The organism is Bartonella sp. 11B (assembly GCF_002022625.1).
Taxonomy (GTDB): Bacteria; Pseudomonadota; Alphaproteobacteria; order Rhizobiales; family Rhizobiaceae; genus Bartonella; species Bartonella rochalimae.
Genome location: NZ_CP019783.1, coordinates 541,544 through 656,886 on the forward strand (window position 1 = coordinate 541,544; position 115,343 = coordinate 656,886).

Annotated in this window: 84 protein-coding genes and 1 pseudogene (2 of these 85 running past the window's edge); 55 read left to right on the forward strand and 30 right to left on the reverse strand. The window is 36.6% G+C overall.

What is annotated here, in order from left to right; translation table 11 throughout:
• The 34 genes and pseudogenes from Bho11B_RS07170 to Bho11B_RS02505 form a co-directional block, all read left to right on the forward strand.
• Positions 1–470: the 3' portion of an LPD7 domain-containing protein gene (locus Bho11B_RS07170; RefSeq protein WP_245289111.1), read on the forward strand. 460 nt of this gene lie to the left of the window's left edge; only the last 470 of its 930 coding nucleotides appear in the window; the start codon falls outside the window, past its left edge; the stop codon is at positions 468–470.
• A gap of 125 nt (positions 471–595) precedes the next feature.
• Entirely contained in the window at positions 596–1,273 is a 678-nt protein-coding gene (locus Bho11B_RS02375) for a VirB8/TrbF family protein (protein ID WP_078673564.1), read from the forward strand.
• A gap of 46 nt (positions 1,274–1,319) precedes the next feature.
• Positions 1,320–2,183, forward strand: a complete 864-nt coding sequence (gene trbG, locus Bho11B_RS02380; protein ID WP_078673565.1) for a P-type conjugative transfer protein TrbG — start codon at positions 1,320–1,322, stop codon at positions 2,181–2,183.
• On the forward strand, positions 2,184–2,648 hold the full coding sequence (locus Bho11B_RS02385; protein WP_035006317.1) for a hypothetical protein: 465 nt from the start codon (positions 2,184–2,186) through the stop codon (positions 2,646–2,648).
• A 720-nt stretch (positions 2,649–3,368) separates the two neighbouring features.
• Positions 3,369–3,940: pseudogene (locus tag Bho11B_RS07175) on the forward strand (TrbI/VirB10 family protein).
• Between the two features lie 242 nt (positions 3,941–4,182).
• Complete coding sequence (locus tag Bho11B_RS02395; protein ID WP_035006316.1) at positions 4,183–4,434, forward strand: DNA-binding protein; 252 nt, start codon at positions 4,183–4,185, stop codon at positions 4,432–4,434.
• Positions 4,431–4,826: a type II toxin-antitoxin system VapC family toxin gene (locus Bho11B_RS02400; protein ID WP_035006315.1), complete on the forward strand. Its 396-nt coding sequence runs from the start codon at positions 4,431–4,433 to the stop codon at positions 4,824–4,826. Before Bho11B_RS02395 ends, Bho11B_RS02400 begins: the two co-directional genes overlap by 4 nt.
• Positions 4,827–5,258: 432 nt before the next feature.
• Positions 5,259–5,450: a hypothetical protein gene (locus Bho11B_RS07180; protein ID WP_236829059.1), complete on the forward strand. Its 192-nt coding sequence runs from the start codon at positions 5,259–5,261 to the stop codon at positions 5,448–5,450.
• Positions 5,451–5,462: 12 nt separating this feature from the next.
• Positions 5,463–6,218: a P-type conjugative transfer ATPase TrbB gene (trbB, locus tag Bho11B_RS02405; RefSeq protein ID WP_236829060.1), complete on the forward strand. Its 756-nt coding sequence runs from the start codon at positions 5,463–5,465 to the stop codon at positions 6,216–6,218.
• A gap of 8 nt (positions 6,219–6,226) precedes the next feature.
• A complete protein-coding gene (locus tag Bho11B_RS02410) occupies positions 6,227–6,625 on the forward strand; it encodes a TrbC/VirB2 family protein (protein ID WP_235692197.1) in 399 nt (132 codons plus the stop codon).
• A 76-nt stretch (positions 6,626–6,701) separates the two neighbouring features.
• Positions 6,702–6,929 carry a conjugal transfer protein TrbD gene (trbD, locus tag Bho11B_RS02415; RefSeq protein WP_235692196.1) on the forward strand — a complete coding sequence of 76 codons (228 nt, stop codon included), beginning with the start codon at positions 6,702–6,704 and terminating at the stop codon, positions 6,927–6,929.
• Entirely contained in the window at positions 6,929–7,825 is an 897-nt protein-coding gene (locus tag Bho11B_RS07330; protein ID WP_250638177.1) for a hypothetical protein, read from the forward strand. The genes trbD and Bho11B_RS07330 overlap by 1 nt, the downstream gene beginning before the upstream one ends.
• Positions 7,826–7,980: 155 nt before the next feature.
• Positions 7,981–8,994, forward strand: a complete 1,014-nt coding sequence (locus tag Bho11B_RS07185) for a hypothetical protein (RefSeq protein ID WP_256363460.1) — start codon at positions 7,981–7,983, stop codon at positions 8,992–8,994.
• Positions 8,978–9,166 carry a hypothetical protein gene (locus Bho11B_RS07190; RefSeq protein ID WP_235692193.1) on the forward strand — a complete coding sequence of 63 codons (189 nt, stop codon included), beginning with the start codon at positions 8,978–8,980 and terminating at the stop codon, positions 9,164–9,166. Before Bho11B_RS07185 ends, Bho11B_RS07190 begins: the two co-directional genes overlap by 17 nt.
• A 14-nt stretch (positions 9,167–9,180) precedes the next feature.
• Positions 9,181–9,378, forward strand: coding sequence for a hypothetical protein (locus tag Bho11B_RS07195; RefSeq protein WP_235692192.1), 198 nt, complete (start codon positions 9,181–9,183; stop codon positions 9,376–9,378).
• A gap of 424 nt (positions 9,379–9,802) precedes the next feature.
• Positions 9,803–15,520 carry a Vomp family autotransporter gene (locus Bho11B_RS07340; RefSeq protein WP_078673566.1) on the forward strand — a complete coding sequence of 1,906 codons (5,718 nt, stop codon included), beginning with the start codon at positions 9,803–9,805 and terminating at the stop codon, positions 15,518–15,520.
• 633 nt (positions 15,521–16,153) lie between these two features.
• Positions 16,154–16,327 (forward strand): hypothetical protein, encoded by a 174-nt coding sequence (locus Bho11B_RS06845; protein ID WP_153300829.1) that lies wholly within the window; start codon positions 16,154–16,156, stop codon positions 16,325–16,327.
• 1,031 nt (positions 16,328–17,358) lie between these two features.
• Complete coding sequence (locus Bho11B_RS07210; protein ID WP_078674136.1) at positions 17,359–34,215, forward strand: YadA-like family protein; 16,857 nt, start codon at positions 17,359–17,361, stop codon at positions 34,213–34,215.
• Positions 34,216–34,706: 491 nt separating this feature from the next.
• Positions 34,707–40,613, forward strand: coding sequence for a YadA-like family protein (locus tag Bho11B_RS07215; protein WP_245289533.1), 5,907 nt, complete (start codon positions 34,707–34,709; stop codon positions 40,611–40,613).
• A 17-nt stretch (positions 40,614–40,630) separates the two neighbouring features.
• A complete protein-coding gene (locus Bho11B_RS02440; RefSeq protein ID WP_078673568.1) occupies positions 40,631–41,203 on the forward strand; it encodes an invasion associated locus B family protein in 573 nt (190 codons plus the stop codon).
• Between the two features lie 548 nt (positions 41,204–41,751).
• Positions 41,752–41,922, forward strand: coding sequence for a hypothetical protein (locus tag Bho11B_RS06870; RefSeq protein WP_153300828.1), 171 nt, complete (start codon positions 41,752–41,754; stop codon positions 41,920–41,922).
• Between the two features lie 527 nt (positions 41,923–42,449).
• Entirely contained in the window at positions 42,450–43,172 is a 723-nt protein-coding gene (locus tag Bho11B_RS02445) for an RlmE family RNA methyltransferase (RefSeq protein ID WP_035006307.1), read from the forward strand.
• A 173-nt stretch (positions 43,173–43,345) separates the two neighbouring features.
• Positions 43,346–44,359, forward strand: coding sequence for a GTPase ObgE (obgE, locus tag Bho11B_RS02450; RefSeq protein WP_035006306.1), 1,014 nt, complete (start codon positions 43,346–43,348; stop codon positions 44,357–44,359).
• Between the two features lie 9 nt (positions 44,360–44,368).
• Positions 44,369–45,508 carry a glutamate 5-kinase gene (gene proB, locus Bho11B_RS02455; RefSeq protein ID WP_371441537.1) on the forward strand — a complete coding sequence of 380 codons (1,140 nt, stop codon included), beginning with the start codon at positions 44,369–44,371 and terminating at the stop codon, positions 45,506–45,508.
• A gap of 38 nt (positions 45,509–45,546) precedes the next feature.
• Positions 45,547–46,803, forward strand: a complete 1,257-nt coding sequence (locus Bho11B_RS02460) for a glutamate-5-semialdehyde dehydrogenase (protein WP_078674137.1) — start codon at positions 45,547–45,549, stop codon at positions 46,801–46,803.
• A 29-nt stretch (positions 46,804–46,832) separates the two neighbouring features.
• Positions 46,833–47,426, forward strand: a complete 594-nt coding sequence (locus tag Bho11B_RS02465; protein WP_078674082.1) for a nicotinate-nucleotide adenylyltransferase — start codon at positions 46,833–46,835, stop codon at positions 47,424–47,426.
• Between the two features lie 68 nt (positions 47,427–47,494).
• Complete coding sequence (gene rsfS, locus Bho11B_RS02470; RefSeq protein WP_078673570.1) at positions 47,495–47,938, forward strand: ribosome silencing factor; 444 nt, start codon at positions 47,495–47,497, stop codon at positions 47,936–47,938.
• Between the two features lies 1 nt (position 47,939).
• Positions 47,940–48,422, forward strand: coding sequence for a 23S rRNA (pseudouridine(1915)-N(3))-methyltransferase RlmH (gene rlmH, locus Bho11B_RS02475; protein ID WP_078673571.1), 483 nt, complete (start codon positions 47,940–47,942; stop codon positions 48,420–48,422).
• 153 nt (positions 48,423–48,575) lie between these two features.
• A complete protein-coding gene (locus Bho11B_RS02480) occupies positions 48,576–49,796 on the forward strand; it encodes a murein hydrolase activator EnvC (protein WP_371441536.1) in 1,221 nt (406 codons plus the stop codon).
• Complete coding sequence (locus Bho11B_RS02485) at positions 49,786–51,096, forward strand: S41 family peptidase (RefSeq protein WP_035006300.1); 1,311 nt, start codon at positions 49,786–49,788, stop codon at positions 51,094–51,096. The genes Bho11B_RS02480 and Bho11B_RS02485 overlap by 11 nt, the downstream gene beginning before the upstream one ends.
• Positions 51,097–51,125: 29 nt before the next feature.
• On the forward strand, positions 51,126–51,677 hold the full coding sequence (locus Bho11B_RS02490; RefSeq protein WP_371455293.1) for an RNA pyrophosphohydrolase: 552 nt from the start codon (positions 51,126–51,128) through the stop codon (positions 51,675–51,677).
• Between the two features lie 107 nt (positions 51,678–51,784).
• Positions 51,785–52,342, forward strand: coding sequence for an invasion associated locus B family protein (locus tag Bho11B_RS02495; protein WP_035006298.1), 558 nt, complete (start codon positions 51,785–51,787; stop codon positions 52,340–52,342).
• Between the two features lie 317 nt (positions 52,343–52,659).
• Positions 52,660–52,953 (forward strand): YggT family protein, encoded by a 294-nt coding sequence (locus Bho11B_RS02500; RefSeq protein WP_035006297.1) that lies wholly within the window; start codon positions 52,660–52,662, stop codon positions 52,951–52,953.
• A 30-nt stretch (positions 52,954–52,983) separates the two neighbouring features.
• The gene (locus Bho11B_RS02505) at positions 52,984–53,289 is read left to right on the forward strand and encodes a DUF167 family protein (RefSeq protein WP_035006296.1); all 306 of its coding nucleotides are present in this window, start codon (positions 52,984–52,986) and stop codon (positions 53,287–53,289) included.
• 53 nt (positions 53,290–53,342) lie between these two features.
• Here the strand turns inward: Bho11B_RS02505 and ppa are convergent, their stop codons facing one another.
• The 3 genes from ppa to mgtE form a co-directional block, all read right to left on the reverse strand.
• Entirely contained in the window at positions 53,343–53,885 is a 543-nt protein-coding gene (ppa, locus tag Bho11B_RS02510) for an inorganic diphosphatase (protein WP_078673573.1), read from the reverse strand.
• A gap of 67 nt (positions 53,886–53,952) precedes the next feature.
• A complete protein-coding gene (gene typA / locus Bho11B_RS02515) occupies positions 53,953–55,776 on the reverse strand; it encodes a translational GTPase TypA (protein WP_078673574.1) in 1,824 nt (607 codons plus the stop codon).
• Between the two features lie 148 nt (positions 55,777–55,924).
• On the reverse strand, positions 55,925–57,304 hold the full coding sequence (gene mgtE, locus Bho11B_RS02520) for a magnesium transporter (RefSeq protein ID WP_078673575.1): 1,380 nt from the start codon (positions 57,302–57,304) through the stop codon (positions 55,925–55,927).
• 315 nt (positions 57,305–57,619) lie between these two features.
• Between mgtE and Bho11B_RS02525 the strand changes: the two genes are divergently transcribed.
• Positions 57,620–59,638, forward strand: a complete 2,019-nt coding sequence (locus tag Bho11B_RS02525) for a M3 family metallopeptidase (protein ID WP_078673576.1) — start codon at positions 57,620–57,622, stop codon at positions 59,636–59,638.
• Between the two features lie 439 nt (positions 59,639–60,077).
• On the opposite strand, the gene Bho11B_RS02530 is transcribed toward Bho11B_RS02525, so the two are convergent.
• The gene (locus Bho11B_RS02530) at positions 60,078–61,334 is read right to left on the reverse strand and encodes a lytic murein transglycosylase (RefSeq protein WP_035006291.1); all 1,257 of its coding nucleotides are present in this window, start codon (positions 61,332–61,334) and stop codon (positions 60,078–60,080) included.
• A gap of 254 nt (positions 61,335–61,588) precedes the next feature.
• Here Bho11B_RS02530 and galU point away from each other — a divergent pair, with 254 nt between their 5' ends.
• Together galU and Bho11B_RS02540 are read left to right on the forward strand one after the other, a co-directional pair.
• Positions 61,589–62,479 carry a UTP--glucose-1-phosphate uridylyltransferase GalU gene (galU, locus tag Bho11B_RS02535; protein WP_078674138.1) on the forward strand — a complete coding sequence of 297 codons (891 nt, stop codon included), beginning with the start codon at positions 61,589–61,591 and terminating at the stop codon, positions 62,477–62,479.
• 39 nt (positions 62,480–62,518) lie between these two features.
• Positions 62,519–63,514 carry an SIS domain-containing protein gene (locus Bho11B_RS02540; protein WP_035006289.1) on the forward strand — a complete coding sequence of 332 codons (996 nt, stop codon included), beginning with the start codon at positions 62,519–62,521 and terminating at the stop codon, positions 63,512–63,514.
• Positions 63,515–63,756: 242 nt separating this feature from the next.
• On the opposite strand, the gene Bho11B_RS02545 is transcribed toward Bho11B_RS02540, so the two are convergent.
• Positions 63,757–64,131: a hypothetical protein gene (locus Bho11B_RS02545; protein ID WP_035006288.1), complete on the reverse strand. Its 375-nt coding sequence runs from the start codon at positions 64,129–64,131 to the stop codon at positions 63,757–63,759.
• A gap of 212 nt (positions 64,132–64,343) precedes the next feature.
• Between Bho11B_RS02545 and Bho11B_RS02550 the strand changes: the two genes are divergently transcribed.
• The 3 genes from Bho11B_RS02550 to guaB all read left to right on the forward strand — a co-directional run bounded on the left by Bho11B_RS02550 (position 64,344) and on the right by guaB (position 69,297).
• The gene (locus Bho11B_RS02550; RefSeq protein ID WP_035006287.1) at positions 64,344–65,726 is read left to right on the forward strand and encodes a sigma-54 dependent transcriptional regulator; all 1,383 of its coding nucleotides are present in this window, start codon (positions 64,344–64,346) and stop codon (positions 65,724–65,726) included.
• Between the two features lie 351 nt (positions 65,727–66,077).
• Positions 66,078–67,649: a phospholipase D family protein gene (locus Bho11B_RS02555; protein WP_078673579.1), complete on the forward strand. Its 1,572-nt coding sequence runs from the start codon at positions 66,078–66,080 to the stop codon at positions 67,647–67,649.
• A 148-nt stretch (positions 67,650–67,797) separates the two neighbouring features.
• A complete protein-coding gene (gene guaB, locus Bho11B_RS02560) occupies positions 67,798–69,297 on the forward strand; it encodes an IMP dehydrogenase (RefSeq protein WP_035006285.1) in 1,500 nt (499 codons plus the stop codon).
• Positions 69,298–69,462: 165 nt separating this feature from the next.
• On the opposite strand, the gene Bho11B_RS07065 is transcribed toward guaB, so the two are convergent.
• A complete protein-coding gene (locus Bho11B_RS07065) occupies positions 69,463–69,612 on the reverse strand; it encodes a hypothetical protein (RefSeq protein WP_167884994.1) in 150 nt (49 codons plus the stop codon).
• Between the two features lie 249 nt (positions 69,613–69,861).
• Positions 69,862–70,728 (reverse strand): universal stress protein, encoded by an 867-nt coding sequence (locus Bho11B_RS02565; protein ID WP_035006284.1) that lies wholly within the window; start codon positions 70,726–70,728, stop codon positions 69,862–69,864.
• 243 nt (positions 70,729–70,971) lie between these two features.
• Between Bho11B_RS02565 and Bho11B_RS02570 the strand changes: the two genes are divergently transcribed.
• The 3 genes from Bho11B_RS02570 (at position 70,972) to Bho11B_RS02580 (ending at position 74,826) form a co-directional block, all read left to right on the forward strand.
• Positions 70,972–72,258 (forward strand): RsmB/NOP family class I SAM-dependent RNA methyltransferase, encoded by a 1,287-nt coding sequence (locus tag Bho11B_RS02570; protein ID WP_078673580.1) that lies wholly within the window; start codon positions 70,972–70,974, stop codon positions 72,256–72,258.
• Positions 72,259–72,383: 125 nt separating this feature from the next.
• The gene (guaA, locus tag Bho11B_RS02575; RefSeq protein WP_078673581.1) at positions 72,384–73,940 is read left to right on the forward strand and encodes a glutamine-hydrolyzing GMP synthase; all 1,557 of its coding nucleotides are present in this window, start codon (positions 72,384–72,386) and stop codon (positions 73,938–73,940) included.
• A gap of 163 nt (positions 73,941–74,103) precedes the next feature.
• Positions 74,104–74,826, forward strand: coding sequence for a glycerophosphodiester phosphodiesterase (locus Bho11B_RS02580; protein ID WP_035006281.1), 723 nt, complete (start codon positions 74,104–74,106; stop codon positions 74,824–74,826).
• Positions 74,827–74,883: 57 nt separating this feature from the next.
• On the opposite strand, the gene Bho11B_RS02585 is transcribed toward Bho11B_RS02580, so the two are convergent.
• From Bho11B_RS02585 to Bho11B_RS02615, 7 genes are all read right to left on the reverse strand, one after another.
• Complete coding sequence (locus Bho11B_RS02585; RefSeq protein WP_035006280.1) at positions 74,884–75,921, reverse strand: sn-glycerol-3-phosphate import ATP-binding protein UgpC; 1,038 nt, start codon at positions 75,919–75,921, stop codon at positions 74,884–74,886.
• Positions 75,922–75,923: 2 nt separating this feature from the next.
• Positions 75,924–76,775 carry a sn-glycerol-3-phosphate ABC transporter permease UgpE gene (gene ugpE / locus Bho11B_RS02590; RefSeq protein WP_078673582.1) on the reverse strand — a complete coding sequence of 284 codons (852 nt, stop codon included), beginning with the start codon at positions 76,773–76,775 and terminating at the stop codon, positions 75,924–75,926.
• Between the two features lie 10 nt (positions 76,776–76,785).
• Positions 76,786–77,670, reverse strand: coding sequence for a sn-glycerol-3-phosphate ABC transporter permease UgpA (gene ugpA / locus Bho11B_RS02595; protein WP_035006278.1), 885 nt, complete (start codon positions 77,668–77,670; stop codon positions 76,786–76,788).
• Between the two features lie 98 nt (positions 77,671–77,768).
• Complete coding sequence (gene ugpB, locus Bho11B_RS02600; RefSeq protein WP_078673583.1) at positions 77,769–79,094, reverse strand: sn-glycerol-3-phosphate ABC transporter substrate-binding protein UgpB; 1,326 nt, start codon at positions 79,092–79,094, stop codon at positions 77,769–77,771.
• Positions 79,095–79,417: 323 nt separating this feature from the next.
• Positions 79,418–80,329, reverse strand: a complete 912-nt coding sequence (locus tag Bho11B_RS02605) for a metal ABC transporter solute-binding protein, Zn/Mn family (RefSeq protein WP_035006276.1) — start codon at positions 80,327–80,329, stop codon at positions 79,418–79,420.
• Positions 80,322–81,212: a metal ABC transporter permease gene (locus Bho11B_RS02610; RefSeq protein WP_078673584.1), complete on the reverse strand. Its 891-nt coding sequence runs from the start codon at positions 81,210–81,212 to the stop codon at positions 80,322–80,324. The genes Bho11B_RS02605 and Bho11B_RS02610 overlap by 8 nt, the downstream gene beginning before the upstream one ends.
• 15 nt (positions 81,213–81,227) lie before the next feature.
• Positions 81,228–81,968 carry a metal ABC transporter ATP-binding protein gene (locus tag Bho11B_RS02615; RefSeq protein ID WP_078673585.1) on the reverse strand — a complete coding sequence of 247 codons (741 nt, stop codon included), beginning with the start codon at positions 81,966–81,968 and terminating at the stop codon, positions 81,228–81,230.
• 699 nt (positions 81,969–82,667) lie between these two features.
• Here Bho11B_RS02615 and nrdH point away from each other — a divergent pair.
• The 4 genes from nrdH to nrdF are packed head-to-tail and all read left to right on the forward strand — an operon-like array spanning position 82,668 to position 86,405.
• A complete protein-coding gene (gene nrdH / locus Bho11B_RS02620; RefSeq protein WP_035006273.1) occupies positions 82,668–82,889 on the forward strand; it encodes a glutaredoxin-like protein NrdH in 222 nt (73 codons plus the stop codon).
• Complete coding sequence (nrdI, locus tag Bho11B_RS02625; RefSeq protein WP_078673586.1) at positions 82,889–83,287, forward strand: class Ib ribonucleoside-diphosphate reductase assembly flavoprotein NrdI; 399 nt, start codon at positions 82,889–82,891, stop codon at positions 83,285–83,287. The genes nrdH and nrdI overlap by 1 nt, the downstream gene beginning before the upstream one ends.
• Positions 83,269–85,419, forward strand: a complete 2,151-nt coding sequence (nrdE, locus tag Bho11B_RS02630) for a class 1b ribonucleoside-diphosphate reductase subunit alpha (RefSeq protein WP_078673587.1) — start codon at positions 83,269–83,271, stop codon at positions 85,417–85,419. Before nrdI ends, nrdE begins: the two co-directional genes overlap by 19 nt.
• An 11-nt stretch (positions 85,420–85,430) precedes the next feature.
• The gene (gene nrdF, locus Bho11B_RS02635) at positions 85,431–86,405 is read left to right on the forward strand and encodes a class 1b ribonucleoside-diphosphate reductase subunit beta (RefSeq protein ID WP_035006270.1); all 975 of its coding nucleotides are present in this window, start codon (positions 85,431–85,433) and stop codon (positions 86,403–86,405) included.
• Here nrdF and prmC read toward each other — a convergent pair.
• The 4 genes from prmC to secA all read right to left on the reverse strand — a co-directional run bounded on the left by prmC (position 86,402) and on the right by secA (position 91,672).
• Positions 86,402–87,268, reverse strand: a complete 867-nt coding sequence (prmC, locus tag Bho11B_RS02640) for a peptide chain release factor N(5)-glutamine methyltransferase (RefSeq protein WP_078673588.1) — start codon at positions 87,266–87,268, stop codon at positions 86,402–86,404. The two genes, nrdF and prmC, sit on opposite strands and share 4 nt — an antisense overlap.
• Entirely contained in the window at positions 87,265–88,344 is a 1,080-nt protein-coding gene (gene prfA / locus Bho11B_RS02645; RefSeq protein WP_035006268.1) for a peptide chain release factor 1, read from the reverse strand. The genes prmC and prfA overlap by 4 nt, the downstream gene beginning before the upstream one ends.
• Positions 88,345–88,527: 183 nt before the next feature.
• Positions 88,528–88,941 carry a Fur family transcriptional regulator gene (locus tag Bho11B_RS02650; RefSeq protein ID WP_035006267.1) on the reverse strand — a complete coding sequence of 138 codons (414 nt, stop codon included), beginning with the start codon at positions 88,939–88,941 and terminating at the stop codon, positions 88,528–88,530.
• Between the two features lie 16 nt (positions 88,942–88,957).
• On the reverse strand, positions 88,958–91,672 hold the full coding sequence (gene secA, locus Bho11B_RS02655) for a preprotein translocase subunit SecA (RefSeq protein WP_078673589.1): 2,715 nt from the start codon (positions 91,670–91,672) through the stop codon (positions 88,958–88,960).
• Positions 91,673–92,079: 407 nt separating this feature from the next.
• Here secA and Bho11B_RS02660 point away from each other — a divergent pair, with 407 nt between their 5' ends.
• The 4 genes from Bho11B_RS02660 (at position 92,080) to Bho11B_RS02675 (ending at position 96,545) form a co-directional block, all read left to right on the forward strand.
• Positions 92,080–93,033 carry a peptidylprolyl isomerase gene (locus Bho11B_RS02660; RefSeq protein ID WP_035006265.1) on the forward strand — a complete coding sequence of 318 codons (954 nt, stop codon included), beginning with the start codon at positions 92,080–92,082 and terminating at the stop codon, positions 93,031–93,033.
• Positions 93,034–93,112: 79 nt separating this feature from the next.
• On the forward strand, positions 93,113–94,351 hold the full coding sequence (gene argJ / locus Bho11B_RS02665) for a bifunctional glutamate N-acetyltransferase/amino-acid acetyltransferase ArgJ (protein WP_078673590.1): 1,239 nt from the start codon (positions 93,113–93,115) through the stop codon (positions 94,349–94,351).
• 132 nt (positions 94,352–94,483) lie between these two features.
• Positions 94,484–94,897, forward strand: coding sequence for an 8-oxo-dGTP diphosphatase MutT (gene mutT / locus Bho11B_RS02670; RefSeq protein WP_035006710.1), 414 nt, complete (start codon positions 94,484–94,486; stop codon positions 94,895–94,897).
• Positions 94,898–95,189: 292 nt separating this feature from the next.
• Positions 95,190–96,545: a cation:dicarboxylate symporter family transporter gene (locus Bho11B_RS02675; protein WP_078673591.1), complete on the forward strand. Its 1,356-nt coding sequence runs from the start codon at positions 95,190–95,192 to the stop codon at positions 96,543–96,545.
• 1,175 nt (positions 96,546–97,720) lie between these two features.
• Here the strand turns inward: Bho11B_RS02675 and Bho11B_RS02680 are convergent.
• The 8 genes from Bho11B_RS02680 to Bho11B_RS02715 form a co-directional block, all read right to left on the reverse strand.
• Positions 97,721–98,215, reverse strand: coding sequence for a F0F1 ATP synthase subunit B (locus tag Bho11B_RS02680; protein ID WP_078673592.1), 495 nt, complete (start codon positions 98,213–98,215; stop codon positions 97,721–97,723).
• An 11-nt stretch (positions 98,216–98,226) separates the two neighbouring features.
• Complete coding sequence (locus tag Bho11B_RS02685; RefSeq protein WP_035006708.1) at positions 98,227–98,772, reverse strand: F0F1 ATP synthase subunit B; 546 nt, start codon at positions 98,770–98,772, stop codon at positions 98,227–98,229.
• 227 nt (positions 98,773–98,999) lie between these two features.
• Positions 99,000–99,230, reverse strand: coding sequence for a F0F1 ATP synthase subunit C (locus Bho11B_RS02690; protein WP_006589457.1), 231 nt, complete (start codon positions 99,228–99,230; stop codon positions 99,000–99,002).
• Between the two features lie 54 nt (positions 99,231–99,284).
• Complete coding sequence (locus Bho11B_RS02695; protein WP_035006259.1) at positions 99,285–100,043, reverse strand: F0F1 ATP synthase subunit A; 759 nt, start codon at positions 100,041–100,043, stop codon at positions 99,285–99,287.
• Between the two features lie 2 nt (positions 100,044–100,045).
• Complete coding sequence (locus tag Bho11B_RS02700; protein ID WP_078673594.1) at positions 100,046–100,471, reverse strand: AtpZ/AtpI family protein; 426 nt, start codon at positions 100,469–100,471, stop codon at positions 100,046–100,048.
• A gap of 278 nt (positions 100,472–100,749) precedes the next feature.
• Positions 100,750–102,183 (reverse strand): ribosome biogenesis GTPase Der, encoded by a 1,434-nt coding sequence (der, locus tag Bho11B_RS02705; RefSeq protein WP_078673595.1) that lies wholly within the window; start codon positions 102,181–102,183, stop codon positions 100,750–100,752.
• A gap of 4 nt (positions 102,184–102,187) precedes the next feature.
• The gene (locus tag Bho11B_RS02710; protein ID WP_078673596.1) at positions 102,188–102,859 is read right to left on the reverse strand and encodes a tetratricopeptide repeat protein; all 672 of its coding nucleotides are present in this window, start codon (positions 102,857–102,859) and stop codon (positions 102,188–102,190) included.
• A gap of 559 nt (positions 102,860–103,418) precedes the next feature.
• A complete protein-coding gene (locus tag Bho11B_RS02715; protein ID WP_078673597.1) occupies positions 103,419–105,191 on the reverse strand; it encodes an SLC13 family permease in 1,773 nt (590 codons plus the stop codon).
• Between the two features lie 360 nt (positions 105,192–105,551).
• Here Bho11B_RS02715 and Bho11B_RS02720 point away from each other — a divergent pair, with 360 nt between their 5' ends.
• Complete coding sequence (locus Bho11B_RS02720) at positions 105,552–107,258, forward strand: hypothetical protein (RefSeq protein WP_078674139.1); 1,707 nt, start codon at positions 105,552–105,554, stop codon at positions 107,256–107,258.
• Between the two features lie 150 nt (positions 107,259–107,408).
• Positions 107,409–108,758 carry a Na+/H+ antiporter NhaA gene (gene nhaA, locus Bho11B_RS02725; protein WP_078673599.1) on the forward strand — a complete coding sequence of 450 codons (1,350 nt, stop codon included), beginning with the start codon at positions 107,409–107,411 and terminating at the stop codon, positions 108,756–108,758.
• 728 nt (positions 108,759–109,486) lie between these two features.
• On the opposite strand, the gene Bho11B_RS02730 is transcribed toward nhaA, so the two are convergent.
• Complete coding sequence (locus tag Bho11B_RS02730; protein WP_078673600.1) at positions 109,487–110,740, reverse strand: aspartate kinase; 1,254 nt, start codon at positions 110,738–110,740, stop codon at positions 109,487–109,489.
• 184 nt (positions 110,741–110,924) lie between these two features.
• Between Bho11B_RS02730 and ubiG the strand changes: the two genes are divergently transcribed.
• Positions 110,925–111,668 (forward strand): bifunctional 2-polyprenyl-6-hydroxyphenol methylase/3-demethylubiquinol 3-O-methyltransferase UbiG, encoded by a 744-nt coding sequence (gene ubiG, locus Bho11B_RS02735; protein WP_078673601.1) that lies wholly within the window; start codon positions 110,925–110,927, stop codon positions 111,666–111,668.
• A 21-nt stretch (positions 111,669–111,689) separates the two neighbouring features.
• On the opposite strand, the gene grxC is transcribed toward ubiG, so the two are convergent.
• Together grxC and Bho11B_RS02745 are read right to left on the reverse strand one after the other, a co-directional pair.
• Positions 111,690–111,947 (reverse strand): glutaredoxin 3, encoded by a 258-nt coding sequence (grxC, locus tag Bho11B_RS02740; protein ID WP_078673602.1) that lies wholly within the window; start codon positions 111,945–111,947, stop codon positions 111,690–111,692.
• Positions 111,948–111,990: 43 nt separating this feature from the next.
• Positions 111,991–112,734: a ComF family protein gene (locus Bho11B_RS02745; protein WP_235692190.1), complete on the reverse strand. Its 744-nt coding sequence runs from the start codon at positions 112,732–112,734 to the stop codon at positions 111,991–111,993.
• Positions 112,735–112,968: 234 nt separating this feature from the next.
• On the opposite strand from Bho11B_RS02745, the gene Bho11B_RS02750 reads away from it, so the two are divergent.
• Positions 112,969–113,838, forward strand: coding sequence for a methyltransferase domain-containing protein (locus Bho11B_RS02750; protein WP_078673603.1), 870 nt, complete (start codon positions 112,969–112,971; stop codon positions 113,836–113,838).
• A gap of 232 nt (positions 113,839–114,070) precedes the next feature.
• Here Bho11B_RS02750 and glyS read toward each other — a convergent pair whose 3' ends face one another.
• On the reverse strand, positions 114,071–115,343 hold the 3' portion of the coding sequence (glyS, locus tag Bho11B_RS02755; protein WP_078673604.1) for a glycine--tRNA ligase subunit beta. The gene runs 956 nt beyond the window's last position; the window shows 1,273 of its 2,229 coding nt (coding positions 957–2,229); its start codon lies beyond the right edge, outside the window — the gene reads right to left on this strand; it ends in the stop codon at positions 114,071–114,073.

The following is a 115,343-nucleotide window of genomic DNA, read 5'->3' on the forward strand; positions in this document are numbered from 1 at the left end:
CTTATATAGCATTAAATATTGCCGTTGAAAAATTCAAAGATCAACCTCTTGTGCTTAACGGGACCGAAAAATTTAAAACAGAAATTGCTCAATTGGCAGGTATTCATGGTATAAATGCTGTATTTTCTGATCCCTACCTTAATACACTTAAAGAAAAGGGAGAAAAGTCTCGTGAAAACAATATTAATAATCCTATTGAAATATGGCTTAATAAGCGTAATCAATATGCTAAAAATCTTCTACATGTTATGTGGGATGGAGAAGAAGATATTTTAAAATATGTTGGACGCAGGAGGATTGAAGAAAGAAACGTTCTCCTTTTTGAGTCTATTAATGGTAAGAAAGTAATTTTTATAAAAGAAGCCCCAAAAAGAGCTTTTATACAAGCTCAATATTGGAAGATAGGTGAAAAAATTAAAGTTACAAAAGATGGTTATCAAAAATTCTCAAACGAAGAAATAGAGATCTAAATATGTTTTTTATAAGTAAATCTGTTGCTTTATTAAATTTTCAGTGAGTAAAAAATCTTGTCATCTTCCCATTCAAATAAAAATGATTCATAATAAAAATTATATTACGTTGTTAGGGGGCATACGTGAAGAAAACAAAAAATCATGAAAAAGAAAAGTCATTAAATCCTTATATTTTAGCACGTAGGGAGTGGATGGAACGATATGGCGACTATATTCAAGCTGCCAATAATTGGCGTCTTGCAACCTTTGGAATGATTATTGTGACAGGTATGTCGGTAGGAGCTTTCATTTGGAAAGCAAAAGAACAAACTGTTGTTCCTTATATTATACAAACCAATTCAGTTGGTGAAGTAGCGCATTTTGCAAAAGCAAATATTGCATCAAAACCCAATGCAACGCACATACGAGCAGCGTTGAGAAATTGGTTAATTGGCGCACGCACTGTCTATGTAGATATGAGAGCGGAACAAGATCTTATTCAACAAACATATTCAATGACTTTGCCACAATCACCGGCTTATCGAATGTTGGTTGAATATCATCAACAAAATGATCCTTATTCTCGCTCTGCTAATGAAACAGTTGAAGTTCAGGTGAATGCAGTTATTGCTATTTCTGATGATACTTGGCAAATCGAGTGGACTGAAACGACAAGAGCGAGAACTGGTGCTGTTAATGAAACAAAAAACTGGCAAGCTACAGCTACAGTTATTTTAGTAACCCCTAAAACTGAGCAACAGATAATGGCTAATCCAATTGGATTATTTGTTAAACAATTTGCTTGGACGCAGAGACTCTAGAAAAAATGTAAAATAAATAGCAATAAAACTATGTAGCGGGGATTTTATGTTTAAAAAATGTATTATAATCACAATAATTGCATTCGTAACATCGACAGCAATGGCAAGTGATTTATCATCTAATATTAGTATTATTTCACCACAAAAAATCCCTCTAGGACTTAAACTTGCTAATCAATGGAAAAATAATCCAACAAAGCCTATTCGTTCTAGTGATGGGAGTGTTAAATACTTATATGGAGCTACACTTCCTACGCTTGTTTGCACGCCTTTAGAAATATGTACTATTCAGTTGCAAGTTGGCGAAACCATCAATAGCCTTCACGCAGGGGATACAGCTCGATGGAAAATTAGTCCCAGCATAAGTGGAACAGGAGCAACAGAAACAACTTATGTTGTTGTAAAGCCCACAGATGCTGGTTTGACGACAAATCTTTTTATCACAACAGATAAGCGGACTTACATGATTAAGCTTGCCAGCACTCAAAATTCATCAATTCCTGTCCTCTCTTTTGCTTATCCAGATGATACAGATCAAGATTGGGCTGCTTATAAGGCTGCAACAGATAAACATCGTACTACATTGCCAACAGGGCAAAACATGGCTGCGCTTGATTTCAACTTTCGTATTACTATAAGTGATCCAAAAATTAAATGGTATCCAAAACGAGTTTATACAGACGGTTTCAAAACCTATATTGAATTGCCTGGTGATGGAATTAGAGGTGAAGCACCTGCTTTAATTGCCATTGGCGATGATGGTCGTCTTTTTAGAAAACCAAGTGAAAAACTAATAAACTACCGCATTATTGGCAATCGATATGTTGTTGATACGGTTATTACCAAAGTTGCTCTTATTTCCGGTGTAGGAAATCAACAACAAAGAGTAACAATTACAAAGGGGGTTTAAATGTCTAAGTATTTCTTATTGCTCTCCTTTGTATTTGTAACTGGTTGTTCTACGATCGGTATTCATAGCAAGCAAACGCCGTTAGTGAATTATATTGATCAAAATATTACGGAAAAAGATATTCAATTTATTGCTCATGATCTTGTTGGTTATCTCAAAGATCCCTTACCGCCAGCATCAACAACATTTATTATAAAGTTAAATAACACACAGGATCCATTTACCCCTCTGCTTATCAGTATTTTACAGCAAAATGGTTACGGTGTCATTTATAATGATCAATTAGAAAAATCCAAAAACACCGGTATAACTTTATCTTATAAAGTGATGCCAATGGATGACGGTATAATATTAGTTGCTCGATATGGTTTAACAGAAGTAACACGTTATTATGTTCATTCAGTAACTGGGGATATTGTATCATCATCAGCCTTTTTAACACGTGTAAATGACGGAGGGCAATGATGAAAAAAAAGATAGACTTTTCTTCTGAGAACTCTCCCAATTTTTTTTACTTCAAAATCGGATGGACGACAAATTCGCCGTCTTAACAATATGCCATGGATAGGTGCTATAGGAGCTATTGTCTTTGCACTTATTGGTATTACTTATACTTTTATATTGCGTCAAAAGACAAACGCCATCATTGTGGAGGATAAAAAACTCCTATTGGTAGATGCAACCCCTTTACCTGTTCGTCCACAAAGCAATGATTATGTTCAGGCAAAATTACCAGAGCGTTCATTATTAGAGCCTACAGAAACATCAAAATTAGTTGACCATTCCTCAGAACAGAAAATATCCGATAAAGTTACTAATGAAACAGAAGAAGCACAAAAAAGATTTTTAATACATCTTACAGAACGGCGTTTAACTAAAATGGAAGCTGCTTTAGACGCTGATTCTGCGATTTCCTTTACACTGAACACAAAACCAACACTTGCTTCTAAAACTCAAAATAATAATTCTCAAACAAAAAATCCTGAAAGTTTATTTAATAGATATGGAGTAGAGAAAAACTCACTATCATATCAAGGAAACGGTATAGTTGATCCTAATATGCAAGAGCAAAAAATTGCTTTTTTATCACGGTCTTCTGATGCTGATGTTTATCTAAAAAATACACACCAAGAAGCTATTAAAGCAAATCTGGAAATTAAAGCAGGAACAATTATTCCTAGTGTTATGATTAGTGGTGTGAATAGTGATCTTCCTGGACAAATTATAGCACAAGTAAAAGAAAGCGTTTATGACTCCGCTACTGGACAAAATGTTTTAATACCTATTGGATCAAGACTTGTTGGCACCTATGATAGTTGTGTCACAACGGGTCAAAAACGTGCACTCATTGCCTGGTCTCGAGTTATTTATCCTGATGGTTCTTCTTTGTCTCTTGGAAATATGCCTGGAGTTGATCAGTCTGGTTATGCGGGATTCAGGACAAAGTAGATAACCATTATCTAAAAGTTTTTGGAAATGCTCTCTTACTTTCTGTTATTTCTGGTGCTTCGCAATTATCACAAAATTCAAGTAAGACAAGTCATGTTAATAGTAATACTGAAACGGTCAAGGAAATGTTAGCTGCTGAACTTGGAAGACAATGGGGTGAGGTTGGTATGGAAATGACGAGAAAAAACCTCAATATTCAGCCAACAATCACTATCCGTCCTGGTTATAATTTTAATGTTATGGTCACAAAGGATATTATTTTACCTGCATGGCAAGGCCATCCAATGGCAATTCTTCCTCTAAAATAAAGAATAAATATTTATTATATAGAGGTTTACAAGAATTTCCGTTTTTTAGCGTGAGAAGGAAGTGAAGACGACAAAGTCTTTTAAAAATACGTTTTGTGGCTTCAGATGCATTTTCAATGATTGAAAGTAATAAATGAGAAGGAGCATCTATAAAATATTGTTTGCCTATTTAAAAAAAGTAATTGAATTTTACATTCTTTGTGCATACTTAATAAGTATATTTATGGTAAGAGGATTTTTCTATGACTTCACTAACGGTTACGGCAAAAGGACAAATTACGCTAAAGCGAGAGCTACTACAGCACCTTGGTATTAAACCAGGTGAGCGGATTAACTTTGACAAATTGCCAGGTGGTGAACTTCGTATAAAGGCAGCACAACCCACAATTACGATTGATAGCTTTATCGGACGGTTTGCTGGAAAAGTAAAAAAGACACTGACTATTGAAGAGATGAACGAAATTACTGCTTCTAGTTGGGCAGGAAAAAAATGAAGATTGCTGTAGATACAAATGTTTTAGCTCGTGCAGTTTTACAAGATGATAAAAAACAGGGTGAAGTGGCAAGCAAGATTTTAAGAGAAGCTTCTTTAATAGCTATTTCCTTACCTTGTTTATGCGAACTTGTTTGGATACTTCGTCGAGGTGCAAAATTATCAAAAGAAGATGTCGCTGGGATGCTACGTGATTTGCTAGCAACGAGTAATATAGTAATGAATCGACCAGCTGTTGAAGCGGGGATTGCTATTCTTGAAGCTGGTGGGGATTTTGCTGATGGGATCATATCCTATGAGGGTAATAGGCTTGGTGGTGAAACCTTTGTTTCATTTGATAAATTAGCGATTGACTTATTAATACAAAACGGAAAATCTGCAAAGCTCCTTTAGTAATTGAAACTATAGCTTATTTAAGTTCTGCGAAAGAAGAGGCTACTATATAAATATAGATGGAGCAAGGAAGGTTAGGCTTCCAAAAAGTCCTCATTATCATTAATTAAACAATAAATATTTATTATTTACGTACAAAATATATAGTAAATATTTAAAAAGTATTTAAATATTATCATTTGTGTCATAAAAGTTTGTTTTTTAGGTTAGGATGGATGTTCATTATACATCAACGGCAGATTTCTACAAAGAAGCTATCAGTGTTGATCTTACAAATGATAAAGATTTTTCTCTTTAGAAAACCAAAGTGGGGATAAACTCTATTAGATAGGTATTTTTTATTGATCAGATTCATCTTGTAGATTAACATTCAAATTTTGCTGTATACGGGGATTTAAGCGTTACATTGGGGGTAATTTATCCATAACTGCATTGAAAAATAAGACGGATTCTGAACAAAGGAGACGGCTTATTGAGAAAATGTATTTTGAATTTGGGCAGCAGGTATGCAGTTATCTGCGAGATCCAACAGTTATAGAGATTATGCTGAACCCTTATGGAACTTTATGGGTTGAACATTTAGGTGAAGCAAAAAAAGCAGTAGGGATGATGGAAGCCCATTGAGCTGAAGCTGTAATGGGAACAGTAGCCACTTCTCTTGGTACTCAAATCACTAAAGAATGTCCTATTCTTGAATGCGAACTTCCGATAGATGGAAGCCGTTTTGAGGCGGTAATCCTACCCATTGTTGCAGCACCAGCATTTACAATTCGGAAAAAAGCAACACAGATTTTTACGTTAGATGACTATGTTGAAAAGAATATTCTTACTCCACAGCAGAGATTGCTTTTAAAGTGTGCAGTGAAAAATCACAAAAATATTCTTGTTGTTGGTGGAACAGGAACGGGGAAGACAACTTTAACAAACGCAATCCTCAAAGAAATGACCGATACCTTTCCGGAAGAGCGTTTTGTGATTATTGAGGATACTGCTGAGCTTCAATGTGCTGCGCCCAATACAGTAACATTTCGTGCTGTTGAATATATAGATATGACGCGATTACTTAAAGTAACGATGCGTATGGCTCCTGATCGCATTATTGTTGGTGAAGTAAGAGATGGTGCGGCTTTAGCTCTTTTAAAAAGATGGAATACAGGTCATCCAGGGGGCATAGCAACGGTTCATGCTAATGATGCTTCAACTGGTTTAACAAGAATTCAACAATTAATAGCAGAAGCAACGATTGCTCCTATGCAACAACTGATTGCTGAAACAATTGATGTCGTTTTAAGTGTTGAGAAAATTTCTTCTGTCCGAAAGGTTAAAGAAATTATTGAAGTGTGTGGATACGATCACACAGCCAATAAATATGTAACCAATCTCATTTATTAAAGGGAAAAATGATGCACTTATCCTCAATTTATAAAAAGAATAATTCTTATAATCAAATGATAATTTTATACGCTGTAGGAGTTTTTGTTCTCTTATTTTTTCTTTTGGGAGATATGGCTTATGCCTCTGATGCGACAGCTGGAGGAGGTGTAGCTTTACCCTGGGAAACACCTCTTGAAAAACTAAGGAAATCAGTTTCAGGACCTGTTGCTTTTGCTGTTTCCTTAATGGGACTTGTGGCGGGTGGAATTGCTTTGATTTTTGGGGGTGAAATTGGCGAATTTGTGAAGCGAATTATTTATCTTGTTCTTGTTATTAGTGTTATTGTTTTTGCGAACACTCTTCTTACCGGCGCTCTCTTTTCTGGTGCTGTTGTGCCTGCAAATGTGTTGGTTGGAGGATTATAATGGGGGGTAAAAGACAAACGCAATTATTTCGTTCTCTTCATCGTCCTCAACAAATTATGGGGGAGATGGGGAATTAATGCTTCTTTCGATGCTTTTGACTGGTATTCTTATTGTTTCGGCCATGAATATTGTTGCGGCTAGTGTTGGTCTTTGTATTTGGTTTATTTGTCTTTATGTGCTGCGAAGAATGGCAAAATTTGATCCTATTTTGTCTCGAATTTATATTCGTCAATTGAAATATCGTCGCTATTATGCGCCTTTTTCAACGCCCTTTCGTGTTGCACAGTCAGTAAGACCTTATTAATGCTTAAATTAAAACATTTTCGTTCATCCTTAGCAGGTCTTCCTGATCTTTTGAATTTTGCTGCATTGATTGATGATGGCATTGTTTTAGGCAAAGATGGTTCTTTGTTAGCTGGTTTTTTTCTTCGTGGGAATGATCCCATGTCAGCGACAGATACAGATACAGAAAGAAATTATATAACGGGACTAGTGAATACATATCTTTCTCGTTTTCATTCAGGATGGGCCATATGGGTGGATGCTATCCGTGTAGAGTCTCCCGGTTATCCGGATGCAACATTATCACATTTTCCAGATCCTATTACGGCGTTGATTGATGCAGAACGACGCTCTTACTTCAAGCGCAGTGAGATGCATTATGAAACAGAATATGCTTTGTTGATCCAGTATCTTCCTCCGACACGCAAATCATCTAAGTTAGGGGAAATCGTCTATGACGATGATACGGTTGAAACGACAACTCCTGCTGAGCGTTTGCTAGAAGAATTTAAAAAGAAAATAGAGGATCTCTTTATTGGTCTTGGTGATCTTCTTAAAATGCATCGCATGAAAACTGTCACTCTGAACAATGGTGCAGAAACTTATCAAAGTGATCAGCTTGTTAATTATTTACATTATGCCATTAATGGGGAAGCCGTTACTCTTCGAATACCCGATTGCCCCATGTATTTGGATTCATGGCTTGGTTATACTGATTTATGGCCAGGAGATACACCACGGCTTGGAGATAAATTTATTGCCTGTATTTCGATCGATGGTTTTCCAGCAGCCAGTTATCCGGGTATCTTAGACATTCTTGATGGTTTACCTTTGCATTATAGATGGTCAAGCCGCTTTATCTTTATGGATCAGCATGAAGCTATTACAGCCTTAAATAAATACCGATTGAAATGGTAGCAAAAAGTCAGAGGATTTTTTTCTCAAGTTTTTAAAACCAATAAGGGAACTATTAATATGGATGCTTTGTTGATGACACAACAAGCGGAAGCTGTCATGATGAAGCACGATCAGGTCTTGTTGCTTATGGTTATTATTCTCCGACTATTGTTTTAATGCATGAAGATCGTGAAGTTTTGACCGAAAATGCCAGACTGGTAAAACGGGAAGTTGAACATAAAGGCTTTTCTGCGCGCATTGAAACACTTAATACAATGGAGGCGTGGTTAGGATCCATTGCTGGACAAACTTATCCGAATATTCGACGGCCATTAATTAATACGCAAAATCTTGCTGATATGTTACCTCTTTCGAGTGTATGTCCAGGATTGCAAAATAATCCTTGCCCTCTTTATCCTGATAATTCTCCTGCTTTATCTCAAGTAGTTACAACAGGGGCAACTCCTTTTCGTCTTAATTTGCATGTTGATGATGTTGGCCACACTCTTGTTTTTGGACCAACTGGTGCAGGAAAATCAACTCTTCTTGCTTTTTTACTTGCGCAATCATGTCGTTATTGGTCAAAAGCAGTAGATAAGAGTGGTAAGCACCTTCCTGCGCATATAACAGCTTTTGATAAAGGGTGTTCCTTATTTACTTTGTGTCATGCTGTAAGTGGCCGTCACTATGATATTGGAGAAAGTGATAGCAGTTTGAATGCTCTTATGCCTTTAGCAGATGTTGATACGGATGCCGATAATCTCTGGGCTCAAGAATGGGTTTCAATTTGTTATGAACTTCAGACAGGACTTGCTCCAACACCAAAACAAAAAATGGAAATTCATCGTGCAATGCAACAAATGAAGCAGACGCCTAAGCATATGCGTTCATTAGGCAATTTTGTCACGACAGTTCAGGATAAGGAAATTCATCAAGCTCTTTTGCATTACACACTTTCTGGTGCTATGGGGCATTTATTGGATGGTAAGAAACCACTTGAAGAAGAGCACAATTTCGTTGTTTACGAAATTGATGAATTGATGAAGTTAGGAGATAAAAATGCTTTACCAGTTTTGCTTTATCTTTTTAGGCGTTTTGAAAAAAGTTTAAAAGGACAACCATCTATTCTCTCGCTAGATGAAGCATGGATTATGCTTGGCCATCCTGTTTTTCGTGAAAAAAATTCGTGAATGGTTGAAAGAATTGCGTAAAAAGAATTATCTTGTCCTTATGGCTACGCAAAGTTTATCAGATACAGCACGTTCTGGTATTCTTGATGTTCTTCTTGAACAATATCCTACAAAAATTCTCCTGCCTAATGAGGAAGCAGAGACGAAGGTACTGATGGTATTTCGGGAGTGATAGATTTCTAGAGAATGATTGGTCTGAACGACAAAGAAATTCAAATTATAAAAACAGCCAAAAAGAAAAGGCAGTATTACTATAAGTCTGTTCTTGGTCGTCGCCTTTTTGATTTAGGATTAGGAGAGATTGTTCTCTCTTTTGTAGCGGTTTCTAGTAAGGAAAATCTTTCTGAAATACAAAAACGTATCATTGCAAATTTGCAGGTGTGATGCATTATGAAAGTATTTTTTATGGTTGATATAAAATGAATTTTTTAGGGTGAAGAAAAAATTATTCATTTATACACTTGCCATTTGGTTTATGTGCTCCATCTAAAGGACAAATTGTTCTTTATTGAAAATGATTTTTATCGAAGGAAGGATCGCATTGCTCTCTGATAGAGAGGACAGAGTAATTTCAAATTTTTATTGATTTATTTTAAGACTTTAGGATGGAAAGGTTTTAGGCCTTTTGTGAAATTCAGAGTTTTAAAATGATACCACAATAGATTTCGGCATTGGCGGGGTAGCTTTCAGATTTTTATGAATTTTTTAGTACGCAAAAGTGGTTTTGCGGAGGGGTTGCTTTTGCTCTTTTTTGTGAGGCTGGGCTTTGTTTTTAGCATTGAATGTGTTTTTTATTGAGGGGTTTATTATGAAAAAAAAATCAACACAAAATATCATTAAAACGGTTTCATTAGGAGCAGCGGTATCTGCTCTTTTGTCCAGTACTTCTCCTGTTTTTTCAGCTAATGTTGCAATAACAGGAGCGACTATTTACAGTTCAAATGACCCTGCTTCTGCTTATATTGCTTATATAAAGGGGAGTCATGGTAGTATTGTTTTAAACGGTGATAATGATTATTGTGGTGTTGATAATGTTGCCGGTCGCGGTGGTGCTCAAAAACCTGGGACGGCCATAACTGCAGAAGAGCAATATGAGAGGTTTATTAATAACGAAACATTTTCTGGTCGGAATCCTTATGGCTCCTCAACAAAAAAAGTTAATTGGACTGGAGGAGGAAATTCTGTTGCAGTTACTTCTTATGGTATTGCTGGTTATGATCCTAGAGTTAACGGTAGCTCGGCGATAAATGATTTTGTATGGAAAAGTACTAAAGGCGTAGTCAGTGTTGGTAATCCTCAGAATGGCGTAACTAGACAGATTGTGGGAGTAGCGGCTGATACTGATTTGTCAGATGCAGTGAATGTTGCACAGTTACAAGCATTAAGAGAGATGATTCTTACAGGGGGTGATAGCCTTATTCAACAAGATGGGCAGACAGGTCTGATTACCATTGGTCGTAGTGTTAATGGAGATACAATCGATATTATAAACAATGAAAAGCAATCGCGGAAGATTTCTGGTCTTGGGGGTGGAGAAGTTTCTGAACATTCAACTGAGGCAGTAAATGGATCTCAGCTTTGGGAGACTAATGGAAAAATTTCAGAATTAGAGACTGAGATTGATAATATAGAGACGAATATAACTCAGATTCAGGCTAATGTAACAAAAGTTGCGCAAAATACATCAGCATATTTTGGAGGTGGTGCGGATATTTTGAATGATAAAGCACCAACGTATACCGTTAATGGCTCTAAGTATAATGATGTTGGCTCGGCGTTTGAAGGTGTTGATAATAGTTTTACGGAAATTAATAATAAAATCTCCGATATCACGGAAAATAGCCTTGTTCAGCAAGATGCGGCTCAGGATAATCTTATTATAATTGGAGCGGAAACAGGTGGCATTGAAATACATGTTAATAACAATGCAGGTAAAAGGCGGAGGATTGTTGGTGTTTTGGGAGGAGCGATTACCAAAGGATCCTCTGAGGCAGTGAATGGTGGACAGCTTTGGGATACTGAACAAGATATTGAAGAATTGGATTATAATACATCAAAGTATTTTGGAGATGGTGCGGATGTTTTGGTTGGTAAAGCGCCGACTTACACAATTAGTGGCTCTGAGTATAATGATGTTGGTTCAGCATTTAAAGGTGTTGATACGACTTTTACGGAAATTAATAATAAAATCTCTAATATAACGGAAAATAGCCTTGTTCAGCAAGATTCAGCTCAAGATGATCTTATTACTATTGGAGCGAAAACAGGTGGTACTTTAATTGATATTACGAACAGTGAAGATGAATACCGGAAAATTACTGGTGTTGATGATGGAGATGTTACTGAGCAATCAACGGATGCAATAAATGGTGGTCAGTTTTGGCGGATTGCAAGCAATATATCAGAGTATTTTGGAGGTGGTGCGGATGTTTTGGGTGGTAAAAGACCAGACTATGAAATTGATGGTATTACCTATAATGATGTTGGCTCGGCGTTTGAAGGTGTTGATGTTGCTTTTACGGAAATTAATAATGAAATCTCCAATATAACGGAAAATAGCCTTGTTCAGCAAGATTCAGCTCAAGATGATCTTATTACTATTGGAGCGAAAACAAATGGTACTGTAATTGATATTAAAAACAGTACAGGTGATCTACGGAAGATTACTGGTGTTGATGATGGAGATGTTACTGAGCAATCAGTGGATGCAATAAATGGTGGTCAGCTTTGGCAGGTTGCAAGCAATACATCAAAATATTTTGGAGGTGGTGCGGATATTTTGAATGATAAAGCACCAACGTATACCGTTAATGGTTCTAAGTATAATGATGTTGGCTCGGCGTTTGAAGGTGTTGATAATAGTTTTACGGAAATTAATAATAAAATCTCCGATATCACGGAAAATAGCCTTGTTCAGCAAGATGTGGCTCAGGATAATCTTATTACAATTGGAGCGGAAACAGGTGGCATTGAAATACATGTTAATAACAATGCAGGTAAAAGGCGGAGGATTGTTGGTGTTTTGGGAGGAGCGATTACCAAAGGATCCTCTGAGGCAGTGAATGGTGGACAGCTTTGGGATACTGAACAAGATATTGAAGAATTGGATTATAATACATCAAAGTATTTTGGAGATGGTGCGGATGTTTTGGTTGGTAAAGCGCCGACTTACACAATTAGTGGCTCTGAGTATAATGATGTTGGTTCAGCATTTAAAGGTGTTGATACGACTTTTACGGAAATTAATAATAAAATCTCTAATATAACGGAAAATAGCCTTGTTCAGCAAGATTCAGCTCAAGATGATCTTATTACTATTGGAGCGAAAACAGGTGGTACTTTAATTGATATTACGAACAGTGAAGATGAATACCGGAAAATTACTGGTGTTGATGATGGAGATGTTACTGAGCAATCAACGGATGCAATAAATGGTGGTCAGTTTTGGCGGATTGCAAGCAATATATCAGAGTATTTTGGAGGTGGTGCGGATGTTTTGGGTGGTAAAAGACCAGACTATGAAATTGATGGTATTACCTATAATGATGTTGGCTCGGCGTTTGAAGGTGTTGATGTTGCTTTTACGGAAATTAATAATGAAATCTCCAATATAACGGAAAATAGCCTTGTTCAGCAAGATTCAGCTCAAGATGATCTTATTACTATTGGAGCGAAAACAAATGGTACTGTAATTGATATTAAAAACAGTACAGGTGATCTACGGAAGATTACTGGTGTTGATGATGGAGATGTTACTGAGCAATCAGTGGATGCAATAAATGGTGGTCAGCTTTGGCAGGTTGCAAGCAATACATCAAAATATTTTGGAGGTGGTGCGGATATTTTGAATGATAAAGCACCAACGTATACCGTTAATGGCTCTAAGTATAATGATGTTGGCTCGGCGTTTGAAGGTGTTGATAATAGTTTTACGGAAATTAATAATAAAATCTCCGATATCACGGAAAATAGCCTTGTTCAGCAAGATGTGGCTCAGGATAATCTTATTACAATTGGAGCGGAAACAGGTGGCATTGAAATACATGTTAATAACAATGCAGGTAAAAGGCGGAGGATTGTTGGTGTTTTGGGAGGAGCGATTACCAAAGGATCCTCTGAGGCAGTGAATGGTGGACAGCTTTGGGATACTGAACAAGATATTGAAGAATTGGATTATAATACATCAAAGTATTTTGGAGGTGGTGCGGATGTTTTGGTTGGTAATGCGCCAACTTACACAATTAGTGGCTCTGAGTATAATGATGTTGGTTCAGCATTTAAAGGTGTTGATACGACTTTTACGGAAATTAATAATAAAATCTCTAATATAACGGAAAATAGCCTTGTTCAGCAAGATTCAGCCCAAGGTGGTCTTATTACAATTGGTAAGAATGTGAATGGTACTGAAATTAGCATCCTAAACAATAAAAAGAAGCAACGGAAGATTACTGGTGTTGCGGATGGGCTTGTTTTTGAAAAATCAACCGATGCCGTGAATGGTGGACAGCTTTGGAAAACAAATCAAGATATTGAGAAACTCAATCATAGTGTAGAAAAAGCAGAGACAGATATAACGAATATTCAAGGTGATTTATCAAAGGTTGCAGTGTATACATCGAAATATTTTGGAGGTGGTGCGGATGTTCTGAGTGGTAAAGCACCAACCTATACCATTAATGGCTCTAAGTATAATGATGTTGGTTCAGCATTTAAGGGTGTTGATGGTTCTATGAAGGATATTCGTAATGAAATCACTAATATCACGACGAATAGTCTTGTTCAGCAAGATATAGATACGAAACTTATCACCATTGGTGCAAGAAGAGGCGGCACTAAGATTGATATTTCAGATCGGCCAGGAAAAGATAGAACTCTTTCTGGTGTAAAAGCTGCGGTACAAGGCAATGAAGCTGTTAACAAAGACCAACTTGATAAAAGTTTAAGAGAGATTAACAAAGATTTTGAGACTATGAGTGCTGCTGCAGTTCTTTACGATAAGAGGCCAAATGGTAGTATTGATTATAAAAACATTACTTTAGGTGGACAGAAGAGTAAGGGACCAGTTGCTATTCATAATCTTAAAGATGGTGTAATTTCTAATGAATCGAGTGATGCTGTTAATGGAAAACAGATTAATAAACTCTCTGGAGATATTGCGAACATTTTTGGTGGTGGTACAGAATTCAGCAATGGTGCTTTTACGCGACCAGTTTATGATTTATCGCATGTGACAACGGAAGGAATTGTAACAAGAAAGATCTATAATGATGTTGGTTCGGCTTTTGCAGGGCTTGATGCGAATATTAAAAATGTAAATACGCGCGTACAGTATGTGATTGACGACTTTAATGACAAAATTGCCAATATTTCTAGTGATGCTTTGTTATGGAGTGAAAAAGAAGGAGCTTTTGTTGCACTTCATGGATCTAAAGGCCAAGCAAAACAAAATAGCAAACTGACATTTCTTTTAGATGGGGAAATTGATATTAATTCGACAGATGCTATTACAGGGAAACAGCTTTTTCAGATGAGTAACAAGCTTGCTTCTTATTTTGGTGGCGGTGCTAAATATAGAGATGGAGAATGGACAGATCCTACTTTTACGATTTATAAGTTTGGTGCCAATGGTTCTACTTCTGCGGTCTATAAGGATGTTGCCAGTGCTTTTGCTGGTATGAATGGCGGGATGTCCATTTTAAATGACCGAATTAAAAAGCTTGAAAAGCAAGGCGGACAAGGTGGTCCTGGTTCAGATGCTTTACAATGGAATGAAGAAAAAGGCGCTTATGATGCAAACCGAGAAGGAAAGGACAGTAAGATTACTGGTGTTGCAAATGGTAAAGTTGAAAAAGACTCGAAAGAGGCAGTTAATGGTGGGCAACTTTGGGATACCAACGAACGCGTTACGAATGTTGAAAATAAAGTAGACCATATGTCTAACACGATTAACGGTATAGCTGAGAATACTGTTCAATATGACAAAGATGCAAATGGCAAAAAGACCAATAAAATCACTTTAGCAGGAGGTGATGCTGGGCAACCTGTTGTCATTGACAATGTTGCAGATGGTAAGATTGAAGCAGGCTCGAAAGAAGCAGTTAATGGGGGGCAGTTACATGACTATACCAAGCAACAGATGGAGATTACTCTTGACGATGCAAAAAAATACACAGATGAAAAGGTCAAGAATATTGTTGTCGATGCTATTGATGACGCGGTAGAGAAGGCAAAAGACTACACGGATATGAAGTTTGATGCTTTAAATTATAACATTGAGGGAGTCCGAAAAGAAGCAAGACAAGCTGCAGCAATTGGTTTAGCAGTCGCTAACTTGCGGTATAACAATATTCCTGGTGCATTAAGTGTTGCATTTGGAACTGGTTTATGGCGTAGTCAATCTGCTCTTGCTTTTGGTGCTGGTTATACATCTGTAAATGGCAATATCCGTTCTAATGTGTCTGTGACAGGTGCGGGAGGTCATTGGGGTGTTGGTGCAGGAGTCAGCTTTACCTTGCCAGTGCGTTAATAGTCTATAGAAGCGCACGGTATGATTATCGTGCAGCGATATTAAGAGAAATGCATTAAGATTAAGACGGATATTTTCTTAAATCTCTTTTACGTCTTTCCTTCAAAAATGAGGGAAGGGCGTAAGTTTTTTATAAAGAGAAAACTCTATAGATTAATAGAGCAATCTTTTCTTTTATAGAATTTATTTTGTAATCTTATTCACAATAAATACATGATCTGATTTTGTTGGGATGTCTTTTTTTAATTAAGGGATTCATATTTAATTTTTTGCTTTCTATGCTCTATATTGGTTCTCTCATTATGGGCTATTAAAGATAAAGCAGACTATGTTTGGAAATGTGAAGGATTTTTCTATGTTTTGTAGAGGTTATTGTGTGTATCGAACAGTTATCCAATAATTCTTAATTTGAGTGAAGAGGCAGTAGACTTTTTGAATAAAGAAGTGTGAGTCTAAAATTTTGAATTCAAGTATTATTATAAATCAAGTATTATTATAAATAAAGTCTTATTCTAGATGCTTCTGGTGTCGGTGTCTCAGATATATCTTAAGGCAATTCATTCCTAAAAATACGATTTTGGCGGAATCAAGATAAGCTCAGATGTTTCTATTGGTAGATTCGATTGAAATATTATGAGAATTGAAGATTTTATAATTGGTGAGAATGTGCTGGTAAATAATGATGGTAATAAAACTATGGAAAACCTAAATAATCATTTCGATAATATCGAAAAGAAAATAAAGCATGATGATTTAAGTGGAATGCAGGGACCTATGAGGTCATGTCATAATGGTGCAGCATGGTAAATGAGCGGTGTGGCAGATGGTAAAGTAGAAAAAGGCATTGAGTGATGTGGTTACAGGAAATTAGCTTTGAAAAAATCAAAAAGCGGATGATCTTGAAAAAACATTTGAGAGTTTAGTTCAATACAATAAAGACGAAGATAGCAAGAAAACCAAAAAATCACTTGAGCAGGAGAAGATATAAATACTCCTGTTATGATGAAGATATGGGCAATGATAAAGTCACGAAGAATCTGAAAGAAGCTATTAATGGAGAACAATTGCATGAAAAACTAAAAAATGTTCTCGATGATGCAAAATGCTACTTCTAAAGCTAAAGATTATACCAATATGAATTTTGAAAGCTGAATTATAATATCAAGAGTGTAAAAAAGAAGAAAAATAAACACTATCGCGGTTATTAATTCGTTCTAAGAGATCAGCTTTAAAACTAAGCATAACAAAAATACGGCAATATCAATTTCCATTTATCTTCACTGCTAAAGACTCTCCTTATACTACCTCTATAACTCCTATCAGAAGATTCTTAGAGCATAAAAGAAGACATCTATATTCACCCCTCAATTCGAATAGATACACTGAATAAGAACAAATAATCCTTGAAATTTTATTCTTTGTGCTCTATGCATTGAAATAAAATACACGTATAGAAAACAAAAAAACCCCCAATTGTATACTCAACTGAGGCTAACATAACAAAAAACACTAAAGGAATCAGAATAAACTAACTCCAGCAAACAGAATCACTCTTATCTTAAAAAATATCTATAAACCCTATACAACATCCATAACACAGGTCTCTCTTCTTAAATTTAGCGCCTAAACCTTAATATAAGGTAAATATGTCTTTTTAATGTCAATCACTCTAACCAAAAAATCTTTATAAAATGCACCAAACCCTAAACCAAAAAACTACAATCTCATTAATTGAAGAATTCTTAAAATGACTACTACCTCATCTCATGTTCTTCAATAACCCCTAAATGTGTCTTTTTGATGTCAAAAAAACATTTTTTATTATTGGAGGATTTCTTATGAAAAAATCATATCTTATCTTAAAAAGCGGTGATTTAAGGGGATATTCTTTTTCTCGTCGTTCACCTTTGTTGAAAGCTGCTTCATTAGGAACAGCTATGGCAGCGCTCCTATCGAGTGTTGCGCCCGTCGTTGCATCTAATTTTTCTCCAACAGAGCAGCAAACAACGATACAAAGTTCACAGAGTCTTAAGGGCACAGGTGTGATTTCCTTAAAAGCTCCTGAGAAAGCTTCAAAAAAATCTCGTGATTCTGTTTTTGCGAGTGATCGTTACTGTGGTATCGACAATATCGTTGTTTCTAATTCCTCTGATTCCGTTGTTTCTAATTCCTCTGATTCAAAGAAGATAATCAGTGAGGAAAGTTATGTAAATCTTCTCACACATCACAAATTTGATAATTGGTGCTCTCATGGTTTTGGAGTTCAACAAGCCACTTGGACTGTTGATGGTAAAAATACAGTTCTTGATGTGTATGAGACACGTGTTTTGAGTAATAGGTCGGCAGAGATATGGATTCCGGGAACTGATGCAGTTTGGTTCGGTTCTGGGGCTGAAGCGGAAGGTGATTTTTCTATCGCTATAGGTCAGAAGGCTTATAGCAGTGCAGTCCGCTCGATTGCTTTAGGTGCTGAAGCTCGTGTCGTTATAGAACGCTCGGTTGCTTTAGGTGCTGGATCTGAGGTTGGTATAAGCATAAAGCAACCAGGTTATGATCCTTGGACAGATAAGTTGTCGGTTAAGAGTAATCATATATGGAAATATAATGACGGGATAGTCTCTATTGCTGCTCCTGTTGCTCGTATACCAACCTCACGACTACTTACCGGAGTAGCAGCTGGGATACAGGATACTGATGCTGTGAATGTTGCTCAGCTGCAGGCTTTAAGACAATGGACAGCAATGATTGCGAAGAACGCTTCAACCTATTTAGGAGGTAAAGCGGACATTCTTAGTAATGAAGCGCCGACCTATATTGTTCAAACTTCAGGTTATCGTGATGTAGGATCGGCATTTAAGGGTGTTGATGGCTCGATTAGTGATCTTTATTCAAAGATTGCGAATGTAGCAGGGGATACCCTTGTACAGCAAGAAGGAGGGGAGAACGCTCTTATCGCGATAGGTTTGAAGACGGGTGGCACGGAAATTAATTTTATGAACCGAGCACGCCAAGGTCGGAGGCTTTCTGGTTTGGCGGATGGAAAGCTTTCCGACAGTTCGACAGAAGCGGTTACAGGCAAACAGCTTTATGATGTTGATACCAAGCTCACTAAAACCACACAAGATGTTACAAAAGTCCAAGGAGAAGTCGCAACGATTGCGAAGAATACCTCTGCCTATTTAGGAGGTGGAGCGGACATTCTTGGTGGGAAAGCTCCGACTTATAAGATTCAAGGTTCAAATCATCGTGATGTAGGATCGGCATTTGTTGGCGTTGACGGCTCGATTAGTGATCTTTATTCAAAGATTGCGAATGTAGCAGGGGATACCCTTGTACAGCAAGAAGGAGGGGAGAACGCTCTTATCGCGATAGGTTTGAAGACGGGTGGCACGGAAATTAATTTTATGAACCGAGCACGCCAAGGTCGGAGGCTTTCTGGTTTGGCGGATGGAAAGCTTTCCGACAGTTCGACAGAAGCGGTTACTGGAAAGCAGCTTTATGATGTTGATACCAGGCTCACTAAAACCACACAAGATGTTACAATGATTGCGAAGAACGCTTCTGCCTCTTTAGGGGGCGGAGCGAACATTCTTTCTGGTGTAGCGCCGACTTATAAGATTCAAGGTTCAAATCATCGTGATGTAGGATCGGCATTTAAGGGTGTTGACGGCTCGATTAGTGATCTTTATTCAAAGATTGCGAATGGAGCAGGGGATAGCCTTGTACAGCAAGAAAAAGGCAATGGTCGTATCACGATAGGCTCGAAAGTTGGTGGAACAGCAATAGATCTTACGAATAAAGAAGGCAAAGGTCGGACGCTTTCTGGTTTGGCGGATGGAAAGCTTTCCGACAGTTCGACAGAAGCGGTTACAGGCAAACAGCTTTATGATGTTGATACCAAGCTTACTAAGACCACACAAGATGTCACAAAAGTCCAAGGTGATATTACGAAAATCCAAGGGGATGTTACGAAAGTTCAGGGGGATGTTACAAAAGTCCAAGGAGATGTCTCAACGATTGCGAAGAATGCCTCTGCTTATTTAGGAGGTGGAGCGGACATTCTTGGTGGGAAAGCTCCAACTTATAAGATTCAAGGTTCAAATCATCGTGATGTAGGATCGGCATTTGTTGGCGTTGACGGCTCGATTAGTGATCTTTATTCAAAGATTGCGAATGTAGCAGGGGATAGCCTTGTACAGCAAGAACAAGAAGAGAGTAGCAAAGGTCGTATCACGATAGGCTCGAAAGTTGGTGGAACAGCAATAGATCTTACGAATAAAGAAGGCAAAGGTCGGAGGCTTTCTGGTTTGGCGGATGGAAAGCTTTCCGACAGTTCGACAGAAGCGGTTACTGGAAAGCAGCTTTATGAGGTTGATACTAAGCTAACTGAAAAAGTTTCTGATGTGAGCAAGAACGTAGCTGATCTTTCCACGAGTATGGATAAAGTTCAAGGCGATGTTACGAAAGTCCAAGGAGAAGTGTCAACGATTGCGAAGAATGCTTCAGCCTATTTAGGAGGCGGAGCAGATATTCTTAGTGGTGAAGCTCCAACTTATAAGATTCAAGGTTCAAATCATCATGATGTCGGTTCAGCATTTGTTGGTGTTGATGGTTCGATTACAGATCTTTATTCAAAGATTGCGGGTGTAGCAGGGGGTAGTCTTGTTGAGCAAGAACAAGAAGAGAGTAGCAAAGGTCGTATTACGATAGGTTCGAAAGTTGGTGGCACGGAAATTAATTTATTGAATAATCAGTCAGTTGCACGTGTTCTTTCTGGTTTAGGTGATGGTGCTATTTCGGAAGGCTCGAACCAGGCAGTTACTGGAAACCAACTTTACCTTACGAATAAGAAGGTCTCTGAATATTTAGGTGGCGGAGCAGGCTATGAAGATGGAGAATGGGTAGATCCTACTTTCACGATTAATGTGCTACAAGAAGATGGTTCTACAGAAGAGAAAGAATATAAGAATGTAGCGGATGCATTAAAAGATATTAGCAGCTCCTTCACGACGGTTGTAGAGACAAACCTAATTCAACAAGAAGAAAGTGAAGATGAGAGCGGTCGCATCCTGATAGGTTCGAAGGTTGGTGGTACGGAAGTTAATCTTACGAACAAAGACGGAGAAGGTCGTACGCTTTCTGGCTTGAAGGATGGAAAGCTTTCAGACAGTTCGACAGAAGCGGTTACTGGAAAGCAGCTTTATGAGGTTGATACTAAGCTAACTGAAAAAGTTTCTGATGTGAGCAAGAACGTAGCTGATCTTTCCACGAGTATGGATAAAGTTCAAGGCGATGTTACGAAAGTCCAAGGAGAAGTGTCAACGATTGCGAAGAATGCTTCAGCCCATTTAGGAGGCGGAGCAGATATTCTTAGTGGTGAAGCTCCAACTTATAAGATTCAAGGTTCAAATCATCATGATGTCGGTTCAGCATTTGTTGGTGTTGATGGTTCGATTACAGATCTTTATTCAAAGATTGCGGGTGTAGCAGGGGGTAGTCTTGTTGAGCAAGAACAAGAAGAGAGTAGCAAAGGTCGTATTACGATAGGTTCGAAAGTTGGTGGTACGGAAATTAATTTATTGAATAATCAGTCAGTTGCACGTGTTCTTTCTGGTTTAGGTGATGGTGCTATTTCGGAAGGCTCGAACCAGGCAGTTACTGGAAACCAACTTTACCTTACGAATAAGAAGGTCTCTGAATATTTAGGTGGCGGAGCAGGCTATGAAGATGGAGAATGGGTAGATCCTACTTTCACGATTAATGTGCTACAAGAAGATGGTTCTACAGAAGAGAAAGAATATAAGAATGTAGCGGATGCATTAAAAGATATTAGCAGCTCCTTCACGACGGTTGTAGAGACAAACCTAATTCAACAAGAAGAAAGTGAAGATGAGAGCGGTCGCATCCTGATAGGTTCGAAGGTTGGTGGTACGGAAGTTAATCTTACGAACAAAGACGGAGAAGGTCGTACGCTTTCTGGCTTGAAGGATGGAAAGCTTTCAGACAGTTCGACAGAAGCGGTTACTGGAAAGCAGCTTTATGAGGTTGATACTAAGCTAACTGAAAAAGTTTCTGATGTGAGCAAGAACGTAGCTGATCTTTCCACGAGTATGGATAAAGTTCAAGGCGATGTTACGAAAGTCCAAGGAGAAGTGTCAACGATTGCGAAGAATGCTTCAGCCCATTTAGGAGGCGGAGCAGATATTCTTAGTGGTGAAGCTCCAACTTATAAGATTCAAGGTTCAAATCATCATGATGTCGGTTCAGCATTTGTTGGTGTTGATGGTTCGATTACAGATCTTTATTCAAAGATTGCGGGTGTAGCAGGGGGTAGTCTTGTTGAGCAAGAACAAGAAGAGAGTAGCAAAGGTCGTATTACGATAGGTTCGAAAGTTGGTGGTACGGAAATTAATTTATTGAATAATCAGTCAGTTGCACGTGTTCTTTCTGGTTTAGGTGATGGTGCTATTTCGGAAGGCTCGAACCAGGCAGTTACTGGAAACCAACTTTACCTTACGAATAAGAAGGTCTCTGAATATTTAGGTGGCGGAGCAGGCTATGAAGATGGAGAATGGGTAGATCCTACTTTCACGATTAATGTGCTACAAGAAGATGGTTCTACAGAAGAGAAAGAATATAAGAATGTAGCGGATGCATTAAAAGATATTAGCAGCTCCTTCACGACGGTTGTAGAGACAAACCTAATTCAACAAGAAGAAAGTGAAGATGAGAGCGGTCGCATCCTGATAGGTTCGAAGGTTGGTGGTACGGAAGTTAATCTTACGAACAAAGACGGAGAAGGTCGTACGCTTTCTGGCTTGAAGGATGGAAAGCTTTCAGACAGTTCGACAGAAGCGGTTACTGGAAAGCAGCTTTATGAGGTTGATACTAAGCTAACTGAAAAAGTTTCTGATGTGAGCAAGAACGTAGCTGATCTTTCCACGAGTATGGATAAAGTTCAAGGCGATGTTACGAAAGTCCAAGGAGAAGTGTCAACGATTGCGAAGAATGCTTCAGCCCATTTAGGAGGCGGAGCAGATATTCTTAGTGGTGAAGCTCCAACTTATAAGATTCAAGGTTCAAATCATCATGATGTCGGTTCAGCATTTGTTGGTGTTGATGGTTCGATTACAGATCTTTATTCAAAGATTGCGGGTGTAGCAGGGGGTAGTCTTGTTGAGCAAGAACAAGAAGAGAGTAGCAAAGGTCGTATTACGATAGGTTCGAAAGTTGGTGGTACGGAAATTAATTTATTGAATAATCAGTCAGTTGCACGTGTTCTTTCTGGTTTAGGTGATGGTGCTATTTCGGAAGGCTCGAACCAGGCAGTTACTGGAAACCAACTTTACCTTACGAATAAGAAGGTCTCTGAATATTTAGGTGGTGGAGCAGGCTATGAAGATGGAGAATGGGTAGATCCTACTTTCACGATTAATGTGCTACAAGAAGATGGTTCTACAGAAGAGAAAGAATATAAGAATGTAGCGGATGCATTAAAAGATATTAGCAGCTCCTTCACGACGGTTGTAGAGACAAACCTAATTCAACAAGAAGAAAGTGAAGATGAGAGCGGTCGCATCCTGATAGGTTCGAAGGTTGGTGGTACGGAAGTTAATCTTACGAACAAAGACGGAGAAGGTCGTACGCTTTCTGGCTTGAAGGATGGAAAGCTTTCAGACAGTTCGACAGAAGCGGTTACTGGAAAGCAGCTTTATGAGGTTGACACCAAGCTAACTGAAAAAGTTTCTGATGTGAGCAAGAACGTAGCTGATCTTTCCACGAGTATGGATAAAGTTCAAGGCGATGTTACGAAAGTCCAAGGAGAAGTGTCAACGATTGCGAAGAATGCTTCAGCCCATTTAGGAGGCGGAGCAGATATTCTTAGTGGTGAAGCTCCAACTTATAAGATTCAAGGTTCAAATCATCATGATGTCGGTTCAGCATTTGTTGGTGTTGATAGTTCGATTACAGATCTTTATTCAAAGATTGTGGGTGTAGCAGGGGGTAGTCTTGTTGAGCAAGAACAAGAAGAGAGTAGCAAAGGTCGTATTACGATAGGTTCGAAAGTTGGTGGTACGGAAGTTAATTTTACGAACAAAGATGGAGAAGGTCGTACGCTTTCTGGCTTGAAGGATGGAAAGCTTTCAGACAGTTCGACAGAAGCGGTTACTGGAAAGCAGCTTTATGAGGTTGATACCAAGCTTACTGAGACCACGCAAAATGTTACGAAAGTCCAAGGAGAAGTGTCAACGATTGCGAAGAACGCTTCTGCTTATTTAGGAGGCGGAGCAGATATTCTTAGCGGTGAAGCTCCAACATATAAAGTCCAGGGCAATGATTACAATAATGTAGGATCGGCATTTGCAGGCGTTGATAGTTCCCTTTCAGATATTTATAAGGAACTTTCCGGTGTTGGAAGTAAGAGCCTTGTACAACAAGAAGAAGGGGAGAGCGGTCGTATCACGATAGGTTCGAAGACGGGTGGCACGGAAATTAATTTATTGAATAATCAGTCAGTTGCACGTGTTCTCTCTGGTTTGGGTGATGGAGCTATTTCGGAAGGCTCGAACCATGCAGTTACTGGAAACCAACTTTACCTTACGAATAAGAAGGTCTCTGAATATTTAGGTGGTGGAGCAGGCTATGAAGATGGAGAATGGGTAGATCCTACTTTCACGATTAATGTGCTACAAGAAGATGGTTCTACAGAAGAGAAAGAATATAAGAATGTAGCGGATGCATTAAAAGATATTAGCAGTTCCTTCACGACGGTTGTAGAGACAAACCTAATTCAACAAGAAGAAAGTGAAGATGAAAGCGGTCGCATCCTGATAGGTTCGAAGGTTGGTGGTACGGAAGTTAATCTTACGAACAAAGACGGAGAAGGTCGTACGCTTTCTGGCTTGAAGGATGGAAAGCTTTCCGACAGTTCGACAGAAGCGGTTACTGGAAAGCAGCTTTATGAGGTTGATACTAAGCTAACTGAAAAAGTTTCTGATGTGAGCAAGAACGTAGCTGATCTTTCCACGAGTATGGATAAAGTTCAAGGCGATGTTACGAAAGTCCAAGGAGAAGTGTCAACGATTGCGAAGAATGCTTCAGCCTATTTAGGAGGCGGAGCAGATATTCTTAGTGGTGAAGCTCCAACTTATAAGATTCAAGGTTCAAATCATCATGATGTCGGTTCAGCATTTGTTGGTGTTGATAGTTCGATTACAGATCTTTATTCAAAGATTGTGGGTGTAGCAGGGGGTAGTCTTGTTGAGCAAGAACAAGAAGAGAGTAGCAAAGGTCGTATTACGATAGGTTCGAAAGTTGGTGGTACGGAAGTTAATTTTACGAACAAAGATGGAGAAGGTCGTACGCTTTCTGGCTTGAAGGATGGAAAGCTTTCCGACAGTTCGACAGAAGCGGTTACTGGAAAGCAGCTTTATGAGGTTGATACCAAGCTTACTGAGACCACGCAAAATGTTACGAAAGTCCAAGGAGAAGTGTCAACGATTGCGAGGAATGCTTCAGCCTATTTAGGAGGCGGAGCAGATATTCTTGGTGGAGAAGCGCCGACTTATAAAGTCCAGGGCAATGATTACAATAATGTAGGATTAGCATTTGCAGGCGTTGATGATAGTCTTTCAGATATTTATAAAGAACTTTCGGGTGTTGGAAGTAAGAGCCTTGTACAACAAGAAGAAGGGGAGAGTGGTCGTATCACGATAGGTGCGAAGACGGGTGGCACGAAAGTTGATCTTACGAACAAAGACGGCAAAGGTCGTACGCTTTCTGGCTTAACGGATGGAAAGCTTTCAGACAGTTCGACAGAAGCAGTTACAGGCAAACAGCTTTATGAGGTTGACACCAAGCTTACTGAAAAAGTTTCTGATGTGAGCAAGGACGTAGCTGATCTTTCTACGAGTATGGATAAAGTTCAAGGAGATGTTACAACGATTGCGAAGAATGCCTCATCCTATTTGGGAGGCGGATCGGATATTCTTGGAGGTATAGCACCAAGTTATAAAGTCCAGGGTAGTGATTACAGTAATGTAGGAGAAGCATTTGCAGGTGTTGATGGTAGTCTTTCAGATATTTATAAGGAACTTTCGGGTGTTGGAAGTAAGAGCCTTGTACAACAAGAAGAAGGGGAGAGCGGTCGTATCACGATAGGTGCGAAGACGGGTGGCACGGAAATTAATTTATTGAATAATCAGTCAGTTGCACGTGTTCTCTCTGGTTTGGGTGATGGAGCTATTTCGGAAGGCTCGAACCATGCAGTTACTGGAAACCAACTTTACCTTACGAATAAGAAGGTCTCTGAATATTTAGGTGGTGGAGCAGGCTATGAAGATGGAGAATGGGTAGATCCTACTTTCACGATTAATGTGCTACAAGAAGATGGTTCTACAGAAGAGAAAGAATATAAGAATGTAGCGGATGCATTAAAAGATATTAGCAGTTCCTTCACGACGGTTGTAGAGACAAACCTAATTCAACAAGAAGAAAGTGAAGATGAAAGCGGTCGCATCCTGATAGGTTCGAAGGTTGGTGGTACGGAAGTTAATCTTACGAACAAAGACGGAGAAGGTCGTACGCTTTCTGGCTTGAAGGATGGAAAGCTTTCCGACAGTTCGACAGAAGCGGTTACTGGAAAGCAGCTTTATGAGGTTGATACTAAGCTAACTGAAAAAGTTTCTGATGTGAGCAAGAACGTAGCTGATCTTTCCACGAGTATGGATAAAGTTCAAGGCGATGTTACGAAAGTCCAAGGAGAAGTGTCAACGATTGCGAAGAATGCTTCAGCCTATTTAGGAGGCGGAGCAGATATTCTTAGTGGTGAAGCTCCAACTTATAAGATTCAAGGTTCAAATCATCATGATGTCGGTTCAGCATTTGTTGGTGTTGATAGTTCGATTACAGATCTTTATTCAAAGATTGTGGGTGTAGCAGGGGGTAGTCTTGTTGAGCAAGAACAAGAAGAGAGTAGCAAAGGTCGTATTACGATAGGTTCGAAAGTTGGTGGTACGGAAGTTAATTTTACGAACAAAGATGGAGAAGGTCGTACGCTTTCTGGCTTGAAGGATGGAAAGCTTTCAGACAGTTCGACAGAAGCGGTTACTGGAAAGCAGCTTTATGAGGTTGATACCAAGCTTACTGAGACCACGCAAAATGTTACGAAAGTCCAAGGAGAAGTGTCAACGATTGCGAGGAATGCTTCAGCCTATTTAGGAGGCGGAGCAGATATTCTTGGTGGAGAAGCGCCGACTTATAAAGTCCAGGGCAATGATTACAATAATGTAGGATTAGCATTTGCAGGCGTTGATGATAGTCTTTCAGATATTTATAAAGAACTTTCGGGTGTTGGAAGTAAGAGCCTTGTACAACAAGAAGAAGGGGAGAGTGGTCGTATCACGATAGGTGCGAAGACGGGTGGCACGAAAGTTGATCTTACGAACAAAGACGGCAAAGGTCGTACGCTTTCTGGCTTAACGGATGGAAAGCTTTCAGACAGTTCGACAGAAGCGGTTACTGGAAAGCAGCTTTATGAGGTTGACACCAAGCTAACTGAAAAAGTTTCTGATGTGAGCAAGAACGTAGCTGATCTTTCTACGAGTATGGATAAAGTTCAAGGAGATGTTACAACGATTGCAAAGAATGCCTCATCCTATTTAGGAGGTGGATCGGATATTCTTGGAGGTATAGCACCAAGTTATAAAGTCCAGGGTAGTGATTACAGTAATGTAGGAGAAGCATTTGCAGGTGTTGATGGTAGTCTTTCAGATATTTATAAGGAACTTTCGGGTGTTGGAAGTAAGAGCCTTGTACAACAAGAAGAAGGGGAGAGCGGTCGTATCACGATAGGTGCGAAGACGGGTGGCACGAAAGTTGATCTTACGAACAAAGACGGCAAAGGTCGTACGCTTTCTGGCTTAACGGATGGAAAGCTTTCAGACAGTTCGACAGAAGCGGTTACTGGAAAGCAGCTTTATGAGGTTGACACCAAGCTTACTGAGAAAGTTTCCGATGTGAGCAAGAACGTAGCTGATCTTTCTACGAGTATGGATAAAGTTCAAGGAGATGTTACAACGATTGCGAAGAATGCCTCATCCTATTTAGGAGGTGGATCGGATATTCTTGGAGGTATAGCACCAAGTTATAAAGTCCAGGGTAGTGATTACAGTAATGTAGGAGAAGCATTTACAGGCGTTGATGATAGCCTTTCAGATATTTATAAAGAACTTTCCGGTGTTGGAAGTAAGAGCCTTGTACAACAAGAAGAAGGGGAGAGCGGTCGTATCACGATAGGTGCGAAGACGGGTGGCACGAAAGTTGATCTTACGAACAAAGACGGCAAAGGTCGTACGCTTTCTGGCTTAACGGATGGCACGCTTTCCGACAGCTCGACAGAAGCAGTTACAGGCAAACAGCTTTATGAGGTTGACACCAAGCTTACTGAGAAAGTTTCTGATGTGAGCAAGAACGTAGCTGATCTTTCTACGAGTATGGATAAAGTTCAAGGAGATGTTACAACGATTGCGCAGAATGCCTCATCCTATTTAGGAGGTGGATCGGATATTCTTGGAGGTATAGCACCAAGTTATAAAGTCCAGGGTAGTGATTACAGTAATGTAGGAGAAGCATTTGCAGGTGTTGATGATAGCCTTTCAGATATTTATAAGGAACTTTCGGGTGTTGGAAGTAAGAGCCTTGTACAACAAGAAGAAGGGGAGAGCGGTCGTATCACGATAGGTGCGAAGACGGGTGGCACGAAAGTTGATCTTACGAACAAAGACGGCAAAGGTCGTACGCTTTCTGGCTTAACGGATGGAAAGCTTTCAGACAGTTCGACAGAAGCGGTTACTGGAAAGCAGCTTTATGAGGTTGATACCAAGCTTACTGAGACCACGCAAAATGTTACGAAAGTCCAAGGAGAAGTGTCAACGATTGCGAGGAATGCTTCAGCCTATTTAGGAGGCGGAGCAGATATTCTTGGTGGAGAAGCGCCGACTTATAAAGTCCAGGGCAATGATTACAATAATGTAGGATTAGCATTTGCAGGCGTTGATGATAGTCTTTCAGATATTTATAAAGAACTTTCGGGTGTTGGAAGTAAGAGCCTTGTACAACAAGAAGAAGGGGAGAGTGGTCGTATCACGATAGGTGCGAAGACGGGTGGCACGAAAGTTGATCTTACGAACAAAGACGGCAAAGGTCGTACGCTTTCTGGCTTAACGGATGGAAAGCTTTCAGACAGTTCGACAGAAGCAGTTACAGGCAAACAGCTTTATGAGGTTGACACCAAGCTAACTGAAAAAGTTTCTGATGTGAGCAAGAACGTAGCTGATCTTTCTACGAGTATGGATAAAGTTCAAGGAGATGTTACAACGATTGCAAAGAATGCCTCATCCTATTTAGGAGGTGGATCGGATATTCTTGGAGGTATAGCACCAAGTTATAAAGTCCAGGGTAGTGATTACAGTAATGTAGGAGAAGCATTTGCAGGTGTTGATGGTAGTCTTTCAGATATTTATAAGGAACTTTCGGGTGTTGGAAGTAAGAGCCTTGTACAACAAGAAGAAGGGGAGAGCGGTCGTATCACGATAGGTGCGAAGACGGGTGGCACGAAAGTTGATCTTACGAACAAAGACGGCAAAGGTCGTACGCTTTCTGGCTTAACGGATGGAAAGCTTTCAGACAGTTCGACAGAAGCGGTTACTGGAAAGCAGCTTTATGAGGTTGACACCAAGCTTACTGAGAAAGTTTCCGATGTGAGCAAGAACGTAGCTGATCTTTCTACGAGTATGGATAAAGTTCAAGGAGATGTTACAACGATTGCGAAGAATGCCTCATCCTATTTAGGAGGTGGATCGGATATTCTTGGAGGTATAGCACCAAGTTATAAAGTCCAGGGTAGTGATTACAGTAATGTAGGAGAAGCATTTACAGGCGTTGATGATAGCCTTTCAGATATTTATAAAGAACTTTCCGGTGTTGGAAGTAAGAGCCTTGTACAACAAGAAGAAGGGGAGAGCGGTCGTATCACGATAGGTGCGAAGACGGGTGGCACGAAAGTTGATCTTACGAACAAAGACGGCAAAGGTCGTACGCTTTCTGGCTTAACGGATGGCACGCTTTCCGACAGCTCGACAGAAGCAGTTACAGGCAAACAGCTTTATGAGGTTGACACCAAGCTTACTGAGAAAGTTTCTGATGTGAGCAAGAACGTAGCTGATCTTTCTACGAGTATGGATAAAGTTCAAGGAGATGTTACAACGATTGCGCAGAATGCCTCATCCTATTTAGGAGGTGGATCGGATATTCTTGGAGGTATAGCACCAAGTTATAAAGTCCAGGGTAGTGATTACAGTAATGTAGGAGAAGCATTTGCAGGTGTTGATGATAGCCTTTCAGATATTTATAAGGAACTTTCGGGTGTTGGAAGTAAGAGCCTTGTACAACAAGAAGAAGGGGAGAGCGGTCGTATCACGATAGGTTCGAAGACGGGTGGCACGAAAGTTGATCTTACGAACAAAGACGGCAAAGGTCGTACGCTTTCTGGCTTAACGGATGGAAAGCTTTCAGACAGTTCGACAGAAGCGGTTACTGGAAAGCAGCTTTATGAGGTTGACACCAAGCTTACTGAGAAAGTTTCCGATGTGAGCAAGAACGTAGCTGATCTTTCTACGAGTATGGATAAAGTTCAAGGAGATGTTACAACGATTGCGAAGAATGCCTCATCCTATTTAGGAGGTGGATCGGATATTCTTGGAGGTATAGCACCAAGTTATAAAGTCCAGGGTAGTGATTACAGTAATGTAGGAGAAGCATTTACAGGCGTTGATGATAGCCTTTCAGATATTTATAAAGAACTTTCCGGTGTTGGAAGTAAGAGCCTTGTACAACAAGAAGAAGGGGAGAGCGGTCGTATCACGATAGGTGCGAAGACGGGTGGCACGAAAGTTGATCTTACGAACAAAGACGGCAAAGGTCGTACGCTTTCTGGCTTAACGGATGGCACGCTTTCCGACAGCTCGACAGAAGCAGTTACAGGCAAACAGCTTTATGAGGTTGACACCAAGCTTACTGAGAAAGTTTCTGATGTGAGCAAGAACGTAGCTGATCTTTCTACGAGTATGGATAAAGTTCAAGGAGATGTTACAACGATTGCGCAGAATGCCTCATCCTATTTAGGAGGTGGATCGGATATTCTTGGAGGTATAGCACCAAGTTATAAAGTCCAGGGTAGTGATTACAGTAATGTAGGAGAAGCATTTGCAGGTGTTGATGATAGCCTTTCAGATATTTATAAGGAACTTTCGGGTGTTGGAAGTAAGAGCCTTGTACAACAAGAAGAAGGGGAGAGCGGTCGTATCACGATAGGTTCGAAGACGGGTGGCACGAAAGTTGATCTTACGAACAAAGACGGCAAAGGTCGTACGCTTTCTGGCTTAACGGATGGAAAGCTTTCAGACAGTTCGACAGAAGCGGTTACTGGAAAGCAGCTTTATGAGGTTGACACCAAGCTAACTGAAAAAGTTTCTGATGTGAGCAAGAACGTAGCTGATCTTTCTACGAGTATGGATAAAGTTCAAGGAGATGTTACAACGATTGCAAAGAATGCCTCATCCTATTTAGGAGGTGGATCGGATATTCTTGGAGGTATAGCACCAAGTTATAAAGTCCAGGGTAGTGATTACAGTAATGTAGGAGAAGCATTTGCAGGTGTTGATGGTAGTCTTTCAGATATTTATAAGGAACTTTCGGGTGTTGGAAGTAAGAGCCTTGTACAACAAGAAGAAGGGGAGAGCGGTCGTATCACGATAGGTGCGAAGACGGGTGGCACGAAAGTTGATCTTACGAACAAAGACGGCAAAGGTCGTACGCTTTCTGGCTTAACGGATGGCACGCTTTCCGACAGCTCGACAGAAGCAGTTACAGGCAAACAGCTTTATGAGGTTGACACCAAGCTTACTGAGAAAGTTTCCGATGTGAGCAAGAACGTAGCTGATCTTTCTACGAGTATGGATAAAGTTCAAGGAGATGTTACAACGATTGCGAAGAATGCCTCATCCTATTTAGGAGGTGGATCGGATATTCTTGGAGGTATAGCACCAAGTTATAAAGTCCAGGGTAGTGATTACAGTAATGTAGGAGAAGCATTTACAGGCGTTGATGATAGCCTTTCAGATATTTATAAAGAACTTTCCGGTGTTGGAAGTAAGAGCCTTGTACAACAAGAAGAAGGGGAGAGCGGTCGTATCACGATAGGTGCGAAGACGGGTGGCACGAAAGTTGATCTTACGAACAAAGACGGCAAAGGTCGTACGCTTTCTGGCTTAACGGATGGCACGCTTTCCGACAGTTCGACAGAAGCAGTTACAGGCAAACAGCTTTATGAGGTTGACACCAAGCTTACTGAGAAAGTTTCTGATGTGAGCAAGAACGTAGCTGATCTTTCTACGAGTATGGATAAAGTTCAAGGAGATGTCACAACGATTGCGAAGAATGCCTCATCCTATTTAGGAGGTGGATCGGATATTCTTGGAGGTATAGCACCAAGTTATAAAGTCCAGGGTAGTGATTACAGTAATGTAGGAGAAGCATTTGCAGGTGTTGATGATAGTCTTTCAGATATTTATAAGGAACTTTCCGGTGTTGGAAGTAAGAGCCTTGTACAACAAGAAGAAGGGGAGAGCGGTCGTATCACGATAGGTTCGAAGACGGGTGGCACGAAAGTTGATCTTACGAACAAAGACGGCAAAGGTCGTACGCTTTCTGGCTTGAAAGATGGAAAGCTTTCAGGTCGTTCAACTGAAGCAGTTACCGGGAAGCAGCTTTACAAGGTTGACACCAAGCTTACTGAAACCACGCAAAAAGTTTCTGATGTGAGCAAGAACGTAGCTGATCTTTCTACGAGTATGGATAAAGTTCAAGGAGATGTTACAACGATTGCGCAGAATGCCTCATCCTATTTAGGAGGTGGATCGGATATTCTTGGAGGTATAGCACCAAGTTATAAAGTCCAGGGTAGTGATTACAGTAATGTAGGAGAAGCATTTGCAGGTGTTGATGATAGCCTTTCAGATATTTATAAGGAACTTTCCGGTGTTGGAAGTAAGAGCCTTGTACAACAAGAAGAAGGGGAGAGTGGTCGTATCACGATAGGTGCAAAGACGGGTGGCACGAAAGTTGATCTTACGAACAAAGACGGCAAAGGTCGTACGCTTTCTGGCTTGAAAGATGGAAAGCTTTCAGGTCGTTCAACTGAAGCAGTTACCGGGAAGCAGCTTTACAAGGTTGACACCAAGCTAACTGAAACCACGCAAAAAGTTTCTGATGTGAGCAAGAACGTAGCTGATCTTTCTACGAGTATGGATAAAGTTCAAGGAGATGTTACAACGATTGCGCAGAATGCCTCATCCTATTTAGGAGGTGGATCGGATATTCTTGGAGGTATAGCACCAAGTTATAAAGTCCAGGGTAGTGATTATAGTAATGTAGGTGAGGCCTTTGCTGGCGTTGACACAACATTGACAGAGATCCGTCAAGAAATGACTGAAAGTACTGAAAATGTTGCACAAAATAGCTTATTGTGGAGTGATAGTGAGCAGGCTTTTGTTGCACGTCATGGTAAAAAAGGACAAGAAAAAAATAGTAAACTTAAGTTTCTTCTTGATGGAGATATAGCAGAGGATTCGACTGAAGCGATCACAGGAGCACAGCTTTATAAAACAAACAAACGATTTGATGAAGCAAACATGCAACTTGCTGAATATTTAGGAGGGGGAGCTGGATATAAAGATGGTGTATGGACTGCTCCTACGTTTAATATTGTTCAATTTAATTTTGGTGGTAAAGCTAATGGACCGGAATACAAAGAGTATAATAGTGTAGCTGGTGCTTTTGATGGTGTTAATCAAAGTCTGAAAGATTTGAATAATCGTTTAGGTGATGTCGAAAATCAGACAGAACAGGCAAAAAATGATACGATAAAATGGGATGAGAATAAAGGTGCTTATAACGCAAAGCATAACGGTAAAGAAGCAACAATTACTGGTGTGAAAGATGGTGATGTAAGCGAAGGCTCTACTGAAGCAGTTACCGGGAATCAGCTTTGGAATACGAATCAAAAAGTTGATAAACTTGAAAATGAATTTAATGATTTTAAGAATGAAACTGGTCAGAAGGCAGAGGGAGCAGTTCAATATGATAAAGATAAGGATGGGAAGAAAACCAATAAAATTACGTTAGCAGGAGGCGATGCCAGTGCACCTGTTGTGATTGATAATGTTGGTGATGGTAAAGTTGAGAAAGGTTCGAAAGAAGCTATTAATGGAGGTCAATTGTATGAGAAGATGGCACTTGTTCTCGATGACTCAAAGAAGTATACAGACGAGAAGGTGCAGGAAGCTAAAGATTACACTGATAAGAAGTTTGAGAGTCTGAATTATAATATTGAGGGCGTAAAAAAGGAAGCAAGACAAGCAGCAGCTATTGGTCTAGCAGCAGCTAATCTTCGTTATAATGAAATGCCTGGAAAACTAAGCATTGCGGTTAGTAGCGGTTTATGGAGAAACCAATCTGCCTTTGCTTTTGGTGCTGGCTATACGTCCGAAAACGGTAATATACGCTCTAATATTTCTATAACAAATTCAGGCACAAATTGGGGTGTAGGTGGAGGTATACAATTTACACTTAATTAACCCCCTAAATAACAACTAATTCCAAACAAAGAACTTTCGCTTTATAATCAAAAGCGGAAGTTTTTTTTGGCAAAAAAATGTCCAAACACTCAAAAAAAACATAAAATCCAAAAAAATACTTGAGATCTAACCCTTTATGCTCTATATGACACGTAATGGCAATAACAATAGGCACAACAAAACCTACTGTTAATTTCTATAACTATAATTAAAATACACTCTGTTATTAAACCAAAAATCAATCAACCTCTTAAAAATAAACTCTATAAAATCACAATACAAACCACTAAAACAAAATTATGTCTTTTTAATGTCAATCACCCTAACCAAAAAATTTTTATAAAATGCACCAAACCCTAAACCAAAAAACTACAATCTCATTAATTGAAGAATTCTTAAAATGACTACTACCTCATCTCATGTTCTTCAATAACCCCTAAATGTGTCTTTTTGATGTCAAAAAAATATTTTTTATTATTGGAGAATTTCTTATGAAAAGATCATATCTTATCTTAAAAAGCGGTGATTTAAGGGAATATTCTTTTTCTCGTCGTTCACCTTTGTTGAAAGCTGCTTCATTAGGAACAGCTATGGCAGCGCTCCTATCGAGTGTTGCGCCTGTCGTTGCATCTAATTTTTCTCCAACAGAGCAGCAAACAACGATACAAAGTTCACAGAGTCTTAAGGGCACAGGTGTGACTTCCTTAAAAGCTCCTGAGAAAGCTTCAAAAAAATCTCGTGATTCTGTTTTTGCGAGTGATCGTTACTGTGGTATCGACAATATCGTTGTTTCTAATTCCTCTGATTCAAAGAAGATAATCAGTGAGGAAAGTTATGTAAATCTTCTCACACATCACAAATTTGATAATTGGTGCTCTCATGGTTTTGGAGTTCAACAAGCCACTTGGACTGTTGATGGTAAAAATACAGTTCTTGATGTGTATGAGACACGTGTTTTGAGTAATAGGCCGGTAGGTGGTGTAGGGACATTGCTTCCGGAAAGTACGGAAATTCAGATCGGTAAGGGGGCTGGGACAATGTCGCGGTCTTATTCTATCGCTATAGGTGCTAATACTCATGTCACTATAAACAACTCGGTTGCTTTAGGTGCTGGATCTATTGTTAGTCCAATCATGAAGCAATCAGGTTATGATCCTTCGACAGGTAGTGAGTCGACTAAGGATGATTATATATGGCAATTTAATTACGGGATAGTCTCTATTGCTGCTCCTACTGCTTCTAAACCAACCTCACGACTACTTACCGGAGTAGCAGCTGGGATACAGGAGACTGATGCTGTGAATGTTGCTCAGCTGCAGGCTTTAAGACAATGGACAGCAAAGATTGCAGATGATGTTTCTACCCATTTAGGAGGTGGAGCGGACATTCTTTCTGCTGTAGCGCCGACTTATAAGATTCAAGGTTCAAATCATCGTGATGTAGGATCGGCATTTAAGGGTGTTGACGGCTCGATTAGTGATCTTTATTCAAAGATTGCGAATGGAGCAGGGGATAGCCTTGTACAGCAAGAAAAAGGCAATGGTCGTATCACGATAGGCTCGAAAGTTGGTGGAACAGCAATAGATCTTACGAATAAAGAAGGCAAAGGTCGGACGCTTTCTGGTTTGGCGGATGGAAAGCTTTCCGACAGTTCGACAGAAGCGGTTACAGGCAAACAGCTTTATGATGTTGATACCAAGCTTACTAAGACCACACAAGATGTCACAAAAGTCCAAGGTGATATTACGAAAATCCAAGGGGATGTTACGAAAGTTCAGGGGGATGTTACGAAAGTTCAGGGGGATGTTACAAAAGTCCAAGGAGAAGTCGCAACGATTGCGAAGAATACCTCTGCCTATTTAGGAGGTGGAGCGGACATTCTTGGTGGGAAAGCTCCAACTTATAAGATTCAAGGTTCAAATCATCGTGATGTCGGTTCAGCATTTGTTGGTGTTGATGGTTTGATTACAGATCTTTATTCAAAGATTGCGGGTGTAGCAGGGGGTAGTCTTGTTGAGCAAGAACAAGAAGAGAGTAGCAAAGGTCGTATTACGATAGGTTCGAAAGTTGGTGGTACGGAAATTAATTTATTGAATAATCAGTCAGTTGCACGTGTTCTTTCTGGTTTAGGTGATGGTGCTATTTCGGAAGGCTCGAACCAGGCAGTTACTGGAAACCAACTTTACCTTACGAATAAGAAGGTCTCTGAATATTTTGGTGGCGGAGCAGGCTATGAAGATGGGGAATGGGTAGATCCTACTTTCACGATTAATGTGCTACAAGAAGATGGCGCTACGGAAGAGAAAGAATATAAGAATGTAGCGGATGCATTAAAGGATATTAGCAGCTCCTTCACGACGGTTGTAGCGACAAACCTAATTCAACAAGAAGAAAGTGAAGATAAGAGTGGTCGTATCACGATAGGCTCGAAGACGGGTGGATCGGAAGTTAATCTTACAAACAAAGATGGCGAAGGTCGTACGCTTTCTGGCTTGAAGGATGGAGAACTTTCAGACAGTTCGACAGAAGCGGTTACAGGCAAACAGCTTTATGATGTTGATACCAAGCTCACTAAGACCACACAAGATGTTACAAAAGTCCAAGGTGATATTACAAAAATCCAAGGGGATGTTACAAAAGTTCAAGGAGAAGTCGCAACGATTGCGAAGAATACCTCTGCCTATTTAGGAGGTGGAGCGGACATTCTTGGTGGGAAAGCTCCAACTTATAAGATTCAAGGTTCAAATCATCGTGATGTCGGTTCAGCATTTGTTGGTGTTGATGGTTTGATTACAGATCTTTATTCAAAGATTGCGGGTGTAGCAGGGGGTAGTCTTGTTGAGCAAGAACAAGAAGAGAGTAGCAAAGGTCGTATTACGATAGGTTCGAAAGTTGGTGGTACGGAAATTAATTTATTGAATAATCAGTCAGTTGCACGTGTCCTTTCTGGTTTAGGTGATGGTGCTATTTCGGAAGGCTCGAACCAAGCAGTTACTGGAAACCAACTTTACCTTACGAATAAGAAGGTCTCTGAATATTTTGGTGGCGGAGCAGGCTATGAAGATGGGGAATGGGTAGATCCTACTTTCACGATTAATGTGCTACAAGAAGATGGCGCTACGGAAGAGAAAGAATATAAGAATGTAGCGGATGCATTAAAGGATATTAGCAGCTCCTTCACGACGGTTGTAGCGACAAACCTAATTCAACAAGAAGAAAGTGAAGATAAGAGTGGTCGTATCACGATAGGCTCGAAGACGGGTGGATCGGAAGTTAATCTTACAAACAAAGATGGCGAAGGTCGTACGCTTTCTGGCTTGAAGGATGGAGAACTTTCAGACAGTTCGACAGAAGCGGTTACAGGCAAACAGCTTTATGATGTTGATACCAAGCTCACTAAGACCACACAAGATGTTACAAAAATCCAAGGGGATGTTACAAAAGTTCAAGGAAATGTCTCAACGATTGCGAAGAACGCTTCTGCCTATTTAGGAGGTGGAGCGGACATTCTTGGTGGAAAAGCTCCAACTTATAAGATTCAAGGTTCAAATCATCATGATGTCGGTTCAGCATTTGTTGGTGTTGATGGTTTGATTACAGATCTTTATTCAAAGATTGCGGGTGTAGCAGGGGGTAGTCTTGTTGAGCAAGAACAAGAAGAGAGTAGCAAAGGTCGTATTACGATAGGTTCGAAAGTTGGTGGTACGGAAATTAATTTATTGAATAATCAGTCAGTTGCACGTGTCCTTTCTGGTTTAGGTGATGGTGCTATTTCGGAAGGCTCGAACCAGGCAGTTACTGGAAACCAACTTTACCTTACGAATAAGAAGGTCTCTGTATATTTAGGTGGCGGAGCAGGCTATGAAGATGGAGAATGGGTAGATCCTACTTTCACGATTAATGTGCTACAAGAAGATGGTTCTACAGAAGAGAAAGAATATAAGAATGTAGCGGATGCATTAAAAGATATTAGCAGCTCCTTCACGACGGTTGTAGAGACAAACCTAATTCAACAAGAAGAAAGTGAAGATGAGAGTGGCCGCATTACGATAGGTGCGAAGACAGGTGGAACGGAAATTAATCTTACGAACCAAGATGGAGAAGGTCGGACGCTTTCTGGCTTGAAAGATGGAGAACTTTCAGAAAACTCGACAGAAGCAGTTACTGGAAAACAGCTTTATGAAGTTGATAGCAAGCTCACTAAGACCACGCAAAACGTAGCAAATTTATCTACGAGTATGGATAAAGTCCAAGGCGATGTTACGAAAATCCAAGGAGATGTCTCAACGATTGCAAACAATACATCAAAATATTTGGGAGGCGGATCGAATATTCTTGGTGGTGAAGCTCCAACATATAAAGTCCAGAATACAGAGCATCATGATGTAGGCTCAGCGTTTGCTGGTGTTGATGGTTCGATTACAGATATTTATTCAAAGATTGCGAGTGTAGCAGGGGGTAGTCTTGTTGAGCAAGAACAAGAAGAGAGTGGCAATGGTCGCATCCTGATAGGTTCGAAAGTTGGTGGCACGGCAATTGATCTTACGAACCAAGATGGAGAAGGTCGTACACTTTCTGGCTTGAAAGATGGAACGCTTTCCGACAGTTCGACTGAAGCAGTTACTGGAAAACAGCTTTATGAAGTTGATAACAAGCTTACTAAGACTACACAAGATGTTACAAAAGTCCAAGATGATGCCAAAAAGATTGCGAAGAATGCCTCATCCTATTTAGGAGGTGGAGCGGATATTCTTGGAGGCATAGCACCAAGTTATAAAGTCCAGGGTAATGATTACAGTAATGTGGGTGAAGCTTTTGCTGGCGTTGATAGTTCCCTTTCAGATATTTATAAGGAACTATCAGGATCTGGAAGTAAGAGCCTTGTTCAAAAAGAGAAAAGTGAAGATGGGAGTGGTCGTATCACGATAGGTGCGAAGACGGGTGGAACGGAAATTAGTTTATTGAATAATCAGTCAGTTGCACGTGTTCTCTCTGGTTTGGGTGATGGAGCTATTTCGGAAGGCTCGAACCAGGCAGTTACTGGAAACCAACTTTACCTTACGAATAAGAAGGTCTCTGAATATTTAGGTGGCGGAGCGGGCTATGAAGATGGAAAATGGGTAGATCCTACTTTCACGATTAATGTGCTACAAGAAGATGGTTCTACAGAAAAGAAAGAATATAAGAATGTAGCGGATGCTTTAGAGAATATTAGCAGCTCCTTCACAACAGCTTTAGAGACTAATCTTATACAACAAGAAAAAAGTGAAGATGAGAGTGGCCGGATCACGATAGGTGCGAATACAGGTGGAACGGAAGTTAATCTTACGAATAAAGATGGAGAGGGTCGTACGCTTTCTGGCTTGAAAGATGGAACGCTTTCAGCGAGCTCGACTGAAGCGATCACAGGAGCACAGCTTTATAAAACAAACACACGATTTGATGAAGCAAACATGCAACTTGCTAAATATTTAGGTGGGGGAGCTGAATATAAAGATGGTGTATGGACTGGTCCCACGTTTAATATTGTTCAATTCAATTTTGGTGGTAAAGGTGGTGGACCGGAAGACAAAGAGTATAAGAGTGTAGCTAGTGCTTTTGATGGTGTTAATGAAGGTCTGAAAAATTTGAATAATCGTTTAGATGATGTCAAAAATCAGGTAGAACAGACAAAAGATGATACGATAAAATGGGATGAGAATAAAGGTGCTTATAACGCAAAGCATAACGGTAAAGAAGCAACAATTACTGGTGTGAAAGATGGTGATGTAAGCGAAGGCTCTACTGAAGCAGTTACCGGGAATCAGCTTTGGAATACGAATCAAAAAGTTGATAAACTTGAAAATGAATTTAATGATTTTAAGAATGAAACTGGTCAGAAGGCAGAGGGAGCAGTTCAATATGATAAAGATAAGGATGGGAAGAAAACCAATAAAGTTACGTTAGTAGGAGGCGATGCCAGTGCACCTGTTGTGATTGATAATGTTGGTGATGGTAAAGTTGAGAAAGATTCGAAAGAAGCTATTAATGGAGGTCAATTGTATGAGAAAATGGCAATTGTTCTCGATGATTCAAAGAAGTATACAGACGAGAAGGTACAGGAAGCTAAAGATTACACTGACATGAAGTTTGAGAGCCTGAATTATAATATTGAGGGCGTAAAAAAGGAAGCAAGACAAGCAGCAGCTATTGGTCTAGCAGCAGCTAATTTGCGTTATGAAGATGCTCCTGGTGCATTAAGTGTTGCATTTAGTAGCGGTTCATGGCACAGCCAATCTGCAATTGCGTTCGGTGCTGGCTATACATCTGAAAGTGGAGATATTCGCTCTAATTTCTCTGTAACAACTGCGGGTGGTCATTGGGGTATAGGCGCAGGTATAAGTGTAAGACTGAAGTAATGATGAGATAAATAATAATGATAAAACGTTCGAGTATTTTTGTAAGTATTTTTTTCACCTTTGCCTTATTAGGCAAAGGGGAAAGCTTTGCTCATGAAAAAAATAATACATATACAGTGCAGCCACCTCAATTGTCTGTTCCGTCAGGAAAACCTGGAGAAATACGACGACTCATTATGCAGTTTTATAATTGGACCTTAATTTGTGATGAAAACACAATCTTGAACCAAGGTGTATGTAATGTAACGCAAACGATCCATGATGAAGAAGATAATACAGTTTTTAGTTGGTCTCTTGTTTCTACAAAAAATGGTCAACCAGCTATACTCTTCCGTACATTGCCAAATGCTGATACGACTGTCCCTATAAAAATATTTATGGAAGGTATTAAAGAACCTAGTTTGGTTCGTTATACGCAGTGTGATGAAACAGTCTGTTTAGCACAGTCAGGTTTGAGTCCTATCTTAAGTGATCAAATAGAAAAAAAGAAGAGTGTACGTATTTCTTATAACCTTAAAGAAGGAAAAACACTCTCCTTTATTTTACCATTTAATGGGTTGAGTGAAGCACTATTTTCTTTACAACGATAAGAGATGTAATAAGCTGAAGAAAAAAGAGATTTTTATTTTAGCTAAGTAGTCATTATTTTTTTTGAATTGAAATAATAAAATAAAAAAACTGATCAGCTATATTTACTTTTAAGTATATATAATATCAAGAACAATTGTATTTTATTTTTATAGATAAGTTTAATAGATTTTAGAAAAAGAGTATATTTTTGTATATCAATTTTACATGATAAACACTCTTAAGAAGAAAGTGTGTATTTTCGTAGGAATGATTAAATAATCGTTTTGTGTTGTGGTAGATAAAGTTAACTTTATTTTATTATGAAGCAACAGCAACCACGCAAGAAATGGTGGAGATCAATATTCTTATTCAACTGGATAGAGTGCATAAATTGTATGATTAAATAGTTGCAGTTGTAACATCAAAAATTTTTCTCATTTAAAATCTTTATCTTTTATGTGGCAATTGGTTTGCAAACCAGTAATTGTCGTTTTCTTATCGCGCGACTTGTTCATTGATTTTAAGGTTAGAAAAAAGATGATTTTTTATTATAAAAACAATAAATTATGTGACTGAAGGGTTAAAAGTTTGTCGTTTAAAATTGAAGAAAAGACTCATTAAATGTTATCGTTTAGTTGCAGTGGGTACATGCTGTTTTATTGAGCGTATTTTAGATGAAACTGGTCTTGAATTAAAGATTGTTGAGAAGAAACAGATTGGGTATTTTTTATTTATTTGAGTTGTTATGCTCATTCAATTTTTTAATTTTTAGAAAAAAGATATGTGGTCAGATGGTTTCAGATCCTTGAAAAATTATGTGAGAATTTTTCAGATCCTTATAGATGAGACATTTTATTGCAAGGCTTAAAATTTTATCTTTTGGGAACTTCTGGAATAATAATGATTTTATTGAGTAGGGATCCATCTCAATTACAAAGAGTATGATCAGAGCCAAATTGAGGATTTTTTGATCAAGAGCTTAAGTAGCTACGATCCTTATGATAAAAAATTTATTGTTGTAGGATATAGAAAAATGGGTAACTACTTTTTGTATTGAAGACAAAAGGAAAAATGTAGTTTGAGCGAGTTGTGCTATTTTAGATGGTATTTAAATTTTATTCAGTGAGTGATTCAAGAGTCGCAGCTTATGAAGCAAAGTAAGAAATTTTACTACAACTGAATGTTGAATGATAGTGTTTGGGATATCATCATAAAAACAAGTGTTTTAAGTATTAAAAATTATCAGAATGTAGAAATAGTAAGTTTATGAAAAAAACAACATCAAAAGGTGGTAGAGGTGGTTCGGGATCACATGTGCTATATCAGCGTGTGAAAAAGAAAGCAGGAACGATTAAAGCATCATCACGGCGATGGTTAGAGAGGCATTTGAATGATCCTTATGTTCATCAATCAAAAGTGGATGGTTATCGTTCACGGTCCGCTTATAAACTTATTGAAATTGATGAGCGTTATAAGATCTTCAAAAAAGGCCAGAAAATCATTGATCTAGGAGCTGCTCCTGGGGGATGGTGTCAGGTTGCAGCCCGTAAAGTGGAATCAAGTGATCAAAAGCCTAGTGTTGTTGGTATTGATTATTTACCAATGGATCCACTACCGGGAGTTGTCATATTGGAGATGGATTTTTTACATGAAAATGCACCGCAGAAGTTGATGAATGCTTTAGGAGAACAGCCAGATATAGTGCTTTCTGATATGGCAGCACCAACAACGGGGCATCGTCAAACGGATCATTTAAGAACAGTATATTTATGTGAAGTGGCTGCGGATTTTGCTCTTTCCGTTCTTAAACCTGGAGGTCATTTTTTAGCAAAGGCTTTTCAGGGAGGAGCAGAGAATACTCTTCTCACTACATTAAAACAGAATTTTAAAACGGTTCATCATGTCAAACCTCCTGCAAGCCGAGCAGAATCAGTTGAACTTTATCTTTTAGCTCTTGAATTTAAGGGTATAACTGAAACACAAAAATAGCTTTTATATATAAAAAGCTAAAAGTTATTTGATTTGATTGATAACACAAAAACTTTTTTAATCAATTTATAGTAATTATTGTTTGTTTTTTGTACAGAATAAAAACCCATAAAATAAACAAATAAACGTATTTTTGTATAAATAGAAAAAGCGAATTCCTCAATGAGCATTTTATGAAATTTCTTGATCAGGCTAAAGTTTATATTCGTTCTGGTAATGGTGGAGCAGGAGCAGTATCATTCCGTCGTGAAAAGTTTATAGAATTTGGAGGTCCAGATGGAGGGAATGGCGGACGTGGCGGTGATGTATGGGCTCTTGTTGTCGATGGGCTCAATACACTGATTGATTATCGTTATCAGCAGCATTTTAGAGCAAAAACAGGAGGGCATGGTAAGGGGCGCAATATGACAGGCGTAAAGGGTGATGATGTCATTCTTAAAGTGCCAGTTGGAACACAGATTTTTGAAGAAGATAATAAAACATTGATTTGTGATTTGATAGAAGTTGGTCAACGTTATCGTCTGGCTAAAGGAGGCAATGGCGGTTTCGGTAATCTTCATTTTACAACTTCTACGAATCGAGCACCTCGGCATGCAAATCCAGGCTTGAGTGGAGAAGAACGTACACTTTGGCTACGTTTGAAATTAATTGCTGATGGGGGGCTTATTGGTTTGCCAAATGCTGGAAAATCAACTTTTTTGGCGGCAGTAACGGCCGCAAAGCCGAAAATTGCTAGTTATCCTTTTACTACTTTGCATCCTCATCTTGGTGTTGCATCTGTTGATGCTCGTGAATTTGTTTTGGCTGATATTCCTGGTTTGATAGAGGGAGCTCATGAAGGTGTGGGAATCGGTGACCGCTTTTTAGGGCATGTGGAACGTTGCCGTGTTTTACTTCATTTGGTTTCCGCTCAAGAAGAAGATGTGGCAAAAGCTTATCACACTATTCGCCATGAGCTCACGCTATATGGACATCATTTGAGTGATAAAACTGAAATTGTGGCTTTAAGCCAAATCGATACTCTGCCTATTGAAGAGCGTGTCGTCAAACAGGAAATGTTGCAAAAGGCATCTGGTAAATCGGTTATGATGGTTTCTGCGGTAAGTCATGAAGGCTTAGATCATGTATTGCGTGCTATTGCACATATCATTGAAAAAGAACGAACAAATAATGTTCGTGAAGCGTAAATAGGATTCATGACGGTGACCATTGGAATGCGAAAACTTTCACAATATAAGCGTATTGTGATTAAAGTTGGTTCTGCGCTTTTAGTGGATCCTCAAAAAGGTTTACGCGTTGAGTGGCTTAAAAGTTTAATTAATGATGCTGTTCAATTACGCCAAAAAGGTGTTGAGGTTTTATTTGTTTCTTCTGGTGCTATTGCTTTAGGGCGTACCTCACTTCATCTCTCTAAGGGTGTTTTAAAATTAGAAGAGAGTCAGGCGTGTGCTGCCTTAGGTCAGATTGAACTTGCTAAAGCTTATAGCGATGTATTGGCCCAACATGGATTGAGAACAGGTCAGATTTTGCTGACATTATCCGATACCGAAGAACGTCGCCGTTATCTTAATGCACGTGCTACTATTGATACACTTTTACGTTTTGGAGTCGTTCCTGTTATCAATGAAAATGATACCGTAGCGACAAGTGAAATTCGTTATGGCGATAATGATCGTTTAGCAGCACGTGTTGCAACGATGATAGGGTCGGATCTTTTAATCCTTTTATCTGATGTTGATGGTCTTTATACGTGTTCTCCTCATTTGAATCCAGATGCTGAATTTATTTCTTTTGTTTCATCAATTACACGTGATATTGAGAACATGGCAGGTGTTGCTGCTTCAGAGTTTTCACGGGGTGGAATGAAGACTAAACTTGAGGCAGGGAAAATAGCTACTGCTGCTGGAACAGCAATGGTTATTACTTTAGGAAAGCGTATGAATCCCCTTTTAGCAATTGACAAAGGAGAACGCAGTAGTTTTTTTGCTGCAAGTGAGAAGCCGGTAAATGCTTGGAAAAAATGGATTTCTGGTCATTTAGATCCATCGGGCATTTTGACTATTGATCAGGGGGCCATTAAAGCGCTTGAATCTGGAAAATCATTACTTACTGCCGGAGTTGCTGCGGTTGAGGGAGTGTTTGATCGTGGCGATATGGTTGCAATTGTTGATAAAAATGGAATTGAGATTGCTCGTGGTCTTGTAAATTATGGGGCAGATGAAGCGAGAGTTATTATAGGCCGTAAGAGTGAAGAAATAGACTATATTCTTGGGAATGGAGTGCGTTCCGTTGTAGTGCATCGCAATGATATGGTTTTACGTTGCTTATCGGATTGAATATAAAAGTTCTTCTTTTTTTGTGAATGAGTGATGATATGACTTTAGCAGAACAGATGAGAGTTATGGGGCAGAAAGCACATGATGTTGCTTCAATACTTGCAAGTGCTTCTGCTGACCAAAGAAAAAGTGCTTTGGAAATGATTGCTCTAAATCTAGAATCTCGGTCGGTTGAAATTTTATGTGCTAATCGTCAAGATTTAGAAAATGCTGCTCGGAATAGTTTATCATCCGCGATGATGGATCGGCTGAAGTTGGATGAATCGCGTTTACATGCAATAATTGATAGTGTTCGTCAGATCGCTTGCTTGCCGGATCCTGTTGGAGAAGTGATTAGTGAATGGACGCGTCCAAATGGGCTTCATATCCGTCGTGTGCGAACACCACTTGGTGTCATCGGTATTATTTATGAAAGTCGGCCAAATGTTACGATTGATGCAAGTGCTTTGTGTTTAAAATCTGGAAATGCTGCAATTTTGCGTGGTGGTTCAGATAGTTTTCATTCTGCACTTGCGCTTCATTCGGCATTAGTAAAAGGGCTGGAACAAGCAGGCTTGCCTAAGAGCGCTATTCAAATAGTGAAAACAAAAGATCGTGATGCTGTTGGAGAAATGCTTAAGGGTTTAGATGGCGCAATTGATGTTATTATACCCCGTGGTGGGAAAAATCTGGTAGCACGTATTCAATCTGATGCGCGTGTTCCTATTTTTGCACATTTAGAAGGCCTTTGTCATATTTATATTGATAAGTCAGCGGATTTAGATATGGCACGTGAAATTGTATTAAATGCAAAATTACGGCGTACAGGTATATGTGGAGCTGTTGAGACAGTTTTGATTGACCGTCAGGCATTAAAAAAGTTTCTTCCTGTTCTCATTGCTTTACAGGAGAAGGGATGTGAAGTTCGTGTGACAGAAGATATCATCTCGCTTATGCAAGGAGCTAGATTAGCCTGTGAAGAAGATTGGTCTTGTGAATATCTTGATGCAATTTTATCTGCTAAAACGGTTGATGGTATTGAGGGAGCCATTGCACACATTCAGCGTTATTCGTCAGGACATACTGAATCAATTATTAGTGAGGATATGGGAGTGGTTAAAATGTTTTTTGATCGTTTAGATTCAGCCATTTTGCTTCATAATGCATCAACACAATTTGCTGATGGAGGGGAATTTGGTTTTGGAGCAGAAATTGGTATTGTAACAGGGAAAATGCATGCACGTGGACCGATAGGGGTTGAACAGTTGACATCATTTCAATATCACATTAGTGGAAATGGGCAGGTTAGGCCTTGAAACAACTTTTTTTTCCATGGGAAAATCGTATACCACATGTTGAAAAGTCCAATGTTGTTGGCCTTTTTGGTGGATCATTTAATCCACCACATGCGGGTCATCTTCTTGTTGCAAAAACTGCAATTTTGCGTTTGCGTCTTAATCAATTATGGTGGATGATAACTCCAGGAAATCCTTTAAAAGATTGTATACAATTGCCATCTTTGCATAAGAGAATGCAGTTAAGCTCGGAATTTCTTAATCATCCCAAAATTCGCGTAACAGGTTTTGAAAAGACTATAGGAAGTAAAATATCAGTTGATACGATTTCTTATATCCTTAAACGTTATAGGAGAGTGCATTTTGTGTGGGTTATGGGAGCAGATAATTTAGCAACGTTTCATTATTGGCATAGGTGGCGGGATATTATGTCTATGATTCCTGTTGCAATCATTGATCGCCCTTTAGCACGGATGTCAACACTTTCTTCTCCTATGGCTAGAACTTATTGTTATTCTCGTGTGGATGAGAGAGCAAGTACGCTATTGCCTTTTATGGCACCACCTGCTTGGATTTATTTACATGGGCCTTTATCTTTTCAATCTTCAACAAAGCTGCGTTTAGAAGGAAATGATTCTTCTTGAAGATTTTATAGGATTCTGCAACTATTTTAGAGTATTCTTCTTTTACTCTTAACTCTTATGTTTTAATAATAATAAGAAAGGATATTAGTCTGGAAAAATTTGTACAAAAACGTTGTAATATTATTGCTTCTTCAGCAGAAGAAAAATGCTTGTCAGTTACGAATGGTCTTAAAATTATTCTGAGTAGTTTAGAAGATATAAAAGCAGAAGATATTATTTCTATTGATCTACGGGGAAGGTCTTCTTTAGCTGATTATATGGTTATTGCTTCTGGGTGTTCTCAGCGTCATGTTTTGGCTATCACTGATCGTCTTTTATCTGTTTGGAAAGGAAGTGGATATGGTAACGCGAGGGTAGAGGGAATGGCTGGAGGGGATTGGGTACTAATTGATGCAAGCGATATCATTATTCACCTTTTTCGTCCGGAAATTCGCACTTTTTATAATTTAGAAAAAATATGGCTTGATTCAGGTTTGGAGAATATTGAATCAATTCTTGTTGGAGACAACTGATATGCAAGTTTCTATTTTTGCTGTTGGTCGTATGAAACAAGGTGCTGAACAGATATTAGTTCACCGTTATTTAGATCGTTTTTCTAAAAGTGCTGGGGCTATAGGTTTTCAGTTTGGAAAAATGCAAGAAATATCAGAAAGTCGTGCTCAGACGCCCTGTCAACGTATGAAAGAAGAAGGAAAAAAACTTTTTGAGTATTTACCTGAAAAATGCCGATTAATTGTATTGGATGAGCGTGGAAAGTCAATATCATCATCTATTTTTGCTGAGAAATTAGTATTTTATCGTGATGAGGGTGTTCGTGATTTAATACTTGCTTTAGGAGGACCTGATGGGCATAGTGAACAAGTTAGAAACCACGCTGATTTTATTTTATCTTTTGGGTTTATGACCTGGCCGCATCAGATCGCACGTATATTACTTACAGAACAGCTGTATAGAGCCATAACAATTATTGGTCATCACCCTTATCATCGTTTTTAAATTTTATTTTATACCTATTCATGCACTTGTTAACATTGTTTTAGGTGACAGCATTTAAAGCATTGTTAGTTTATATAATTGAGTTTGATGGTTGGATAAATGAAGAGGTTTCTTCATGAAAAGATAAAGATGCAATATTTATGCAAGAAGTGCATGATATTGCTGTTGCTGATATTAAGTACGGATATTCAGACATCTATTTCATATGCTGAAGATATGGACAGTCGCGAAGTAGTACAAAAAACATTAATGGACATTCGCAATAATATCTCTGTATCGCGTAAACATATTGCTTCATTGATACAACAAGTTGACCTTTTGAAAAAAGATCAACGTGCTTTGACTGATGAACTCATAAAAGTTGCTAAAGTAGAGCGTAATTTAGCAAATGATATTATTGAAAGGGAGGAAAAGCTTAAGCAACTTTTAGAACAGAAGACGCAAGTGTATCAAAATTTAAAAAATCGCCAGGCTGAATTTTCAGAGATATTAGCTATTTTAGCACGGACAGGATTAAAACCACCTCCTGCTCTTATAGCGCAACCTAAAGATATTCTTGCCTCCATACGCAGCTCTATTTTATTGGGAGCTATCATTCCTGATATGCAAGAAAAAACACAGAATTTAACAAAAAATCTAAAAAAATTGACTAATTTAGGTCATGTTATTGCTATGGAATGCGTAGATTTAAAAGCTAAAATGCAAAATCAAGCAGAGCAGCTTAAATATTTAGAGTTTTTGTTAGATGAAAAAGAAAAATTACAGAAAAGATCACAAAAAGAGCTTATAATGCTGCGACAGAAAAATATTACTCTTATTAAGAAAGCGCAGTCTTTAGAAGAATTAATTTTAGAGCTTGATTATCAAGCACAGTCTGATTCCACTTCATCAGAGAATATACGGAAAAGTTTACAATTATTAGAGCAGAGAGATCTTCAAAATAAAAAGGGTCATTTTCTTTTACCTGTTTCAGGAAAAAAAATTCAACATTTTAATAATAGTTCGCATGTTGCGCGTTTTGGTGAAATTATTGCAACAGAACCAGAAGCTATAGTTATAGCTCCCGCTGATGCCCTTGTGGCTTTTTCTGGATCATTTCGTTCTTATGGACAATTAATTATTCTTAATGTTGGACATGGTTACTATATTACTCTTATCGGAATGGCTAAAATCAATGTAACACAGGGGCAGTTTGTTCTTTCAGGTGAACCTATTGGTATGATGGGAACGGAATTTATTGCGAATACTATTGCATTGGATATAGGCAAAAAGACTCCAATGCTTTACATTGAGTTTAGAAAGCATGGAAAACCTGTGGATCCAAAACCTTGGTGGCAGACTGAACAATTAAAAAGGAACAAAAATGATTCGTAAAGTTATACTTTCGGTCGCTGTGATATTGCTCAGCGTCAGTTCAACGATTATAGTGCAATCTGTTGCTGCGAATAATGACAGTAATATTTATAAACAGTTGGCTATATTTGGTGATATCTTTGAACGAGTGCGGATGCACTATGTTACAGTTCCAAATGATAAAAAGCTTGTTGAGAATGCTATTAATGGAATGCTTTCTTCGCTTGATCCTCATTCCTCTTATATGGATGCTGAAGCCGCTAAAGACATGAGAGCTTCTACTAAGGGAGAGTTTGGTGGTCTTGGTATTGAAGTAACCATGGAAAAGAGTCTTCTTAAGATTGTTTCCCCGATGGAGGATACACCAGCTTCAAAAGCTGGTATTTTAGCAGGAGATGTGATTTTAAAGATTGATGGTAAACAGGTAAAAGGTCAGTCTTTGAATGAAGCTGTGAATCAAATGAGAGGTGCTGTTGGTACACCGGTTACGCTAACAATTATTCGTTCTGGTGTTGATAAACCTCTTGAGATCAAAGTTATTCGTGATATTATCAAAGTGAAGGCGGTTAAGTATCGTGTTGAAAATGATATTGGTTATTTAAAACTTATTCAATTTTCTGAGCAGACTTTTGGTGATCTTCAAGCTGCAGTTAAAGACATTCAATCCAAAATTTCTCAAGATCGTTTGAAAGGGTATGTGCTTGATTTACGCCTTAATCCTGGAGGCCTTTTAGAACAGGCGGTTAGTATTTCAGGTGCTTTTCTTAATAGAGGCGAAATTGTATCGATTCGTGGTCGTAGAAAGAAAGATGTGACGAGATTTGATGCTAGACCAGGAGATCTGATTAATGGGAAGCCTCTCATTGTTCTTATTAATGGTGGTTCAGCAAGTGCTTCTGAAATTGTTGCAGGGGCTTTACAAGATCATCGTCGCGCTACAATTTTAGGAACACAATCTTTTGGTAAGGGATCTGTTCAAACCATTATTCCTTTAGGTGAAAATGGAGCTTTACGTTTAACGACAGCGCTTTATTACACCCCGATGGGTACATCAATTCAAGGAACTGGGATTACCCCTGATATTATTGTTGAGCAGCCATTGCCTGAAAAATATAAGGGTTATGATGTAACGCTTGGTGAATCTGAGTTAAAAGGACATATCAAAGGAAAACAAGAAAGTGAGAAAGGCTCTGGTTCAGCTGCTTTTGTTCCTAAAGATCCTAAGGATGATGTGCAATTGAATGAAGCTTATAAGCTTTTACGGGGTGAGATAACGCATAAGGCATTTCCACCAGATCCTCATCAAGGTATTTTAAAATAAGAAGAAAGCTGTACAGCTTATAGTTTTATATGAGCTGTATTTTTATAAGGGATAATGAGGTGGATACAATTGTTGGTTTTAAAGCTCTCCCTTATCGGAAATGTGTGGGAATTCTTGTGTTTAATCATGAAGGTAAAGTTTGGGTTGGACGCCGTTTGATGGCAGTTGCTGACGCACAAGTTGACATGTCCAAACTTTGGCAGTTACCACAGGGGGGAATTAATCCAGGAGAAAAGCCGATAGATGCAGCACGACGTGAACTTTATGAAGAAACAGGTATCCAATCCATTAAGTTGATTAAGGAAGCTCAGGATTGGTTTAAGTATGATTTCCCACAAGAACTTATGGGACATGTTTTAAATAATAAATATCGTGGTCAAATACAAAAATGGTTTTCTTTTCAGTTTACGGGAGAGACTTCTGAAATTACCATTAATCCACCACCTGATGGTAATACGGCAGAGTTTGATCAGTGGAAATGGATTGATTTGGAAGAGATTCCTTCAATTGTTGTTTCTTTTAAAAAGCATGTTTATACAAAAGTTGTGAAAGAATTTCGAAATAGTGCTAGATGTTTATAAATCTTATAATTGTAAAAGCTATTTTTTCTTAAGAAGCTTTGTATTATGTCTTGTTATCAGAAATAATAGCAGTGATTCTATTGTGTGTTTAAAAATTAGGATGTGAGATGAAAAAAATATTTAATTTCTTTATAACTTTTACACTCTTGAGTGTTTCTGTTGCATTTGCGCAGAGTACAAAGCCGACTACAACAAAGCTTTCTGAAGCTTCATTGCCGAACGGTGCTTCTTCTTTAACCGAGACTTATGGTTTGTGGAATGTTAACTGTAATCTACAGGACGGAAAAAAAGTTTGCTTTATGTATCGCCAAGAAGTTAATGATCAAAATCGTGTCATATTAGCTATGAACATTTCTTCCAATTCTGATGGTACTTTGACAGGAACTTTGACAGTTCCTTTTGGTATTTTAGTTTCTAAACCTATTCGTTTACAAGTAGATGGTGGAAAGAATGTTATTGAAACAAACATTCGGACTTGTATACCAGCAGGTTGCATTGTTCCAGTAGCTTTTGACAAAAATTATGTGGCAGCTTTACGTGCAGGAAAAAAGTTGAATTTAGCGATGACAGTTTCTACTCCAGGAGAGCCAGCTCTGAATGATTTGTTTGTGCAATTAAGTGGTTTTAGCGATGCACTGAATCGTTTTATTGCTTTGCAAATGTAATTTTATAATAAAAAGAAAATCGGCCTTTAAAGGCCGATACTATTTAGAATAGTTTATGAGGAAAACAAAAATTAATTAGCCAGCTGACTAATTAAATGAAGGATGAGAACTTTTGTAAATTCTTTTTCTATTTTGGTGTATTATTGCTTCACTTTAATATTTTATGACATTGCGGTATGATGATATATGCTAAAAATATTAATTTTTATTTGAAATGAAAAAGAAGAATAATTGGTGAGACTATTTTAATAAAGACTTTATTTGCATAAAGTTTTCTATATGAACCTCCATTCTATTGATTGGTAAAGGAAATACGAATGATCTATGCTTTTCTTAGTGTGCTGGATCTAATCTTTAGTATTTACATTGCTATCTTAGTAGCTCATGCTATTTTTTCTTGGCTTTATACATTTAATATTGTCAATACCCGGAATGTTTTTGTCACTATGATCGGTAATTTTCTATATCGTACAACAGAACCAATTTTATGCTATATTCGACGTTTTTTACCTAATCTTGGGACAATTGATATTTCACCTATTGTGGTTTTTATGATTATTTACTTTATTCGTATTTTCATGTGGCGTGCTTATGCAGGAATGCTTTTATAAAAGTGAAGATATTTCCTTAGGCGAAATAAGATGTTTTATCGAGTTGATGCTCATCGTTTGATTTTATTTGTCCGTTTGATTCCAAAAGCCTCAGTTGATAGTATAATAAAGGTTGAGAATAGAGATGATGGGAAACAGTATTTAATTATACGTCTGCGTGCTATTCCTGAAAACGGCAAAGCAAATAAAGCATTGATTAAATTTTTGGCGAAGCAATGGAAGATACCATCGTCTTGCATCTCTCTTGGAAGTGGAGCAACATCACACTATAAACAGCTTTATTTTTCAAAATATTTAAAAGAAGTAGAGAAAATATTACAATCTTTTAGAGTATAATCCTATAAAATTAAGAAGATGACAGCCTGTGAAGATACAGGCTGTGTTTTTATTTAAAGCGAACAGTTATGTTGTTTATTACGTTCAATCGCTTTTTTAATCAATTCATGTGCATAGTCTTTATCGCGCCAACCTTCAATTTTAACCCATTTTCCAGGTTCAAGATCTTTGTAATGTCCAAAAAAATGCTCAATTTGTTTTAATGTGATTTCTGGAAGATCTATATAATTATGAACATTAATGTAGCGTTTTGTTAATTTTTGAGCAGGAATAGCAATAATTTTTTCGTCTTTGCCGCCATCATCTTCCATCATAAGAACACCGATTGGGTATACATTAATGACACAACCTGGAATAAGAGGACGGGTGCTACTGATGAGAACATCAATGGGATCACCATCTTCCGAAAGTGTATGCGGGATGAAGCCATAATTTCCAGGATAAGTCATTGGTGTATGGAGGAAACGGTCAACAAATAATAATCCAGATTTTTTATCCATTTCATATTTTATTGGTTGACTATCAATAGCAACTTCAATGATAACATTAACATCTTCTGGTGGATTTTTGCCGATAGGTATTTCATTAATGTTCACGTAATTACCCTTTCTAGAATTAAATAAAATCAAACAGAATAGTACATTAAGGTAAAGAGATTCATCATCAGGCAAGTGATGAACGTGTTTTTTCGAAACGTTTACGTTCATTTGGATCTAGGTAGAGTTTACGCAAACGAATATTTTTAGGCGTCACTTCTACTAGCTCGTCATCTTGTATCCATGACAGTGCACGTTCTAAGGTCATTTTGATTGGAGGGCTTAATTTTACGGCTTCATCTTTACCAGAAGCACGCATGTTTGTTAGCTTCTTCCCTTTTAAAACATTTACTTCTAAGTCATTATCGCGTGAGTGTATGCCAACAATCATACCTTGATAAACTTTTACGCCAGCATCGATCATCATAGGGCCACGATCTTCAAGATTAAAAAGCGCATAGGCAACAGCTTCACCATTATCATTTGAAATCATTACACCATTGGTACGGCCACTAATTTCTCCCTTATAAGGCTCATAGGCATGGAAAAGACGATTCATAATTGCTGTACCACGTGTATCCGTTAAAAGTTCAGATTGATAGCCAATAAGTCCGCGGGTTGGTGCATAAAACACAAGGCGTACACGATTTCCACCTGATGGACGGAGTTCAATCATTTCTCCTTTGCGTTCTGACATTTTTTGAACAATGGTTCCGGAATATTCTTCATCAACATCGATTACAACTTCTTCAATTGGTTCTAAAGTTATTCCATTTTCATCTTTTTGCATAACTACGCGTGGTCGTGAAACACTTAGTTCAAATCCTTCACGACGCATGTTTTCAATAAGGACCGCGAGCTGTAATTCTCCTCGTCCTGAAACATAAAAAGAGTCTTTATCATCTGATTCTTCAATTTTAAGAGCTACATTTCCTTCTGCCTCTTTTAACAAACGGTCACGGATAATTCGACTTGTTACTTTATCTCCTTCTGTACCAGCAAGGGGACTATCATTCACAAGAAAGCTCATAGTAACAGTGGGTGGATCAATTGGTTGAGCAATAAGAGACTCATTGACGGAAAGATCACAGAAGGTATCAGCAACAGTTCCTTTTTGGAGTCCTGCAATTGCTATAATATCTCCAGCAGCACTTTCTTCAATAGGTTGTCGTTCTAATCCACGGAATGCTAAAATTTTTGAAATACGCCCAGTTTCTAAAAGTTTTCCATCTTGTCCCAGAACTTTAATATTTTGATTGGGTTTAATTGAGCCCGAATGAACGCGTCCTGTAATGATTCGTCCCAAAAAAGGATCGGCTTCAAGGATAGTACCGATCATGCGGAATGGTCCTTCAGCAATGGTTGGTGTAGGTACATGACGGACTACAAGATCAAACAAGGCACTTAATCCTTGATCTTTGGGTCCTTCAGGAGATACAGCCATCCATCCATCACGACCTGATCCATAAAGAATAGGGAAATCCAATTGTTCATCGGTTGCATCAAGAGCTGCAAAAAGGTCAAAAACTTCATTGACAACTTCATCAGCTCGGGCGTCAGGTCGATCAATTTTATTGATTGCAACAATAGGACGTAATCCTACTTTTAACGCTTTTCCAACAACAAATTTGGTTTGTGGCATAGGACCTTCAGCAGCATCAACAAGGACAATAGCTCCGTCTACCATATTAAGGATACGTTCTACTTCACCACCGAAATCGGCGTGACCAGGGGTATCAACAATATTAATTCGGGTATCTTTCCAAACAACAGATGTTACTTTTGCTAGAATTGTAATACCGCGTTCTTTTTCGATATCATTTGAATCCATCATGCGCTCGCTTGTGCGCTGGTTATCACGAAAATTTCCTGATTGTTTGAGGAGTTCGTCTACAAGTGTTGTTTTACCGTGGTCAACGTGGGCGATGATAGCAATATTACGCAATTGCATAAATTTTCTTCTTTTCGTTTAATGAAATTCTCTTTGAAGTAAAGCTTTTCTCTTTACAGTTTCAGATCTTTTACAGTTTTTTTTAGACTTTGGGAAGAGGAAGAACATTTTTTATAAAAATGAAGGAGAGATTTTAATACGTGCCATATTAAAGTAAGATTCCAGTTAAAATAAAAGAAGCAACGGAAAAGTAAATTATAATACCCATGACATCTACTAAGGTCGCAACAAAGGGAGCCGAAGCACTTGCCGGGTCAAATTTTAAGCGTTTAAGAATAAAGGGCAGCATAGATCCGACTAAAGAACCGAATGTAACAATTCCAACTAAAGCTATTCCTACAGTTATAGCAATAAAAAACCAATAATCACCATAGTTATAAATTCCGAGTTGTTGCCAAACAGCAATCCGTATAATACCGATGATTCCGAGTAAAATACCAAGGGAGATGCCTGTTGGAATTTCACGAATAATGACTTTCCACCAGTCTTTGAGTGTGAGTTCCCGTAAGGCTAATGCACGAATAATAAGAGACGTTGCTTGTGAACCAGAGTTTCCTCCTGAACTCATAATAAGAGGAATGAATAATGTAAGAGCAATTACTTTTTCAAGTTCTGTTTCGAAATATTGCATGGCGCTTGCTGTTAACATTTCACCCATAAAGAGTAAAGCCAGCCAGCCACCGCGTTTTTTCATCATTCCCAAAAAATTTATCTGCATATATGGTTTATCTAAAGCTTCCAATCCTCCAAATTTATAGGCATCTTCACTCATTTCATCGACCATAGAGTCAAGTACATCGTCAACTGTTACAATACCAATCACATGATTGCTGTCATCAATAACTGGTACAGAAAGAAGATCATGACGTTGAAAGAGACGAGCAATATCTTCGTGGTGTGTAAAGGGTGATATTGTGATAGGTGTATCGTGTGTGGAGACGTTTAAAATTTTATCATCAGGTGAGGCAAGAATAAGGTTACGGAGAGAAACGGCTTTGAGAAGGGTACTTGTTTTCGGATCAATGACATAGCTTGTGTATACTGTCTCACGTGTTCTTTCAACATCCCGAATATGATCTAAAGTTTTTTTTACAGTCCAATTCGCTGGTACTGCTATAAACTCTGTTGTCATCAATGCACCAGCTGTATGATCTGGATAACTGGTAAGTTTTTTGAGTTCAGTCCGAGTTAAAGATTTTAGTAAAGCATAAAACCGTTTACGCGTTTCTTGATTCATTTCTTGGAAGACGTCCGCAGCAGCATCTGCAGACATACCGTCAAGAATTTCGACAGCAAGATTCACGGGCAAAAGTTCAAGAATAGCAGCTGGGCTTTCAAGTTCTGGTTTGTCAAAAAGTTCAATGGCATAATCAATAGGCAAAAGACTGAGGATAATTACCCGTTCCATAATATCAAGACCATTAATGATATCAATCGAGTCGGCAAAATGAAGATTTTTTAATTCTTCAGCAAGGGCTTCAGAAGGTAAATCTTTGAGGTTGCTAGTAGATGTTTTGATTTCAGTCATAGCGAAGTGCCTTCTAAAAGATTAGAGATATATAGATAGAATGAATCAAAATTATAGACAACTTAGAATACAAGTTTTTCAATTGTTAATATTCAAAATAAAGTCAAGGATAGATTGCAATTTGTAAAAACTGTAAACAATTTCATGAGGCCAGAAAAAGAATTTTTTGTGCATATTCCAAAATAATAAAATAATATTTTTATATAAAAATTTAAATTTACAAGGCTATTTTAGAGTATAAAATTATTATTAATAGGCCATATCACATAGGTGACTATTTGATTTTAAATTTACTAATGTAGGCAGTATAATATTATGACACAAGCAGCAATGTTCGACTGGATGGAATTGTCAGGTTTTCCTGATTTTTCTTCAATAAATGATGATGATTTTAAACCTGCTTTTGAACAGGCACTGAAAGAGGCTGAAGAGGAAATAGAAGTTATTGCTGCTTTGGAAGAATTACCAACACTTGAGAATTTTTTGCAGCCTTTTGAGCTCGCTGGTAAGAATCTTGATCGCGTATGCTCTATATTTTTTCTGCGTGCGAGTGCACACAGTAATGAATTGATTCAAAAATTAGAACAAGAATTTGTTGTTAAACTTTCACGTTATTCTTCAAAAATTATGATGGATACGCGGATATTTGCGAAAATGGATATGCTCTATAAAAAAGCACAGCAAGGTTTGTATGACCATGAAACTGAACGTGTGCTTGAATTAGGGTGGAAGAGATTTGTTCATAATGGTGCAAAACTTGATGAAAAGGGTAAAAAACGTCTTGTTGAAATTGATGAAAGGCTTGCCCTTTTAGGTGCTACTTTTGGTCAGCATATCTTAAAAGATGAGGCTGAATGGATTTTGTTTTTGGAACAAACAGATTTATCTGGTTTACCAGATGATCTTATTGCTTCTATGAAAGAAATTGCTTGTGAGAGAGGCCGTGATGGACTGTATGCATTAATCTTAACGCGCTCGATTGTTGAACCTTTTTTAAAATTCTCTCATCGTCGTGATTTGCGTAAAACAGCTTTTCAAGCTTGGTCTCAACGGGGTGAAAATACTCATGATAATAAAGCAATTATTGTGGAGATGATTGCACTTCGGAGCGAAAAGGCAAAATTGTTGGGGTATAAATCTTTTGCGGATTTAAAGCTTGACAATACTATGGCTAAAAATGTTGATGCAGTTATGAATTTGCTTATCCCTGTATGGGAGCGGGCAAAAGTTAAGGCTGCTACTGAACAGGCTGAATTACAAAATTTTGCAAAAAATCAAGGAGATAATGAGCCTTTAAAAGCTTGGGATTGGCGTTATTATGCTGAAAAGTTGCGCACTGAGAAGTTTTTATTTGATGAAACAGAAGTAAAATATTATTTGCAGCTTGATCGCATGATTGAAGCAGCTTTTTTCGTTGCAAAAAAACTTTTTGGGATTTCATTTGAAGAAAAAACTGATGTTGCACTTTGGCATCCTGATGCACGCTTATGGGAGGTCAAAAAATCTGATGGAAGTTTACTTGGGCATTTTATTGGTGATTATTTTGCACGTTCTTCAAAACGATCTGGAGCGTGGATGAGCAGATTACAATCACAGCATAAATTGAACGGAGGGCAAAAGCCTATTGTTTACAATGTATGTAATTTTGCGAAGCCCTCTAAAGGGAAGCTTGCTCTTTTATCGCTTGATGATGCACGCACACTTTTCCACGAGTTTGGGCATGCATTGCACGGTTTGCTGTCTGATGTTACATGGCCATCTGTTGCGGGAACATCAGTTGTGCGTGATTTTGTTGAGCTTCCTTCTCAACTTTATGAGCATTGGCTCATTGTACCAGAAGTATTGCAATCATATGCTACGCATGTGGAAAAAGGTACTTCTTTGCCGCAAGCTTTGTTGGATAAAATTTTGTCAGCACATACATTTAATGCTGGTTTTAATGCTGTTGAATTTCTTTCATCTGCTTTAGTAGATATGGCTTTTCATCAAGAAGAAAAAGTGGTGGATCCAACATTTTTTGAACGTAAGGAATTAGAAAAATTAGGAATGCCTGATACAATTATTATGCGTCATCGTCCTCCGCATTTTGCACACATATTTTCAGGTGATGGTTATGCGGCTGGTTATTATTCTTATATGTGGTCAGAAGTCCTTGATGCTGATGCTTTTCAAGCTTTTGAAGAAACAGGCGATGTTTTCAATCCAGAACTTGCTAGTCGATTAAAGCGTTTTGTCTATTCTGCTGGAGGAAGTTATGATCCTGAGAAACTCTATGAATCTTTTCGAGGGCGATTACCTTCACCAGAATCAATGATAAAGAAACGTGGATTGTAAAGATAAAGTAGGGTGTCGATATACGATTTTATCTGCGGATAAATTAAGACATTGATGAAATACTATGATTTTTGAAATCTAGAACTAAAATTTTGTATGTTATCTATTTTAATTTTAGCTTTAACTAAAGCTCATATTTCTTATGGTATTATTAAATGATAAATCTATAGTTTTAAATAATTTTATTAAAATTTTTAGAGATATGATTGTATTTGAATAATGCAACGAAGTCTTTATTTTTGAAAAGCATAGTTAGCAGTTATAGCATTTTTTCTAATTGCATGATGCGTTTCATAAAGTACAGGTTTCACTTCAATTTATTTTAGAAATCTTTTTATAAACAAGACAATCACCATAAAACTAAGAATTTTTTTCAATTTTAAGATGTTAGATAATCATTAAGGAAAATAAACCATGAGATAAGTGTTTGACTTTAAGGTTATTGTTTTCTGATATGAGAGAGAGTTTCGTAGCTTGGATATCCATTTCCTTCTAAACCATGACGTAGCTGAAAAGCTTTAATCGCTTTCTTGGAAGCTATACCAATTTTACCATCAATTTCTCCTTCATAATCTCCAAGTTTTGCTAAACGAGATTGCAATTCTATACGCTCTTTGAAAGTAATAGGTTTAAATGGTCGATTCCAATCTTGGAATAATTTAGGATGTCCAGCAATACGATCAGAAAGAAGGCCAACAGCGAAAGCATAACGATCTGCATTATTATAACGTTTAAGCACAAAGAAATTTTTTGTTACCAGAAATGCAGGTCCTTTTGGACCGTCAGGAAATTTCAATATTGCTTGTTCAGATAAAGAAGGAAAAGGTTTTCCATGTGCGTGTTGAACACCTAACTCTTTCCATTGTTTAAAGGATAACCAATTTTCAGGTAATTTTTCGTTATTTGGTAATTTAACTTCAATTCCCCAGACAAGATTAGATTGCCAACCATTCGTATAGAGAAGGTTAGCAGAAGTAGCAAGTGAATCAGGAATCGAATTCCAAATATCAGAGCGCCCACTTCCATCCATATCAATAGCGTAGATGAGATAACTGCTTGGAATAAATTGCGTATGTCCTAGTGCTCCTGCCCAAGATCCCACGAGTTGAGAGCGGTGAATTTCACCTCTTTGTAGAATTTTCATTGCTGCAATAAGTTGCGTGCGCGCGTATTTTTGACGTTTTGGGTCGGCATAAGCTAAAGTTGCAAGTGAACGGATAGTATCACGCATTATGCCTTTATTTGTTAAAATTTTTCCATAGTTGCTTTCCATCGACCAAATGGCGAGGAGGAGATTACGATTAACACCAAAACGCTTTTCAATTTTTTGTAACCACTGTTGCCATTTTTTAGCTTGCTGTTTTCCTTCTACAATTGCATCGTCATGAATGCGATTGTCAAAATATTCCCATGGCATATCAACAAACTCTGGTTGATATGCTGCTTTTTTTAAGACTTCTTGGTCAATTGTATGAATTGTTTTAAAAGCCATATCAAATGTGGATGGTGAAATATTGTTGGCTAAAGCCGTTTTTTTGAATTCATTAATCCAGTGTTGAAAACTACTATCGGCATATGTAGGCGAGGAAAAAACTATTAGAAGAGTGGCAAAGGTAGAGAGTAAGCGAATGAAAGATAACCTTTGATTTATAGTTTTTTTTAAAAAAAATAATGGACTAAATTTTATTGTTTTCATTTTCTAATTTTTATCTATGTAAAAGTGTTCGGATGTGCAGTTATTTTATTTTCGTATTTAATAAAATCTATATCAGATCAAGTAAAATTTGTCTTAAAATGAAACGATTTAATTAATTATTGCGTCTTTTCTATGTTTATTATATGAAAATTTAGAAAATAGAACATTTTTATTTATTTGTAGTTAAAATATAATGATAAATTGTATCAGAGGATTATCTAACAAATATTGTATTGGTAAGTAGGAAGATGAATGTGTGTAAAATCCGTAAGGCAGTATTTCCTGTAGCGGGTCTTGGTACTCGTTTTCTTCCAGCAACAAAAGCAGTTCCTAAAGAAATGCTAACTGTTGTTGATAAGCCTGTTATTCAATACGTGGTAGATGAGGCACGTGAAGCAGGTATTGAGCATTTCATTTTTATTACTGGGCGCAATAAGGCAGTTATTGAAGATTATTTTGATGCTCAGGTTGAATTATATACAACTCTTGCTGAATGTAAAAGAATAGAGGAGCTAGAGCATTTAAAAAATTTGCAATTGCAGCCAGGAATGACTTCTTTCACTCGGCAACAGCAGCCTTTGGGATTAGGACATGCTGTTTTGTGTGCGCGTGAGCTTGTTGGAAAAGAGCCTTTTGCTTTATTATTACCGGATATGCTCATGCAAACTAAAAAAGGTTGTCTTTCTGAGATGATACATCTTTATGAAAAAACAGGAGGAGGTAATATTATTGCTGTTCAAGAGTGCAATCATGAAGAAGTATATAAATACGGTATCGTAGGAAAAGGAAAGCAGGTCGCAAATGGTTTTGAAATCACACAAATGGTAGAAAAACCAGCTATAGAAAGGGCTCCATCTAATCTGTATATTAATGGACGTTATATTTTGCAGCCAGAGATTTTTGATATTTTATCTGATCAAAAACGAGGAACAGGAAATGAGATTCAATTAACGGATGCTATGGTGCGACTTTCAAATGAACAAGCTTTTTTTGGTTTTCAATTAGATGGGCGCACTTTTGATTGTGGATCTAAAATTGGCTTTATTGAGGCTAATGTTGCATTTGCTCTTTCACGTACTGATATGCATCAGCAACTTTTTACATCGCTGAAAAACTTACTTGAAAAAATTAACGTTGAAAAATGATATAGACTTTAAGAGTGATTTCATTTATCGAATTCAGTTATGACGATACAGTCTTCTAATACGTTAAATCTACAAAATGCAGTTATCTTAGCGCTTAAGACTATTTCTATTGAAAAACGAGGGCTTGAAGTTCTTGAAAAGGCTTTTCAGGAGAAGCTTGCAGATTCTTTTAAAGCAGCTGTCCAAGCCATTAGCAATGCAAATGGTCACGTGGTAATTACTGGACTTGGTAAGAGCGGTCATATAGGGACAAAAATTGCCGCGACTTTAGCTTCAACTGGAACACCTGCTTTTTTTATCCATGCTGCGGAAGCTAATCATGGTGATCTTGGTATGATTTGTTCTGATGATGTTATTCTTGCTTTATCGTGGTCTGGGGAAACTACAGAGTTAAGTGGTATTATAAGCCATGCTGCACGTTTTCGTATACCACTAATTGCAATAACATCTGGTGAGCACTCTATATTAGGACGGCAAGCTGATATTGTGTTATTATTGCCAAAAGTAGAGGAAGCTTGTCCTCATGGTCTTGCTCCGACAACTTCAACAACTATGCAATTAGTGATAGGAGACGCATTAGCTATTGCTCTTTTGGAAATGCGAGGTTTTACTGCGACTGATTTCAAAATTTATCACCCTGGGGGATCTCTTGGGGCAAACCTTAAATACGTGCGTGATATTATGCATCAAGGGGATCGTGTCCCTTTAGTTACACAGGGAGTGCCCATGACAGCAGCTATGGAGATTTTGGTTGAAAAACACTTTGGTTGTGTTGGTGTTGTAAATCCAAGAGGTGAATTAATTGGAATTATAACAGATGGTGATCTTGCACGCAATATTCACAATGATTTGTCACAATTCAATGTTGATGAGGTAATGACTAAAAATCCAAAGACTGTTGGCCCAGATACACTCGTTGGTGCAGCAACAGCATTTATTAATGATCATCATATTGGAGCATTTTTCGTGATTGAAAATAAAAAGCCTATTGGAATTGTTCATTTTCACGATCTTTTGCGTATTGGTGTGGCATAAGTTAATTAATATTGAGAGGGCAATATATTTATCAGCAAAAAATGATGAGATAATAGCAGTAATCTTTTTGAGAGGAAGAATGCTTGAGATATATCTATTGGTGAATGGTTATTTGTTAAGTTTATGGTAATGTAAGATCATAGATATAGTAATATCTTTTAATAATAATTTCCTCACAGGAAGAAAGAACTTTCTCCTGTGAGAGTACTTTTTATATTTTTATAAAAAGTTTTAAATTTTATTTAGGTTTTGCGTTTGAGGAAGAATTGTGAACCAGTGTTTGATGTACAGAGGAGTTGCATTGTATCATTAGATATTGTGCAACTTGCTCTAGAAACGGTTCCACGAACAAGCGAATATATCTCAATTTCTACGTGGTGAGTGTTGATATAATTGTAGGTACCTTCTGAAAGCTTTTCTTTTGTATCTGCTGCTCGTGTTTCAAAAATACCACTACGAAAAGAAGAAATAATACCATTTGTGTCGATCCATTCTCCATCGATTCTAGTTGGCATATTGTTGATAAATAAGAATTTATTGCGATTTTGCGAAGGATTGCAAGCAACTAATATTAAAGCAATTATTGTCAGGTATAAAATACAGCAAATATGTTTCATGTTTTTTACTCTATATGTTTTCGTTTTCTTTATTACTTTTTATGACAAGTTTAAAGTAAAGGCAAAAAATTGAAAAGACTCTTAAACATTGTGTTTAATGAATAATTTGGTAAAATTAGCATGCCGGTTACAAAAGGTAAAATATATTTTGTGGTTTGTAATGAATCTTATTATAAATATATTTAGTAGTCTCAGAGGAGATTATTAAAGCTATGGTTGGTCCTATTCTCGTTGCGGGGGAAGATCACGGAAAGCGTGCAGAGCTTTCTACTATGCTTCGAGGATTTGGCTACCGCGTTATTGAAGCAGAAAATAGCTTACGCATAATTGATCTTTTATATAGGCGTAAAAATATTACGCTTGTGTTGCTTGATGTTACTATTAGTGATTTAGGTGTAAGTGATCTAATTAAAATGATTAGAATGGCTCGAATCTCTATTCGAGTCATTGTTATAGCAAAGCAAGATAATCAAGAATTAATTCAAAAAGCTTTAAAAGCTGGAGCTATTGATTATTGGTTCTATCCAGTTACCCCATTACGGTTGAGAGTTACTTTGAATAATCTTGCGTTCATTTCCGCATTAGAAAATGAAATTCAGTATGTTCGTAGGCAAAAAGAAAATCATTTACGATTTTTTGATATCTATAAAAAAAGCACTGTAATGCAGGCCATTTTAGAACAATCAAAAAGTGCAGCAACTTCTTTTCAGAATCTTTTGATAGAAGGTGAAGTAGGGACTGGTCGTGAGAAATTAGCTCGTATTATTCATGATGAAAGTTTTTTTTCAAAGGGGAATTTTGTTCGCTTCCAATGTTTACCAGTTTTTGATCCAGAGGAAGAGAATCGTTTTTGGTTTAAAGAGTTTGTACCGCTAGTTTCTTCTCTTAAGCATGGGACGCTTTGCTTATGTGATATTGATCGATTAGAGCCAATACAGCAAAAACGTTTTGCGCATTATCTTCAAGAGAGAGCAGAAGCAGCAAAAGATAAAAATCTGCCTTTTCGCATTATTGCTCTTTCAACATCGCGTCTTGCAGATTTAGTCCAGGTAGGTTTTTTTACACATAGTTTTTTTGAAAAAATTTCCCAATTATATATTAATATACCTGCTTTGCGAGAGTTGAGAGGTGAACTTCCAGAAATTTCTCAGTGTTTGATTGACTATATTATTGCTGAAACCGGGCAATCGCATGTGCATGGTTTAGGAGGGACGGTTATTTCTATGTTTATGCAGTATGATTGGCCTGGTAATTATAGAGAACTGGAAAATTTGCTATTTCGTGCGGTTTTGATGAGCGAAGGACCATTATTAACTGTGAGAGATTTTCCGCAATTAATAAAAAATCCACACATGAATATTTCAAAGATAACTGATAATGATATTCAAGAACGCTATGAAAGAAAATTTATACGACTTTTTAATGTTGATGGGCATGTACGCACTTTTTCTGAGATGGAGTGTGATATTATTAAAAAGGCAGTTGCACATTATAAAGGACGTATGAGTGAAATTGCTCGACGTCTTCAGATTGGGCGTTCTACTCTTTATCGTAAAATAGAGGAATTGAAGACAATAAATAATCAAAAGCAGTAATAAAATTTTTAACAAAACATCTGTATCTACGAATTATAATAGTTCAACAGAGTGTGATTGTTTTATCATCAAAAAAGAAGTCTTTTTAGCCATAAATTAGCCATAAAAATGAAATGTCATTTATTGCAATAATTTGTTTGTTTCAAATATTTTCGGACAACAATAGTAAAGTTGCTTAGAATTTTTGAATATGAACATCAAAGTTTTAAAAATAATGATGTTTTTTGTTATATCTTATAGAAAATGATCATATTCTTTTTTCTACAGATTAAAAGATAGAACCATTGATTCTAATGTTTCTTTACGTATTTATTGAGTGTATGATATTTTTTAGAAAGAAAGTTTCTCTCTTTGACGTTATTAAACATTATTGTTGGCTTCACTGCACTTTTCGTTATTGCTTCTATGTTAGCAATTTATACTTATGGTTGTTTCATTAGAAGTGCTAGAGGAGAGTCTTCTTATGCACTAAATGTTGAGAAAAGTGAGACTGAAATTGATCGTATAGTAAGCAGATTAGCAAAAGAGACAAATGGAGTGGGAATTGATAAGGATGCTCTTTCACTTATTGTAAGCAATTTAGATGCATTTTGTGTTCGTGCGATAGGTGCAGCAAAAGCTGGACGCAGTCTTGATCTGATGTATTACATTTGGAATGATGATTTAACAGGCCGTTTGCTGCTTAGCGAAGTAGTTAAGGCAGCTGATCGTGGTGTACGAGTGCGTCTTCTTTTAGATGATATTAATGCTCAGGGGCGTGATCCGGCTTATGTTGCACTTGATAAACATCCTCATATTGAGGTGAGAGTGTTTAATCCAGGGCGCGTACGTAAAGGTGGTTTACGCCGTGGTTTAGAGATTATATTACGGGCGATTATGGTAACGCGCAGAATGCACAATAAAGCCTTTATTGTTGATGGGCGTGTAGCTTTAGTAGGAGGGAGAAATCTTTCAGATGCTTATTTGGGTGTAAATAAACAGTCAAGTTTTCGAGATTTAGATCTCATGTTAATTGGACCATCGGTTAAAAAAATAGAAACGATCTTTGATAATTTTTGGAATAGCGCTGTGGTTTTACCGATACATACTTTGGTTGTTCCTGACAGAGAAGGAGATCTCGATATTTGGAAAGCTAAATTACGTAAATTCCGTAATTCAAAAGTTGCCAAAGTTTATTTAACTTATGTCAATAAGCATATCAATTTTGAATATTTTATTCAAATAGGTAAACGATTATTTGTAGCAGATAAAGTAGATGTTCTTTCAGATCCTCCAGAAAAGGCATTACGGAAGCATACGGCAAATTGGTTGATGGAAGCTCTTTCACAGGTTATTGATAGCGCAAAAAAAACAATTCAGATTACATCGCCTTATTTTGTTCCGGGTAAAGAAGGAACACGGAGTTTCCGCAATTTGGTATCAAAAGGTATTAATGTCAAAATTCTTACTAATTCTTTGGCAGCTACTGATGTGGCCATTGTACATGGAGGTTATGCGCCTTATCGTAAAGTGTTATTGAAAAGTGGTGTTCAACTCTATGAACTAAAACCAGATGGAGGAACTCACCGATTGCGGTTGTTTAGATCTAATAAGGCGAGTTTGCATACAAAAGCTTTTTTAATTGACTGTAAAACTGCTTTTATTGGATCTTTAAATTTTGATCCTCGTTCCGTTTCATTAAATACAGAAATGGGGATTCTTTTTGAATGCCCACCAATAGCAACGAGATTAGATTTGCTTTTTTCTGAAGAAACGACCGGTGAAATGAGTTATTGTTTACGTCTTGGTGATAATGATCGTATTTACTGGGATTTTATTGAAAATGAGAAAAAATACAGCGTTGATTATGAACCAGAAAGTAATTTGAAGCGTCGTGCATTTGCAAAAATAATGAGTTGGTTACCCATTGAGTCGCAGTTATAGATTGTACACGTTCTATTTTAGAAAAATATTTATTTTCTCTTTTCATTTTATCGGTCACATGGCATAATTGATCGCCAATTCGTGACTTAAGAGAACTAAAGTTGCCCCTATAACTGTCACAGTGTTTTAGTATTAGAGGAATTTGGCTATGGCAAAAATTATTGAAACAAGCACAGGTGCATTGGCACTAACCTTTGATGACGTGCTTTTGCAGCCAGGTCATTCTCTCGTTATGCCTAGCCAAGTGGATCTTAAAACCCGTATTGCAGCAGATATTGAGTTGAATTTACCACTCCTTTCTGCTGCAATGGATACGGTTACAGAGTCTCGTTTAGCAATTGCTATGGCTCAAGCGGGTGGTCTTGGTGTTATTCATCGGAATATGTCTCCTGCGGAGCAAGCTGAAGAAGTACGTCAAGTGAAGAAATTTGAATCCGGTATGGTTGTTAATCCAGTGACCATTGGTCCTGATGCAACACTTGAAGAAGCTAAGGATTTGATGCGTGCTCATAGTATTTCAGGTATTCCAGTTGTTGAAAGTGGTGCTAAAGGCAAAATTTCTGGTCGACTTGTTGGCATTTTGACGAATAGGGATGTGCGTTTTGCATCAGATCCAAAACAAAAAATCTATGAATTAATGACGCATGAAAATTTAATTACAGTGCGTGAAAATGTTCAACTAGATGAAGCAAAATATCTTTTACATCATCATCGTATTGAAAAGTTACTTGTTGTAGATGAACAAGATCGCTGTGTTGGTTTGGTGACAGTTAAAGATATTGAAAAGGCACGATTAAATCCGAATGCTGCAAAAGATTCTCAAGGTCGTTTGCGTGTTGCTGCTGCGAGTAGTGTGGGGAATGAAGGAATCGAACGTGCTGAACACTTAATTGATGCGGGCGTTGATCTATTAGTAATTGATACGGCTCATGGTCATTCTCAACGTGTATTGGATATGGTTAAACGTATTAAAAAAATGACCTTTTCTACGGTTGTTATTGCTGGTAATGTAGCAACTCCTCAAGCAACACAAGCTTTGATTGATAGTGGTGCCGATGCGGTAAAGGTTGGTATTGGGCCTGGTTCTATTTGCACAACGCGAATTGTTGCAGGCGTTGGTGTTCCTCAACTTGCAGCTATTATGGGAGCTGCAGAAATTGCTGATAAAGCAGGCATTCCTATTATTGCTGATGGGGGTATCAAAGCTTCCGGTGATTTTGCTAAAGCTTTAGCAGGTGGTGCTTGTGCCGCTATGATTGGTTCTCTTCTAGCTGGTACAGAAGAAAGTCCAGGAGAAGTTTATCTCTATCAGGGCCGATCCTTTAAGGCTTATCGTGGTATGGGGTCAGTTGGTGCTATGGCAAGGGGATCAGCAGATCGTTATTTTCAGGCTGAAGTTCGAGATACACTCAAATTAGTGCCTGAAGGTGTTGAAGGGCAAGTGGCGTATAAAGGCCCCATCGCATCAGTTTTACATCAACTGGCAGGTGGATTGCGTGCTTCTATGGGGTATGTTGGAGCACAAAATTTAGCTGAGTTTCGTGAAAAAGCAACTTTCGTACGTATTACCAATGCTGGTCTTTATGAAAGCCATACACATGATGTTGCTATTACGCGTGAAAGTCCGAATTATCGCGGACCTATTTGATATGTAAAGGTTATCAGTACTTAGAATGAAATAATTAAGGTGTTGATTACTTTGTAAAGAGTTTTCCTCTTTAATTATTTCAGACTTAATAAAAGGAAAGAATTGGAGTATTAATTTCCAATTCTTTCTGGAAGTTGTAGTTATGTAGAAGTTATATAAATAAAGTTAACTTTTTACGTTCTTCCGTCCTGTTTTTGATGCATATTGGCGATTGTTAGCCATATCACCTTGGACGGATTTCTTGCTACCGTTTGAGGGCATTTTATTTTGGCTGCTTTTGGATGCAGTTGTTTTTCCATGACTAGAAGTCTTCATTATTTTCTCCTTTTTAATTATTTGGCATATACCAATTGTAAGACAAACGGTCATGCTAGAGAGTAGTTCCAATAATTTTCTAAAAAGTTCGTTTATGCTTTTTGAGGAGGAGAGATAAATCTATAGAATGTTTTCAAATGTATTTTCATTTTTCACAGAAAAATAAAATTCTGCAGAATATCATCTTTTGAATATTTATAGTTGCCTATTTAGGCAATCAATGTTTGTTTTTACTGATTTGATAATAATTTATAATTCTCTCATAATCATGACCGGAATAGGTGCGTTGTGGATGATAGTTTGACTTTTAGAGCCAAATAAAAAATTGTGCATTTTAGAATGATGGAAAGCACCCATAAGGAGCATATTCAGATTAAGTGGTTTTATATTATGAAGAACCATTTCTTCGAAATTAATTTCTGTTCTAAGCGGTTCAACATTAAATCCTGCAGATTGTAACCGCGTTAAGGTTTCATCAAAGCTATTTTGTATGGTTTGTGTTTGCTGTTCTGCCATCCCTAATATAAAGGTTACATTTTTAAAAAATTCTTGTGTGCAAATAAAATCAATAGCTTTCATAATTAATGGGCCACCATCAAAGGCTATTAGAATTCGTTGAATATTCTGGAAATGACGGGAGGCAACTAGAATTGGAAGTTCAGAAGAGCGTACGATATTTTCGAAGTTGAGTCCTAACCGCTTTTTATCAAGTCCTGTTTGTTCACCGCGTTTTCCAATTACAATCATTGATGATTGTTTCGTATAAATATTTAATGCATCTAAAAGAGTTCCATGACGCAGGCGTATTTCAACTTCGATTTGACTTTGAGAATTGAGATAATTTTTGGCTTCTTCTAAAGCGGTTTGTCCGATTTTTTGAGCAAGGAGTGCTTTAGCAAGAGTGGGATCTTGTTGTGCTAGGAGAGATGGATTTAGGATATTGCTATTAATATCCATTTGTTGTGTATCTGGTAAATGAATTTCTTCTTCTGATTTATCTAATACATATAACAATCGAATTGTTGTTTGCATAGATTTAGCAGCCCATAAAGCTAAATCACATACAGGATTTGCATATATTGAAGAATCAATAAGAGCGAGTATTGGTTTTGTCATTGCTAGTTTCTCAATGTTGTCATGTTATAGAATACTTCATTAGTTTTATTAGGGTTTATAAATTATAAGATGATTGCCCCCCTTTCACATTAGAATAAAACATTCTAGGTTATAGTACTAGCACTATTCGGTTTTCGATATCCATTTTTATTGTTTTAAAGTTAATGCTAAAAAATAAGTACGATAGTTTTTGTTTTTGAGTTAAATCATTTAGATTGTATAGAGATTGAATAGGAGAAGTAAATGCGATTGGGTGGGCGATTGCAGGCCGCAATAGATATTCTACAAGAAATAGAAACGCGTTATCGCCCTGCGGGTGAAGCTTTAAAAGATTGGGGACTTTCTCATCGTTTTGCTGGGGTAAATGATCGTGCAGCAATTGGGACGATTGTGTATGATGCTTTAAGGCGGCGTTATTCATTGCAATGGCGTATGGATAGCAATAATATTCGAGATGTAGTTTTTGGTACTTTGTTCGATTCTGGTATGTTAACGATTGAGCAAGTTGATAAAGTTTTAGAGGGAGATCGATTTGCACCGCAGTTATTGGCACCTCAGCAGAGGAAAGCATGGCAACAACGTCAGTTGGTAAATGCACCAGACTATATTCGCGCTGATATTCCCCAATGGTGTAAAGCTCATCTATATCCTTTATTTGCAGATAATTGGATTAAGGAAGCAGCTGCTTTAGCAACACGTCCTCCTTTAGATTTACGTGTGAACAGTTTAAAGGCAACGCCTAAGAAGGTTCTTAAAGCCTTAGAAAAAACAAAGGTTAAGCCTTTTTCATGGTTTCAGCAAGCATTAAGGATTGAACCGATTGAAAAATTTGAGCGCCATCCTAATGTTCAAGCTGAGCCCGCTTTTCAAAAAGGATATTTTGAAATACAGGATTTGGGATCTCAACTTGTTTCTTATCTTGTAGAAGCAAAAGCAGGTATGCAGTTATTAGATTATTGTGCAGGAGCTGGGGGGAAAACATTAGCATTAGCTGCCAATATGGAGAATCGAGGCCAAATTTATGCTTATGATTCAGAGAAGATTCGCTTGGCTCCTATCTTTAATCGACTTCAACGGGCTGGTATTCATAATGTACAACCACGAGTATATAAAGAAGAATTAAAATCATTAATAGGTCAAATGGATATCGTTTTATTGGATACTCCATGTAGTGGGACAGGAACATGGCGCCGTCGTCCAGATGCGAAATGGCGTTTGACCTTACAAAAAGTGCAACAACGTCAGGAAGAACAGTTCGCTATTTTGAATGAAGCCTTAATTTATATAAAGCCAGGAGGGCGTTTAGTTTATATTACCTGTTCTCTCTTTAATGATGAAAATGAAGAACAAATTTCTCGGTTTCTTCAAAAGCATTCTAATTTTCTTCCAATTAATATGCAGAAACTTTGGTATAGACATTTTAGTTCCTCAATTATGCAACCGGCATTTTCAGATTATGGACTGACTTTATCACCAGCAGCAACTAAAACAGATGGTTTCTTTTTATCTATTTTACAAAAGGAATTCTAATGCGTATCTTGATTTTTTTCGCGCTTGTATTGGCAATAACCTTTTTCTTACGTCAATAGACTTGTGAAAAGAGAGAGATTGAATAATACATTTTTTTATTTTAGGTAATTATTGATTGGTTTTTTATGAGCACATTGCGTTCAGATACTATTCTTATCATTGATTTTGGTTCACAAGTTACGCAACTTATTGCACGACGGGTGCGAGAAATAGGTGTTTATTCTGAAATTGTTCCTTTTCAATCTGCTTTAGAAGGATTTAAGCGAATCGAGCCTCAAGCTGTTATTTTATCAGGCAGTCCTTATTCGACTGTCGATGATGGTTCGCCACGTGTTCCAATGGAGATTTTTAATGCTGGTATTCCGATTCTTGGTATTTGTTATGGTGAGCAAGTTATGTGTGTTCAGCTTGGTGGAAAAGTTGAAAGAGGGCATGAACGTGAATTTGGACGCGCTTTGTTAGATATAAAAGAAGAAAGTGCTCTTTTTGATGGTGTTTGGGAGAAAGGATCGTGCCATCAAGTTTGGATGAGTCATGGTGATCGTGTGGTTGCTTTGCCAGAAGGCTTTCATGTCATTGGAGCATCACAAGGAGCTCCTTATGCTGCTATTGCTGACGAGAAACGTCGTTTTTATGCAGTGCAATTCCATCCTGAAGTTGTTCATACAACAGATGGAGCAAAACTCTTAAAAAATTTTGTTCATAAAATTTCTGGTCTTAAAAATAATTGGTCAATGGCTACTTATCGTGAACAGGCAGTTACTGCAATACGCGAAAAGGTTGGAAAAAGTCATGTAATTTGCGGTCTTTCAGGTGGTGTTGATTCATCTGTTGCAGCTATATTACTTCACGAGGCTGTAGGCGATCAGCTAACGTGTGTTTTTGTCGATCATGGGTTGATGCGTAAAAATGAGGTAGAAGAAGTTCTTACACTTTTTCGAGGACATTATAATATAAAGCTGATTCATGTGAATGCTGCTGATATGTTTATCAATGCGCTTGAAGGTGAAACAGATCCAGAAAAAAAGCGGAAAATAATTGGTCGCCTTTTTATTGAAGTTTTTGAAGAAGAAACAAAAAAAATAGGAGGCGCCGAGTTCTTAGCACAAGGAACCCTTTATCCAGATGTCATTGAAAGTGTTTCAGCGATTGGTGAAGCCGTAACGATTAAAAGTCATCATAATGTAGGTGGGCTACCAGAACGGATGAAAATGCAACTTGTAGAGCCATTGCGTGAACTTTTTAAGGATGATGTTCGTTCTTTAGGGCGAGAATTAGGTTTACCTGAGCAGTTTATTGGGCGTCATCCTTTTCCAGGACCTGGTTTGGCAATTCGATGTCCGGGTGCAATTACACGCGAAAAATTAGAAATTTTGCGTGAGGCAGATGCTATTTATCTTGATGAAATCAGAAAAGCTGGCCTTTATGATAAAATTTGGCAAGCTTTTGCTGTTCTTCTTCCTGTTCAAACCGTTGGTGTAATGGGTGATGCACGTACTTATGAGTTTGTCTGCGCTCTTCGTGCTGTAACATCTGTAGACGGTATGACCGCTGACTTTTATCCGTATGATATGGAATTTTTGAGTAAAGTGGCAACACGTATTATTAATGAAGTCGAGGGTATTAACCGTGTTGTTTACGATATAACTTCCAAACCTCCTGGGACTATTGAGTGGGAATGATTGAAATTAAGAATAGTAAAGATATAGTTTTTTAGGATAAAGCATTTCAGAAAATTAGAAAAAATAAAAAAAGAAAATTGTTAAAGGCTTTGTATTAATGATTTTTAATCGTCATTAATCCTATTTAACGAATATTATTTGAAATTAAGAGAAGTTTGAAAATATGCTTAAAAAAAAAATTATAGCTCATCGTGGTGGAGCTGGTCTTTATTCTGAAAATACACTTTCAGCATTTCGTCATGCGATTGCATTGGGAGTGGACGAAATTGAATGCGATATTCACCTTCTTAAAAGCGGTGAAATTGTTATATTTCATGATTTCTCCCTTGAACAATTGATTGGGAAAAAAGGATATATTCATGAGATCGATAATGACACACGTCAGCAACTCCGTGTGAAAGGGAGTACTGAAGCACCTCCTTTACTAGAAGAGCTACTTGATCTTTTGGTGCCAACCAATGTAGCGCTTCATCTTGAAATCAAAACATGTGGTGAAATTGAGCGTGAAACTCTTTTATCTCAAAGAGCGCTTGAATTGATCAAAAGTCGAAACTTAGAAAAACGAGTTTCAGCAATTAGTTTTGATGCTAGGAGTCTTCGTCCTTTTATTGAAGCAGGAATAACATCTGGGCCATGTATTGATAGTTTTAAAGGTGATATGTCCTGTTGTTTTTCTGAATGGAAAAAATTAGGGTATTCTGATCTAAGTTTGGATAGCTCTATTGTATCACGAGACTTTATTGAATCGGCTCTTGATTCTGGCTTCAATGTAGGTGTATGGACGGTCAATGGAGTGTCTCGTTTGGCTCATTGGCTTGATATGCCAGTGCATTATATTACAACCGACCAACCTGATCTTGCTTTACGATTACGTTCGCAAAAATGAAAAAAGAGAGCTTTTCTTACTGATTAAGTAATCTGGAAGAAAATTTTTCTAGGTTGATTATGTGCGTTTTCCTGTTTGTTTATTAAAAGTGTGAAAATTCTGATTGGGAACAGTGAAGCTTAGTTTTTGTCCATAATCATTTGTAAGACGTTCTTTGATTTCAACAGTGAAAATAATATTGTTCCAACGTGTTAAAACATGGCATCCTGTGCCTACAGGTTTTATAAGTTCGATATGTGCATGAAAAACAGGCCCTTGTTCCGGATATTCACCCAACAAAGTCGCTTCTGGCCTAAATGCTAAAATATCAGTTTCTTTGTTACAAGAAAATGAGAAGCCTAAATATTGCTCTAAGATTTGACGATCAAGAAAATTAATAGGTGGAGAACCAATAAAGCCAGCAACAAAGATTGTAGCTGGGTAATCATAGATTTCCATTGGCGTTCCAATTTGTTCAATACGTCCTTTATTCATGACAACTATTCGATCAGCTAATGTCATAGCTTCTAATTGATCGTGTGTGACATAAAGGCTCGTTGTTCCTAATGAACGCTGGAGTGTTTTAATTTCAATGCACATTTGAGCGCGTAATTTTGCGTCAAGATTTGAGAGTGGTTCATCAAAGAGAAAAACACGTGGTTGGCGAACAATAACACGTCCCATTGCAACACGTTGGCGTTGTCCTCCTGATAATTGTCGCGGTTTACGATCAAGAAATGGTTCTATTTCTAAAAGTTTTGCAGCATGAGCAATACGTTTGTTCATTTCCTCTTTAGGCGTTTTTCGATTCTTGAGGCCATATTCTAAGTTTCCACGTACAGTCATATGCGGATAAAGTGCGTAGTTTTGAAAAACCATAGCAATGTCACGATTTGCAGGCTCACGATTATTAATAAGCTCATTGTCAATATAGAGCTCACCAGAGGTAACTTGTTCAAGTCCTGCAATAATACGTAATAGGGTTGATTTTCCACATCCTGATGGACCAACAAGAACGAGAAGTTCTTTATCAGAAACAGTTAAATTCAAGTCATTAATAACCAGACTATCATTATCATACTGTTTCATTATATTAAATAGTTGGATTGTAGCCACAATTATTTCTCCGTTTCAATGAGACCTTTGACAAAAAGCCGCTGCATGAAGATAACGACTAAAACGGGCGGGGCCATAGCAACAACCGCTACTGCCATAAGGATATTCCATTGAGGATCATGTTGAAGTGATTCAACAATGAGTTGTTTTAAGATAACAAGAACAGTTTGATGGTCTTGATCTGTTGTAGCAATAAGAGGCCAGAGATATTGTATCCATCCGTAAATGAACATAATGATGAATAAAGCAGCAATATTGCTTTTGCTAAGAGGGAGAACAATATCCTTAAAAAATTTCAATGGTCCTGCACCATCAACGCGGGCAGCTTCTAAGAGCTCATCAGGGACAGTAAGGAAAAATTGACGAAATAAAAATGTAGCGGTTGCTGATGCAATTAATGGAATAATCATTCCACTATAAGTGTTTATCATTCCTAATTGTGCAACTATTGTATATGTTGGAATAATGCGGACTTCTATAGGAAGCATTAATGTAATAAAGATAAGAGCAAAAGCAGTTTTACGAAAGGGAAAACGCATATAGACAATTGCATAAGCAGAGAAGAGTGAAATAGTAATTTTTCCAATACTAATGCCAATAGCCATAATAAATGAGTTCATTAAAAGTGGCCAGAGACGTGGAAGACCAAGTTTTACAAGGCCATCACCAAAAATTGCTTTATAATTTTCTAAGCCATATTGTCCTGGTAAGAGTGGAAGTGTCCCTCCATTAAATGTTGCTGAATTATGTGTTGATGCAATAATGGCAATATAGACTGGAAAACAGATGATAAGAATACCAATAATGAGAATGAAATGAGTTAAAAAGTTCAAAAAAGGGCGGTTTTCAACCATAACTTCTCTCCTAATATTGGACCCGACGTTCAATCCAGCGGAATTGGATTAATGTTAAAATAATAACCATCAGCATTAATATGGTTGATTGTGCAGCTGATGCACCAATCATTTGATTTTTAAAGCCATCTTCATACACTTTATAGACGATTGTGCTGGTTGCTCGTGCAGGTCCTCCAGAAGTCATGTTATCAATAATGCCGAATGTATCAAACATGACATAATTGATATTGATGATCAGTAGAAAAAAAGTTGTTGGTGAAATTTGTGGAAAGATTATCGTCCAAAATCGTTTAAAAGGACCGGCACCATCAATGGCAGCTGCTTCTATTTGCGAGTGAGGAACGGATTGGAGACCAGCAAGGAAAAAGAGAAAATTATAGGAAATTTGTTGCCAGCTAGCAGCAATTACAACCAGAATCATAGCTTGCACACCGTTAATACGATGGTTCCATATAATACCTATTTTTTTAAGGAGAAAAGGAAAAGTACCGATAGTTGGATGGAAAATAAACAACCATAATACACCTGCTAATACAGGAGCAACAGCGTATGGCCAAAGTAAAAGCATAGTATAAGCTTTTTTTGCACGAATAACACGGTCAACAGAAACAGCTAGAAGAAGTGATATTGTCATCGAAACAAGTGTGACAGAAATAGAAAATATGATCGTTGTCAGCAGTGATTGTATATAAGTAGTATCAGAAAAGATAGTTATGTAGTTTTCAAGACCAATAAAGGTTGTTGAGAAACCAAAAGGATCTTCACGTTCAAAGGACGATTTTATTGCTTGAGCAGCGGGCCAAAGAAAAAATAAAAAAGTTACCACAAGTTGAGGAAAAAGTAGCCAATAAGGAAGGAGGCTATTTCTGAAATATGCATGTTTTTCTTGCATGTGCAGGGCTCTTTAATAAGAGTCATCGGGAAAAAGGAATTGAAATATACCGTTTTTCAAGATCTAATTTTTCAACTTTGAACAATGATCATGAAACGTTAATGATTGGCTTTTTCAAATTCACGTAAAAGTTTATTACCACGTTCAACTACTTCATCTAATCCCTCTTTTGGTGATTTAGAACCATTTAGAACAGCCTCTAATTCTTGATCAAGAATCGAACGAATTTGCGGTAAGCTACCAAACCTTATTCCTTTTGAATTTTCTGTTGGTGGATTTAAATTGATTTGTTGAATAGCAATATCTGCACCTGGATTCTTATCATAAAAATTTTGTTCTCGACTTAATTCGTAAGCGGCGTTTGTGAGAGGAAGGTATCCTGTTTTTTGATGCCATTTAGCTTGATTATTTGTTTGTGAGAGGAATTTAAGAAAAGCTGCTGCACCCGCGTATTCTTTAGATGTATGACCTTTCAAAATCCAAATAGAAGCACCACCAATAATTGAGTTTTGTGGTGCATCTTTTACATCATCATAATAGGGAAGCATACCAAATCCAACATTAAATTGGGCTTCTGAAACGATTCCACCACGTGATCCTGATGATTGTATTAAAATTGCACAACTTTGTGCCATAAACATTGGTGTTGAATCGAGTGCACCAGCTGGGCCACCGTAACGAAAAATACCTTTATCTGACCATCTTTTAAAATCTGTCCACATGCGTATTTGCAAAGGACTGTTCAATGTTAGTTCTGCATCAAGTCCATCAAGTCCATTTCTTTTTGTTCCTACAGGAATGTTATGAAATGCTGAAAAATTTTCTACGCCAATCCATTGTGCAGCATAAGTCATTGTAAAACCACAACTTGCAGCTTTACTATCAAGAATTTTTTGTGAAAAATCTTCTATATCTTTCCATGTTTTGGGTGGTTGTTCTGGATCAAGCCCCGCTTTTTTAAAAATATCCTTATTATAAAAAAGAATTGGAGCTGAAACATTAAATGGCATAGAGAGCATACGTCCTTGCATATCAGAATAATAGCTACTGATAGCAGGTAAATAGTCTAAGGTATCAAATTCTTGCTTTGTGTCAGCCATGAGTTGATAAAGTGGATAGATCACACCTTTTGCAGCCATCATAGTACTTGTGCCAATTTCATAAATTTGAGCGAGAACCGGTTGTTTTTTCCCTCGAAATGCTGCGATAAGTGATATCATGCTTTCTTCATATTCCCCACGAAATGAAGGAATAATTTTGTAATCAGATTGGCTTTTATTAAAATCATTGATAAGATTTTCAGTTTGTTTTCCTAGATCTCCACTCATAGAGTGCCAAAAGCTAATTTTTGTTTGTGCAAAACCAGCTGTTGCTGCAGTTATAGCAATCATAAATGCTGCCGAGGAAAGATAAAGACGATTCATGATTCACCCTTTTTGAATTGATTGAGCACGGTTTTTTCAGAACTATTAATATAATTCATAAATATATCATGATGGTTCTATTTCGCAAAGATGCCATTTCATTTAAACATGAACCATGCAAAGGTCAAACGAATTTGTGTAAATTGACCAATTTTACAACTTTTATGATTGTCTGGATGTAGCTGTAACGGTTGCATTATAAAATGACAATAATTCTAAAAAAAATGAAAAAGGTAATGAGAGAGGCAAACAATTAAGGACATTTAGATGAAGTGAGATAGTCTTTAGGGTTATTGTTTAACATTCCAGTAATATTATGTGCCCTAACATTTGTTTATTGCGTTAATGATGGTGTTAACATTGTATTCCATCATATCAAGATAAGTCGCAGCAGGACCCTCTTTTTCGGATAATGCATCGGAATAAAGTACGCCCCCGATTTTTAAACCTGTTTCTTTTGAAATTTGTTCTATAAGACGAGGATTAGAGATGTTTTCAACAAATAATGCGGATACTTTATTGTTTTTAATTTGTTTAATAAGTTTGGCAACATCTGCTGCAGTAGCTTCTTTTGAAGCATTTTCGGGAGCAAGGATGGTGAATCCATATTCATGAGCAAAATAACTAAAGGCATTATGAGATGTGATAATAGTTCGCTTGTCTTTCGGGATAGTAGAAATTTGTGTTGTAATAGTTGTATGCAGTGCTTTTAGTTTTTGAATATAAGTCTGAGCGTTTTTATTATAATTTTCACATGATTGTTGATCTATTTTACAGAAAGCAGCAGCAATATTCTTAACGTATGTTTCAACATTGGGGATAGTTTGCCAAGCATGTGGATCAATACTACCGTGGTAATGTGTCTTGTTACGTTGTTCATGTTTAATTTCTAATGGGGAAATATTAGCACTAACTTCTACAAGAAGTGCTTTTGTTCCAGTTGCTATCGTGAGCCGATTAATGAAATCTTCTAAATACAGACCGTTGATGAAAATAATATGAGCATTTTTAATAGTTTTTGCATCACGGGGTGTTGGTTCGTAACTATGGATGCTTGTATTAGGACCAACAAAGGTGGTGATTGAGATATGATGGCCTCCTACATTTTTTACTAAGTCTGTAAGAATAGAAAAGCTTGTGACAACATTAATTTTTTGATGTGCAATGGCAGAAAGTGGGAAGAGAAGTAATAGAAGAGAGATCAGACGAAAAAATAGTTTAGCAAATTTATGCATGCTGTTTCCTTATGATGGAAAGGATGTATAGAAAAAGACGAGGAAACCAGGTTGCAATGAGTCCACGTGGACTTATAAGACAGGTGAGAAGATAGATAGAGCCTGCAACTATAATAATAGACGCACCAGAGGGTAGGGATTTATGAAAAGAGAGCAGAAGGCCAAATACACTGGCAATGATTCCTAAAATAATCGATAATATACAAATAGAGCCCAAACGCGAAAGCCAAAAACGGGCAGTGATGGCTGGAATCATCATAATGCCGACGGACATAAGTGTTCCTAATGATTGAAAACCGCCAACAAGGTTTAATACCATGAGCCCAAGTAATAACATGTGAACATATTTTCCTAGTGGAGAAAGTGATTTTAAAAATAGTGAATCAAAACTTTCTACTACAAGAGCTCGCCAAAAAATACACAGACTACTTATTGTTATGAGCATTATAACAGTAATAAGCAAAATGGCTTGTATATTAATAGAAAGCACTGAACCGAATAAAAGATGCAATAAATCAATTGTTGATCCTTTGAGTGAAATAATTATGACACCTGTTGCTAATGCAAAAAGATAGAAGACAGTCATTGAGGCATCTTCTTTTTGAAAACTATTTCTTGAAATTAAAGTAGTTGCTAATGAAACAATAATACCAGCTCCAACTCCACCAAGAGTCATGAATATTGGAGAAAAACCACAGAAAAGAAAAGCAATGGCAACACCAGGAAGAATAGCGTGTGATATTGCATCACCTGTTAAGCTCATACCACGTAACATTAAAAATACTCCAATGGGACAAGCACTGATCGTTAATAAAAAAGAACCAATTAAAGCATTTTGCATAAATTGGAAATCAATAAAAGGCGCGAAAAAAAATGCGTACACGTGTGATGATCCAGTTTAGATAAAATTACTTGACCGCAAAGGCTTGTTCTTGTGGAATAACATGGAAAAATTGGATATGAGAGATGGCGTAACAAGATGATTATTGGCGCTTAATAACTGTGTCGTTTCTCCATAAAAAGCATGCTGTTTATGGATATGAATCATTTGTGGAAAATATTCTTGAACAATAAAAGGATCATGAAGTGCTATAAGAATTGTGCGGCCTTTTTGTTGCCAATGAGTGATCAGTGTTAGGAGATCCTTTTGGGTTTTAAGATCCACACCATTGAAAGGTTCATCAAGCAATATAATATCCGAATCTTGGACAATAATACGTGCAAAAAGAGCACGTTGTAGTTGTCCATTTGATAGTGTATTCAGGGAGCGGTGAGCGAGCGCTGCAAGCCCAACTACTTCTAGCGCATTTTGAATTTTATATTGATAGGAACGCTGGCTTTTCCATAATCCACAGAAAGACCATAGTCCCATTTTAACGAGTGTTTCTACATCAGCTGGGAATGTTCGATCAATATCACAGTATTGACCTAGGTAAGCAATACGGCTTTTTGTGAGTTTTGTAATTTTACCACTGATAGGTTTAATTAATCCGGCAATAGTTTTGAGAAGTGTAGATTTCCCAGAACCGTTATCACCGGTTATGGCAATTAATGAATTTGTTGTCAGTTTTGCTGAAAAATTTTTTATAACAATTCTGTTTGTGTAACCGAATGTCACATTGTTGAACTGTAAGCTCATATTGATACCATTCTCTATTTTTTAATATTTTAAAAAGTTATGTTATATAATTACATATGTCAATAAAGTATTATATTATTTTCTTATGTTTTTAAGAGACTTTGCATGGTAATGGGAAGATCGTGGAAAATTAAAAATAGCTCTGAATTTCTCTTGACGAAATCATGTGTATGTATACTATATATAGTACTAAAATGATCGGTGATTCAAAATAAACGCTAAATGTGAATACATTGTTCATTTTATTGAAACTAGATTATTTCACAGTAAAGTATTATTATTTTTAGAGTAGCAGTTCAATTAAAGTATCACCTTAGGGGAGTTTTTTTGTTCATTGTCTGTATATTAAAGTTTTTTGCGATGAAAAACAGATGAAGACGCTAACAAAATGGCTGCAAAGGCTACGAGGTTAATTGGCTTTATGATACGTTTAATTAAAAAATAGCGAAACAAGAAAAATGCTAGTGAATAGTTGTTGTGTAACGAAGAACAGTTATTAGGATCGCAAGGCCTTTCTTCGTTTGTCCTATGTTTTTTAAAGAAAATGTAGTGATTTAAAGATGCGTTCGACAGTTTATAAGTCATTTTAACTAAAATATGACTAGGCGTTTTGTATGTAATTATTGTGTAAATATTGTGAGATTATCAGAATTAATGTTTTTCTGAGTTATTTTTTTTGAATTATGAAAGTTGAAAAGAATGATCACTATTTATAGTAAACCATCTTGTGTTCAATGTGATGCTACCTGTCGTGCTTTTGATGCTAAGGGTATTGATTATAATGTTATTGATATTTCTTGTGATGAACAAGCGTATAATTTTGTTCAGTCTTTAGGATATCGCCAAGTGCCTGTAGTGATTTGCGGTGATAATCATTGGTCGGGTTTTAGACCAGATATGATTAATGGTCTTTGTAGCTAATGGGGCTTATTGTTTATTATTCGAGTGCAACGGGTAATACTGAATATTTTGTTTCTCAGCTTGGTCAACGGCTTTTCAAAATTGATAAAAAAAATCCGTCAATATTGGTTAGAGAGCCGTATGTGTTAGCTGTACCTACTTATGCAGATGGTGAAGGTAGATTGGCTGTGCCAAAAGCAGTTATTCATTTTCTTAATGAGGAGGAAAACCGCAAATTGGTTCGTGGTGTCATTGGTGGCGGAAATCGTAATTTTGGTCGTTATTATAATTTAGCGAGCAAGATCATTGCAGAAAAATGTTGTGTACCTTGCCTCTATCGTTTTGAGCTGCGAGGAACTAAGGAAGACGTTATTTGTGTTAAAAAAGGATTGGAAAAGTTTTGGAAACAACAAATGTAAAAAAACTGGAGACGCCAGATCAAATTACAGATTATCATGCACTCAACGCAATGCTTAATCTTTATGATGAGAATGGTCATATTCAATTTGATATGGATAAACTTGCTACTCGGCAGTATTTTCTCCAACATGTTAATCAGAATACGGTTTTTTTTCATAATTTAAAGGAGAAAATAGATTATTTGATAGAAGAAAAGTATTATGAGAGAGAATTATTTGAACTTTATGATTTTTCTTTTGTCAAAAAGCTTTTTAAGCGTGCTTATGCATTTAAATTTCGTTTTCCTACTTTTCTGGGTGCGTTCAAATATTACACGAGTTACACGTTAAAGACTTTTGATGGTAAGCGCTATCTTGAGCGTTATGAGGATCGTGTTTGTCTTGTTGCTTTATATTTAGCAAAAGGGAATAAATCCCTTGCTGAGGGCTTAGTTGATGAAATTATTACGGGACGGTTTCAACCAGCAACACCAACATTTTTGAATGCGGGCAAGAAGCAAAGAGGAGAATTGGTATCGTGCTTTTTGTTACGCGTTGAAGACAATATGGAATCGATAGGCCGTTCGATTAATTCAGCCTTACAGCTTTCTAAACGCGGTGGAGGTGTGGCCCTTTGTTTAACGAATTTGCGAGAAGCAGGGGCACCAATTAAGAAAATAGAAAATCAGTCATCGGGTGTTTTACCTGTGATGAAAATGTTAGAAGATGTCTTTTCTTATGCTAATCAACTTGGTGCGCGACAAGGCGCTGGTGCTGTTTATTTACATGCACACCATTTAGATATTATGAAATTTTTGGATACAAAGCGAGAAAATGCTGACGAAAAAGTCAGAATTAAAACGCTTTCACTTGGTGTTATTATTCCTGATATCACTTTTGAGCTTGCTCGTAATAATGAGGATATGTATCTTTTCTCATCGTACGATATTGAGCAGGTTACAGGAAAACCTTTTAGTGATATTTCTTTGACGGAGCATTATCGTTCTTTTGTTGATAATTCAAAGATACGCAAAAAGAAAATAAGTGCGCGGGTTTTCTTTCAAACGTTAGCAGAAATTCAGTTTGAATCAGGATATCCATATATTTTATTCGAAGATACCGTCAATCGGGCAAATCCAATAGCAGGCCGTATTAGTATGAGCAATTTGTGTACAGAAATTTTGCAAGTAAGTGAAGCAAGTGAACTGGAAACAGATTTAACTTATCGTGCTGTTGGCAATGATATATCTTGTAATCTTGGCTCGATGAATATTGCAAAAGCAATGGAGAGTGACAACTTTGGGAGGACAGTGGAAATAGCTGTGCGTGCCTTAACAGCTGTTTCTGATATGAGTAATATTGCTTGTGTGCCTTCTATTGCAAAAGGCAATGCCGAGAGTCATGCGATTGGTTTGGGGCAAATGAACTTGCATGGTTTTCTAGCACGTGAAAAGATCTATTATGGAACACCGGAAGCAATTGATTTTACTAATATCTATTTTTATACAGTTACATATCACGCATTACGTGCTTCTAATTTAATTGCGCGTGAACGTAAGGAAGTGTTCGTAGGATTTGAAAAATCAGCTTATGCAGATGGACATTTTTTTACAAAGTATATTGAGAAAGAATGGAAACCGCAATTTGAACTAGTACAAAAGCTTTTTACGCGTAATAATATCGTTATTCCGAACCAAAAAGACTGGCAAGAGCTGAAGCAATTAGTTGCTCAATATGGGCTTTATAATCGCTATCTTCAGGCTGTACCACCTACGGGATCTATTTCCTATATTAACTATGCGACTTCTTCTATTCATCCGATTGCTTCGAAGATTGAAATTCGCAAAGAGGGAAAAATTGGACGTGTTTATTATCCTGCCCCTTATATGGATAATACGAATTTAGAGTTTTATCAGGATGCTTATGAAATTGGGCCTGAAAAAATTATTGATACTTATGCTGTTGCTACGCAGCATGTTGATCAGGGGCTTTCGTTAACGTTATTTTTTCCAGATACAGCAACTACACGTGACATTAATCGTGCGCAAATTTATGCCTGGAAAAAAGGCATAAAGAGCCTTTATTATGTACGGTTACGGCAGATGGCATTGAGTGGAACAGAAGTTGATGGTTGTGTTTCATGTAGCTTATAGGAGATGATTATATGACCAAAATTACAACAAAAAATCCTGTTGTTTGTGCTGTAAATTGGAATAGACTCTATGATGAAAAAGATCTTGAAGTTTGGAATCGTTTAACTGGTAATTTTTGGTTGCCTGAGAAAGTACCGTTGTCCAATGATATTCCTTCATGGGCTAGTTTGACTGAGGAAGAACGAAAACTGACAATTCGTGTTTTTACAGGCCTTACTCTCCTTGATACGGTTCAGAATACTGTGGGTGCTATTTCTCTTATGGCCGATGCTGTAACAGAACATGAGGAAGCAGTATTAACTAATATTGCATTTATGGAAGCAGTTCATGCACGTTCTTATTCCTCTATTTTCTCAACTTTATGTTCGACAGTGGAAGTTGATGATGCGTTTAGATGGTCGGAAGAAAATACCTATTTGCAGAAGAAAGCGAGATTAATACTTGAACATTATGAAGCAGATGAACCACTAAAGAAAAAAATTGCTTCGACTTTCCTTGAGAGTTTTTTATTTTATTCTGGTTTTTATTTGCCCATGTATTGGTCAAGTCGTGCTAAGCTGACGAACACGGCTGATTTAATTCGGCTTATTATTCGTGATGAGGCTGTTCACGGTTATTATATCGGCTATAAATTTCAATTGGGGTTTGCAAAACTTGATGAAGCTAAAAAACAAGAAATAAAAGATTTTGCTTTTAATCTACTTTTTGATCTTTATAATATTGAGTGTAAATATACTGAAGATCTTTATGATGCTATTGGGTTGACAGAAGATGTTAAGGTTTTTCTTCATTATAACGCAAATAAAGCATTAATGAACTTAGGCTTTGAGGCTCTTTTCCCGCCTGAAGTGTGCCGTGTTAATCCTGCCATTTTAGCAGCTTTGTCACCGAATTCTGATGAAAATCATGACTTCTTTTCGGGATCAGGTTCTTCTTATGTTATTGGTAAAGCAGTAGCAACTGTCGACGAGGATTGGGCATTTTAATGCGTGAAGGAAAAAAGAAGTGCACGGGGTATTTTATTTAAATCTTCGCGTATTTTAAGACATTTAAATCCATTTTTTTCAAATAAATCACGAACTTTTTTTTCTTGAGAATAGCCAATTTCAACGGCGATATAACTTTTCTCTTTTAAATAATTTGCTGATTCATAAGCCAATTTTCGATAAAAATAAAGGCCATCTTCTCCACCATTTAGAGCGCGCCAAGGGTCATGTTGGCGTACTTCTTTTGCAAGGTTTTTAATTTCTTTTTCTGGAATATAAGGCGGATTAGAAATAATGAGGTCAAATTGCCCTTTGATGGAATCAAACCAATTACTGAGAAGAGGTGTAAAACGATGGGCAACATTCGCATGCTGTGCATTTTTTGTAGCTGTTTTTAAAGCATCTTCGGAAATATCAACAGCTACAGCATAGGTTTGAGGGATTTGTTTGAGAATCGCAATAGCGATAGCTCCACTTCCTGTTCCCATATCAAGCAATGTAGCTTGTTCTGATTTCTCTAGATGTGATTTGAGGATTGGTAAAACAAGATCAACGAGTGTTTCTGTATCAGGACGTGGTTCTAACGTATCTTTAGACAAAGTAAATGGTATACCATAAAATTCTCGTGTTCCGATAATACGATAGACCGGTTCACCTGCAATACGTCGATTTATAGCTTGTTCTAATTGTACGAGCTGTTGAGAAGATAGATACATATTTGGTTGAAGAATTCTATCAGATGCAGTGGTTCCTGTTATCCATTCAACGAGTATTTTTGCGTTAAGATCGGCTTCAGAAATTCCTTGATGGCGCAATTTTTCTTGTGTTGTTTGGATGACCTTACTAAGCGAATGATCATTCATCTACTATGATCCATTTCAGTAAGGAGCGTTGTCTGATGATCAGAAATGAGTGCATTAATCAACTCATTTAAATCTCCTTCCATGATACGATCAAGTTTATAGAGAGTCAGATTAATACGATGGTCAGTTACTCGTCCTTGTGGAAAATTATAGGTACGGATACGTTCTGATCGATCACCAGAACCAACTTGAGTTTTTCGGGATGCTGAACGTTCACTCTCTGCTTTTTGCCGTTCAATATCGAATAAACGCGCACGTAAAATTTGGAGAGCGCGTGCGCGATTTTGATGTTGTGATTTTTCTGCTTGAACAACCATAATTCCTGTTGGAATATGCGTAATACGAACAGCTGAATCAGTTGTATTGACATGTTGCCCACCAGCACCAGATGCGCGCATTGTATCAATACGGATATCTTCTGGGCGAATTTCGATATCAATTTCTTCTGCTTCTGGTAAAACTGCAACAGTGGCGGCAGATGTATGAATGCGTCCTCCTGTTTCTGTTTCAGGGATGCGTTGCACGCGATGGACACCTGATTCAAACTTAAGCTTGGAAAATACACCTTTTCCTGAAATAGTTGCAATAATTTCTTTATATCCACCAACTTCACCATCACTCAAAGAAATGATTTCAACTTTCCAGTTGTGAGTATTTGCATAACGTTCATACATACGAAAAAGATTTCCTGCAAAAAGTGCTGCTTCTGATCCTCCTGTTCCTGCTCTAATTTCAATGATAACACTTTTTTCATCAGCAATGTCTTTGGGCAAAAGAAGAATTTGGAGTTCTTGCTCAAGTTCTTGAATTTTTTGAGATAATGATGATAGCTCTTCTTGAGCTAAATTACGCATTTCTGTATCTGTTTGTGTATCACTTATTATAGTTTCGAGCTCTGCTATTTCTTTATGGAGAGAATTTAATGTTCGTATAGGAGCTATAATTGGCTGTAATTCTGCGTATTCGGACGCTAGTTTTACATATGTTTCCGCATTTGGATTCTCAGCCATTTGGCTTTCGATTATTTTGAAGCGTTTTTCAAGTTGCTTCATGCGGTCTTGTGGCAAAGAAACCATGGCAATATTGGCCTAATTTATTGAGTGTTAGATAGTTGATAATATTATATATTATATTATTACAGGGGGTGATAAAGAAGAAAAATGCTCTTGCCAACCAAATTATAGAATTTTAAAATAAATTTATGTAAAAATTTGGTGTGCATAAATAATATTTTTCATTATACATATAGGTCTATTAATTTAGGAATTGCGTTTTTTCCCGTAAATTTCAAGACGATGATAAACAATATCATAACCAAGGGAATGGGCAATTTCTTCTTGCAGTTTTTCAATGATAGCAGAATGAAATTCAATAGCTTCTCCTGTGTCTATATCAATAAGATGATCGTGATGCTCGCCTTTTGCTTGTTCAAAACGAGAAGGTCCTCCATTGAAGATATGGCGATGAATAGTTCCATTTTCTTCTAATGTTTTCATTGTGCGGTAAACAGTTGATAGCGAAATACTAGGATCTATTTTATGAACACGTTGAAAAATTTCAAATGCATTCGGATGATCATCTGTGTCGGCTAAGACGTCAAGAATAATACACCTTTGACGTGTTACTCTTAAGCCGGCAATTCGTAATTCTTTTTCATAAGTTTGTTTATTCATTTAATTATTTGACTTTTCAGATAAATGACCCATGACAATGCTTATATTTTTTGCCTGAACCACAAGGGCAAGATTCATTTCGTCCAATTTTTCCCCATGTTGTTGGATCATTAGGATTGCGTTTTTCGGGATTAACTAACCTATTTTCGTTTATTTGTGCCCATGCTGTGGTGTTATTTTTTGCGTTCTGAGTATTAGAAGGATACTGGGAGCGTGATCTTTCAGGTGTTTGCGATTCTACGGGTTTTTGAATAATTTCAAAATGCATGAGTTTAGAAATAAAATTTTTACGGAGATTGATAAGCATAGTTTGAAAGAGTTCGAATGACTCTGTTTTATACTCATTGAGAGGATCTCGTTGTGCATAACCACGGAAGCTAACAGCAGAACGTAAATGATCTAAATGAACCAAATGCTCACGCCATAATGTATCAATTGTTTCAAGTAGTATAGCTTTATGAAAATAAGCGATTATTTCTGGGCTATAGCGTTCAGAGCGTTCCTTTTCAAATTTTTCAACAGCCTTTGTTATGCGTTCTACAATTTGCTCTTCAGCAATTCCTTCTTCGCTTGCCCATTTTTCTATTGGAAGGTTCAAATTAAAAATCTGATATAGTGCTTTTTGTAAATCTTTCACATTCCATTTTTCTGCGTATGCTCCATATGGAATGTGGGTTTCTACTAGATCTTCAATGACTTCATTACGCATTTCAACAGTCATTTCAGTTAAATTTTCTGTATTCATAACTTCCATGCGTTGTTCGAAAACAACTTGGCGTTGATTGTTCATGACATCGTCATATTTTAAAAGATTTTTACGAATTTCGAAATTTCGTGCTTCAACCTTTTTTTGAGCTTTCTCAAGAGCTTTATTAATCCATGGATGGGCAATGGCTTCATCTTCTTTTAGTCCAAGCTTTTGCAGCATACTATCCATACGGTCAGAACCGAAGATACGCATGAGATCATCTTGAAGAGAAAGAAAAAATTTTGAACGTCCAGGATCACCCTGGCGACCAGAACGACCGCGAAGTTGGTTATCAATTCGACGACTTTCGTGGCGTTCAGTAGCAATAACATAAAGACCCCCAGCAGCTAATGCCTTCTCTTTCAGTTGTTGAACATCTTTCTTGATTTCTTCAATTTTAGCAGTTCGTTCTGGGCCTTCAGGTACATTCTGCAATTCTTGCCGAATACGTATTTCAACATTACCACCAAGTTGTATATCGGTACCACGACCGGCCATATTGGTGGCGATAGTCAACGCTTTAGGAACACCTGCTTGTGCTATAATATGTGCTTCCTGTTCATGATAACGAGCATTTAAAACTTGAAAATCAGTGATACCTTCTTTCCGTAAGCGCTCTGCTAACTGTTCCGACTTTTCAATAGAAGTAGTTCCAACCAGAATAGGTTGTCCTTTTTCGTGAGCTTGACGAATATCGCGAACAATGGCTCGATATTTTTCTTCTGCTGTTCGATAAATTTCATCATCTTCATCGCGGCGTTGAACAGGTAAATTTGTAGGAACTTCAACAACCTCAAGATCATAAGTATTACTAAATTCTTCAGCTTCCGTTGTAGCTGTTCCAGTCATACCGGATAATTTTTTATACATACGAAAATAATTTTGAAAAGTAATAGAAGCTAAGGTCTGGTTTTCTGGTTGGATAGTGACATGTTCTTTGGCTTCTAATGCTTGATGTAATCCTTCAGAGTAACGTCGTCCTGGCATCATACGACCAGTAAATTCATCAATGATAACGACCTCACCATTTCGGACAATATAATCTTTATCACGGATAAACAATTTATGCGCTTTCAGAGCATTATTAACATGGTGGACAATTGTAACGTTTTCTATGTCGTAGAGGCTTTCATTTTTGAGATGTCCAGCTTTTTTTAGCATTTCCTCAATTTTTTCAGTACCAATTTCAGTAAAAGTTGTGGTTTTTTGTTTTTCATCTATTTCGTAGTCTTCTGGTGTTAGGAAAGGAATAAATGCATCAATAAGATTATAAAAGTCAGTACGATCTTCTAAGGGACCAGAAATAATAAGAGGGGTTCGTGCTTCATCAATAAGAATTGAATCAACTTCATCAATAATTGCATAATAGTGACCACGCTGTACCATTTGGTTACGGTCAAAAGCCATATTATCGCGAAGATAATCAAATCCTAATTCATTATTTGTTGCATAAGTAATATCACATGCATAAGCTGCTCGGCGAGAATCATTATCAAGATGATTGAGAATAACACCAGTTGTCATACCTAAAAAATCGTAGATTTTACCCATTGTTTCAGCATCACGACCAGCAAGATAATCATTAACTGTAACAACATGGACCCCTTTTCCTTCTAGGGCGTTAAGATATACTGGTAAGGTTGCCATTAATGTTTTACCTTCACCAGTACGCATTTCAGCAATTCCTCGGTTATGAAGAACCATCCCACCAATAAGCTGTACGTCAAAAGGGCGCATGCCGTAAACACGTTTTGCTGCTTCACGGACAGTTGCAAATGCTTCTGGTAATAGCGAATCAACCGTTGCACCTTCAGTTAATCTTTTACGAAACTCAGCAGTTTTTTGGCGTAATTGCATATCGCTTAATTTTTGCAATTGTTCTTCTAAGGCATTAATCTGTGTTATTTTTTGGCGAAATGCTTTAATACGGCGTTCATGAGCCGAACCAAAGAATTTATGCGCAAGAGCACCTAAATTGACCATTTCTGGTCCTTTCTTTCATTTGTTATCACCATAATGGGTGTTTATTAAATTGTATCTATGGCTCTGCACCGTCTAAAACGTTTGGTATAATTAGATGCATGCAGTGCTTTATGGTAACTGACGTATAATGTTTTTTCATTTTTTATAAAATAGAGATTAAGGGGCTAAAACCATTGTGTCAACTTTAGTGATATTATTTGAATAATTAAGGTATGAAGTAATTTAGGGTATAATGTGACATTTTTCTATATTATCATGTTTTGTATTATCTGGAATCAAAATGTAATAAAATGGAAGGATCATTTTTTATTTTTGTGAAATAAAATTTATCTATGTTTAGATTTTAAAGTGCTATGGTAAAAAAATTAAATTTGAAAGTACATTGATTTTAAAAAGGGAATATATTTATGAGATTCAATTTTAGGGTACTATGTTTGGCCTCAACTTTATTAGTTGGCATACATGCCGGTGTGATAGCTCAAGAAAGCGTAAAGTCTGCAAAAAATGATTTAAGTACTTTGGAGAACGCTGCTGAAAAACCAGTTCCTCTTTCTCATGTAATAGCAGTGATTGATGGGAAAAATATTACGGCCGGGCAGTTAGATGAGCTAGCACTCGAAATAAATCCTAATTTAGTTCGTGTTCCAGATGAAAAACGCCGTGTAACAGTCTTAAAAGCGTATTTAGATATGCAGGCACTTGCTAAAGCAGCACTGCAGAAAGGTCTAGATAAGACAGAAGCCTATGATAAACGTATGGCAATAATGCGTGATAATATTCTTCAGCAACTTTATTTTAAAGAGATGGTTGTTGATAAAATTGCAGATGCTGATGTGAAAGCTCTTTATGATAAGGAAATTGCTGCTTTACCTAAAGAAGATGAAATCAAAGCGCGTCATATTTTAGTCAAAACAAAAGAAGAAGCAGAAAAAGTTATTAAGCGTTTGAATAAAGGTGAAAGCTTTGAGGAAATTGCAAAAAAAGACTCAACAGATGGTTCTTCTGCCGTTGGTGGAGATCTTGGCTATTTTAGTCGCGGTCAGATGGTTAAGCCATTTGAAGAGGCTGCATTTAATTTGAAGGTGGGAGAATATACTAAAAAACCTGTTGAAAGTCCATTTGGTTGGCATGTTATTAAGATAGAGGATCGTCGTTTAAAACAACCTCCTGTCTTTGATGATGTTAAGGATGTATTGCGTACACAGCTTATAAGAGAACATTATCAAACACTTATTACCGATTTACGGGGTAAGATTAATGTAGAGTATCCTGATTCTAATATTGCAAAACACATGCAATCGCTTAATGAAAATGAAGCACCATTTCTAGGTGAAACATCCAATGTAGAGGGTGGGGAATAATTTTTTTATGCTGGGTCATTTTATAAAGCCCAGCACTTTTATTAAAGTATATTCAATTGCATTTATGGAAAAGCATTTAATGGCTGTAAAAATATCGCCTTTTTCACATAAACAACCACCAGAATTTCCACTATTATCCGGTGTGCGGATAGCTACAGCTAAAGCTGGTATTAAGTATAAAGATCGTACAGATCTTCTTTTAATTGTATTTGATAAGCCAGCTAATGTGGCAGGTGTTTTTACACGTTCAAAATGTAGATCTTCTGCTGTAGATCATTGTCGTGCGTCCCTTCTTCATGGGATTGCTAGAGGTCTTGTTGTTAATTCTGGCAATGCCAACGCTTTTACGGGGCACAAAGGTAAGCAGACGACAAATGCAATAGTTCATTCTGCATCTAGTATTTTGAAAGCGAGAGAAGATGAAATTTTTATAGCTTCTACGGGTGTTATTGGTGAGCCAATGGATGAGGCTTGTATTTTAAATCTTTTACCTGATATGGCTTCTACAGCAGAGGAGGGATGCTGGTTAGAAGCTGCGAAAGCTATTATGACGACTGATACGTTTCCAAAACTTGCAACGCGTCAATTTGACTTTGGGGGAGAGCTTGTTACTATTAATGGGATTGCAAAAGGTGCTGGTATGATTGCACCAGATATGGCAACGATGCTTTCTTTTGTGGTAAGCGATGCAGCGATTTCTTCAGATATACTCCAAATGATGTTATCAGAGGCTGTTCAGGAAACTTTTAATTCAATTACTGTTGATAGTGATACTTCGACGTCTGATACATTAATGATCTTCACAACAGGAAAAGCGAAGAGTTGCCTTCCTTGTTTGACAAGCCAATCAGATCCTCGTTATTGGATATTTGTAAAGCACCTGCGTGAGCTTTTGCACGAACTTGCATTACAAGTTGTTTGTGATGGTGAAGGAGCTCGTCATTTAATTGAGGTATCTGTTATTGGTGCTACAACAAATAGTGCTGCTAAGACTATTGCTTTATCAATTGCAAATTCACCACTTGTAAAAACAGCTATTGCAGGCGAAGACGCTAATTGGGGAAGAGTTGTTATGGCGATTGGTAAGGCAGGTGTTGAAGCAGATCGTGATCGATTAAAAATTTGGTTTGGTGAACATCGTTTGGCTGTTAATGGTGAACGTGATCCTCATTATAATGAGAAAGCAGTGAGTGCTTATATGAAAGGTCAACATATTAAAATTTGTGTTGATATTGGTCTTGGAAGCGGAAAAGCAACAATTTGGTCTTGTGACTTAACAAAAGAATATGTTGCGATTAATGGTGATTATAGAAGTTGATTCATAAAATATAAACTCGAATATTTAGTATTTATATACTTTTAAAGAATACTGGATATTTAGTTGTTTATTCTGGAATAGGGCTTTACAATAGCAAGAATGATAGTTATCTATTATTCTTTTGGTCATAGTATGCATATAAAAAATTCACTCCTTCTTGTTGTTGCATGTGCTTTATTAGACCATGATAATCGAGTGTTGCTTGCGCAACGGCCTCAAGGAAAATCGCTAGCTGGTTTATGGGAATTTCCCGGTGGAAAAATTGAAAATGGTGAAACGCCAGAGACATCGTTAATTCGTGAGTTAGCAGAAGAGCTTGGTATTCATGTTCGGCAGGATAATTTATTACCCTTAACATTTGCAAGCCATAATTATGAAACCTTTCACCTGTTAATGCCATTGTATATTTGCCACCGTTATGAGGGCGTTCCAAAAGGACGAGAAGGACAAAATTTAGAATGGGTTTGCATGAGCAGTCTTGATGAATATTCTATGCCTGATGCTGATAAGCCATTGATTCAAGCTCTAAAAAATTTTGTTCTTTAATATTCTGATAAAGAGAAAATATTTATAAACAATGGGAAATTTCTTGTACTAAATATTTTCTGATCAAGGAATCTTAAGTGGTTGTATTTTAAAAGTAAGGCCTTTGAGATAAATTGTTTGATTATTTTTGCACATTTGATTGTGCAGTGTTTTGCGTTGGATTACGAGAGTTATTGTGCGTACATTTATTTTTATTAAGTTACGTTATTTTAGATAAAATAATTATTAGAAATAAATTATTTGTAGATAAAAAATATTTTTAAATTTAAAAAAATAATACTAGGAATAAATAATGACATTTAGTTTTTTTATTAATTTATTTTTATTTATTGTTTTTTTGTTATGTCTTTTCCATTACAAAAAAATTAAAAAAAATCTTACATTGCAAGTTATACTAGGTCTTATAGTTGGTTTAATTTTTGGTAGTATTTTGCAGATTATTTATAAGGAAGGCAATCCTATTCTATTAGAGTCTGTTGAATGGTTTAACATTGTTGGTGATGGATATATATCGTTATTAAAAATGATTGTTATACCATTGGTTTTTGTTTCTATTGTTTCTGCAGTAGCACATTTACATTCTATTTATGCTGTTGGCAGAATTGGCATAATAACAATTTCAATACTCCTTTTAACGACATCTTTTTCTGCATTGATTGGTATTTTTATTGTTAATTTCTTCGGACTCACTGCAAGTAGTCTAGTACATAAAGGAGAAGATATATCTACTCTTCTTGGAAGCCATATTTCTCAGCTTGAAAATATCAGTATACCAAAGTTGATTTTATCATTTATTCCTCAAAACTTATTCGCTGAGTTAATAGAAACAAAGCCTACATCAATTATCAGCGTTGTTATTTTTTCAGCTTTTTTAGGAGCAGCGGCTATTCTTTTAAAAAAGGATGAACCGGATAAAGGGGAGAAAGTCCTTTTATTGATTCAAATTATGCAGTCTTGGGTTATGCGATTAGTGCATATTATAATTTCTTTAACACCTTATGGTGTTTTTGCTCTAATGACTAAGGTAGGAGCAACTTCAAATGCTGCAGATATTTTAAAATTACTGGTTTTTATTGTTATTTCTTATGTTGGCATTACCCTTATGTTTGCAATTCATAGTATATTACTGAGTATCTCAGGTATTAATCCATTCCGTTTTTTCAAAAAAGTTTTTCCCGTTTTAACATTCGCTTTTAGTAGTCGTTCAAGTGCTGCTAGTATTCCTCTGAATATCGAGGCACAAACTCAATGGATTGGTGTCCCGCAGACAATTGCAAGTTTTGCCGCTTCTTTTGGTGCAACAATTGGTCAAAATGGTTGTGCAGGACTTTATCCAGCAATGCTCGCGACTATGATAGCCCCTTCTGTTGGCATTAACTCTTTCGATCCTCTCTGGATAGCTACCCTTGTTGGTGTTGTAACATTAAGTTCTATTGGTGTTGCTGGTGTTGGAGGAGGAGCCATTTTTGCCGCATTAATTGTTTTACCAATTATGGGACTTCCTGTTACTTTGTTAGCTGTACTCATTTCTGTTGAACCTCTAATTGATATGGGCCGTACGGCTCTTAACGTAAATGGCTCAATGTTAGCTGGAACTATGACAAGTCAGATATTGCATACAACGGATAAAAGCATTTTTGAAGGATGATTTTCATATTGAGATGATCGCTTTTCATGTTTATTTCGATATAATCTCTGTCATTGATTAATAATTTTATTTTCTTATAGAGTAGCTTTTTTCCACAAAATATAATATCTCACAAAGCTACACATTATCACAAATATAGTTTTGTGGTAAATCTGAATTTTTATAACCTTAGGACTACTATCTTAGCTCTTTTATCAATTTTAATGTTTCTGGAAATTTACATACTTTTAAAATTTTGTTATCTTCATAGATGCTAGTTTGGAATAGATCAAGCAATTGCTTTTGTGTGGTAGCTTTTTACTTTAGAAAAACTTACTGAAGTTACCTTCTTTTATATTTCTGAAGTCTTTAGGAACTCTAGTACAATAAAGTTTATAATTATTAGTTATTATTTGATTTCTTCTAGAAGTTCATATTTTGGATTGCAGGTTTTTAGATATAAGATATCTTTTTTTGTATGTAGTAACTTAATGTTTAATGTATTAAATGTTTATAATCTGTGAGCCAAGGAGATACTACTTTTTCTTATTATAATAAACAAATTATAATGCTATATTATAATTGCTCACTTTAATGCCTATTGTAAGATGGTCGTTTCTATCTTGACTTGATAAAAATTGACTACGATTATAAGATTTTGCCATTGGTAAAAGAATATTATTAAAATGGTTTTATCTAGTAAATTTGGATTTCACTTCTAATGTTCACATAGTAGCTGATGCGCATTATAAAATGCTTTTTTATAAGGCTATGATTAAAACTCTAATTTTAATATTATTTTCTGAATTAAGAGTATTTCTCTTTTTCAAAAGAGAGGTCTTTAGTATTGAGCTCTTATATCACACTTGTGGCAAATAAAGCTTTTATTATTAATCAGATTAAAGCGCTTTGTTATTTAAACTAGAAATTTCTAGTCATAAAGCAAGATTTAAATTAATCATTACCTTACTTATTTTAAAATTTGTGATAAAATTGAAATAAGTAAAAATCAAACGATCAATTGCTTTTTTATTAGCTCAACTTAATGATTTATAAAGTAATTTTTTTCTTAAGATTCTGTTGATGATAGAATAGATTTTACCTCAATGATATATCTAAAAAGCCAAAAATAACCTTGATAATTAACAAGGACAATATCTATTTTCAATATTTTAAAAAATGCTAATAAAAACATATCAATTAAAATATGTTTCAATCTTTTTTAGAGATTCTTTAACAAGAGGCTCTTTAATCAAGCTATTAGCTTGTTCAGCATCTAATTCTTTCATAAGAAGCCTATTTATGGCAGAGATTGCTAAATCAACAGCAGTTGAAGAAAGCGTCCGAATTGCATTTGCTTCAGCTTGAGCAATTTTTTGTTCCACTAACCGACTGTGATTTTTTATATATTCCTCTGTTTTTATGCGAGTTTCAGAAAGCATAGCTTCAACTTTATCTTTAGCATCAGCAATTATCTCTTGTGTTTCTTTTTCTATTTCCAAATGTTTACGCTGATATTCAGCAAGCACTTTCTGTGCCTCTTCACGAAGACGAAGAGCTTCATCAAGTTCATCTTTAATGTGTTTGGCACGTGTATCAAGTTTACGTATTATTGCATTGGGAACTTCAAAATAGACTAAAAAAGCCAAAAAAAGAACTAATCCAATAAAAGCCCAAAATGTATCAGTCATTTCCGCAATCCTTAATGACTTACAGCTTTAATAGCTGAACTAATAGATTTCTTACTAATATCAACATCAATTAACTTCTTAATGATTTCAAAAGCAATCTCTTCTGCGATTAAATTAACATTTTGCATTGCTTTGTTTTGAATCTTTTTTATTTTATTTTCAGCATCTTCTAATTCTTTCTCCAAAGCTGCTTCGATTTTTTCTCGCTGGAGCTCAGCTTTTAATTTAATTTCATTATTTGCTACCTGTATTATAGTTTTTGCTTCTAAACGAGCTTCTGCTAATTTCTTTTCGCAAATTTCAATTACAGTATCCGCTTCTTGTTTCATCCGCATTGCCTGATCTAAATCGGAAACAATTCGATCTCTACGTGTTTCAATAACACTACCGATACGTGGTACGATTACACGAGAAATGAAGAGATAAAAAAATCCAAAAGAAATAGCTAACCAAAGAAAATGCGAACCAAAATACACAAAATCGAAAGGTGGAAAGGTACGACTCGCATGCTCCGTAATACTATTAAGCTCTCCCTTACCATCATGACACTCTGGCATTTCAGTATTATCATGATCAAATTCTGTCCCATCATCAAAATGATCTAGCATTTTAGTATCTTCTACATCATTGCTGGCAATTAACATTTTATTTTCCTTCGAAATAATCACTCTGTCTCTATTAAATCAAAGTTTCTGATAAGCAGTAACTTTCTTTTTATTTAAGAACTAAAAATTGTACCTGTTCTCAAATAATTTATAAAACAGACATGCTTTTTTGAAGGTAATTAGACGGCGAAAAGCAGTAAAAGAGCAATAAGCAATGAAAAAATACCTAAAGCTTCTGTAACAGCAAAACCAAATACTAAACGACCAAATTGACTATCTGCTGCTGATGGATTTCGTAAAGCACCAGAAAGGTAGCTTCCAAAAATATTTCCAAGACCTAATGCGGTTCCAGCCATACCAAAGCAAGCAAGACCAGCTCCAATATATTTTGCTGCAAGTACTAATTCCATATCATTCTCCTTTAAAACGAAATTGCATAATTTGACGGAAATCCGTCGGTTTTATTAATGTCCTGGATGGACTGCATCATTAATATACATACAAGTTAGAACTGTAAAAACATAAGCTTGAAGAAAAGCAACCAAAAATTCAAGAGCCGTAATTGCTACAGTCATAGCAAGTGATAAAATTGCACCGCCCAAACCTATGATTCCAACCCCAACCATTGAAACAATGAAGCCAGAAAACACTTTAAGTGTAATATGACCTGCAAGCATATTAGCAAACAGACGAAATGAAAGACTAATAGGACGAGATAAAAAAGAGATAATCTCAATCATTGTAACTAAAGGCAGTACGATCACAGGAACACCACTAGGAACAAAGAGTTTTAAGAAATTTAACCCATGTTTATAAAAACCGTACCCAATTACCGTTAAAATTACCAACATTGCTAACGAAAAAGTAATTACAATCTGAGAAGTAATTGTATAAAAATAAGGGAATAAACCAATAAAATTAGCAATAAGAACAAAAACGAATAACGAAAAAACTAAAGGAAAAAATTGCATTCCCTGTGTACCAGATGATTCTCGCAAAGTTGATGCCACAAATTCATAAAGCATTTCGGAAACAGATTGCATTCGTGTTGGAACTAATCGTCGACTTGATGATGAAATGAAAAGAAATAATGAAGAGAGAATAACTGTCAAAACGATAAAAAATGATACATTTGTAAATGACAAATCCATGTTTCCAATGGAAATATTAATCAATCGTGAAACCTCGAATTGATGTATAGGATCCGGAGCGTGCGATGTCACTTTTAAACCTCTTTATTATCTTCTTTACTTTGTTGCAAAGTCCTACGTTGTTCTAATCGACTGGGAGCAATATATTTTACAGACCGAAGAACACTTAGTATACCAGCAACGAATCCAAGAAAAAGAAAAAATACTAATCCCCATGGTAACGAACCTACTAATTTATCAAACCCAAATCCTAAAACAGCTCCTACGATAATATTTGCCAGAAATTCACTTGACAACTTAACAGCATATGCCATTTTTTTTTGTTGCTCTTGTCCTCCGACTTTAGACTGCTCTTTCGTTAATATTTTTTTACTGATTAAAGCTAACTCTAAATTCCGACTACGACATTCTAAATCTTCTGAATAAAGAGAAGAGACTCGTTTGTGTTTGCGTCTCTCAACATCCTTTTGTGGCATATCGGGTTCATCGCCCTTCGCCATAATTGGCTCCTTAATCAAAAAAAGGTTAAAATACACTATATTAGACTTTATTTAGCATATTGCTGTCAGATTTATTCGTCAAGTCCTCAAAAGAGCTCTACCACAAAGATTTTTGTATATAAATAAAAACATCTAAAATTTATTTTATTAGGTAGAAAATCAAATAAAACAAATATCATATCTTAAATTTCAACAGATTCACAAACACTTATTTTTGATAATAAGTGATCGAATATCGATTTTTAATTTTATAAAATTAAACAATATGTAAAAGAAAATCACTTCTTTTTTGCTTGTTTTGCAAAAGGATTATCGGATGTTCGCAAAGATAGACGAATTGGTACACCTTGCATATCAAATTTGTCTCGCAGTCCATTAGAAAGATAACGCAAATATGATTGAGGCATTTCTTCTGATTTTGAACAAGAAATAACAAATCCAGGAGGCCGTGTCTTAACTTGTGTTATGTATTTAACCTTAAGTCGACGTCCAGAAACGGCGGGTGGTGGATAATTAATAATCATCGTTTCAAGCCAGCGGTTCAGTTTTCCTGTAGAAATACGACGGTTCCATACACGGTGCATCCTCGTAATATTTTCCATCAATTTATTAATTCCTTGACCATATAGACCTGATAAAGGAACGGCTCTTAAGCCACGCACTTGAGGAAGAAGGCGAGTACATTTTTCATATAAAGTATTTAATGCTTCATGACGATTTTCAATAAGATCCCATTTGTTAAAAGCAATGATAGGAACACGTCCTTCACGAATCACAAGATCAGAAATTTGTAAATCTTGTTTTTCAAAAGATGTCGTTGCATCAAAAACAATTACAACAACTTCCGCGAAACGGATTGCACGTAAGGAATCCACAACAGAAAGTCTTTCTAATTTTTCTTGAACTTTTGATTTTCGACGCAAACCTGCAGTATCAAAAAGTTTAATGCGACGATTATTCCATTCCCAATCTACAGAAATAGAATCGCGAGTAATACCAGCTTCAGGCCCTGTCAGTAAGCGATCTTGTTTCAACATGCTATTAATAAGTGTTGATTTCCCTGTATTTGGACGACCAACAACTGCTATCCGTATGGTTTTTTTTTCATCGTAAACAGGATCTTCTTCTACTGTGTTATCAATATTATCGCTAATAGATGAAATCTGTGCAGTAGTATAAGTTTTTTCTTTTTCTTGCCTCAGATTAAAAACTTTATCTGCACCAATAGCCGCTACAATAGCATCACGAAGGTCAGAAAGACCATGACCATGTTCAGCTGATATTGGGCAAGGTTCACCCAATCCTAATGACCATGCTTCATATTCTCCTGCTATTGCTGTTTTTGACTCAGATTTGTTGGAAACAAGTACGATTGGTTTTCCTGATTTACGAATGAGTGAAGAAAAGTCCAGATCACTTGGTGTTATTCCGCTTTTAGCATCAAGAACAAATAAAATAAGATCTGCTTCATCAATGGCAATTTTTGTCTGAGCACGCATACGTCCTTCAAGTGTATGGTTATCTGCTTCTTCTAACCCTGCTGTATCAATAACATCAAAATGTAGATCCTGAAGCTTAGCTGAGTGGATACGTCGATCACGGGTTACGCCTGGTTGATCATCAACGAGAGCCAACTTTTGTCCAACCAAACGATTAAATAGTGTTGATTTCCCAACATTAGGTCGACCAACTATAGCAATGGTAAGGCTCATCAATTTATTCCTTATTTACCTTTCCACTTGCTTGAATAAGCTCAAGCATAATTTTCGCTCGATCTGTTATTTTAAATCCTAGAGCGTTCTCTTCAACAATTTTTTTGAAATAATAAACTGCCTTTTCCATTTTATTCGCTTTATAAGCAGCTAAGCCTAAGGCTTCTCTTGCAGACATGCGCATAGGATCAATATCATTGGCCATTTCTTTAACACGTTGCATTACATCGTCAAATGTTCCTATATCAATTAAAATATAAGCTGCTCGAATTTTTGCAACTTCCCGTAAAATCTGTGGTGCTTTTTCATCTGCTGCGATCATATCAAACATTTTTACTGATTTAGCATTATCACCTCGTTGCGTCCACAAAGAGGCTTCAAGTAAACCTGCAAGAAAAGGATATCCACCAAAATTAGATTGTTTAACACTTTCTAATTTTTTAATTGCTTCATCGAAATGATGTGCATCAGCTAAATCAAGGCTTGTTATAAATATATCACCAACATTATTGGCTTTATTTATCTGCTGCTGCTGATAAATTTGATAGACAATGATCGTCAAAACAAAAATAATAACTGCACCAATAATCAAAAAACCATAACGTTTCCAAAAATTATAGAATTTTTCTTGACGGAGTTCTTCATTAACTTCATAAATAAAATTATCATGTGTCATATAGTTTGCCTTGAAAAAAATATTCTGCGTTTTTACATAAAATGTATAAAATTAGTAATCTTAATCAACAAAGAATTCTATAATTTGGATTGACAAAATTAGAATGAGTGTCTGTTTTTATCAATTGAATTTTTTAATTATATACTACTTAAAATTTCTGTAAAATTTGTCGATTGATATTACGGTGTTGATGTGCTTGACCTTTATAAAAGCATGAAAAGCTATTTTCAATGACTCATTCAAATACATTGCAGATTATTTAATTCTTTATTATTTTTTGCAATAAATCTGTCATGATAATGACTGAATACACAGGTACGGCGTAAGTTAATCTTATTATCGATAGTTTTTATTGTTTGTAAAAATTTTATACGAATAATTTTATAGAGAATAAATACTTAAATATAGCATTTAGATGAAAATAATCATATTCTGAATATTCAGTTTATATAAGTTTATACAATTTCAATAATATTATCCCATCTCGCTTTTTTTATCTAAGCGGTTTTTTCTACGGCGTACATCTATTATCTAATACATCTATTATCTAAAAAGTATTTTATTGTAGTGGCCACACCCACATTAACATGGGAACAGAGACGACTGCTATTAATATAGCTAATGGGATACCAAAACGTGGATAATCACTAAAACGGTAACCCCCTGGCCCCATTACCAACATATTACATTGATGTCCAATAGGTGTGAGAAAATCACATCCAGCACCTATTGCGACAGCCATTAGGAAAGCTTCAGGTTTATAATGGAGAGAATGCGCAAAGCTTGATGCAATTGGCGCTATTACCATTACTGTAGCTGCATTATTCAAAAATGGTGTCACCAACATTGCTGTAATTAAAATAAGCGCCAATGCTCCAGATGGTGGTAAAAATACAGCTAATTGACTTAACCAATGACCGATTAAATTTGTACATCCTGTTTTTTCTAATGTTTCACTTACTGGAATGAGAGCAGCCAATAATATCAATATTTGACCATCTAGAGTTTGATATAAATTTCGTATCGGAAGGACACGAAAAACAACCATTGCGACGGCTGCTGCAAAGAAAGATAATGCAACTGGAATAATCTGAAAAGCGGTTAAAGCAATTGCTATAAATAAAATAGACAAAGCTGCAAGACTATGTCGTAAATTACCAAACATAATATTACGCTTTGCTAATGGTAGGCATTTTAATTCCCGTAACAAATTTGGAATAACTATATCTTGCCCTTGTAAAACAATTACATCTCCAAGACGGAAAACAATGTCATTAAGCCTTCCTCGAATCCTTTCATGTTGACGGCTTAATGCAAGAATGTTCACATCATAACGCTCAAAAAGTGAAAAATTTTTAGCACTAATGCCGATAAGAGGTGAGTCATGTGAGATAACTGCTTCAATAATATCAATTTCACTGTCTTTATCATTTGTAGGTACAGTGCAGCCATTAAAAAACTCCAAACGGGAAGAATTAATGACAATATCTAAACCTTTATGTGATCCCTCCAATAACACAATGTCTCCTTCAGAAAAAACAAAATCCGGTAAGGGAGAAATAAAGCATTTATTTCTAATAATTTGTAGAACCATAACTTCACCATTTGATGGTTTAACAAGATCAATAATGGTTTTGCCAATAATTGGAGAATAAGCTGGAATATGTACTTCTGAAACATAGTTACGAATATCAATAGCATCATCAAATGATACATTTGGATGTGTACGGATAGGCAGCCGCCAGGAAAAAAACACCAAATACAATACTCCAGAAATAGCAACTACTATGCCAACTGGCATGAAATCAAACATAGTAAAAGGAACTCCTGTCAAACGTTCTTGCATAGCTGAAATAACGATATTAGGAGATGTGCCTATTTGCGTCATAAGACCACCCAATAAAGAGCCAAATGCCATTGGCATTAAAAATACTGATGGTGTAACCTGAGAACGACGAGCAAACTGAAAAGCTATTGGTAGCATGATAGCCAAAGCACCAATATTTTTAACAAATGTTGATAAAAGCATGACAGAGAGAACTAAAAAAGCAAGCTGAAGCCGTATCGATTTCACATCAGGCCATATATGTTGAATAATTAATTCCATCACACCAGAGCGTGATACAGCTGCACTAACTACAAATACACTACCGACAATAATGACAATATCATTACTAAAACCACTAAACGCTTCTTTTGGACTGATAAGACCTACCGTGCAAGCAATCAATAATGTACAAACAGCAACAAGATCATAACGAAATCGATCCCAAATGAAAACAATCATCATGAGACAAATGAGAGAAAAAGCCATTATTTGATCTTCTGTCATGACATTTATCTTTTCCTGTTTTAGCATTATTACAAATACACATATCGTTTTTAACTGTTCCTATCATTAGAAACAAGATCAAACCAAACATGATTGTAATTAATTAAATGGATGATTAAAAATGATCAAAAGATAATATTTGCATATATTTTCTTGTTAATTGTCATAGTTTTTGCAAAAATTAAACTAAAGAAAATTTAGTGATAGTTAATAAAAGTTTATTGAAAGAAATGAAATAATAACTCTACATGGATAAAGTGATAAAAATCGACTGTTGTTTAATGGATGCTGTAGCTTCTCTGAATTGTAAGGTAAGTTATCTGTATTTAGTTATGAATGATAAAACTGAAAGAAAAAAGAATGGCCAATTTTAATAGTCAATATCAAAATGACCACAAGAACTGGTCGATGTATGTCATTGGATTTATCTTTATTTTAGTTCTCATATTTGTTGGGGGATTTTATATAACAAAACCCTATCTAGATAGCTTTATAAAAAAACAAATGGTTCGTCATTCTATCTATGCTGAAACATCGGAGGTTAGTATTATAGGAAAAGTTAACTTAACCAATATTATTTTACCAACTCCTACAGGCATATCACTTAAAATTGGTGCTATTTCAGCTCGTCCACCGATTACCTTCATTCCAGGGAGTTTCACACTTTATAATATTGATTTAAAATATGATAATATTCATTTAAAAATACCAAAAATGTTTATTAGTAATGTGTCTTTAAAGGAAAAAGACATCACAATTAAATCTCGTATCTTGCAACCGCTTATGCGTCTTAATGTTGCATCAATTTTTGCACCAGATCTGTTTTTTTTCATAAACAATGGTAATAAATCAACTGAAGAAATAAGCATAAAGAACTTTCAAATTTCTGATTTTAAAAATGGACAAATTCGTTCTATTGGTATCGACAATATAATAACAAACATAAATCTTGCATCAACAGCTGAAAATGATACTCGGCAAATAGGTTTAATCATTAAAAGTGATGCAATGAAAGCCTATAATATCAATGTTGGTTATGCGCACTCTATCATTTTTGGTACAAGTAAAACGAAGAAAAGCAAGACTGTTATTGGATCTATTGTCTTGGATAATATGATAGTCGATCTCTTTCAGGAAAAAGACAAAAATATCTCTTTTTCTCTTGGCAAGTTTAAAACATCTTGTCTGAAAATGAAACCAATGGCTCACTCACCTGAGCAACTTATTAAAACCTATCTTAATGCAAGAAAGGAAAATAATCAGGAAGGTGTAAAAGCAGTGCGGAATTCTGCTCTCTTAAATAGTCTTTCAGCGATAACTTCTATTAATTTGATCATTAATAAAGCAGCAATTGATATGCCACAGCTTAAAACACAACTTGAGTCATTTGAATTAAGACCAAGTCAATGGCAGCAATCTATACCTCAAAAACTTTTAGTGTCTCTGAATGGTCTTTCAATGGTATCTAAAAGAATGGAAAAAAATGATTTAGATTTTCTTAAAAAAATAAATTTTGAATCTTTAAATCTATCAGGAAAAATTGATGCTTCATATAACGAAGAAAAGCGTACACTTTTCCTAGATGCAATGTCTTTTAATATAAAAGATATAGGGTCTGGAAATATATCAGCAAAAATAATAAATATTGATAAAGCATTTTTCTCAGGTCAAAAAGACGCAATGATTTTTTCTACCCAAGATCTTAGTATACCTGAAATTGATTTGCATTATAAAGATGCTGGATTCATTGATAAATTTTTCTCTTATCTTGCACAGAATCTCAACGATAGTGATAATGAGCATAATCTTAAAGAAGAGCTTTATGATTATTTTTATTTAATAGTAACCGAAAGTTTGAAAATGTTATTAAAAGATCATGATGAATATGAAAATATTTCAAAATCTTTTGGGGACTTTGCTAAAAATCCACAAACATTAACAATTAAAATGAGGGCGAAGGATAATAAAGGTTTTACAGCTGTTGATCTTAAAAATATTTTACAAAATGATTTATCAAATATTTTAAATAAAATGAATTTAACTGTAAAAAATAAAGCATCTTTTTAAAACATGTAATTAATTTCAAATCATTGAGGTGTAAATTAAAAAGCTATCGTTTCTCTTTTCATCTTTATATGATATTATCAAAAATATTACGAAAGCAATCTATAAACAAAAATATATATTAGCAAAATTGTTGATATTTGGAGTTGTTTTATGCCTAATTTATCATCCAATCGCTTACCTAATCGTGCTTCTATTGTAACTAAGAGAGCGCTTTTTGCTATTGAAAGTTTTCTCCATATAGAAGCTCTTAGCGGGATTGTTCTGTTAGTTGCGGCGACTGCAGCTCTTATTTTTGCCAATTCTAAATATATTGCTCTTTATGAAGCATTTTGGCATACATCCCTTGGTTTTAATTTTGGTCATTTTAATCTTTCATGGGATCTACATTTCTGGGTCAATGATGTGCTTATGACTGTATTTTTTCTTGTAGCAGGAATGGAAATTCGGCGAGAAATTCACGAAGGAGCTCTTGCAAATTTCAAACAAGCAATTTTGCCAATTGTTGCAGCAATAGGAGGTGTTTGTTTTCCTGCGGTTATTTATCTTAGCTTCAATTTAAATGGTGGACACACTTATGGTTGGGCTGTCCCAACAGCTACTGATATTGCTTTTGCTTTAGGGATTCTTGCTCTTCTTGGAAAAGCTATACCTCCCAATCTTCATATTATTCTTTTATCATTAGCTATTATTGATGATATAATTGCTGTTTTAATCATTGCATTTTTTTATTCAACCAACCTTGATCCTAGTGGTCTAGCCATTGCATCAGCAGGTATTGTATTAGTTTTATTTTTTCAGTGGATCGGATTTGCATCAGCATGGCTTTATATTGTACCAGGTGCAATTATTTGGTGCGGTTTAATGGTAACAGGGGTTCATCCATCACTTTCTGGTGTAATTTTAGGTATGATGACTCCGGTTTTTCCTACTCGTCATTTCGTAGCTCCGCTCACAATGCTCAGTAATGCGGTAAAATCTCTTCAAGAAAAAAATGATGTTAAAGATCTACACTACGTCTCAATGACATTAAAAAAAGTACGCAAAGGACAACGTGATATGATTGCGCCCGTCATTCGTGTTCAAAAAGCCCTACATCCATGGGTAGCATACGGTATAATGCCAATTTTTGCTTTTGCAAATGCTGGCGTTAGCTTTGCAAATTTTGATCTTTCTTCTGATAAATCATTCTTTATTGTTTTCGGTATTATTATTGGCTTACTTGTTGGTAAACCGCTGGGTATTATAACTGCTAGTTATCTTGCTGTAAAATCAGGCCTTTGCCGCCTTCCGCCTCACATGACGTGGGAAGGAATTTTATTGATTGGATTTTTAGCGGGTATTGGTTTTACGATGTCTATCTTTGTTTCAATGCTTGCTTTTAAAGATATTGTGCAGCTTGATTCTGCAAAAATTGGTGTACTTTGTGGGTCTGGTTTATCTGCTTTTCTCGGTCTTGGATATGGCTTCTTTTATATCAAAAAACATAAAAAAAATATATGATAGATTTTAATTAAAGAAAATAATGATACAATTTTAACCAGATCCTTTAAGAGGGGGGTGCTGTATTTAACTGATATATAATTTTCTCATAATCCTAAAAAATATAATAGTTAACTCTCATAAGTGAGAGCACAATTCCACTGCATAGGGTAACAATTAAACTTACAAGCTGTATAAACTTAAAAAATCCCAAGTATGTAAGACATAATAAGAATAAAATTCAATAGCTGCGTTTTTCTTTATTTTGCGAACAATACGCTGAAATTATATTTTAAGATTCATCTTCAGAAGTATATATTTTATAATGTAGAAGGGTAAAGATATAGTAGTTTTCTGTTTTTTTTCAGAGTTAAAAGCTATTGTATTATTATTATTATTTTTCTTATAATTTTTTTATTTCTTATTGAAAGAAAATTTTTATTTGAGGTGTAATAATATTAAGTTTAGCTATGCAAATATAAAAGGACTAATGCGTTACCTTATATTTAAGCAAGCTAGTAAAAACAAAGCTGATGTTATGATTAAAATTGTATTTCAATTTAGATAGTGCATATTATTTAAGAATAGAGAGTAAAGTTTTCAAATTTAAGTTTAGCACAACCATTTTTGATATTTTGTATATATGAAGATATTTTACAGGATATCTATGGGGTATTAAGAAGAGAATAATACGTATATTAAGCAGAGAATACATACCTAATTCTGGAGATTTTAAAGAGAAAAAATGCCTATTCTTTATCAAGGTTATAAACACCATGTAATGTTCTAACCGCAAGTTCAGTGTAAGCGCTATCAATCAGAATAGAGATCTTAATCTCTGAAGTAGTGATTGCTTGAATATTAATACCTTTTTCCGCTAAAGCCTTAAATGCTGTAGCAGCAACACCTGCGTGGCTACGCATTCCAATCCCAATAATAGAAATTTTTGCAAGATTACTTTCAGATTGGATAACATCAAATCCAATTTTTTTACGATTTTTTTCAAGAAGTCTAACCGCTCTTTCTACATCTGCGGATGGTACTGTAAAAGTCATATCAGTTTTTGAACCATCTTCAGAAATATTTTGTACAATCATATCAACATTAATATGCTCTTCAGCTAAAGGACAGAAAATTGCTGCAGAGATACCTGGACGATCTGCAAGTCGGCGTAACGAAATTTGTGCCTCATCTTTGGCAAAGGCAATACCAGTAACAGTTTGTTGTTCCACAATTTCATCCTCACTACAAATAAGTGTTCCAAGGGGGGTAATTGGATTGTCCATGCTAAGAGCATGAGGATCCTCAAAACTTGAGCGCACAAAAATCCGAACTTTATGAACCATAGCTAGTTCAACAGAACGGACCTGCAAAACTTTTGCTCCAAGAGAAGCCATTTCAAGCATTTCTTCAAAGGCTATTTTGGGTAAACGACGTGCTTTAGGTTCAATACGGGGATCGGTTGTATAGACACCATCTACGTCCGTATAAATATCACAACGATCAGCTTTTAACGCGGCTGCCATCGCAACGGCACTTGTATCTGATCCGCCACGCCCTAATGTAGAAATCCGATTATCTGGAGCTAAACCCTGAAAACCGGCTATTACTGCTACTTTACCTTCCTGAAAATGCTGTATCAAAGAAGATCCATCAATATTTGTAATTCGTGCGCTACCATGAGTATTATCAGTATGAATAGGAATTTGCCAACCAAGCCATGAACGCGCGTTTATTCCCATTGACTGAAGTGTAATAGCCAATAAACCAGCTGTTATCTGTTCACCAGAAGAAACAACGACATCATATTCATAAGCATCATTCAATGGTGCAGCATCACGCGTCCATTGCACAAGTTTATTGGTTGTACCAGCCATTGCTGATACCACCACTGCAACCTCATTACCTGCATCTACTTCCCTTTTAACATGTTGTGCAACATTATGAATACATTCAATGTTTGCAACAGATGTTCCACCAAATTTCATGACAATACGCATTATTTATGACACTCTTACGATTTTTATTTTAGGTACCAATGGGAGTAAAGCTTTATGCTATATTAAGTTTCCATTTTGACATAACCAATATCTATCATTTTCACAAGTCTGATATGTTTATGTAAATTTATGCTTGACTTTAGAAAAAATTCACATGACTTGATAAATCAAGTAAAAGGAGAGCTATATGATAAACGAAACGCCTACAACGATTGATCAGAATGAAATTGATCATTTTTCGCGTATTGCTGCTGAGTGGTGGGATCCACAGGGAAAATTTCGATCACTTCACAATTTCAATCCAACACGCCTTGCTTATATAAAAGAAAAAATCTGTTTGGCATTTAATCGTAATCCTGTTTCGTTTACGCCTTTTGAAGGTTTGAAAATTCTTGATATCGGTTGTGGAGGTGGTTTGTTATGCGAGCCAATGGCACGTCTTGGAGCTACTGTTATAGGAGCTGATGCTGCGCAAACAAATATTGAAGTCGCAAAAATCCACGCTATTCAAAGTGGTCTTTCCATTAATTATCGCACTACTACTGCAGAAGCTCTTGCAAATGAAGGTGAACAATTTGACGTAATTCTTAATATGGAGGTTGTTGAACATGTTGTGAATGTTGATTTTTTTATAGAGGCTACGGCTAAGATGCTTAAACCACAAGGACTCATGTTTATTGCAACACTAAATCGCACATGGAAAGCATGGGGGCTTGCTATTGTAGCTGCTGAATATATTTTAAAATGGCTTCCAAAGGGGACACATGACTATAAAAAATTTTTAAAACCTCATGAGCTTAAAAAAATATTGTGCAAAAATTCCTTATCTATTATTGATGAAATCGGGATTACTTATAATCCATTAACTGATAGCTGGAATCGCTCATGTGATATGGATGTTAATTATATACTTCTTGCAAAACGGTTTTAATAAACACATCACAGAAAATAATTATTGAGCATCTTTCAGAAGAGAATCAAGCTTGCCTTCAGTATCTAAAGCATAAAGGTCATCACACCCCCCAACATGATAGTCTCCTATAAAAATTTGCGGAAATGTATTACGGCCATTGGCTCGTTGCACCATTTGTTGACGAAGAGAAGTTGATGCATCAATATCAGTGTATTTTACTCTTTTTTGATCAAGCAAAGCCCGTGCTTTTATGCAATAAGGGCAGTTAGGACGTGTATAAAGTGTAATTTCTCTCATGATACTCTCCAAATTTCTATATAGATATACTTTAAATAGATTTTCAAAAATAAGGCAAAGAAAAATTATTTTTTAAGACACGCGAAAATGTTAATACATTAACCTGTCGTGCACCTGCATGTTTTAATGTTTTAGTTGCTGTAGTAACTGTCACACCTGTTGTCAAAACATCATCAATAAGCAAAATAGAGCGTCCCTCCAAATACTTTTTAACTTCATTAGGTACTTTAAAAGCATTCTGCACATTCATTTTGCGTTCTTTGGCGGATAAACCAACTTGTGGGCGTGTGTAACGATAACGCACAAGCCAGCCAGGTTTAAAAGGTTTTTTCTTTTTTTCTGCAATGTAACGAGCAAGCTCAGCAGATTGGTTATAACGTCTCACGAAAAAACGACGAAAATGTAAAGGGATAGGAATAATAAAATCACAATCATTTATAATTTCATGTCCAGCAAATATCATCCAGTTTGCCATAAAAGGTGCTAATTCCAAACGGTCACCATATTTCAATCGTGTTGTTAAAACTCGTGCTAAACCTTTATGAACAACAGCTGAGCGTAAAGACGAAAAGGGAGGAGGATTCTGAATAGCTTCACCGCTAAGAAATCCTTCTCCCATATCATATGCAAAAGGAGTTCCCATAACAGGACAATAAGGTTTTGTGATGAACTGAAGATCTTTCCAGCAATCAGAACAAATAGTTCCATAAGCGGAAACAATTTTTGCACATCCATGACAAGTTGGTGGATACAAAATTTTTATTAGGCGCTTGATTAATTTATTCAATATATCACCATTAATCAAAAAAATGTCTTTAAAACACTGTAAATAAGCTATCAAATTACTATAATAATGTGCAGAATTTATTTCATATTTTAGAAGAATAAAATTTAATTTTTAACTATTCTTCTCTTTTATAAAATCTTTTTTTTTCTTTTTGTATTATGCAATTGATATAGTATGTATGAAATAATCCTATTTTAAATCTTATCATGCCATAAATTAATCGTGCTATAAAATATGTCTCATCCTTTTATTTTTGATTACAATTGTATGGAACAATTTCGTCAACGTGCTTTCAAAAGAGCAAAAAAAGGACATGATTTTTTACTTTCTTATGTGGTTGATGATCTCTACAAACGTCTAGATGCTGTGAATCGTAATTTTTCATTAGCTTTAGATTTACATGGTCATACAGGTCTTGCGGTAACAATTTTAAAAAAATTGGGTAAAATTGGTTCTATAGAACGTGTTGAAACCAATATGCTTTACCAAAATTACGACAATCCATTTCATTTGCGTCATCGAGAATTTCTTGATTTTCCTCAACATTATTGTGATCTTATTGTTTCACTTCTTTCTCTGCAGTTAACCAATGATACTCCAGGAGTTCTCAGCCAAATAAAAAATATCCTTAAGCCAGATGGTCTATTTCTCGCTGTTATGGCTGGAGCTGGTACATTAAATGAGTTGCGTGAAAGTTTGCTACAAGCTGAAAATGAAATTTACGGTGGTGTTAGTCCAAGAATTTATCCTTTTGCAGATATTCGTGATGCAGGATCTCTCTTACAGCGTGCAGGTTTTGCTATGCCCGTAGTAGATGTTGAAGATGTCATTATACGCTACAATACGATGTTTGATCTTATGTCTGATCTTAGAGCTATGGGAATGCAAAATGCACTTATTAGTCGTTCTCGACGTTTTGTATCTAAGCGATTTTTCTTTCTCGCTAACGAAATTTATGCAAAAAAATTCAGTGACTCCGATGGTCGTATTCGTGCGAGTTTCTCTTTTCTTTGGCTTTCTGGTTGGGCTCCTGACCAAAAACAACAAAAGCCTATACCTCCAGGATCAGCTCAAATATCTCTTGTAGACTTTTTTAAAAAATAACATGCTAATGTATAAAAATAGTCCATCATGTATTATGTTAAATTAAAGTTGAAAAAAGAATATTTGCTTATTTTAAGACAAGAAAAACTATTTATTCGCATATCATTAAAGAAATTGATGAGAGAATAAAATTGTTTGAGCAATTATATTATAGCTTTTCATTTAAGATATTTAGTGCAAAAAGCACTAAAAATAAAAGAGATGCATCATGATTTTTTCATCGAGAAGTGCATTATATTTTAGACTGTAATTTCGAGAAATCTCCAACATTTTGTGTAACTATCCGAATACGGTCAAGAAGAGCAAGACGATTAGCTCGAATATTGATATTATCATCATTTACAAATACTTTTTCAAAGAATGCGTTAATAGGCTTTTTGAGGAGTGCTAAACTGTTCAGTGCAGATGATAATTCTGTTATATGAATATGATTAGCAATCTTTTTTTCTGTTTCAAGCATTGCTTGATAAAGCTGTTTTTCTTCTGTTTCAATAAAAAGCTCAGGTTTAATTTTGTTTATTATTGTCGTTCCTTTTTTGGTTTCGTTTTCAAGAATATTAATGGCACGTTTTATTGCAATTAAAAGGCTGTCTCCATCGTTGGAGTTGATAAAGAAAGTGAGTGCTTCAACTCGACGTGTAATTAATAAAATATCATCGGCGTCTTTTGTTAAAACGGCCTCAATAATATCATGACGTGCCCCTTCATCTTTGAGATAACCTTTTAGTCGTTCATGAAAGAATGCTAACAAGTCGAGTACAATATTTTCTTTTTTTTCTACAGGCATGTTTTGAAGGTGTGCGCTTTCTGTTTCAGATGTTGCATACTTAACTCTTTGTTGTAATAAAAAATTCATTGCCTGATAGAAAAGCGGTATAAGTCTTATTTTCAAATCATTTGAAAGCATAAGTTTGATAACTCCTAACGCTGCTCGTCTTAATGCGTAGGGGTCTTTTGAGCTTGTTGCTTTTTCATTAATGAACCAAAAACCAATGAGTGTATCAATTTTATCCGCTAATGCGACTGTTACCGCAATAGATTCAGTTGGAATACGATCTTTAGGTCCTAAAGGCTTATAATGGTCTTCAATAGCTTCAGCTACAAGAGGATTTTCTCCTTGAAGTAATGCGTATTTTCGTCCTATCAATCCTTGTAGTTCAGGGAATTCACCAATAATTTCCGTTTGTAAATCAGCTTTTGCTAATACTGCTGCACGTTTAGCTAATATAGAATCTGCTTGTACTAAGGGTGCAATTATTTGTGTTAAAGCAGCAATTCTTTCTATTCTTGCGCCTTGTGTTCCTAATTTAGCATGGAAAGTAACATTTAAATAGTCAAGGTGTGCTACTCGCTGATCAAGAGGTTTATTTAAGTCAAGATCAAGCTTTTTAGCTGAAGATTCTAAATGTATAGTGTTAGGTAAATTACACTGATCTGTTTCCCAAAAATAGAGCGCATCAGAAAGACGAGCATGTACAACCTTACTATTTCCCTTAGAAATTTCT

Bases quoted from the DNA above. Each gene is read 5' to 3' on its own strand.
- trbG (WP_078673565.1), top strand. From the start codon at position 1,320: ATGTTTAAAAAATGTATTATAATCACAATAATTGCATTCGTAACATCG.
- Bho11B_RS02385 (WP_035006317.1), top strand. From the start codon at position 2,184: ATGTCTAAGTATTTCTTATTGCTCTCCTTTGTATTTGTAACTGGTTGT.
- Bho11B_RS02395 (WP_035006316.1), top strand. From the start codon at position 4,183: ATGACTTCACTAACGGTTACGGCAAAAGGACAAATTACGCTAAAGCGA.
- Bho11B_RS02400 (WP_035006315.1), top strand. From the start codon at position 4,431: ATGAAGATTGCTGTAGATACAAATGTTTTAGCTCGTGCAGTTTTACAA.
- trbB (WP_236829060.1), top strand. From the start codon at position 5,463: ATGGGAACAGTAGCCACTTCTCTTGGTACTCAAATCACTAAAGAATGT.
- Bho11B_RS02410 (WP_235692197.1), top strand. From the start codon at position 6,227: ATGATGCACTTATCCTCAATTTATAAAAAGAATAATTCTTATAATCAA.
- trbD (WP_235692196.1), top strand. From the start codon at position 6,702: ATGCTTCTTTCGATGCTTTTGACTGGTATTCTTATTGTTTCGGCCATG.
- Bho11B_RS07330 (WP_250638177.1), top strand. From the start codon at position 6,929: ATGCTTAAATTAAAACATTTTCGTTCATCCTTAGCAGGTCTTCCTGAT.
- Bho11B_RS07185 (WP_256363460.1), top strand. From the start codon at position 7,981: ATGCATGAAGATCGTGAAGTTTTGACCGAAAATGCCAGACTGGTAAAA.
- Bho11B_RS07195 (WP_235692192.1), top strand. From the start codon at position 9,181: ATGATTGGTCTGAACGACAAAGAAATTCAAATTATAAAAACAGCCAAA.
- Bho11B_RS07340 (WP_078673566.1), top strand. From the start codon at position 9,803: ATGAAAAAAAAATCAACACAAAATATCATTAAAACGGTTTCATTAGGA.
- Bho11B_RS06845 (WP_153300829.1), top strand. From the start codon at position 16,154: ATGAGAATTGAAGATTTTATAATTGGTGAGAATGTGCTGGTAAATAAT.
- Bho11B_RS07210 (WP_078674136.1), top strand. From the start codon at position 17,359: ATGAAAAAATCATATCTTATCTTAAAAAGCGGTGATTTAAGGGGATAT.
- Bho11B_RS07215 (WP_245289533.1), top strand. From the start codon at position 34,707: ATGAAAAGATCATATCTTATCTTAAAAAGCGGTGATTTAAGGGAATAT.
- Bho11B_RS02440 (WP_078673568.1), top strand. From the start codon at position 40,631: ATGATAAAACGTTCGAGTATTTTTGTAAGTATTTTTTTCACCTTTGCC.
- Bho11B_RS02445 (WP_035006307.1), top strand. From the start codon at position 42,450: ATGAAAAAAACAACATCAAAAGGTGGTAGAGGTGGTTCGGGATCACAT.
- obgE (WP_035006306.1), top strand. From the start codon at position 43,346: ATGAAATTTCTTGATCAGGCTAAAGTTTATATTCGTTCTGGTAATGGT.
- proB (WP_371441537.1), top strand. From the start codon at position 44,369: ATGACGGTGACCATTGGAATGCGAAAACTTTCACAATATAAGCGTATT.
- Bho11B_RS02460 (WP_078674137.1), top strand. From the start codon at position 45,547: ATGACTTTAGCAGAACAGATGAGAGTTATGGGGCAGAAAGCACATGAT.
- rlmH (WP_078673571.1), top strand. From the start codon at position 47,940: ATGCAAGTTTCTATTTTTGCTGTTGGTCGTATGAAACAAGGTGCTGAA.
- Bho11B_RS02480 (WP_371441536.1), top strand. From the start codon at position 48,576: ATGATATTGCTGTTGCTGATATTAAGTACGGATATTCAGACATCTATT.
- Bho11B_RS02485 (WP_035006300.1), top strand. From the start codon at position 49,786: ATGATTCGTAAAGTTATACTTTCGGTCGCTGTGATATTGCTCAGCGTC.
- Bho11B_RS02490 (WP_371455293.1), top strand. From the start codon at position 51,126: ATGAGCTGTATTTTTATAAGGGATAATGAGGTGGATACAATTGTTGGT.
- Bho11B_RS02495 (WP_035006298.1), top strand. From the start codon at position 51,785: ATGAAAAAAATATTTAATTTCTTTATAACTTTTACACTCTTGAGTGTT.
- Bho11B_RS02500 (WP_035006297.1), top strand. From the start codon at position 52,660: ATGATCTATGCTTTTCTTAGTGTGCTGGATCTAATCTTTAGTATTTAC.
- Bho11B_RS02505 (WP_035006296.1), top strand. From the start codon at position 52,984: ATGTTTTATCGAGTTGATGCTCATCGTTTGATTTTATTTGTCCGTTTG.
- typA (WP_078673574.1), bottom strand. From the start codon at position 55,776: ATGCAATTGCGTAATATTGCTATCATCGCCCACGTTGACCACGGTAAA.
- mgtE (WP_078673575.1), bottom strand. From the start codon at position 57,304: ATGACTGAAATCAAAACATCTACTAGCAACCTCAAAGATTTACCTTCT.
- Bho11B_RS02525 (WP_078673576.1), top strand. From the start codon at position 57,620: ATGACACAAGCAGCAATGTTCGACTGGATGGAATTGTCAGGTTTTCCT.
- Bho11B_RS02530 (WP_035006291.1), bottom strand. From the start codon at position 61,334: ATGAAAACAATAAAATTTAGTCCATTATTTTTTTTAAAAAAAACTATA.
- Bho11B_RS02540 (WP_035006289.1), top strand. From the start codon at position 62,519: ATGACGATACAGTCTTCTAATACGTTAAATCTACAAAATGCAGTTATC.
- Bho11B_RS02545 (WP_035006288.1), bottom strand. From the start codon at position 64,131: ATGAAACATATTTGCTGTATTTTATACCTGACAATAATTGCTTTAATA.
- Bho11B_RS02550 (WP_035006287.1), top strand. From the start codon at position 64,344: ATGGTTGGTCCTATTCTCGTTGCGGGGGAAGATCACGGAAAGCGTGCA.
- guaB (WP_035006285.1), top strand. From the start codon at position 67,798: ATGGCAAAAATTATTGAAACAAGCACAGGTGCATTGGCACTAACCTTT.
- Bho11B_RS07065 (WP_167884994.1), bottom strand. From the start codon at position 69,612: ATGAAGACTTCTAGTCATGGAAAAACAACTGCATCCAAAAGCAGCCAA.
- Bho11B_RS02565 (WP_035006284.1), bottom strand. From the start codon at position 70,728: ATGACAAAACCAATACTCGCTCTTATTGATTCTTCAATATATGCAAAT.
- Bho11B_RS02570 (WP_078673580.1), top strand. From the start codon at position 70,972: ATGCGATTGGGTGGGCGATTGCAGGCCGCAATAGATATTCTACAAGAA.
- guaA (WP_078673581.1), top strand. From the start codon at position 72,384: ATGAGCACATTGCGTTCAGATACTATTCTTATCATTGATTTTGGTTCA.
- Bho11B_RS02580 (WP_035006281.1), top strand. From the start codon at position 74,104: ATGCTTAAAAAAAAAATTATAGCTCATCGTGGTGGAGCTGGTCTTTAT.
- ugpE (WP_078673582.1), bottom strand. From the start codon at position 76,775: ATGGTTGAAAACCGCCCTTTTTTGAACTTTTTAACTCATTTCATTCTC.
- ugpA (WP_035006278.1), bottom strand. From the start codon at position 77,670: ATGCAAGAAAAACATGCATATTTCAGAAATAGCCTCCTTCCTTATTGG.
- ugpB (WP_078673583.1), bottom strand. From the start codon at position 79,094: ATGAATCGTCTTTATCTTTCCTCGGCAGCATTTATGATTGCTATAACT.
- Bho11B_RS02605 (WP_035006276.1), bottom strand. From the start codon at position 80,329: ATGCATAAATTTGCTAAACTATTTTTTCGTCTGATCTCTCTTCTATTA.
- Bho11B_RS02615 (WP_078673585.1), bottom strand. From the start codon at position 81,968: ATGAGCTTACAGTTCAACAATGTGACATTCGGTTACACAAACAGAATT.
- nrdH (WP_035006273.1), top strand. From the start codon at position 82,668: ATGATCACTATTTATAGTAAACCATCTTGTGTTCAATGTGATGCTACC.
- nrdI (WP_078673586.1), top strand. From the start codon at position 82,889: ATGGGGCTTATTGTTTATTATTCGAGTGCAACGGGTAATACTGAATAT.
- nrdF (WP_035006270.1), top strand. From the start codon at position 85,431: ATGACCAAAATTACAACAAAAAATCCTGTTGTTTGTGCTGTAAATTGG.
- prmC (WP_078673588.1), bottom strand. From the start codon at position 87,268: ATGAATGATCATTCGCTTAGTAAGGTCATCCAAACAACACAAGAAAAA.
- prfA (WP_035006268.1), bottom strand. From the start codon at position 88,344: ATGGTTTCTTTGCCACAAGACCGCATGAAGCAACTTGAAAAACGCTTC.
- Bho11B_RS02650 (WP_035006267.1), bottom strand. From the start codon at position 88,941: ATGAATAAACAAACTTATGAAAAAGAATTACGAATTGCCGGCTTAAGA.
- secA (WP_078673589.1), bottom strand. From the start codon at position 91,672: ATGGTCAATTTAGGTGCTCTTGCGCATAAATTCTTTGGTTCGGCTCAT.
- Bho11B_RS02660 (WP_035006265.1), top strand. From the start codon at position 92,080: ATGAGATTCAATTTTAGGGTACTATGTTTGGCCTCAACTTTATTAGTT.
- argJ (WP_078673590.1), top strand. From the start codon at position 93,113: ATGGCTGTAAAAATATCGCCTTTTTCACATAAACAACCACCAGAATTT.
- mutT (WP_035006710.1), top strand. From the start codon at position 94,484: ATGCATATAAAAAATTCACTCCTTCTTGTTGTTGCATGTGCTTTATTA.
- Bho11B_RS02675 (WP_078673591.1), top strand. From the start codon at position 95,190: ATGACATTTAGTTTTTTTATTAATTTATTTTTATTTATTGTTTTTTTG.
- Bho11B_RS02680 (WP_078673592.1), bottom strand. From the start codon at position 98,215: ATGACTGATACATTTTGGGCTTTTATTGGATTAGTTCTTTTTTTGGCT.
- Bho11B_RS02685 (WP_035006708.1), bottom strand. From the start codon at position 98,772: ATGCCAGAGTGTCATGATGGTAAGGGAGAGCTTAATAGTATTACGGAG.
- Bho11B_RS02690 (WP_006589457.1), bottom strand. From the start codon at position 99,230: ATGGAATTAGTACTTGCAGCAAAATATATTGGAGCTGGTCTTGCTTGC.
- Bho11B_RS02700 (WP_078673594.1), bottom strand. From the start codon at position 100,471: ATGGCGAAGGGCGATGAACCCGATATGCCACAAAAGGATGTTGAGAGA.
- der (WP_078673595.1), bottom strand. From the start codon at position 102,183: ATGAGCCTTACCATTGCTATAGTTGGTCGACCTAATGTTGGGAAATCA.
- Bho11B_RS02710 (WP_078673596.1), bottom strand. From the start codon at position 102,859: ATGACACATGATAATTTTATTTATGAAGTTAATGAAGAACTCCGTCAA.
- Bho11B_RS02715 (WP_078673597.1), bottom strand. From the start codon at position 105,191: ATGACAGAAGATCAAATAATGGCTTTTTCTCTCATTTGTCTCATGATG.
- Bho11B_RS02720 (WP_078674139.1), top strand. From the start codon at position 105,552: ATGGCCAATTTTAATAGTCAATATCAAAATGACCACAAGAACTGGTCG.
- nhaA (WP_078673599.1), top strand. From the start codon at position 107,409: ATGCCTAATTTATCATCCAATCGCTTACCTAATCGTGCTTCTATTGTA.
- ubiG (WP_078673601.1), top strand. From the start codon at position 110,925: ATGATAAACGAAACGCCTACAACGATTGATCAGAATGAAATTGATCAT.
- grxC (WP_078673602.1), bottom strand. From the start codon at position 111,947: ATGAGAGAAATTACACTTTATACACGTCCTAACTGCCCTTATTGCATA.
- Bho11B_RS02750 (WP_078673603.1), top strand. From the start codon at position 112,969: ATGTCTCATCCTTTTATTTTTGATTACAATTGTATGGAACAATTTCGT.